The organism is Ruegeria sp. HKCCSA071, from assembly GCF_017872555.1.
Taxonomy (GTDB): domain Bacteria; phylum Pseudomonadota; class Alphaproteobacteria; order Rhodobacterales; family Rhodobacteraceae; genus Ruegeria.
The window spans coordinates 569,657-680,330 of sequence record NZ_JAEDOX010000001.1 but is presented as its reverse complement, the minus strand read 5'-3'; the positions used below and the strand labels follow the sequence as shown (position 1 = coordinate 680,330).

Annotated in this window: 119 protein-coding genes, 1 tRNA gene and 1 other RNA gene (2 of these 121 cut by a window edge); 70 read left to right on the top strand and 51 right to left on the bottom strand. The window is 56.8% G+C overall.

Annotated elements, in window-relative coordinates; all coding sequences use genetic code 11:
• Positions 1-79, bottom strand: partial view of a LysR family transcriptional regulator gene (locus I9188_RS03405; RefSeq protein ID WP_209504894.1) — the 5' portion only. Its footprint begins 830 nt before the window's first position; 79 of the gene's 909 nt are visible here — the first part of the coding sequence; its start codon is at positions 77-79; the stop codon falls past the left edge of the window.
• Positions 80-248: 169 nt separating this feature from the next.
• Between I9188_RS03405 and I9188_RS03400 the strand changes: the two genes are divergently transcribed.
• From I9188_RS03400 to I9188_RS03355, 10 genes are all read left to right on the top strand, one after another.
• A complete protein-coding gene (locus I9188_RS03400) occupies positions 249-3,668 on the top strand; it encodes an indolepyruvate ferredoxin oxidoreductase family protein (RefSeq protein ID WP_209504027.1) in 3,420 nt (1,139 codons plus the stop codon).
• Between the two features lie 78 nt (positions 3,669-3,746).
• On the top strand, positions 3,747-4,625 hold the full coding sequence (locus I9188_RS03395; protein WP_209504026.1) for a lysophospholipid acyltransferase family protein: 879 nt from the start codon (positions 3,747-3,749) through the stop codon (positions 4,623-4,625).
• Between the two features lie 8 nt (positions 4,626-4,633).
• On the top strand, positions 4,634-5,443 hold the full coding sequence (gene murI, locus I9188_RS03390; RefSeq protein ID WP_209504025.1) for a glutamate racemase: 810 nt from the start codon (positions 4,634-4,636) through the stop codon (positions 5,441-5,443).
• Between the two features lie 94 nt (positions 5,444-5,537).
• A complete protein-coding gene (gene argC, locus I9188_RS03385; RefSeq protein ID WP_209504024.1) occupies positions 5,538-6,566 on the top strand; it encodes an N-acetyl-gamma-glutamyl-phosphate reductase in 1,029 nt (342 codons plus the stop codon).
• 7 nt (positions 6,567-6,573) lie between these two features.
• Positions 6,574-7,020 (top strand): cytochrome c maturation protein CcmE, encoded by a 447-nt coding sequence (gene ccmE, locus I9188_RS03380; RefSeq protein WP_209504023.1) that lies wholly within the window; start codon positions 6,574-6,576, stop codon positions 7,018-7,020.
• Positions 7,021-7,138: 118 nt separating this feature from the next.
• Positions 7,139-7,750, top strand: coding sequence for a holin-associated N-acetylmuramidase (locus I9188_RS03375; protein WP_209504022.1), 612 nt, complete (start codon positions 7,139-7,141; stop codon positions 7,748-7,750).
• Entirely contained in the window at positions 7,741-8,319 is a 579-nt protein-coding gene (locus I9188_RS03370) for a holin family protein (protein ID WP_209504021.1), read from the top strand. The genes I9188_RS03375 and I9188_RS03370 overlap by 10 nt, the downstream gene beginning before the upstream one ends.
• 75 nt (positions 8,320-8,394) lie before the next feature.
• Positions 8,395-10,359: a heme lyase CcmF/NrfE family subunit gene (locus I9188_RS03365; protein WP_209504020.1), complete on the top strand. Its 1,965-nt coding sequence runs from the start codon at positions 8,395-8,397 to the stop codon at positions 10,357-10,359.
• A complete protein-coding gene (locus I9188_RS03360; RefSeq protein ID WP_209504019.1) occupies positions 10,356-10,811 on the top strand; it encodes a cytochrome c-type biogenesis protein in 456 nt (151 codons plus the stop codon). Before I9188_RS03365 ends, I9188_RS03360 begins: the two co-directional genes overlap by 4 nt.
• Before the next feature lie 76 nt (positions 10,812-10,887).
• On the top strand, positions 10,888-11,664 hold the full coding sequence (locus tag I9188_RS03355) for an enoyl-CoA hydratase-related protein (protein ID WP_209504018.1): 777 nt from the start codon (positions 10,888-10,890) through the stop codon (positions 11,662-11,664).
• A 6-nt stretch (positions 11,665-11,670) separates the two neighbouring features.
• Here I9188_RS03355 and bmt read toward each other — a convergent pair whose 3' ends face one another.
• Together bmt and I9188_RS03345 are read right to left on the bottom strand one after the other, a co-directional pair.
• Positions 11,671-12,684: a betaine--homocysteine S-methyltransferase gene (bmt, locus tag I9188_RS03350; RefSeq protein WP_209504017.1), complete on the bottom strand. Its 1,014-nt coding sequence runs from the start codon at positions 12,682-12,684 to the stop codon at positions 11,671-11,673.
• Between the two features lie 125 nt (positions 12,685-12,809).
• On the bottom strand, positions 12,810-13,130 hold the full coding sequence (locus I9188_RS03345) for a DUF1476 domain-containing protein (protein WP_209504016.1): 321 nt from the start codon (positions 13,128-13,130) through the stop codon (positions 12,810-12,812).
• A 186-nt stretch (positions 13,131-13,316) separates the two neighbouring features.
• Here I9188_RS03345 and purC point away from each other — a divergent pair, with 186 nt between their 5' ends.
• The 7 genes from purC to I9188_RS03310 all read left to right on the top strand — a co-directional run bounded on the left by purC (position 13,317) and on the right by I9188_RS03310 (position 22,775).
• Positions 13,317-14,072, top strand: coding sequence for a phosphoribosylaminoimidazolesuccinocarboxamide synthase (gene purC / locus I9188_RS03340; RefSeq protein WP_209504015.1), 756 nt, complete (start codon positions 13,317-13,319; stop codon positions 14,070-14,072).
• Positions 14,073-14,357: 285 nt separating this feature from the next.
• Positions 14,358-14,588 (top strand): phosphoribosylformylglycinamidine synthase subunit PurS, encoded by a 231-nt coding sequence (gene purS / locus I9188_RS03335; RefSeq protein ID WP_117872765.1) that lies wholly within the window; start codon positions 14,358-14,360, stop codon positions 14,586-14,588.
• Between the two features lie 3 nt (positions 14,589-14,591).
• Positions 14,592-15,635 carry a zinc-dependent alcohol dehydrogenase family protein gene (locus I9188_RS03330; protein ID WP_209504014.1) on the top strand — a complete coding sequence of 348 codons (1,044 nt, stop codon included), beginning with the start codon at positions 14,592-14,594 and terminating at the stop codon, positions 15,633-15,635.
• Between the two features lie 11 nt (positions 15,636-15,646).
• Positions 15,647-16,315, top strand: coding sequence for a phosphoribosylformylglycinamidine synthase subunit PurQ (gene purQ, locus I9188_RS03325; protein WP_209504013.1), 669 nt, complete (start codon positions 15,647-15,649; stop codon positions 16,313-16,315).
• A gap of 69 nt (positions 16,316-16,384) precedes the next feature.
• Positions 16,385-18,130, top strand: coding sequence for an ATP-binding protein (locus I9188_RS03320; protein ID WP_209504012.1), 1,746 nt, complete (start codon positions 16,385-16,387; stop codon positions 18,128-18,130).
• 12 nt (positions 18,131-18,142) lie between these two features.
• Complete coding sequence (locus I9188_RS03315; RefSeq protein ID WP_209504011.1) at positions 18,143-19,477, top strand: sigma-54 dependent transcriptional regulator; 1,335 nt, start codon at positions 18,143-18,145, stop codon at positions 19,475-19,477.
• A gap of 505 nt (positions 19,478-19,982) precedes the next feature.
• Positions 19,983-22,775, top strand: a complete 2,793-nt coding sequence (locus tag I9188_RS03310; protein WP_209504010.1) for a ribonuclease E/G — start codon at positions 19,983-19,985, stop codon at positions 22,773-22,775.
• A gap of 43 nt (positions 22,776-22,818) precedes the next feature.
• Here I9188_RS03310 and I9188_RS03305 read toward each other — a convergent pair whose 3' ends face one another.
• On the bottom strand, positions 22,819-23,052 hold the full coding sequence (locus I9188_RS03305; protein ID WP_209504009.1) for a sulfurtransferase TusA family protein: 234 nt from the start codon (positions 23,050-23,052) through the stop codon (positions 22,819-22,821).
• Between the two features lie 106 nt (positions 23,053-23,158).
• Here I9188_RS03305 and I9188_RS03300 point away from each other — a divergent pair, with 106 nt between their 5' ends.
• The 4 genes from I9188_RS03300 (at position 23,159) to I9188_RS03285 (ending at position 27,477) form a co-directional block, all read left to right on the top strand.
• The gene (locus I9188_RS03300; protein ID WP_209504008.1) at positions 23,159-23,911 is read left to right on the top strand and encodes a cytochrome c biogenesis protein CcdA; all 753 of its coding nucleotides are present in this window, start codon (positions 23,159-23,161) and stop codon (positions 23,909-23,911) included.
• Between the two features lie 62 nt (positions 23,912-23,973).
• Positions 23,974-25,176, top strand: a complete 1,203-nt coding sequence (locus I9188_RS03295; RefSeq protein WP_209504007.1) for a hypothetical protein — start codon at positions 23,974-23,976, stop codon at positions 25,174-25,176.
• Complete coding sequence (locus I9188_RS03290; protein ID WP_209504006.1) at positions 25,173-26,522, top strand: cytochrome P450; 1,350 nt, start codon at positions 25,173-25,175, stop codon at positions 26,520-26,522. Before I9188_RS03295 ends, I9188_RS03290 begins: the two co-directional genes overlap by 4 nt.
• A 73-nt stretch (positions 26,523-26,595) precedes the next feature.
• A complete protein-coding gene (locus I9188_RS03285) occupies positions 26,596-27,477 on the top strand; it encodes a fructose bisphosphate aldolase (protein WP_209504005.1) in 882 nt (293 codons plus the stop codon).
• 3 nt (positions 27,478-27,480) lie between these two features.
• Here the strand turns inward: I9188_RS03285 and I9188_RS03280 are convergent, their stop codons facing one another.
• The 4 genes from I9188_RS03280 to fumC are packed head-to-tail and all read right to left on the bottom strand — an operon-like array spanning position 27,481 to position 29,931.
• Positions 27,481-28,083, bottom strand: coding sequence for a DNA-3-methyladenine glycosylase I (locus tag I9188_RS03280; RefSeq protein WP_209504004.1), 603 nt, complete (start codon positions 28,081-28,083; stop codon positions 27,481-27,483).
• A gap of 59 nt (positions 28,084-28,142) precedes the next feature.
• A complete protein-coding gene (locus I9188_RS03275) occupies positions 28,143-28,364 on the bottom strand; it encodes a ribbon-helix-helix domain-containing protein (protein WP_209504003.1) in 222 nt (73 codons plus the stop codon).
• Entirely contained in the window at positions 28,361-28,537 is a 177-nt protein-coding gene (locus tag I9188_RS03270) for a DUF4169 family protein (RefSeq protein ID WP_209504002.1), read from the bottom strand. Before I9188_RS03270 ends, I9188_RS03275 begins: the two co-directional genes overlap by 4 nt.
• Positions 28,537-29,931, bottom strand: coding sequence for a class II fumarate hydratase (fumC, locus tag I9188_RS03265; RefSeq protein ID WP_209504001.1), 1,395 nt, complete (start codon positions 29,929-29,931; stop codon positions 28,537-28,539). The genes I9188_RS03270 and fumC overlap by 1 nt, the downstream gene beginning before the upstream one ends.
• A gap of 206 nt (positions 29,932-30,137) precedes the next feature.
• On the opposite strand from fumC, the gene I9188_RS03260 reads away from it, so the two are divergent.
• On the top strand, positions 30,138-30,701 hold the full coding sequence (locus tag I9188_RS03260; RefSeq protein ID WP_209504000.1) for a hypothetical protein: 564 nt from the start codon (positions 30,138-30,140) through the stop codon (positions 30,699-30,701).
• A 27-nt stretch (positions 30,702-30,728) separates the two neighbouring features.
• On the opposite strand, the gene I9188_RS03255 is transcribed toward I9188_RS03260, so the two are convergent.
• The 9 genes from I9188_RS03255 to I9188_RS03215 all read right to left on the bottom strand — a co-directional run bounded on the left by I9188_RS03255 (position 30,729) and on the right by I9188_RS03215 (position 37,719).
• Positions 30,729-31,190 carry a ClpXP protease specificity-enhancing factor SspB gene (locus tag I9188_RS03255; protein WP_209503999.1) on the bottom strand — a complete coding sequence of 154 codons (462 nt, stop codon included), beginning with the start codon at positions 31,188-31,190 and terminating at the stop codon, positions 30,729-30,731.
• Positions 31,191-31,266: 76 nt separating this feature from the next.
• On the bottom strand, positions 31,267-32,520 hold the full coding sequence (chrA, locus tag I9188_RS03250) for a chromate efflux transporter (RefSeq protein ID WP_209503998.1): 1,254 nt from the start codon (positions 32,518-32,520) through the stop codon (positions 31,267-31,269).
• Positions 32,517-33,332: a chromate resistance protein ChrB domain-containing protein gene (locus tag I9188_RS03245; RefSeq protein WP_209503997.1), complete on the bottom strand. Its 816-nt coding sequence runs from the start codon at positions 33,330-33,332 to the stop codon at positions 32,517-32,519. Before I9188_RS03245 ends, chrA begins: the two co-directional genes overlap by 4 nt.
• Positions 33,333-33,463: 131 nt before the next feature.
• On the bottom strand, positions 33,464-33,895 hold the full coding sequence (locus I9188_RS03240) for an ester cyclase (RefSeq protein ID WP_209503996.1): 432 nt from the start codon (positions 33,893-33,895) through the stop codon (positions 33,464-33,466).
• 99 nt (positions 33,896-33,994) lie between these two features.
• Positions 33,995-34,341, bottom strand: a transfer-messenger RNA (tmRNA) gene (ssrA, locus tag I9188_RS03235).
• 36 nt (positions 34,342-34,377) lie between these two features.
• Positions 34,378-34,740, bottom strand: coding sequence for a DUF4345 family protein (locus I9188_RS03230; protein ID WP_209503995.1), 363 nt, complete (start codon positions 34,738-34,740; stop codon positions 34,378-34,380).
• A gap of 65 nt (positions 34,741-34,805) precedes the next feature.
• Positions 34,806-35,456: a hypothetical protein gene (locus tag I9188_RS03225; protein ID WP_209503994.1), complete on the bottom strand. Its 651-nt coding sequence runs from the start codon at positions 35,454-35,456 to the stop codon at positions 34,806-34,808.
• A 13-nt stretch (positions 35,457-35,469) separates the two neighbouring features.
• Positions 35,470-36,870, bottom strand: coding sequence for a selenium-binding protein SBP56-related protein (locus tag I9188_RS03220; RefSeq protein ID WP_209503993.1), 1,401 nt, complete (start codon positions 36,868-36,870; stop codon positions 35,470-35,472).
• A gap of 117 nt (positions 36,871-36,987) precedes the next feature.
• On the bottom strand, positions 36,988-37,719 hold the full coding sequence (locus I9188_RS03215; protein ID WP_209503992.1) for a GntR family transcriptional regulator: 732 nt from the start codon (positions 37,717-37,719) through the stop codon (positions 36,988-36,990).
• A gap of 115 nt (positions 37,720-37,834) precedes the next feature.
• Between I9188_RS03215 and I9188_RS03210 the strand changes: the two genes are divergently transcribed.
• The 19 genes from I9188_RS03210 to I9188_RS03125 all read left to right on the top strand — a co-directional run bounded on the left by I9188_RS03210 (position 37,835) and on the right by I9188_RS03125 (position 54,385).
• Positions 37,835-38,599 (top strand): DUF2182 domain-containing protein, encoded by a 765-nt coding sequence (locus I9188_RS03210; RefSeq protein ID WP_209599586.1) that lies wholly within the window; start codon positions 37,835-37,837, stop codon positions 38,597-38,599.
• 4 nt (positions 38,600-38,603) lie between these two features.
• Complete coding sequence (locus I9188_RS03205; protein WP_209503991.1) at positions 38,604-39,308, top strand: DUF1326 domain-containing protein; 705 nt, start codon at positions 38,604-38,606, stop codon at positions 39,306-39,308.
• A 154-nt stretch (positions 39,309-39,462) separates the two neighbouring features.
• Complete coding sequence (locus tag I9188_RS03200) at positions 39,463-39,597, top strand: DinB family protein (RefSeq protein ID WP_209503990.1); 135 nt, start codon at positions 39,463-39,465, stop codon at positions 39,595-39,597.
• Positions 39,598-40,701 (top strand): dimethylsulfoniopropionate demethylase, encoded by a 1,104-nt coding sequence (locus tag I9188_RS03195; RefSeq protein WP_209503989.1) that lies wholly within the window; start codon positions 39,598-39,600, stop codon positions 40,699-40,701.
• 104 nt (positions 40,702-40,805) lie between these two features.
• Positions 40,806-41,801, top strand: a complete 996-nt coding sequence (gene acuI, locus I9188_RS03190; protein WP_209503988.1) for an acryloyl-CoA reductase — start codon at positions 40,806-40,808, stop codon at positions 41,799-41,801.
• A 183-nt stretch (positions 41,802-41,984) separates the two neighbouring features.
• Positions 41,985-42,548, top strand: a complete 564-nt coding sequence (gene frr / locus I9188_RS03185) for a ribosome recycling factor (RefSeq protein ID WP_209503987.1) — start codon at positions 41,985-41,987, stop codon at positions 42,546-42,548.
• Between the two features lie 9 nt (positions 42,549-42,557).
• Positions 42,558-43,289 carry an isoprenyl transferase gene (locus I9188_RS03180; protein WP_209503986.1) on the top strand — a complete coding sequence of 244 codons (732 nt, stop codon included), beginning with the start codon at positions 42,558-42,560 and terminating at the stop codon, positions 43,287-43,289.
• Positions 43,286-44,068 carry a phosphatidate cytidylyltransferase gene (locus I9188_RS03175; RefSeq protein WP_209503985.1) on the top strand — a complete coding sequence of 261 codons (783 nt, stop codon included), beginning with the start codon at positions 43,286-43,288 and terminating at the stop codon, positions 44,066-44,068. The genes I9188_RS03180 and I9188_RS03175 overlap by 4 nt, the downstream gene beginning before the upstream one ends.
• Positions 44,068-45,240, top strand: coding sequence for a 1-deoxy-D-xylulose-5-phosphate reductoisomerase (dxr, locus tag I9188_RS03170; protein WP_209503984.1), 1,173 nt, complete (start codon positions 44,068-44,070; stop codon positions 45,238-45,240). Before I9188_RS03175 ends, dxr begins: the two co-directional genes overlap by 1 nt.
• Positions 45,241-45,244: 4 nt before the next feature.
• The gene (rseP, locus tag I9188_RS03165) at positions 45,245-46,597 is read left to right on the top strand and encodes an RIP metalloprotease RseP (RefSeq protein WP_209503983.1); all 1,353 of its coding nucleotides are present in this window, start codon (positions 45,245-45,247) and stop codon (positions 46,595-46,597) included.
• A 79-nt stretch (positions 46,598-46,676) separates the two neighbouring features.
• Positions 46,677-46,805 carry a hypothetical protein gene (locus I9188_RS20360; RefSeq protein ID WP_267364732.1) on the top strand — a complete coding sequence of 43 codons (129 nt, stop codon included), beginning with the start codon at positions 46,677-46,679 and terminating at the stop codon, positions 46,803-46,805.
• Positions 46,806-46,933: 128 nt separating this feature from the next.
• The gene (bamA, locus tag I9188_RS03160; RefSeq protein WP_209503982.1) at positions 46,934-49,294 is read left to right on the top strand and encodes an outer membrane protein assembly factor BamA; all 2,361 of its coding nucleotides are present in this window, start codon (positions 46,934-46,936) and stop codon (positions 49,292-49,294) included.
• Positions 49,295-49,300: 6 nt separating this feature from the next.
• Complete coding sequence (locus I9188_RS03155) at positions 49,301-49,879, top strand: OmpH family outer membrane protein (RefSeq protein ID WP_209503981.1); 579 nt, start codon at positions 49,301-49,303, stop codon at positions 49,877-49,879.
• A 73-nt stretch (positions 49,880-49,952) separates the two neighbouring features.
• Positions 49,953-50,426 carry a 3-hydroxyacyl-ACP dehydratase FabZ gene (gene fabZ, locus I9188_RS03150; RefSeq protein WP_209504892.1) on the top strand — a complete coding sequence of 158 codons (474 nt, stop codon included), beginning with the start codon at positions 49,953-49,955 and terminating at the stop codon, positions 50,424-50,426.
• A complete protein-coding gene (gene lpxA / locus I9188_RS03145; protein ID WP_209503980.1) occupies positions 50,423-51,208 on the top strand; it encodes an acyl-ACP--UDP-N-acetylglucosamine O-acyltransferase in 786 nt (261 codons plus the stop codon). Before fabZ ends, lpxA begins: the two co-directional genes overlap by 4 nt.
• A gap of 4 nt (positions 51,209-51,212) precedes the next feature.
• On the top strand, positions 51,213-52,007 hold the full coding sequence (lpxI, locus tag I9188_RS03140) for a UDP-2,3-diacylglucosamine diphosphatase LpxI (protein ID WP_209503979.1): 795 nt from the start codon (positions 51,213-51,215) through the stop codon (positions 52,005-52,007).
• Positions 52,007-53,173 (top strand): lipid-A-disaccharide synthase, encoded by a 1,167-nt coding sequence (lpxB, locus tag I9188_RS03135; protein ID WP_209503978.1) that lies wholly within the window; start codon positions 52,007-52,009, stop codon positions 53,171-53,173. Before lpxI ends, lpxB begins: the two co-directional genes overlap by 1 nt.
• Positions 53,166-53,741, top strand: a complete 576-nt coding sequence (locus I9188_RS03130; protein ID WP_209503977.1) for a hypothetical protein — start codon at positions 53,166-53,168, stop codon at positions 53,739-53,741. Before lpxB ends, I9188_RS03130 begins: the two co-directional genes overlap by 8 nt.
• A 98-nt stretch (positions 53,742-53,839) precedes the next feature.
• On the top strand, positions 53,840-54,385 hold the full coding sequence (locus I9188_RS03125; protein WP_209503976.1) for a carboxymuconolactone decarboxylase family protein: 546 nt from the start codon (positions 53,840-53,842) through the stop codon (positions 54,383-54,385).
• On the opposite strand, the gene mnmA is transcribed toward I9188_RS03125, so the two are convergent.
• Entirely contained in the window at positions 54,382-55,527 is a 1,146-nt protein-coding gene (gene mnmA, locus I9188_RS03120) for a tRNA 2-thiouridine(34) synthase MnmA (RefSeq protein WP_209503975.1), read from the bottom strand. The two genes, I9188_RS03125 and mnmA, sit on opposite strands and share 4 nt — an antisense overlap.
• Positions 55,528-55,655: 128 nt before the next feature.
• Between mnmA and I9188_RS03115 the strand changes: the two genes are divergently transcribed.
• The 5 genes from I9188_RS03115 (at position 55,656) to I9188_RS20355 (ending at position 61,449) form a co-directional block, all read left to right on the top strand.
• On the top strand, positions 55,656-55,934 hold the full coding sequence (locus I9188_RS03115) for a DUF1153 domain-containing protein (RefSeq protein ID WP_209503974.1): 279 nt from the start codon (positions 55,656-55,658) through the stop codon (positions 55,932-55,934).
• Between the two features lie 100 nt (positions 55,935-56,034).
• On the top strand, positions 56,035-56,751 hold the full coding sequence (locus tag I9188_RS03110; protein ID WP_209503973.1) for a response regulator transcription factor CtrA: 717 nt from the start codon (positions 56,035-56,037) through the stop codon (positions 56,749-56,751).
• Positions 56,752-56,874: 123 nt separating this feature from the next.
• Positions 56,875-59,127, top strand: a complete 2,253-nt coding sequence (ligA, locus tag I9188_RS03105; RefSeq protein WP_209503972.1) for an NAD-dependent DNA ligase LigA — start codon at positions 56,875-56,877, stop codon at positions 59,125-59,127.
• Positions 59,124-61,214, top strand: a complete 2,091-nt coding sequence (gene recG, locus I9188_RS03100; protein WP_209503971.1) for an ATP-dependent DNA helicase RecG — start codon at positions 59,124-59,126, stop codon at positions 61,212-61,214. Before ligA ends, recG begins: the two co-directional genes overlap by 4 nt.
• 112 nt (positions 61,215-61,326) lie before the next feature.
• Positions 61,327-61,449 (top strand): hypothetical protein, encoded by a 123-nt coding sequence (locus I9188_RS20355; protein WP_280922355.1) that lies wholly within the window; start codon positions 61,327-61,329, stop codon positions 61,447-61,449.
• Between the two features lie 185 nt (positions 61,450-61,634).
• Here the strand turns inward: I9188_RS20355 and I9188_RS03095 are convergent, their stop codons facing one another.
• Together I9188_RS03095 and I9188_RS03090 are read right to left on the bottom strand one after the other, a co-directional pair.
• Positions 61,635-62,273 (bottom strand): MarC family protein, encoded by a 639-nt coding sequence (locus I9188_RS03095; RefSeq protein WP_209599559.1) that lies wholly within the window; start codon positions 62,271-62,273, stop codon positions 61,635-61,637.
• Between the two features lie 58 nt (positions 62,274-62,331).
• Positions 62,332-62,784: an iron-sulfur cluster assembly scaffold protein gene (locus I9188_RS03090; RefSeq protein WP_209503969.1), complete on the bottom strand. Its 453-nt coding sequence runs from the start codon at positions 62,782-62,784 to the stop codon at positions 62,332-62,334.
• Positions 62,785-62,832: 48 nt separating this feature from the next.
• On the opposite strand from I9188_RS03090, the gene hisI reads away from it, so the two are divergent.
• Positions 62,833-63,222: a phosphoribosyl-AMP cyclohydrolase gene (gene hisI / locus I9188_RS03085; RefSeq protein ID WP_209503968.1), complete on the top strand. Its 390-nt coding sequence runs from the start codon at positions 62,833-62,835 to the stop codon at positions 63,220-63,222.
• Positions 63,223-63,225: 3 nt separating this feature from the next.
• On the opposite strand, the gene gluQRS is transcribed toward hisI, so the two are convergent.
• From gluQRS to I9188_RS03065, 4 genes are all read right to left on the bottom strand, one after another.
• Positions 63,226-64,107, bottom strand: a complete 882-nt coding sequence (gluQRS, locus tag I9188_RS03080) for a tRNA glutamyl-Q(34) synthetase GluQRS (protein WP_209503967.1) — start codon at positions 64,105-64,107, stop codon at positions 63,226-63,228.
• Positions 64,104-64,718: a methyltransferase domain-containing protein gene (locus I9188_RS03075; RefSeq protein WP_209503966.1), complete on the bottom strand. Its 615-nt coding sequence runs from the start codon at positions 64,716-64,718 to the stop codon at positions 64,104-64,106. Before I9188_RS03075 ends, gluQRS begins: the two co-directional genes overlap by 4 nt.
• Before the next feature lie 37 nt (positions 64,719-64,755).
• Complete coding sequence (gene trmFO, locus I9188_RS03070; RefSeq protein WP_209503965.1) at positions 64,756-66,096, bottom strand: methylenetetrahydrofolate--tRNA-(uracil(54)-C(5))-methyltransferase (FADH(2)-oxidizing) TrmFO; 1,341 nt, start codon at positions 66,094-66,096, stop codon at positions 64,756-64,758.
• 255 nt (positions 66,097-66,351) lie between these two features.
• Complete coding sequence (locus I9188_RS03065; RefSeq protein WP_209503964.1) at positions 66,352-67,137, bottom strand: enoyl-CoA hydratase; 786 nt, start codon at positions 67,135-67,137, stop codon at positions 66,352-66,354.
• 58 nt (positions 67,138-67,195) lie between these two features.
• Between I9188_RS03065 and I9188_RS03060 the strand changes: the two genes are divergently transcribed.
• The gene (locus I9188_RS03060; protein WP_209503963.1) at positions 67,196-67,639 is read left to right on the top strand and encodes a PaaI family thioesterase; all 444 of its coding nucleotides are present in this window, start codon (positions 67,196-67,198) and stop codon (positions 67,637-67,639) included.
• A 60-nt stretch (positions 67,640-67,699) separates the two neighbouring features.
• Here I9188_RS03060 and I9188_RS03055 read toward each other — a convergent pair whose 3' ends face one another.
• Positions 67,700-67,927: a DUF1127 domain-containing protein gene (locus I9188_RS03055; RefSeq protein WP_209503962.1), complete on the bottom strand. Its 228-nt coding sequence runs from the start codon at positions 67,925-67,927 to the stop codon at positions 67,700-67,702.
• A gap of 99 nt (positions 67,928-68,026) precedes the next feature.
• On the opposite strand from I9188_RS03055, the gene I9188_RS03050 reads away from it, so the two are divergent.
• From I9188_RS03050 to rpsI, 3 genes are all read left to right on the top strand, one after another.
• Positions 68,027-69,430 (top strand): PLP-dependent aminotransferase family protein, encoded by a 1,404-nt coding sequence (locus I9188_RS03050; RefSeq protein ID WP_209503961.1) that lies wholly within the window; start codon positions 68,027-68,029, stop codon positions 69,428-69,430.
• A 161-nt stretch (positions 69,431-69,591) separates the two neighbouring features.
• Positions 69,592-70,050 (top strand): 50S ribosomal protein L13, encoded by a 459-nt coding sequence (gene rplM / locus I9188_RS03045; RefSeq protein WP_209503960.1) that lies wholly within the window; start codon positions 69,592-69,594, stop codon positions 70,048-70,050.
• A gap of 6 nt (positions 70,051-70,056) precedes the next feature.
• Positions 70,057-70,542, top strand: a complete 486-nt coding sequence (rpsI, locus tag I9188_RS03040; protein ID WP_209503959.1) for a 30S ribosomal protein S9 — start codon at positions 70,057-70,059, stop codon at positions 70,540-70,542.
• 68 nt (positions 70,543-70,610) lie between these two features.
• Here rpsI and I9188_RS03035 read toward each other — a convergent pair whose 3' ends face one another.
• The 9 genes from I9188_RS03035 to I9188_RS02995 form a co-directional block, all read right to left on the bottom strand.
• The gene (locus I9188_RS03035; protein ID WP_209503958.1) at positions 70,611-71,771 is read right to left on the bottom strand and encodes an ABC transporter substrate-binding protein; all 1,161 of its coding nucleotides are present in this window, start codon (positions 71,769-71,771) and stop codon (positions 70,611-70,613) included.
• 25 nt (positions 71,772-71,796) lie between these two features.
• Positions 71,797-73,683: a long-chain fatty acid--CoA ligase gene (locus tag I9188_RS03030; protein WP_209503957.1), complete on the bottom strand. Its 1,887-nt coding sequence runs from the start codon at positions 73,681-73,683 to the stop codon at positions 71,797-71,799.
• A gap of 5 nt (positions 73,684-73,688) precedes the next feature.
• Entirely contained in the window at positions 73,689-74,462 is a 774-nt protein-coding gene (locus tag I9188_RS03025) for an ABC transporter ATP-binding protein (protein WP_209503956.1), read from the bottom strand.
• Positions 74,459-75,223: an ABC transporter ATP-binding protein gene (locus I9188_RS03020; RefSeq protein WP_209503955.1), complete on the bottom strand. Its 765-nt coding sequence runs from the start codon at positions 75,221-75,223 to the stop codon at positions 74,459-74,461. Before I9188_RS03020 ends, I9188_RS03025 begins: the two co-directional genes overlap by 4 nt.
• On the bottom strand, positions 75,220-76,317 hold the full coding sequence (locus I9188_RS03015) for a branched-chain amino acid ABC transporter permease (protein WP_209503954.1): 1,098 nt from the start codon (positions 76,315-76,317) through the stop codon (positions 75,220-75,222). The genes I9188_RS03020 and I9188_RS03015 overlap by 4 nt, the downstream gene beginning before the upstream one ends.
• A 3-nt stretch (positions 76,318-76,320) precedes the next feature.
• Entirely contained in the window at positions 76,321-77,196 is an 876-nt protein-coding gene (locus tag I9188_RS03010) for a branched-chain amino acid ABC transporter permease (RefSeq protein WP_209503953.1), read from the bottom strand.
• Between the two features lie 75 nt (positions 77,197-77,271).
• A complete protein-coding gene (locus I9188_RS03005; protein ID WP_209599558.1) occupies positions 77,272-78,300 on the bottom strand; it encodes an alcohol dehydrogenase catalytic domain-containing protein in 1,029 nt (342 codons plus the stop codon).
• Between the two features lie 209 nt (positions 78,301-78,509).
• Positions 78,510-79,064: a hypothetical protein gene (locus I9188_RS03000; RefSeq protein ID WP_209503951.1), complete on the bottom strand. Its 555-nt coding sequence runs from the start codon at positions 79,062-79,064 to the stop codon at positions 78,510-78,512.
• Positions 79,065-79,313: 249 nt separating this feature from the next.
• Positions 79,314-79,403 (bottom strand) — tRNA-Ser (locus tag I9188_RS02995).
• Positions 79,404-79,526: 123 nt separating this feature from the next.
• Between I9188_RS02995 and I9188_RS02990 the strand changes: the two genes are divergently transcribed.
• The 9 genes from I9188_RS02990 to I9188_RS02950 all read left to right on the top strand — a co-directional run bounded on the left by I9188_RS02990 (position 79,527) and on the right by I9188_RS02950 (position 86,984).
• On the top strand, positions 79,527-80,369 hold the full coding sequence (locus I9188_RS02990) for a DUF2059 domain-containing protein (protein ID WP_209504891.1): 843 nt from the start codon (positions 79,527-79,529) through the stop codon (positions 80,367-80,369).
• Positions 80,369-81,172, top strand: coding sequence for a DUF2059 domain-containing protein (locus I9188_RS02985; protein WP_209503950.1), 804 nt, complete (start codon positions 80,369-80,371; stop codon positions 81,170-81,172). Before I9188_RS02990 ends, I9188_RS02985 begins: the two co-directional genes overlap by 1 nt.
• 220 nt (positions 81,173-81,392) lie before the next feature.
• The gene (locus I9188_RS02980) at positions 81,393-82,004 is read left to right on the top strand and encodes a 50S ribosomal protein L21 (protein WP_209503949.1); all 612 of its coding nucleotides are present in this window, start codon (positions 81,393-81,395) and stop codon (positions 82,002-82,004) included.
• Positions 82,005-82,015: 11 nt separating this feature from the next.
• A complete protein-coding gene (gene rpmA, locus I9188_RS02975) occupies positions 82,016-82,285 on the top strand; it encodes a 50S ribosomal protein L27 (protein WP_039535512.1) in 270 nt (89 codons plus the stop codon).
• Positions 82,286-82,381: 96 nt separating this feature from the next.
• A complete protein-coding gene (locus I9188_RS02970; protein WP_209503948.1) occupies positions 82,382-82,990 on the top strand; it encodes a LysE family translocator in 609 nt (202 codons plus the stop codon).
• Positions 82,987-83,523, top strand: coding sequence for a GNAT family N-acetyltransferase (locus I9188_RS02965; RefSeq protein WP_209503947.1), 537 nt, complete (start codon positions 82,987-82,989; stop codon positions 83,521-83,523). Before I9188_RS02970 ends, I9188_RS02965 begins: the two co-directional genes overlap by 4 nt.
• 37 nt (positions 83,524-83,560) lie before the next feature.
• Entirely contained in the window at positions 83,561-84,595 is a 1,035-nt protein-coding gene (gene obgE / locus I9188_RS02960) for a GTPase ObgE (RefSeq protein ID WP_209503946.1), read from the top strand.
• A complete protein-coding gene (gene proB, locus I9188_RS02955; RefSeq protein WP_209503945.1) occupies positions 84,583-85,689 on the top strand; it encodes a glutamate 5-kinase in 1,107 nt (368 codons plus the stop codon). Before obgE ends, proB begins: the two co-directional genes overlap by 13 nt.
• A gap of 32 nt (positions 85,690-85,721) precedes the next feature.
• Positions 85,722-86,984, top strand: coding sequence for a glutamate-5-semialdehyde dehydrogenase (locus I9188_RS02950; protein ID WP_209503944.1), 1,263 nt, complete (start codon positions 85,722-85,724; stop codon positions 86,982-86,984).
• Here the strand turns inward: I9188_RS02950 and I9188_RS02945 are convergent.
• Complete coding sequence (locus tag I9188_RS02945; RefSeq protein WP_209503943.1) at positions 86,981-87,577, bottom strand: histidine phosphotransferase family protein; 597 nt, start codon at positions 87,575-87,577, stop codon at positions 86,981-86,983. The genes I9188_RS02950 and I9188_RS02945 overlap by 4 nt on opposite strands.
• A 42-nt stretch (positions 87,578-87,619) precedes the next feature.
• On the opposite strand from I9188_RS02945, the gene I9188_RS02940 reads away from it, so the two are divergent.
• The 5 genes from I9188_RS02940 to tsf all read left to right on the top strand — a co-directional run bounded on the left by I9188_RS02940 (position 87,620) and on the right by tsf (position 91,402).
• Positions 87,620-87,802, top strand: a complete 183-nt coding sequence (locus I9188_RS02940) for a DUF3553 domain-containing protein (RefSeq protein WP_209503942.1) — start codon at positions 87,620-87,622, stop codon at positions 87,800-87,802.
• Positions 87,803-87,904: 102 nt separating this feature from the next.
• Positions 87,905-88,660: a GNAT family N-acyltransferase gene (locus I9188_RS02935; RefSeq protein ID WP_209503941.1), complete on the top strand. Its 756-nt coding sequence runs from the start codon at positions 87,905-87,907 to the stop codon at positions 88,658-88,660.
• Positions 88,647-89,501, top strand: a complete 855-nt coding sequence (locus I9188_RS02930) for a lysophospholipid acyltransferase family protein (RefSeq protein WP_209504890.1) — start codon at positions 88,647-88,649, stop codon at positions 89,499-89,501. Before I9188_RS02935 ends, I9188_RS02930 begins: the two co-directional genes overlap by 14 nt.
• Before the next feature lie 166 nt (positions 89,502-89,667).
• Positions 89,668-90,450 (top strand): 30S ribosomal protein S2, encoded by a 783-nt coding sequence (gene rpsB / locus I9188_RS02925; protein ID WP_209503940.1) that lies wholly within the window; start codon positions 89,668-89,670, stop codon positions 90,448-90,450.
• Between the two features lie 76 nt (positions 90,451-90,526).
• The gene (gene tsf / locus I9188_RS02920) at positions 90,527-91,402 is read left to right on the top strand and encodes a translation elongation factor Ts (protein WP_209503939.1); all 876 of its coding nucleotides are present in this window, start codon (positions 90,527-90,529) and stop codon (positions 91,400-91,402) included.
• Positions 91,403-91,756: 354 nt separating this feature from the next.
• Here the strand turns inward: tsf and I9188_RS02915 are convergent, their stop codons facing one another.
• The 3 genes from I9188_RS02915 to I9188_RS02905 all read right to left on the bottom strand — a co-directional run bounded on the left by I9188_RS02915 (position 91,757) and on the right by I9188_RS02905 (position 94,083).
• Positions 91,757-92,512, bottom strand: coding sequence for an autoinducer binding domain-containing protein (locus I9188_RS02915; RefSeq protein WP_209599557.1), 756 nt, complete (start codon positions 92,510-92,512; stop codon positions 91,757-91,759).
• Positions 92,509-92,958 carry a type II 3-dehydroquinate dehydratase gene (gene aroQ / locus I9188_RS02910; protein ID WP_209503937.1) on the bottom strand — a complete coding sequence of 150 codons (450 nt, stop codon included), beginning with the start codon at positions 92,956-92,958 and terminating at the stop codon, positions 92,509-92,511. Before aroQ ends, I9188_RS02915 begins: the two co-directional genes overlap by 4 nt.
• Positions 92,959-93,081: 123 nt before the next feature.
• Complete coding sequence (locus tag I9188_RS02905; RefSeq protein WP_209503936.1) at positions 93,082-94,083, bottom strand: NADPH:quinone oxidoreductase family protein; 1,002 nt, start codon at positions 94,081-94,083, stop codon at positions 93,082-93,084.
• Between the two features lie 151 nt (positions 94,084-94,234).
• Here I9188_RS02905 and I9188_RS02900 point away from each other — a divergent pair, with 151 nt between their 5' ends.
• Both I9188_RS02900 and I9188_RS02895 read left to right on the top strand, forming a co-directional pair.
• A complete protein-coding gene (locus tag I9188_RS02900) occupies positions 94,235-95,053 on the top strand; it encodes an SDR family NAD(P)-dependent oxidoreductase (RefSeq protein ID WP_209503935.1) in 819 nt (272 codons plus the stop codon).
• Between the two features lie 14 nt (positions 95,054-95,067).
• Positions 95,068-96,102, top strand: a complete 1,035-nt coding sequence (locus I9188_RS02895; RefSeq protein ID WP_209503934.1) for a phosphotransferase — start codon at positions 95,068-95,070, stop codon at positions 96,100-96,102.
• Between the two features lie 26 nt (positions 96,103-96,128).
• Here the strand turns inward: I9188_RS02895 and I9188_RS02890 are convergent, their stop codons facing one another.
• Positions 96,129-96,731 carry a 2-hydroxychromene-2-carboxylate isomerase gene (locus I9188_RS02890; protein ID WP_209503933.1) on the bottom strand — a complete coding sequence of 201 codons (603 nt, stop codon included), beginning with the start codon at positions 96,729-96,731 and terminating at the stop codon, positions 96,129-96,131.
• Positions 96,732-96,948: 217 nt separating this feature from the next.
• Between I9188_RS02890 and I9188_RS02885 the strand changes: the two genes are divergently transcribed.
• Complete coding sequence (locus tag I9188_RS02885; RefSeq protein WP_209504889.1) at positions 96,949-98,163, top strand: serine hydrolase domain-containing protein; 1,215 nt, start codon at positions 96,949-96,951, stop codon at positions 98,161-98,163.
• Between the two features lie 51 nt (positions 98,164-98,214).
• Entirely contained in the window at positions 98,215-99,084 is an 870-nt protein-coding gene (locus tag I9188_RS02880; protein WP_209503932.1) for an acyl-CoA thioesterase II, read from the top strand.
• On the opposite strand, the gene I9188_RS02875 is transcribed toward I9188_RS02880, so the two are convergent.
• The 11 genes from I9188_RS02875 to I9188_RS02825 all read right to left on the bottom strand — a co-directional run bounded on the left by I9188_RS02875 (position 99,081) and on the right by I9188_RS02825 (position 109,516).
• The gene (locus I9188_RS02875; RefSeq protein WP_209503931.1) at positions 99,081-99,848 is read right to left on the bottom strand and encodes an SDR family oxidoreductase; all 768 of its coding nucleotides are present in this window, start codon (positions 99,846-99,848) and stop codon (positions 99,081-99,083) included. The two genes, I9188_RS02880 and I9188_RS02875, sit on opposite strands and share 4 nt — an antisense overlap.
• A 177-nt stretch (positions 99,849-100,025) precedes the next feature.
• Positions 100,026-100,715 carry a phosphate regulon transcriptional regulator PhoB gene (phoB, locus tag I9188_RS02870; protein ID WP_209503930.1) on the bottom strand — a complete coding sequence of 230 codons (690 nt, stop codon included), beginning with the start codon at positions 100,713-100,715 and terminating at the stop codon, positions 100,026-100,028.
• 12 nt (positions 100,716-100,727) lie between these two features.
• Positions 100,728-101,429 (bottom strand): phosphate signaling complex protein PhoU, encoded by a 702-nt coding sequence (phoU, locus tag I9188_RS02865; RefSeq protein ID WP_209503929.1) that lies wholly within the window; start codon positions 101,427-101,429, stop codon positions 100,728-100,730.
• Between the two features lie 16 nt (positions 101,430-101,445).
• The gene (gene pstB, locus I9188_RS02860; protein ID WP_209503928.1) at positions 101,446-102,243 is read right to left on the bottom strand and encodes a phosphate ABC transporter ATP-binding protein PstB; all 798 of its coding nucleotides are present in this window, start codon (positions 102,241-102,243) and stop codon (positions 101,446-101,448) included.
• Positions 102,244-102,255: 12 nt separating this feature from the next.
• Complete coding sequence (gene pstA / locus I9188_RS02855) at positions 102,256-103,587, bottom strand: phosphate ABC transporter permease PstA (protein ID WP_209503927.1); 1,332 nt, start codon at positions 103,585-103,587, stop codon at positions 102,256-102,258.
• Positions 103,584-105,056: a phosphate ABC transporter permease subunit PstC gene (pstC, locus tag I9188_RS02850; protein WP_209503926.1), complete on the bottom strand. Its 1,473-nt coding sequence runs from the start codon at positions 105,054-105,056 to the stop codon at positions 103,584-103,586. Before pstC ends, pstA begins: the two co-directional genes overlap by 4 nt.
• Before the next feature lie 88 nt (positions 105,057-105,144).
• A complete protein-coding gene (locus I9188_RS02845; protein WP_209503925.1) occupies positions 105,145-106,185 on the bottom strand; it encodes a substrate-binding domain-containing protein in 1,041 nt (346 codons plus the stop codon).
• Between the two features lie 185 nt (positions 106,186-106,370).
• Complete coding sequence (locus I9188_RS02840; RefSeq protein WP_209503924.1) at positions 106,371-107,417, bottom strand: ATP-binding protein; 1,047 nt, start codon at positions 107,415-107,417, stop codon at positions 106,371-106,373.
• A 28-nt stretch (positions 107,418-107,445) separates the two neighbouring features.
• On the bottom strand, positions 107,446-107,970 hold the full coding sequence (locus I9188_RS02835) for a gamma carbonic anhydrase family protein (RefSeq protein WP_209503923.1): 525 nt from the start codon (positions 107,968-107,970) through the stop codon (positions 107,446-107,448).
• Positions 107,967-108,608, bottom strand: coding sequence for a guanylate kinase (gene gmk, locus I9188_RS02830; RefSeq protein ID WP_209503922.1), 642 nt, complete (start codon positions 108,606-108,608; stop codon positions 107,967-107,969). The genes I9188_RS02835 and gmk overlap by 4 nt, the downstream gene beginning before the upstream one ends.
• A 17-nt stretch (positions 108,609-108,625) precedes the next feature.
• A complete protein-coding gene (locus I9188_RS02825) occupies positions 108,626-109,516 on the bottom strand; it encodes a YicC/YloC family endoribonuclease (protein ID WP_209503921.1) in 891 nt (296 codons plus the stop codon).
• Positions 109,517-109,761: 245 nt separating this feature from the next.
• On the opposite strand from I9188_RS02825, the gene I9188_RS02820 reads away from it, so the two are divergent.
• Positions 109,762-110,436, top strand: coding sequence for a PAS domain-containing protein (locus I9188_RS02820; RefSeq protein WP_209503920.1), 675 nt, complete (start codon positions 109,762-109,764; stop codon positions 110,434-110,436).
• Between the two features lie 69 nt (positions 110,437-110,505).
• On the opposite strand, the gene I9188_RS02815 is transcribed toward I9188_RS02820, so the two are convergent.
• Positions 110,506-110,674, bottom strand: the end of a protein-coding gene (locus tag I9188_RS02815) for a 3-deoxy-7-phosphoheptulonate synthase class II (RefSeq protein WP_209503919.1). It continues 1,202 nt past the right edge of the window; the window shows 169 of its 1,371 coding nt (coding positions 1,203-1,371); the start codon falls outside the window, past its right edge; the stop codon is at positions 110,506-110,508.

Below are 110,674 nucleotides of genomic sequence, written 5' to 3'. Positions count from 1 at the left end.
AATTGAGCTTGTCCCCGGCATGTGTGAGGCTGCCCGCATCGGCCACCGCGTGAAATATTCTAAGCTTGTCCCAATCCATCGCCGCAACTTTCGTTATCATTTCGAACGCCTATATGAAACAGGTAACAAGTTCTACAATCAAAGGCCGAAATCGTTACGGTTCAGTGCATAAAACCTATACAGGTCAGAAATTATGACCTAAAATGCGCTACGAACATGCACACTGATCTGGCGAGGGGAGACGTCTGATGAGTCAGCCACAGATTACGTTAAACGACCGGTTCGATCTTGAGAAAAGCCCCGTTCTTCTGAACGGAACACAGGCGCTTGTCCGGTTGATGCTGATGCAAAAGGCCAGAGACCGGCTGGCGGGACTGAACACTGCGGGGCTGGTGACTGGATATCGTGGCTCGCCACTTGGCGCTGTTGATCAGCAGATGATGCGGGCGCAAAGGCAGTTGTCCCAAAGCGATGTCACGTTTCAGTTCGGATTGAACGAAGATCTGGCAGCAACGGCGCTGTGGGGCAGCCAACAGGCCGGCTTGCGCGGCGACGGCAAGTTCGATGGGGTTTTTGGGCTTTGGTACGGCAAGGGGCCGGGCGTAGACCGGTCCGGTGATGTCATGCGCCACGCGAATATGGCCGGAACCGCCAAGCATGGCGGTGTGCTTATGGCGATGGGTGATGACCATACCGGCGAAAGCTCGACCGTGTTGCATCAGTCCGAATGGTCACTGGTAGATATGTATATGCCTGTCGTCAGCCCGGCGGGTGTGCAGGAAATCCTCGACTACGGAATATACGGCTTTGCGCTCAGCCGTTTTGCCGGGGTTTGGGTCGGGCTAAAGACCATGAAGGACACAATCGAGGTTACCTCGGTTGTGGATGGTCGCCCCGACCGAATGCAGGTCGTCGTACCTGATTTCGATATGCCGGAAGGCGGTTTGAATATCCGCCTTGGGGACACGCCGCACCTGCAAGAAACGCGCGTTATCGATTACAAAAGGTTTGCAGCCGAGACGTTTTCGCATGCCAACAAGCTGGACAAGCGGATATGGGGCAAACCAGGTGCAAAGATCGGGTTTGTTGCGGCGGGCAAGAACTGGCTGGACCTGACCCATGCGCTGTCGCTTTTGAATATCAATGAATCCGAAGCCGAACGGCTGGGGATCACGACCTACAAGGTGGGGCAGACCTTCCCGCTGGACATGGTCGGGTTCCACGACTGGGCCGAAGGGCTGGACCTGATCGTGATTGTCGAGGAAAAGCGCAAGCTGATCGAGGTTCAGGTCAAAGAGGCTATCTTTGACGACCGTCGCGGCCGCCGGGTATATGGCTGGTACAAAGGCGGTGCCGGTACGTTGCACCGCGATGAACTGTTCCCGACCCGCGGCGCGCTGGACCCGATCATGATTGCCGAAAAGCTGGGTGAGATCCTGATCGAAGAAGGGCGTGAAACCGATGGTATTCGGGCCGGGCTGGCCTCTTTGTCCGAGGCGCGCCGGGCCGACAATGCGCAGGAAATTGCAACGCGGCTTCCGTACTTCTGCTCGGGCTGCCCGCATAACAGTTCGACCAAAGTCCCGGATGGCAGCCGTGCCTATGCAGGGATCGGTTGTCATTACATGGTTCAGTGGATGGACCGGAACACCACGGGCTTTACCCAGATGGGCGGTGAAGGCGCGAACTGGATCGGTGAGGCCCCGTTTTCGACCACCAAACATGTGTTCCAGAACCTTGGCGATGGCACCTATAATCACTCGGGCGTTCAAGCGATCCGCGCGGCGTTGTCTGCAGGCACGAACATCACCTTCAAGATCCTGTTCAACGATGCCGTCGCCATGACGGGCGGGCAGGAGAATGAAGGCGATCTGACCGCAGAACGGATCGTTGCCGAAGTCAAAGCCATGGGTGTCCGTGAGGTTGCTCTGGTCTATGACGAAAAGGAAGACGTAAACCTCAAGGCTCTGCCGTCGAGTGTTCAGACGTTCGAGCGTGCGGAACTGATGCAGGTGCAGGAGAAGTTCCGCGAGATCGAGGGTGTTTCGGTCATTGTCTACGTTCAGACCTGTGCGGCCGAAAAACGCCGTCGCCGCAAACGCGGCACGTTCCCGGACCCGGACAAGCGCGTATTTATCAATACCGATGTCTGCGAAGGCTGCGGCGATTGTGGGGTGCAATCGAACTGTGTGTCGATCGTGCCCAAGGAAACAGAACTCGGGCGCAAGCGCGCCATCGATCAGTCAAGCTGCAACAAGGATTATTCCTGCCTGAACGGCTTTTGCCCTTCCTTCGTTACGCTTGAGGGGGCGAAGATCCGCAAAGAGGCAACAACCGAAATCGACTTGCCCGACCTACCGATGCCGGTGCTGCCCACGATCAGCGGTACGCATAACGTGGTGATCACGGGTGTCGGGGGAACCGGTGTTGTCACGCTGGGCGCAATTCTTGCACAGGCTGCCCAGATTGACGGAAAAGGCGCGGGCATGATGGAAATGGCGGGCTTGGCGCAGAAAGGCGGCGCGGTCCACATCCATTGCCGTCTGGCCAACGCACCCGAAGACATCAGCGCCATCCGTGTCGCAACCGGCGAAGCCCATGCGTTGATCGGCGGTGATCTGGTGGTGTCCGCCGGAGCCAAAACATTGGGCCTGACGCGCACAGGCCGTACAGGCGCCGTTGTGAACAGCCATGAGACGGTAACAGGCGACTTTACGCGCAATACCGAGTTCCGCATTCCCGCCGATCAATTGGAACTGGCTCTTCAGGCACGACTGAAAGAAGATGTCTCGCTGTTTGACGCGACCGAGTTGGCACGCGCCGTGATGGGCGACTCGATCTATTCCAACATGATGATCTTTGGCGCAGCGTGGCAGCGCGGGTTGTTGCCCGTCAGCCATCAGGCGGTTTTTGATGCCATCGAATTGAACGGAACTACGATTGAACGGAACAAGCGTGCGTTTGATATCGGGCGTTGGGCGGTTCTGCATCCGGCAGAGGTACAGTCCATTCTGTCCCCGACCGTGACCGAGATGCCCCAATCGCTGGATCAGAAGATCGAATTCCGCGCAAGCCATCTGACCGACTACCAAAGTGCGCGGCTGGCCAAACGGTATCGCAAGCTGGTCGACAGTGTTGAGGATGCGGATATCCGCGAGGCGGTGGCAAAAGGCTATCACAAGCTGTTGTCTTACAAGGATGAATACGAAGTCGCGCGCCTTCTTCTGTCAAGCCGTGACAAAGCGGCTGCCGAGTTCGATGGCGATTTCAAGATGACGTTCCATCTGGCTCCACCCTTTTTAGGGGGATCGGGCAGCAACGACAGACCCCGCAAACGTGCGTTTGGCGAAGCCATCCTTGGCCCACTGAATCTTTTGACCCGGTTGAAGGTGCTGCGCGGTACGCCATTGGATATCTTTGGCTATTCGTCGGAACGCAGGATGGAGCGTGCGTTGATCCGTCAATATGAAAAGGACATGCGCGAGGTTCTGCCGCTTGTGTCGCAGACCACACGCGATGCGATTGCCGCCCTGGCCCGTTTGCCGCTGGATATCCGTGGGTTTGGCCCCGTATTGCGCGCGAACGAGGCCAAAGCAGCCAAGCGGCGCGAGGAATTGCTGGCCGTCATTCGCGGTGGAGGGGCAGGGTTGCAGGCCGCGGCGGAATAAAACGTCACAAGCGTGTCACGATAGCTAGGCAAAATTGTTACTTGCACTTATTTTGCAGGCAGCAAACCGGAGACCCATATGCCTTCTCGTCGTCATGCCGTTCGCGACATTTCCTACGCGCATTCCGCCGAAACCAAAGGCGGGCGGATGGTTATCAAGCTGATGGAGAACACGACGGGCCGTATGCGCCTGATCAAACGCGCGGACGGGTACGAGAAAGACGTTGCCAATGGGCGCGACTTTTGGGCCGTGATGGTCGAACGCTATGGGCTGACTCTGGACGTGGCGGGGGGATCGCTTTCGAATATTCCGAAAGACGGTCCTCTGATCCTGATTGCCAATCATCCCTACGGAATTCTGGATGGCCTGATGATGGGACATATCCTGTCCGAGACGCGGGGAGATTTCCGCATTCTGGCTCATCGGGTGTTTCGCAAGGCCGAAGACCTGAATCGCATCATTTTGCCAATTTCGTTTGATGAAACGAAAGAGGCGATGCAACTGAACCTTGAGACCCGAAAAACCGCGCTCAACTATCTGGGCGAAGGCGGGGCGATCGGCATTTTCCCCGGCGGGACGGTCAGCACCGGGGTTAAGCCGTTTTCCCACCCCATGGATCCGGGTTGGCGCGGGTTTACCGCGCGGATGGTGGCTAAATCGAGTGCCACGGTTGTTCCGGTTTTCTTTGATGGCCACACCTCTCGTCTGTTTCAGATCGCCAGCCATCTGCACAGTACTTTGCGGATGGGCCTGCTGATCAAAGAATTCAAGAAACGCGTTGATACACCGGTGAAAGTCGTGATCGGAGAGCCGATTGGCCGTGACATTCTGGACCCGCTCAGCAAGGATACGCGCAAGATGATGGATTTCCTGCGCAAAGCCACGTATGAGCTGTCTCCAACGCCGTTGAAGTCTTATGATTACGGCTATGAGTTTGAGGAACGGCATCGCGCCTGAAGGATCTAATGGCAGTAGGTATCTTCGATTCCGGTTTGGGCGGTCTGACCGTCCTGAGTGCCGCGCAGCAACGTCTGCCGGACGTTGATTTCCTTTATTTTGCAGATAGTGCACACGCGCCATACGGCGTGCGTGATGCCGAGGATATCTATCAGCTGACCCGCAAGGCGGTTCAGGATCTGTGGTCGCGTGGTTGCAATCTGGTGATTCTGGCCTGCAACACGGCCAGCGCCGCAGCGTTGCGGCGCATGCAGGAAGAGGGCGTGCCCAGCGGCAAACGCGTTCTTGGCGTTTTTGTCCCGTTGATCGAGGCGCTGACCGAACGGCAATGGGGCGACAATTCTCCGCCGCGCGAAGTGGCCGTCAAACATGTGGCATTGTTTGCAACGCCTGCCACCGTGTCCAGCCGGGCCTTTCAGCGTGAATTGGCGTTTCGGGCTATCGGTGTAGATGTCGAAGCACAGGCCTGTGGCGGCGTTGTGGATGCCATAGAAGACGGCGACATGATCCTGGCCGAAGCCCTAGTGCGCAGCCATGTGGATGCGCTGAAACGCAAGATGCCAGAACCTCAGGCCGCTATTCTGGGCTGCACGCATTACCCGTTGATGGCCGAAGCATTTCAGGCGGCGTTGGGTGAAGATGTGCAGGTTTACAGCCAGGGTGCGCTTGTTGCTGACAGTCTGGCAGATTACCTGCAACGTCACCCCAGCATGTTGGGTGAGGGCCCGAGTGGTTTCCTGACAACAGGCAAACCCAATGTTGTCAGCGACCGGGCGACGCAATTCCTCCGACGACAAATCACGTTCCAGGCTGCCTGACTTAGGTCAAGGACGCAGCCGCTTTGCTTCCCTTATTTCAAGGCCGTCGCATCGGCGGTCGAAACATGTGACACTCAAGTGAAAGAGGTCTGACATGACCCATAAAATCGCAATTCTGGGCGCTTCGGGCTATACCGGCGCTGAACTGGTGCGGCTGATCGCCGAGCACCCGAACATGGATATCGTCGCGCTGGCCGCCGAACGTAAGGCTGGCATGACAATGGCGCAGGTTTTCCCGCATCTGCGCCACATGGATATGCCTGATCTGTGCAAAATCTCCGAGATCGACTTTTCGCAGGTCGACCTGTGTTTCTGCGCCTTGCCGCACAAGACCAGTCAGGAAGTGATCCGGGATTTGCCGAAAGACCTGAAAATCATTGATCTGTCTGCCGACTTCCGGCTGGCCGACCCCGACGAGTACGAAAAATGGTATGGCAATCCGCATACCGCGCTAAGACAGCAGGAAGATGCGATTTATGGTCTGACCGAGTTCTACCGCGAAGACATCAAGAGGGCGCGGCTTGTTGCGGGCACCGGGTGCAATGCGGCAACCGGGCAATATGTTCTGCGGCCGCTGATATCTGCGGGGGTCATTGATCTGGACGATATCGTTCTGGACCTGAAATGCGCCGTATCAGGGGCAGGGCGGTCACTGAAAGAAAACTTGCTGCACGCTGAACTGAGCGAAGGCAGCAATGCCTATTCCGTCGGAGGGACGCACAGGCATCTTGGCGAGTTCGATCAGGAGTTTTCGAAACTTGCCGGTCGGGCAGTGCATGTGCAGTTCACGCCGCATCTTATCCCTGCAAACAGGGGTATTCTGGCCACAACCTATGTGAAGGGTGACCCGCACAGCATCTACGAAACTCTTGCCAAAACCTACGTGGACGAGCCCTTCATCCAGATGCTGCCGATGGGTGAGACTCCTTCAACCCACCATGTGCGGGGGTCGAATTTCTGTCACATCGGTGTTGTGGCGGATCGGATTGAGCGGCGCGCAATTGCAATTGCAGCGCTGGATAACCTGACAAAAGGTAGCAGTGGGCAAGCCTTGCAGAACGCGAACCTGATGTTAGGTGAAGATGAAACTCTGGGCCTGATGATGGCCCCGCTTTTCCCGTGAGGATGGTATGAAAACGCTCAAGAAACGTCGGCGTGTACAAGTCATTCTGGTGGCAGTTGTTGCCTTGGTGGCGGCAACAGCGTTGATTGGCTGGGCATTGCAGGACGGGATCAACTTTTTCCGCTCACCCAGTGAGGTGATTGCCGAGCCGCCGAAACCAACCGAGGTGTTCCGGATAGGCGGCTTGGTCGAAGAAGGCTCGATCATTCGCGGACAGGGCGAAACCATTCGTTTTGTTGTAACGGATGGTGGTGAAAGCGTTCCGGTCTCGTTCACAGGTGTCCTGCCTGATCTATTCTCGGAAAATCAGGGGATGATCGGCACAGGCAGTTACGTGAACGGAGTCTTTGAAGCGACTGAAATTCTTGCCAAACACGATGAAACCTACATGCCGAAAGAGGTCATGGACGCTCTGAAAGAGCAAGGTGTCTATAAAGGCGCGGAAGAAAGCTAATAAACCCTGTGGACCTGCTTCGGAGCGTTGCGTGCATGGTGCATGCTGCGCTCCGTTTCGTTTTGAATCGTTAATGTCTGTCGGAAACGGTGTGGCCACCTAACGTTACGAGGGTGGTATGCAAACGGTTCGGCAAATTGCCAAAGAGATTGTGGCCCGTGAAGGGGGCTTTGTTGATGACCCCGACGATCCGGGCGGGGCAACCAAGTTCGGGGTCACGATTCACACCCTGCGCAGGCTGGGCTTGGATCTGACAGGAGACGGACGGGTCGACGAGGCGGATGTGCGCGCATTGTCCCGTCGGCAAGCGGTCGACATTTTTGTGCGGCACTATTTCGACAAGCCGCGCATTGGTGAGCTGCCCGAAACCCTGCATGCCTCTGTTTTCGACATGTATGTGAATGCCGGTGCGCAGGCGGTGAAGATCCTTCAGCGGCTGCTACAGGAAATGGGGTTCAACGTCACCGCGGATGGCGTAATCGGGCCGCAAACCGTGGCGGCCTGCGAAAGCGCGGCGCAGCCAGAGCCTGACGTCTTGCGCGACGCTTACGGAATTGCGCGGCGAAACTACTATTTTCGCCTTGCTGATCGGCGGCCTGCATCCAGAAAATACGCGCGTAGCCGATCAGGCGGCAAAGGTGGCTGGATAAAACGGGCGGAAGAGTTCCTTTCGCCGCGTTATCACCTGTCGGACAGCGATTTTAACAGAAGGATCGCGGCATGGGGCTGATTTCAGGTGTGTTGGCGCTGCTGTTTGGCAACGGGCGCAACGTCTTGCAGGAAACCGCAGAACTCTATCGTGAAAACACCGAAGCAAGCGCAGTACGCGCTCACGAGGTTCAAACTCAGGCCATGTTGCAGTTCGGTAGCGAATTTCAGGCACCTCAGAAGGGCCTGTTTGACCGTGTCATGGACGGCGTAAACAGGTTGCCGCGCCCGGCACTGGCATTGGGAACGCTTGGCTTGTTCGTTGCCGCCATGGTCGACCCAATATGGTTTGCCGCACGGATGCAGGGCATAGCCTTGGTGCCAGAGCCTTTGTGGTGGTTGCTGGGCGTGGTCGTTTCGTTTTACTTTGGCGCGCGTCACCAAAGTAAAATGCAGGATTTTCAGCGGGATATCCGCTCAACCATGACGCAACTGCCAACGGTCATAAGCAATATCGAGGCCTTGCGCACCATGCAGAGCGACAGCCCCGGTATTGCTGATCCCGGTCCGGATGCTGCGCTGAACAGCGATGTCATACGTCCCGAGGAAAACCGGGCGCTGCACGATTGGCGAAAGCTTCGCGGTATCTGACCCGCGACACTTTGTGCGTGCAGAACAAGCTAAAGGTCATGGCCCCCGGTTCCGCACCGGCGTATATTCCGGGGCATGATTACAGAACTTGGCCACTTCACCCTGATCCTCGCGTTCTTTGTCGCAATTGTGCAAAGCGTTGTGCCCCTGATCGGCGCCTCAAAACGCTGGACCGGCTGGATGGTTTTTGCAGAGCCCGCCGCCATCGTGCAGTTCCTGCTGACGGCGTTTGCATTTGGTGCTTTGATCTGGGCGTTTGTAACCTCTGACTTTTCCCTCAGGATCGTGGTCGAGAACAGCCACACGGCAAAGCCGATGCTGTACAAGATCAGCGGAACATGGGGCAACCACGAAGGATCCATGCTGCTTTGGGTGCTGATCGTCACCCTGTTTGGAGCGATGGCGGCTTTCTTTGGCGGCGGCTTGCCACCGACACTCAAAGCCCGTGTTCTGGCCGTTCAATCGGCCATTGCCGTGGCGTTTTTCGGTTTTATCCTGTTAACGTCGAACCCGTTTGACCGGCTGGCCATCGCTCCGTTTGACGGGCGCGACCTGAACCCGCTGCTTCAGGATCCCGGGCTGGCCTTCCATCCGCCGTTTCTGTACCTCGGCTATGTCGGGCTGAGCATGGCTTTCAGCTTTGCGATTGCGGCCCTGATCGAAGGGCGTATCGATGCGGCATGGGGCCGTTGGGTGCGCCCCTGGACGCTGGCGGCCTGGGTTTTCCTGACTATCGGTATCGCGCTGGGGTCCTGGTGGGCCTATTACGAACTCGGCTGGGGCGGTTTCTGGTTCTGGGACCCGGTCGAAAACGCGTCCTTCATGCCCTGGCTGTTGGCGGCGGCGCTGTTGCATTCGGCAATAGTTGTGGAAAAGCGCGAAGCATTGAAAAGCTGGACCATTCTGCTGGCAATCATCGCGTTTGGATTTTCCCTCATCGGCACCTTTATCGTGCGATCAGGGCTACTGACCTCGGTACATGCTTTTGCCAATGATCCTGAACGGGGAGTGTTCATCCTGATCATTCTGGTCTTCTTCATCGGTGGCGCGCTTACCTTGTTTGCCGCGCGGGCACAGGCGATGGAGGCCAAGGGCGTTTTTGGCATGGTCAGCCGCGAAAGCGCGCTGATCGTGAACAATGTCCTTCTGGCGGTCAGTTGCTTCGTCGTCTTTGTCGGGACGATGTGGCCGATGGTGGCCGAGATGATGTTTGACCGCAAACTTTCGGTTGGGGCACCGTTTTTCAACGCGGCGTTTTCTCCGTTCATGGTTTTGCTGGGGTTGATTCTGCCAATCGGGGCGATGCTGCCGTGGAAACGCGGTCGGCTGGGCAAAACGGCCTGGTCCCTGCGCTATGCCTTTGGTCTCGCGCTGGCGATTGCGCTGTTGGTTTGGGCCATGCAGACCGGCCGCAGCGCGTTAGGGCCCGTAGGCCTGTTCCTGGGGGCATGGATCACATTCGGTGCAGCCATTGATTTGTGGAGCCGAACAGGCCGCAATGGCAGCTTCAAACGTCTGATCCGACTTCCAGGCGCCGATTGGGGTAAGGCAGTTGCCCATACCGGCCTTGGGGTGGCGATCTTTGCGATTGCCGGTCTGACCGCATGGGAGGCGGAAGATATCCGTGTGGCGCAGCTGAACCAGCCGTTCGAAGTAGGTCAGTTCACACTGACGTTGCAGGACGTGCGACGGGTTCAGGGGCCGAACTATTTTTCAACCACGGCTGATGTTCTGGTGGAAAAGGGCGGTCGCGCCATTGGAACGCTGCATCCCGAGAAACGGGATTATCCCGTTGCGCGCATGCCGACGACCGAGGCCGCGATTGACTATCGTTTTCTTGGTGATCTTTACGTCGTCATCGGGGATCAGCAGGCAGATGGCGGCTGGGTCATGCGAACCTATATCAAGCCTTTGGCGAACTGGATCTGGGGTGGATGTATTCTGATGGCGCTCGGCGGTGTCCTTAGCCTGAGCGACAGGCGGTTCCGCGTCGCCGCAGGTGCGCGAAAAACACCAGCTGGCGGAGTACCTGCGGAATGAGACGCCTTGTTCTAATCCTGATGTTGCTTGCAGCGCCGGTGTTTGCGGTACAACCTGACGAGGTCCTGGACGACCCTGTTCTGGAGCAGCGGGCGCGCGACCTGAGTGTTGGATTGCGCTGTCTGGTATGTCGCAATGAAAGCATTGACGAAAGCAACGCTGAACTGGCGCGCGATCTGCGTCTGCTTTTACGCGAACGGTTGGTTGCGGGTGACACCGACGAAGAGGCCGTCGCGTTTATCGTTGACCGCTACGGCGAATATGTCCTGCTCAAGCCGACCACCAACGGCTCGAACCTGCTGTTGTGGCTTGCCGGGCCGATCATGTTGCTGATCGCTGCCGTAGTCGGGCTGAACTTTCTTCGCACGCGCGCTAAGGCGCAGGTTTCGGGTGAAACCGAAGCTCTAAGCGCGGAAGAACAGGAACGCCTTCGCCAGATTCTTGAAGACTGACGTTTGGTTCTGCTTTTCCCATCCTGCCCGGACAAGTAAATGTGCTGAAACACGTGGCGCGAGGGGAAAAGTCTTCATGAATTACGAAACGGTTCTATTGGACATATCGGACGGTCTGGCGGTTCTAACCCTGAACAGGCCGGACAAGATGAACGCGCTGACCACTCGGATGCGGGCAGAGATTACCCACGCGATGAAAGACGCCGCGGTTAAGGCGCGCTGTATCGTTATCACCGGGGCAGGGCCGGCGTTTTGTTCCGGGCAGGATCTGGGCGATGCATCATCAACTGGCAAGATCGATCTGGAACGGTCATTGCGCGACGAATACGAGCCGATGCTGGAAACCATCCACAGCTGTCCGGTTCCGACGATTGCAGCTGTGAACGGACCTGCTGCGGGGGCAGGGGCCAATCTTGCGCTGTGTGCGGATGTGGTTATTGCGACTGAGAGTGCGTATTTCCTACAGGCCTTTGCGCGTATTGGTCTGCTGCCCGATGCCGGGGGCACCTGGTTCATGCCGCGCCAGATGGGCTTGGCCAAAGCGATGGGGGCCGCCTTGTTTGCTGACAAGATCAGCGCCCGACAGGCCGAAGAATGGGGTATGATCTGGGAAGCTGTGCCCGATGATGCGTTCGCTGCACATTGGCACAAAAGGGCAGAGTATCTAGCCAAAGGTCCAACTGCCGCCTATGGCGCGATCAAACGTGCCATTCGCGGGACGTATGAAAACACATTGCAGCAGCAGCTTGCGACCGAAGCGCATCTTCAAGGTGAATGTGGCCGGTCGCGGGATTTTGCAGAAGGCGTGGTGGCGTTCATGGAAAAACGCCCTCCGAAATTCGAAGGGCGTTGATAAACGTTAGGCGCGGCGACGGCGACGCGTGCGGCGTTCGGGGCCTGCGTCTCCCTCGGTTCCGTCCGAAGCCGACGAAAACGGCCCCAGTGCCTCGGTGATCTGATCCAGTGTCGGACGCTCGCCGCGCGAAGTGGTATCCAGCGCTTCGCGCATTTTGCGCAGATGATCGGGCATGGTCCCGCAGCACCCGCCGATGATTGTTGCGCCCGAATCCCGCGCCATGGTGGCATACCGACCCATCAGTTCGGGTGTCCCGTCATAGTGGATATGGCCATCCACGTATTTCGGAATGCCCGCATTGCCCTTTGAGATCAGCGGGCGCTCGGTGCCTTGCGCTGCAAAACCCAGAACCGTGCGCAGGATATCCGACGCGCCGGTACCACAATTGGCCCCAAAAGCGATCGGTGGGTTTGGCAAGGTTTCAACCAAAAGCGCAAGATCGGCCGAGGTGACACCCATCATCGTGCGCCCGGCCGTGTCAAAGCTCATCGTGCCGCACCAGGGCATGTCGGCCAGTGCAAAGGCCTCGGCTGCTGCGCGGAATTCCTCTGGTGCGCTGATGGTTTCTACCCAAAGAACGTCAACTCCGCCCGCTTTCAAAGCCTCGGCTTGTTCATGGAACATTTCAACCGCTTCGGAATGCGACAGGCTGCCGACCGGTTCCATAATCTCGCCGGTGGGTCCAACAGATCCGGCCACGACTACAGGGCGCCCGGCTTTGTCCGCGATTTCACGTCCAAGTTCTGCGCCGATACGGTTCAGCTCGCCCACGCGGTTCTGTGCATCATGCAGTTTCAGACGCGCGGCAGTACCCCCAAACGTATTGGTCAGAAACAGGTCGCTGCCCGCGTCGACGGACCCCTTGTAAAGCGCTCTGATCTTGTCCGGAGCATCCACATTCCACAGCTCAGGCGCGTCACCTGACTGCAGGCCCATGTTAAATAAATTGGTCCCGGTCGCACCGTCCGTAAGGATGGCGTCTTTGGTGTCCAGAAGTTTGCTCAGCGCGTTTGTCATAGGGTTATTCCAGAAAAAGCGTAAAAACGCTGCAAAAAAAACAGAGACGCCCCGTGTCTCATGACCAGGGCGTCAAATCAATTTCATAAAACTCATGAAGATCATGAATTTTGCATTTCAGGCAATCAGTGCTCGCTTTCCACCATCACCTGTTCTTTGGCCTCAACCAGAAGCTCGGCCATTTTCGAACGGATCGTGGCTTCATCCGCAAGATCACCCAGGTAGGTCTTGACCGCCTCAACAACGTCGTCCTCACCGACATGCTGCAGGTCGGTATGAACCAGTTCCTGGCCGTATTTCCGTGCCTGTTCAACAGTTTCGCCCTTCAGCGCGGACGCCCAGACAGCCATAAAGCGGTTGCGGCGCATCCGTGCGATGAACTGCATCTTTTCGTCATGGGCGAATTTGCTTTCAAACGCGGCTTCACGTTCGTCGAATGTGGTCATTGGTTGGGGACCCCTTGGATTACCGTTTCTCACTGATGATATGACAATAGGACACCCCGGGTGCAAGGTATTTGCGCTGCGTCAAAGGCCCTCGGGGCAGCGAACTTGCGGGAACGCAGGGCTTGCACTATGAGGACGCCAACGTGAAGGGACTCATTCCCTTTCGCCAGTCTGGAAAGGTCGCTTATGGCGCGTCGCAAGAAAATCTACGAAGGCAAGGCCAAAATTCTGTATGAAGGCCCCGAGCCGGGCACCATCGTACAGTATTTCAAGGATGACGCCACCGCGTTCAACGCCGAGAAGAAAGACGTGATTGACGGCAAAGGCGTGCTGAACAACCGGTTGTCCGAGTTCTTCATGACCGGGCTGACCCAGATTGGCATTCCGAACCACTTCATCCGGCGCCTGAATATGCGCGAACAGCTGGTGCGCAATTGCGAGATCATTCCACTGGAAGTGATCGTGCGCAATTACGCGGCCGGTTCGATGTCGAAACGTCTTGGCATCGCAGAAGGGACGCAATTACCACGTCCGATCGTTGAATATTGCTTCAAGGATGACGCTTTGGGCGATCCTCTTGTCACCGAGGAACACATCGCCGCGTTTGGCTGGGCCAGCCAGCAGGACATGGACGACATCCTCAGCCTTGCGCTGCGCGTGAACGACTTCCTGAGCGGCGTGATGCTTGCGGTGGGCATCCGTCTGGTTGACTTCAAGATCGAAATCGGGCGCGTGTTTGAAGGCGACTATCAGCGGCTGGTTGTTGCGGATGAAATCAGCCCGGACAGCTGCCGCCTGTGGGATATCAAGACCGGTCAGAAACTGGACAAGGATGTATTCCGCCGCGATCTGGGCAGTCTGACAGATGCCTATTCCGAGGTCGCCCGAAGGCTGGGTGTGCTGCCTGCCAGTAATGTCACCAAGCCGACGCTGATCAACTAAACATTCCTTCTCAGCAGCGCCGCCCCCTCAGGGCGGCGTTTTGCCTTTGCCAAGTTGTTGGCAGAGCAGGGTGTTTGCGTGTGGCCGGGCCGTTTGATCAGATGACTATTCCGAAGTTTCCAGCTGCTGCGCCAACAAAACTACTCAGGTCCAACTGACGGCGCAGGATCGTCACTCGCCTGCGGCAAACTGCGTTTGAAACAGGGTTGTCGAAACCCATCAGGCGCGCTATCCCCCGCGCAACGAAATGGGCCTTGTATGCGGCCCACAGGTGGAGTTGCCAAAATGAAAGCACGGGTTCATGTGATGCTCAAGAACGGGGTGCTGGACCCGCAGGGCGAAGCAGTACGGCACGCATTGGGTGCAATGGGCTTTGATCAGGTCGAAGGCGTACGCCAAGGCAAAGTCATCGATCTTGAGCTTGCCGATGGCGCGACCGAGGCAGACGTGACCGAGATGTGCGAAAAGCTTTTGGCCAACACCGTCATCGAACGCTACGAGATCGAACTGGTCTGATTAATGCGGGCCGCGCGTCTGATCACCTATCGTCAACCGCTTGAGGTGTCGACGATCCCCGATCCGGTTCCCACCGAAGACGGTGTTGTGGTGCGGGTGCTGGCTTGTGGCGTGTGCAGGTCCGACTGGCACGCCTGGTCGGGCTCAGACCCCGACGTTGTCCTGCCCATGACACCCGGTCACGAGTTTTGTGGCGAGGTGGTCTCGGTCGGAACGCGCGTCACACGGTGGCGTGTCGGGGACCGGGTGATTGCGCCCTTCATCCTAGCCTGTGGGCATTGTCCGGACTGCGCGCAGGGTCATCAGACAATCTGTCCGAACCAGGTCGTACCCGGCTTTACCTGTGACGGGGCCTTTGCTGAATATGTTGCCGTGGCTCATGCCGATGCCAACCTGACAACCTTGCCCGACAGCATCGCGCCTGAAATCGCCGCCGCATTGGGGTGCCGCGTAACCACAGCGTGGCAGGCGCTTGTTGGCCGGGCGCAGGTGCGGGGTGGTGAGTGGATTGCTGTCTTTGGCGGCGGCGGTGTCGGAATATCAACGCTTCTTCTGGGCAAGGCGCTTGGCGCGCGTGTAATCGTTGTCGATATCGCCGAAGACAAGCTGGCTTATGCCAAAACTCTGGGCGCCGATGCGGTGGTCAACGCCGCAACATGTGATGCCCCACAGGCGGTGAAAGACGTCACCGGTGGTGGTGCCCATGTTGCGATCGAGGCGCTTGGCGTCGAAGCCACGACCGTTTCCGCCATTCGATCCCTGCGTAAATTGGGCCGCATGGTGCAAATCGGAATGCCCGCGGGGGACCATGTGCAGATGTCGCTGCCGATGGATGTGCTCTATTCTGGTCAGCTCTCCGTGTTTGGCACCCGTGGGATGCCAAGCTGGCGCTATCCATCGCTGTTGTCCCTGATCACCGGTCAAGGGGTCGACCTGAGCCCGCTGGTGACCCGGAAAATAACCCTGAACCAGGTAAGCGCCGAGCTTGCCGCTTTTGACCATCCAACGCCTCCGGGTGTTGCGGTTGTCACAGATTTTGTCTCGTAGGAGGGCCCGCCATGCGCGCAGCCGTAATCGTATTCCCCGGATCCAACTGTGACCGAGATCTTGCCGTCGCCTTTGAGCAGGCCGGTTTTCAGGTCGATATGGTCTGGCACAAAGACGCGGCTTTGCCCGAAGGTATTGATATCGTGGGTGTGCCGGGCGGGTTCTCTTACGGAGATTACCTGCGGTGCGGCGCTATCGCAGCGCAATCGCCGATCTGCAAGGCCGTCGTCGAACACACGCAGCGCGGCGGTTATGCCGTCGGAATTTGCAACGGTTTTCAGGTTCTGACGGAAACCGGCATCCTGCCGGGCGCGTTGCTGCGCAATGCCGGGCTGAAATATATCTGCAAGACCGTCGGCCTGAAGGTCGAAACCAGCGACAGCGCGTTTACCAGCGGTTACAACGCAGGCGATGTGATCGGTATTCCGATAGCGCACCACGATGGCAACTATTTTGCGGATGACGCGACACTGGCCGCTTTGAAGGATCAGGACCGGATCGCGTTCACCTATGCCGAAAACCCGAACGGCTCGGTCGGGGATATCGCCGGGATCCTGTCGGAAAACCGCCGCGTGCTTGGAATGATGCCGCACCCCGAACGCGCAGCGGATCAGGGTCATGGCGGCACAGACGGGGTGGCGTTGTTCCGCGCATTGTCAGGTGTGTTTGAAGCGGCGTGACTTGAGGTCTCGCCCGCCGGGGCTTAACCTTTCACCATGAACCCCGAAGTTCGATCTGGCTGGTCAAATATGCTGAAACCGTTTCGTGGTGCACCGCTGGGTTGGCGGTTGCGGCTGGCGGTTCTTGTTCTGCTGGTCGCGACAATTGCAACGGTATGGATCACGAACCGACTGTTGACCGACAGGTTCACCGAATCCACGCGCAACCGGGCGGAACTGCGGCTGACTCTGTATTCGGGCAACTTGCTGAGTGAGTTGCGCCGCAACTCGATTGTTCCGCAATTGCTTGCCCGCGACCCGACGTTGATTTCGGCATTGCAGTCAGGCGATTACACCCTGTCGACACAACGCCTTATCTCCTTCGTGGAAGAGATCGGCGCGGCCTCTCTGGTATTGCTGGACAGCGACGGGCGAACAGTTGCCGCAACTGACCGAAGCAGGTTGGGGGAAGGGCATCGGAACACGCCTTATTTTGTGGATGCGATCCGCTCGAACGCGACGATATTTTCCGTTATTCCCAAGGACGCAGGCGGATACAGCTTTGTGTATTCGCGCCGGTTGGAGAACGGGGCCGAGTTTCTGGGGGTAATCGTCGTCGAGGTTGACCTGCAAAAGTTCGAACGCGCTTGGGCCGGTATCTCGGATGCAGTGATGGTTACCGACAGCGCTGGCAACATCATTCTGTCTACGGAACCCCGGTGGCGCGGGCTGGATGAGAACACGGCGATGTTGCGCCAGCCTCCACAAGGTGCGATCCAGCGCGCCATCCGCGCTACAACCGATTGGACCGCGCTGCCGCCTGATGCCTATCTTCAGGGCGAAGCGGTAATGCGGATCGAAACGCGCATTCCGTTCCGCGGCTGGCAGATGACGTCGTTCACGACCTATGCCTCGATCCGGGAAAAGGTGAACAGCGTTCTGGCGCTGGAAATCATGGGGTTTGCGATTCTTCTGGCGCTTGCGTTCTATGCGTTGAGCCGCCGTGCCACGTTGCGCATGACCCTGTTCCAGCGCGAGTCGGCAGAGCTTCGCGCATTGAACGCACGGCTACAGCGGGAAATCGCTGAACGTGAACGGGTTGAAAAGACGCTGGATTTGGCGGAACAGACGCTTGCGCAAAGCTCGAAACTGGCCGCCTTGGGCGAGATGTCGGCCGCGGTCAGTCACGAGTTGAACCAGCCACTGGCGGCAATGAAAACCTATCTGGCCGGGGCCCGCCTGTTGCTGCGCCGCAACCGCCCGGAAGAGGCCCTTGCCAGCTTTGGTCGCATCGATGGTCTGATCGAACGGATGGGCGCAATTACCCGGCAGCTGAAGTCTTATGCGCGCAAGGGGGCAGATGCGTTTTCACCAGTAAATCTTGGTGACGCGCTGGCCTCGTCCCTGTCGATGATGGAGCCGCAACTGCGTCAGCGTCACGTCAAGATCACGCAGATCGTGCCAGAGGAACCCGTGATCGTGATGGGGGACCGAATGCGCATTGAGCAGGTCATGGTCAACCTCTTGCGAAACGCACTGGACGCCACCAAATCAGTGGCGGAGCCGGATGTGGAAATCATCCTGGCAGCGGGTGACACGGCCGTGCTGACCGTACGCGACAACGGGCACGGAATCGAGGATATCGAAAACTTGTTCGAGCCGTTCTACACGACCAAACAGCCCGGAGACGGTGTTGGTCTGGGGCTTGCCATCTCGTCAGGGATCGTGAACGACCATGGGGGACGGTTGACTGCGCGCAACGGCCAATATGGCGGTGCGGTGTTTGAAATGCAGTTGCCTGCACTGGGAAGCGACGGCCTTGAAGCCGCGGAATAACGAGGAATGACTATGGCACAAGCCATGAAAATTGCCATTGTTGACGATGAACAGGACATGCGCCAGTCGATCAGTCAGTGGCTCGCTTTGTCCGGATATGACACGGAAACCTTCGCCAGCGCGGAAGATGCGCTCAAGGTGTTGGGCCCGGATTATCCTGGGATTGTTATTTCGGACATCAAGATGCCCGGAATGGACGGCATTCAGCTTCTCAAAAAGCTGATGGGCGCTGACAGCACCTTGCCCGTGATCATGATCACCGGTCACGGCGATGTTCCGATGGCTGTCGAGGCGATGCGTGTCGGAGCCTTCGACTTCCTTGAAAAACCCTTCAACCCGGACCGTATGTCGGAACTGGCCAAACGGGCCAGCAATGCGCGGCGTCTGACGCTGGACAACCGGGCGCTGCGTCGGGAATTGTCCGGTGGCACCCAGATCATGAACAAGCTGATCGGCGCCAGCCCGGTTATGGAACGCCTGCGCGAGGATATCCTCGATCTGGGCCAGGCGGATGGCCATGTGCTGATCGACGGAGAGACAGGGACCGGAAAAACGCTTGTTGCACACGCCCTGCACGCGGTTGGCAGCCGCGCTGGAAAGAAGTTCGTGCTGGTGTCCTGCGCGGCGCTCGAGGAAGACGCGCTGGCCAAACGTCTGTTTGGACCGATGATGCCGGAAGATGCCCAATTGCCCGCCATCGAAGAGGCGCGGGGCGGGACGCTGGTTCTGGAAGATGTCGAAGCGCTCAGCGATTCCCTGCAAGCCAAGCTGCTTAGCGTGATGAACGAGCAGGGCACACCGGCCGAGACACGCATCGTTGCGATCTCGAACCTGCAGGAGGCTGGAAAAACGTCGGAAGATGTCTTGCGGCCTGACCTGTTCTATCGATTGGCCGCCTTGCGCATCACCATGCCGCCCCTGCGTCAGAGGGGCGAGGATATTCTGACCCTGTTCACCCGCCTGGGCGAGCAGTTCGCGGAAGAATACGGCTGTGATGCGCCTCAGGTAAGCGCTCAGGAAGCGGCACAACTGTTGCAAGCGCCCTGGCCGGGGAACGTGCGCCAGTTGATCAACATTGCCGAACGCGCGGTGCTGCAATCGCGCCGCGGATCCGGAACGATCGCCTCGCTGTTGATGTCAGATCACGAGGAAATGCAGCCGGTCATGACCACTGAAGGCAAGCCGCTGAAGGAATATGTCGAAGCCTTTGAACGGATGCTGATCGACAACACGATGCGGCGGCACAAAGGCTCGATTGCGTCTGTGATGGATGAATTGTGCCTTCCGCGCCGGACATTGAATGAAAAGATGGCCAAGTACGGCCTCCAGCGGTCGGACTATCTGTAGACTTTGGGACGGGGGCTCTGCCCCCGTCGCCTGTGGCGACTCCCCCGGGATATTTTTGGCCAGATGAAGGCGATCCCGCTCGCCGCGTTAGGGGCGGTGCAGTTTGCCCATTGTCTTTTCCACAGGACTGCTTTTATTGTATCCGGACGGGCCGGGCCAATTTTGTGTCCATAAGCCCCGAATCATTGAGTTTCGCTGCTTTGCTGATGGTGATGACGGATTGTTCGCCGCAATGCAGACCGATTGTGCCCCATTTGGGGCAATGTAGTACCTGAGTCCGACATGTCGGGCGAAAGGAATAATGGGCAGGCGGCGGCGCGAACCGTGCCTGTCGGAGAAGAACCGCGATGACGCGCGCGCAACGATTGAGTGACCGGGCAGGGGGCCACAGCGCCAGACCCTGCCGTGCGCCGTCCAATATCGCCCTGACAAGACACCTCCCCAAATGTGCCTGTCCACCTGGACGGGTCAGGACAACGCGTTTGGCGCGGTGCACCAAGGACACATGGCTAAGAAAATGCTTATCGATGCCACCCACGCGGAGGAAACCCGCGTCGTGGTGGTTGACGGAAATAAGGTCGAGGAGTTCGATTTTGAATCCGAAAACAAGCGCCAGCTTGCTGGCAACATCTATCTTGCAAAAGTAACACGGGTTGAGCCGTCGCTTCAGGCGGCCTTTGTGGATTATGGCGGGAACCGGCACGGCTTCCTGGCGTTTTCGGAAATTCACCCGGACTATTACCAGATCCCCATCGCCGACCGTGAGGCGCTGATGGAGGAAGAGCGCGCTTATGCCGAGGCCATGAAGGCGCGGGATGAGGCCGACGAAGGCAAGCCGAAGAAGCGGCGTTCGCGCTCCCGGTCGAAGGCTGCGGATCTTAAATCGGACGATCTGGTCGAAACGATGGAAGTTTCGACCGAGCCGACGGGTATGGAAACCATCGACCTTGACGACAGAGACGATGCCGACATGGAGGTGCCCGAAGGGACATCGCCAATGGAAGTCGTCGCTGAAACACCTGTTGAGGAGCCTGAGGACAACGAAGCGCCGGAAGCTGTGTCAGATGACGCTGCTGAGGAAACGGCTTCGGAAGACGAGGCTGAAGCTGAAATGGTTGAGTCTTCACAAGACGACGCAGCAGGGGATTCCGATGACCCGGCAGACGCTTCAAGCGCTGATGATGGCGATGACGCATCTAAATCGTCTGAGGATGACCAGGACGCAGAAGATGGCGACGCGGATGAAGAACACGCTGACGCAGCCGCGAAAGATGACACGATTGAAACCGTGGCCGAGGAAGATGACAGCGAGGACATCCGCCCTCCACGCAAGCCACGCCCGCGCCGGTACAAGATTCAGGAAGTGATCAAAGTGCGCCAGGTGTTGCTGGTGCAGGTCGTCAAGGAAGAACGCGGCAACAAAGGGGCAGCCCTGACGACATATCTGTCGCTGGCCGGTCGCTATTGTGTTTTGATGCCAAACACCGCGCGTGGCGGTGGGATCAGCCGCAAGATCACCAACGCGGTTGACCGCAAGAAACTGAAAGAAATCGCCGCGGATATTGATGTCCCGACAGGGGCAGGTTTGATCATCCGGACTGCGGGCGCCAAGCGCACCAAGTCGGAAATCAAGCGCGACTATGAATACCTGCAACGCCTGTGGGAGCAGATCCGGGCATTGACCCTGGAATCCATCGCACCTGCAAAGATCTATGAAGAAGGCGATCTGATTAAACGGTCGATCCGGGACCTTTATAACCGCGATATCGACGAGGTTCTGGTCGAGGGCGAAGGCGGATACCGTATCGCCAAGGACTTCATGAAGATGATCATGCCGTCGCACGCCAAGAATGTGAAACGGTACGAGGACGCGCTGCCGCTGTTTGCACGCTATCAGGTGGAAAGCTATCTGGCGGGGATGTTCAACCCGACCGTTCAGCTGAAATCTGGCGGGTATATCGTGATCGGCGTGACCGAAGCGCTGGTGGCAATCGACGTGAACTCGGGCCGGGCCACGAAAGAAGGCTCGATCGAGGAAACGGCGCTGAAAACCAACCTGGAGGCCGCGGAAGAAGTGGCGCGCCAGTTGCGTTTGCGTGACCTTGCCGGTCTGATTGTCATCGATTTCATCGATATGGACGAGCGCAAGAACAATGCGTCCGTTGAAAAGCGTCTGAAGGACAAGCTGAAAACCGACCGCGCCCGCATTCAGGTCGGCCGGATTTCAGGTTTTGGCCTGCTCGAGATGAGCCGTCAGAGGCTGCGCCCCGGTATGATCGAGGCGACCACGCAGCCATGCCCGGCATGCCATGGCACCGGCCTGATCCGTTCGGACGACAACATGGCGCTGTCGATCCTGCGTCAGATCGAAGAGGAAGGCACCCGCCGCCGCTCGCGCGAGGTTCTGGTGCGCTGCCCGGTCAGTATCGCGAACTTCCTGATGAACCAGAAGCGCGAGCATATTGCCCAGATCGAATCGCGCTATGGCCTGTCTGTACGGATCGAAGGCGATGTGCATCTGGTCAGCCCGGATTTCTCGATGGAGAAATTCAAGACTGCCAGCCGCATTGTTCCAGAAGCGATAGCACCTGTCGTTTCGGTCGATGCCTCGCTGATGGATATGGTCGATTCTTCGGAAGAGGAAGAAACCGAAGAGGATATCGCGCCGACCGAAGACGATACCAAACCCAAGCGCAAGCGCCGCCGTCGTCGTCGCAAGAAGGGTGGGGGCAATGGTGACGCGCCGGAACAGGGCGCGGATGACGGTGAAGGGACACAGCAGGAGGATGCCACAGGTGAGTCCGCTAAAACCGAAACCACTGTCGAGGCAGCCGAAGCCGAAGCGACCGAAGAGGAAAAACCTGCCAAGCCTAAGCGTAAGCGCGCTCCGCGTCGTCGTAAGAAAGATTCTGTAGCAGATGAGGCTGCGGAACAGCCTGCAGCAACGGACGCCGATGCCGGGGCTGATGCTCCCGCGGTTGAAGAAGCGGCCTCAGACGCCGAAGCCGAACCTGCCGAGGCGGCGGTCGCCGAGCAAAGCGAAGCTGTTGAGGCCGCTGATGCTGCGCCTGAAGCAACAGAGGTAGCCGAACAGACCGAAGAAGTCGCACAGGCTGAAGCGGTGGCAGCGGTGGAAGAACCTGCAGTTCAATCTGCCGATGAGCCGGTCGAAGACGCGCCCGTTGCAGAAACACCCGTGGCAACAGAACCTGAACCGGTGCTTGAAACTGTGGCAGATGAACCTGAACCAGAATCCGACAGGCCCAAACGGCGCGGATGGTGGTCGCTGGGTAAATGATGAAAGGGCGGGCAGGTTTGCCCGCCTTTCTTTTGTCGTTAAGTCAGTCGGATTTTCGGATCAGATAGATCTGATGTGCGCCGTCGAAATCCTGAGACAGCAAGGTGTGGCCAGCTTCGGCGCAAAAATGCGGGACATCGATGATGGCTGCCGGATCATCAGCCAATACACGCAGCACAGAGCCTTGCGGCATGGATTTCAGCCGTTTGCGGGCCTTGAGGACGGGCAGGGGGCACAGAAGGCCCAGCGCATCCAGCGTATCTGTAATCTCTGACATGATTTTCGGGATAGGGCGAAGTTGTAATATTGTCCAGATTCCAAGCACGAGGATGTGACTCATTGGCCCCGTGACGGACCGCCATTCATCACTTATGTGCTAAAACATGTTCGGAATAGAAATCATAGACGCGGGGCTGCTGCCCGCCATGTTTGTTGCCCTGCTGGGTGGCCTGATCAGCTTTCTGTCGCCTTGTGTGCTGCCCATCGTGCCGCCCTATCTGGCATATATGAGCGGTGTCACGATCAACGAGATGCAGGATGAGGCCCGCGCCCGGCGCAAGGCAACCATGTCAGCGCTGTTCTTTGTGTTGGGCCTGTCGACAGTTTTTCTGCTGTTGGGTTTCACTGCATCTGCCTTCGGGGCGTTTGTGCTGCAAAATCAGGTACTTTTCGCCAAACTGTCCGGTGCCGTTGTCATTGTCTTTGGTCTGCATTTCCTGAACGTCTTCCGCATCCCCTTTCTGGACCGCGAAGCGCGGATCGAAACCGGTGATTCCGGTGGTTCGGTCTTTGGTGCTTATATTCTTGGATTGGCCTTTGCCTTCGGCTGGACGCCTTGCATAGGCCCCCAACTTGGCGCGATCCTGTCACTTGCGGCATCCGAGGCCTCGGTGGCGCGTGGAACGCTGTTACTGGGTGTTTATGCGGCTGGATTGGGTATTCCGTTTCTGCTGGCTGCCATGTTCCTCAACCGCTCTATGACCGTGATGAACCGGATCAAACCCTATATGGGTGTGATCGAAAAAGTCATGGGTGGGCTGCTGCTGTTCGTGGGCATCATGCTGATCACGGGCCTGTTCACCCGCTTCAGTTGGTGGTTGCTGGAAACCTTTCCGGCGCTTGCGAATTTCGGCTGAGCGTCTGACCCCCTTACCTTGACCTAAAGCCTGCGTTAACCTGCGCGGCAGAAGGTAAAGGCATGAGCAGTCAGAGAAATCAGTCACAGGTGCGCAAACGCCGGGTGTTCTACATCCCCGGTTATGACCCGATGCCGCCGCGACGATATCGCGAGCTTTACCGAACCGAGTCGCAAGCGCAGGCCCGGATTTCAGGATATGAGATCACGATTGCCCCTAAGTCCGCAAAAGGTCTGTTCGGCTGGTCCGTGACATCAATGCAGGACGGTGCGTCTGTTGAGACAGAGATCGAAGTACTGGTCTGGTCAGACATCGTGCGCGACAGCATGTCCGCGTCGATCCCAGCAACCTATGCGAAGTTGGCGCACACGGCGTGGATATACATTTCGACCGGTGCTTTGTGGCGCCTCATGCGGTTGCGCAAAGGCCCGGTGATTGCGGCGCTCTATCCGGTGGCGATGTTGGTGTCTCAGTTGCTGGTTGCGCTTGCGGTCGTGTGGGCATCTGTGGTTGTGGCCGGCTGGTGGGGCCTGTTTCCGGGTATCGCCGTTGCGGTTGCGCTGATGCTGTGGTTCCGCAAGATCGACAACCGGCTGTTTGCCTACTACCTGATGCATGATTATGCCTATTCCGCACAGCTGAAGGGGGAAACTCCGCTTAAACTGAAGGACAGGCTGGCCGCATTCCGCAAGGCGATTGAAGCCGCGCTGATATCTGGTGTGGATGAGGTTCTGGTGGTAGGCCACAGTTCGGGCGCGCATCTGGCGGTGCCTGTTCTGGCCGACCTGATCCGCGACAGGGCGGTGCCGCAACAAGGGGCAGAGTTGTCGTTCCTCAGCCTGGGGCAGGTGGTGCCTATGGTGTCCTTTCTGCCAAATGCGCAGGGCCTTCGGTCCGACCTTCAGTTCCTGTCCTCCAGTTCAGCCATCACATGGGTCGATGTCTCGGCCCCCGGGGATGGCTGCGCATTTGCGCTGTGTGATCCGGTGGCCGTTACAGGGGTGGCCGGGCCGGAGAAACGTTGGCCGCTTGTCCTGTCGGCGGCCTTTACCCAAACCCTGTTACCTGAACGTTGGAAAGCCCTGCGCTGGCGGTTTTTCCGGCTGCATTTTCAGTACCTTTGCGCATTCGATAAGCCGGGTCCGTACGACTATTTCCGAATTACGGCAGGCCCTTTGACGCTGAAACAGCGGTTCCTTGGGCGCACACCTTCGCGCAGCCGGATTGAGACGCCAGTGTCCAAATACACGTCGGTGCGTCCATGACCCCGCCCAAGCCCCAGCCGCGCGCAGACAAGGTTTCCCTACTGCGTTATCTGAAATTGTTTCGTCAGGATCTGCTGTCTGCACAGCCAGCGCGCCTTTACCGCGCGTGGATGGCCGAATTCAGGACTCCCTTCTTTCGATCTTTCCTGATCAATCAACCGGACTTGATTCACACCGTCCTCAGGAAACGCCCCGAAGATTTCCCTAAATCGGACCGGATCAGCGAAGGCCTGCGCCCCTTGCTTGGAAATTCGGTGTTTCTGACCAATGGAGAGACGTGGAAACGTCAGCGGCGCATCATTGACCCGGCATTTGAGGGCGGGCGGTTGAAAGATACGTTTCCCGCCATGCTGGCCGCGGCAGACGCATGCGTTGAGCGGTTACGCCCCCATGTCGGCAAACAGATCGAAGTCGAAGAACAAACAAGCCACGCCGCTGCGGATGTGATTTTTCGCACGTTGTTTTCGGTGCCAATCGACCACGCCATAGCCAGCAAGGTGTTTGAAAAGTTCCGCAACTACCAGCGCGAACAACCACTGCTGAACCTTGCAGCCTTCGTTCCGCTGCCCAAATGGATGCCTCGGTTTCACTCCCGGACGACACGGAAAAACGCCGAAGACATTCGTAACCTGATCACTGACCTGACCCATGAGCGGGCCGAGGCGATCAAGGCCGGAACCGCCCCCGATGATCTGGCAACCAAGATCATGACAACCGCTGATCCTGAAACCGGCCAGTTTTTCGGGCCCGAGGAGATGGTTGATCAGGTCGCGATCTTCTTTCTGGCAGGCCATGAAACCAGCGCATCAGCCCTGGCGTGGACATTGTATCTGCTGGCGCTTTTTCCCGAATGGCAGGAAAGGATTGCTGACGAAGCTGCCGCTCTGGACGATCCGACCTTTGCCTCGGTTTCCAAACTCAAGATCAGTCGCGACGTGTTTCGCGAGGCACTGCGCCTTTACCCACCAGTTCCCATGATGGTGCGAGAGGCCACGTGCCCACACCAGTTTCGAAACAGAGACGTTCCCAAAAGGTCACAAATCGTAATCAGCCCCTGGCATCTGCACCGTCACGAACGGTTATGGGACAATCCCGACGGCTTTGACCCGACCCGCTGGAACAGTGAAAACGGCAAAACATGCCAGCGCGAGGCATATATTCCATTTTCCGCAGGTCCCCGCGTCTGTACCGGGGCCGGGTTTGCCATGGTCGAAGGGCCGCTGATCCTGTCGATGCTGGTGCGAAATTTCAAATTCGAAACAATCAGCGGCAAAACGCCGGTTCCGGTGGCCCATCTGACCGTTCGATCCAGGGATGGCATATGGTTGCGGCTGGTTGAGCGCTAACAAACTACCATCGGTCCTGACTGTGATGTATGCGGGGGAAGACATCGGAATCATCATTGAACGGGAAAACATTATGGCCAAAGCAGAACAGCGCGCGCAGATGATCAACGGCGCAGGCTTTATCGCGGCATTGGATCAAAGCGGCGGCTCGACCCCGAAAGCTCTAGCGTTGTACGGCGTTGACGCGTCGACCTACAGCTCGGACGCTGAGATGTTCGGCGAAATTCAAAAGATGCGCGCGCGGATCATTCTGGCAAATGACTTCACCAAAGACAAAGTCATCGGTGCGATCCTGTTCGAACGCACCCTTGGTGAAGAGATCGAGGGCCGCAAGGTCGCTGATTACCTCTGGTCAGTCAAAGGCATCGTGCCATTCCTGAAAATCGACAAGGGCCTTGAGGATCAGGCCAACGGCGTTCAGTTGATGAAGCCGATCCCCGGTCTGGCCGACACGCTGGCTAAGGCAGAAGGCGTATTCGGCACCAAGGAACGTTCGGTCATCCACGAGGCCAATGCCGACGGCATCGCGGCCGTGGTCGCCCAGCAATTCGACGTCGCCCGTGAAGTGACTGACGCCGGAATGGTTCCAATCGTCGAGCCGGAGGTCAACATTCATTCAGAAACCAAGGCCGAGGCCGAGGACATTCTGAAAGCTGAAATCCTGAAGAACCTGGACCAGCTGGCCGAAGGGCAAGAGGTCATGCTGAAGCTGACGATCCCGACACAGGCAAACCTGTATGACGAACTGGCCGACCATCCGCGTGTTCTGCGCGTTGTCGCGCTGTCAGGCGGGTATTCGACCGAAGAGGCCTGCAACCTGTTGGAACAGAACGGCAAAATGATCGCGTCTTTCTCGCGCGCACTGACCGAAGGTCTCTCGAAACAGCAGTCGGACGCCGAATTCAACGCCGCTTTGGGCGGCAATATCGACAAGATCTTCAAAGCCTCGGTCTGATCCTCAGACAGGTTTCGTGAAAGAGCGGCGCAACTGTGCCGCTTTTTTTCTGCTGATACAGCCTTCGGCATGGTCATTGACCAGCCCCATGGCCTGCATGAACGCAAACACCGTCGTGGGGCCAACAAACTTCCAGCCCCGTTTCTTGAGGTCCTTCGACATAGCCACCGACTCGGGCGATGTGGATGCCGATTGCGGGGGCGGCGGGGTTTCCGCCTCATACCGCCAGACATAGGCTGCCAGCGATCCTTCTGACGCCACCAGATCCTGCGCGCGGCGGGCGTTGTTGATCACCGCCTCGATCTTGCCCCGGTGGCGAATGATCCCATCATTTTGCAGCAGACGTTCAACATCGGCTTCAGAGAACTCAGCCATCTTGTTGAAATCAAATCCGTAAAACGCTTCTCGGAATTTCTCGCGCTTGTTCAGGATCGTGCGCCAGCTAAGACCCGATTGAAAACTTTCCAGGCACAGTTTTTCGAACAATCGCTGATCATCCGAGACCGGAAACCCCCATTCGTTGTCATGATAGTCAAAGAATTCCGGCGCTGCCTGGCACCAGGAACACCGAGGTTGACCGTCAGGTCCAGATATCGTGTTACCCATTAATGTACCCCTTTTGTTCCTTGGGGACGTTACACCCAACGACCAAGATCTGACAAGTATTAAACCTTGTCTCGGTACCAGTTCAGAATAAACACGCGAATAGCCGAGGCCAATCCGGTTTCCGGGTCGCGGTCAACATCAATTTGCGCGGCCAGTGCATTGATTGGCTGATCTTTTTCTTTCGCAATATCGCGAAATGCCCGCCAGAATTCGTCTTCAAGCGAGACTGATGTCCGGTGTCCCTTGAGGGTCAATGAACGTTTTACCGGTCGACCGCTCATTCATCCAGCTCGTGATTGTCAAGGTCACGCTTCTGATTGCCCTGCTGAAGCCTGACGATTGCTTTCTCGGACTTGGTGCGCCCAAAGGCGACGGCATTCTGATCTGCGCGGGCCTTCTTTTCGGCCCGCGCCTTTTCTTTTCGATACCGGTTCAGGTTGACCGGCTTGCCCATCAGTCTTTCGGGCCGATCATCTGTTCGGGGCGCACAACGGCATCAAAGGTTGCCTCGTCCACAAACCCCAGCGCGATGGCTTCTTCCTTGAGGGTTGTGCCGTTCTTATGCGCGGTCTTGGCGACCGTGGTGGCGTTGTCATAGCCGATGGTCGGGGCCAGCGCCGTCACGAGCATCAGCGATTCCTTCATCAGCTTGTCGATGCGCGGTTCATTGGCCTTGATGCCCAGCAACATCCGCTCGGTAAAGCTGTCGGCAGCGTCGCCCAGCAACTGAATGGATTGCAACAGGTTGTAGGACATCATCGGGTTATAGACGTTCAGCTCGAAATGGCCCTGACTGCCTGCAAAATTCATCGCGGCGTTGTTGCCCATCACATGCGCAGCAACCTGTGTCAGCGCCTCGGCCTGGGTCGGGTTCACCTTGCCGGGCATGATGGACGAGCCGGGCTCGTTCTCGGGCAGGATCAATTCGCCAAGCCCCGAACGCGGGCCAGAGCCCAGGAAACGGATGTCGTTTGCGATCTTATAGCAGCTGCCCGCGATTGTCGCCAAAGCCCCTGACATAAAGACCATGGCGTCATGGGCGGCCAGCGCTTCGAACTTGTTCGGCGCGGTCACGAAGGGCAGGCCGGTGATCTGCGCCATATGGCCCGCCACAGCTTCGCCCCAACCGTTTTGGGTGTTCAGGCCGGTGCCTACGGCGGTGCCACCCTGCGCCAGCTCATAAATACCGGGCAGCGCTGCGTGAACGCGTGCAATCCCCTGACGGATCTGGTGGGCATAACCGCTGAATTCCTGCCCCAGTGTCAGAGGTGTTGCATCCTGCGTATGAGTCCGACCGATCTTGATGATGCCCTTGAACTCATCGGCCTTCTGCTCAAGACCAGAGGCCAGCTTTTCCAGCCCGGGCAGAAGGACGTCACGAACACTCATCGCCGTGGCGATGTGCATCGCAGTTGGAAAGGTGTCATTCGACGACTGACCCATGTTGCAATGATCGTTCGGATGCACGGGGTCTTTTGAACCGATGACACCGCCCAGAATTTCGATGGCGCGGTTCGCGATGACCTCGTTCGAGTTCATGTTCGACTGCGTGCCCGAACCCGTCTGCCATACGACCAGCGGAAAGTTGTCGTCGAACTTGCCTTCGATCACCTCACCCGCGGCCTGAATGATGGCGTCGGCAATCCTGGTATCCAGCTTGCCGGTCGCTTTGTTTTCCATCGCGCAGGCTTGCTTGATCACGCCCAGCGCACGCACAATGGCAATGGGTTGTTTTTCCCAACCGATCGGGAAGTTCATGATCGAACGCTGCGTTTGCGCGCCCCAATACTTGTCGGCAGGAACCTCGAGCGGGCCAAAGCTGTCGGATTCGGTGCGGGTCTGAGACATCTGTCACTCCGTCTGGTATGCTGTTGTATGCCGTTTAGCCGCAGCCAAGCCGTGACGCAATCGGCCAGTTGCGCGCACCTTAAACCCAAGGGCGTCAAAGGTATAGGCGTGGGGTGCGTCACTTTAATCGTAATCGTCGGGGAATGTGCCATTGTGCGCGGCCCCCTCTCAGCTACAATAGGTTCGTAGCTGCCTTGGAGGACAAGATGTCAAATTTCCATCGCATTACGCTTGAAAAAGCGATCGTGTTATTTGCTGTCTGTGCTTTGTGGCTGTCTGTTCTGGGCGCACCTGCGCGTGCCGCAGACATAACTCCGTTCCTGGGGGATTATGTGGGTTCGGCAAATGTCGTGGATGCGGACGGAACCTCAACCCCGCGGGATATGAGCGTTTCTATTTTCGAAACCAAGAACGGGTTCAACGTCAGCTGGCAAACCACGACCTATAAGCTGGACGGGCGGGTAAAAGAACAGCAGTTTTCCATCGACTTCGTGCCCTCGGACCGCCCGGATGTGTTTTCAGCCGCGATGAAGCGCAACGTGTTTGGTCATGAGGTTCCGCTGGATCCGATGAAAGGTGAACCCTTTGTCTGGGGGCGTATAGAAGACGAAACGCTGACGGTGTTTTCGTTGTTCATCGACGTGGACGGCGGATATGAACTGCAGCAGTTCGATCGAACATTGGCCGAGGACGGGCTGAACCTGTCATTCTCTCGCTTCATAGACGGTCAGAAATCCCGCTCTGTCGAAACATTTCTGATGAAACGCTGAACCCTGCGCCCTGCGGGGCTCAAAGGCTTATTTGCGGAAGCTGTCCAGCGACACGATATCGGCGTCGTGATGCGCCTCTTCTTCCTCTTCGACCTCGATCAAGTCATCTGCAACATAATCGTCCTCATCTTCGTCATCGGGGCTTTCGAACCGCAGTCCAAACTCCACCGATGGGTCGACAAAGGTCTTGATCGCGCCATAGGGGATGTAAAGCGGCTCCGGTGCGTCCCCGAAATTGAGGGTAATGGCGAATCCGTTCTCTCCAACCTCGAGGTTTTCAAACCAGTGCTGCATGACGATTGTCATTTCTTCCGGATACCGGTCGCGCAGCCAATCGGCGATATCCACACCATCTTCGCGTGTGTCGAAGGTAATGAAAAAGTGATGCGCCCCGGGCAGGCCTGATTTCGAAACATCCGTTAGCACAGTCTTGATGAGCCCGCGCATGGCGGTGTGCATCAGGTTGCCGTAGTCGATGCCTTGCGACATGTGTCATCCTCAAAAGTGGTTAAGCTCAGCATAGGGGTTTTGTTCGGAAACGAAAGGGCAGGTATGATCGGATTGATCAGATATTGTGTGCAGCCAGTCCCGCCAATGACATCAGAAACAGCACCGTACCAATCCCCAATTTAAGTCGAAATATCAATATGCCAGCGATAAAGGTTAATGCAAGAGCCGGGCTGTCCAGCGAAGACACTTGGGGCACGGGTATTGCCGCCGGACCCAAATTTATGTCTGGCACCGATTCGAAAAGAACATTCAGGGCAAACCACACGGAAAGGTTGAGAATCACTCCGACAACAGCGGCGGTGATGCCGTGAAGGGCGGCAGACAGGCGGGGGCGCGAGGCCAACCGATCAAGATAGGGGGCCGTCAGGAAAATCCACAAAAAGCAGGGCACAAACGTTGCCCATAGCGCGACAGCGCCCGCTGCAAGCGCCAATGAGAACCCACCGTTGATCTGGCCCGCCAGCATGGCGACGAACTGCGTAACCAGTATCAGTGGTCCGGGGGTGGTTTCTGCCAGCCCCAATCCGTCGATCATCTGGTCTGCACTGATCCAGTGGTACTGATCCACAACCGTTTGCGACATGTAGGCCAGAACGGCATAGGCACCGCCAAAGGTCACGACAGCCAGACGGGCAAAGAACCACCCCAGATCGCTGAGCAATTGGTGGCCGCTGAGTGTTAACGCAACAAGCGGCCCCAGCCAAAGCGGCAACCAGATCGCTATCGTTCGGGCCGAGCGGGCAAAGTCCGGCGTGTCCTGCGGTGCGGCTGCTTCAATAGGTCCTTGGTAACGCAAATATCCCCACAGGGCCGCGATCAGAATGATCAGCGGGAAGGGCAGGTCGAACAGAAAGATCGACAGAAACGACAGACCCGCGATGACACGATGTTCCGTATCCGTCAGCGCCTTACCTGACAGCTTGCGCAGGGCTTGCAGGACGATCACGATGACGGTCGCCTTGATGCCGGTAAATGCGGATTGCACCAGTGGAACGTCGCCGAATGCTGAATAAAGCGCGACCAGAACAGTAATGACAAACGCCCCCGGCAACACGAACAGGCTGCCCGCAATCAGCCCGCCCGCGACGCCGCGCAAGCGCCAGCCTGCGTAGGTTGCTAATTGCATTGCCTCGGGACCGGGCAGCAACATGCACAAGGAAAGCGCGCGCAGATAGGTCTGTTCATCCAGCCAGGGCCTGTGCTCGACCAGTTCCTGATGCATCAGCGAGATCTGGGCAGCGGGCCCCCCAAATGACAAAAGGCCGATCCGTCCGAATACCTTGAAAAGGTCCAGTGTCGAAGGTTTCATGCGCCATGACCCGATGGCCAGTCATGCTTTTCATCAAATCCGTCGCGTGCCCAGCGGAACAGGGCATCATAAAGGTGCAACCCAGCTTCAAGCTGAGCATGATCATCGCGATACTGGCGGGACAAACCAACCGAGAACGCCAGCAACCCAGCGGCTTCCGGGGCCAGATCGTGCTGGTCGGTATCCGCAGCGCGTATGATCCGGGCCATACGCTCAAGCGCCTCGGTTCGCAGGTCAAATGCCCGGATCATCGTGTCAAATGTGCAGCCGCTGTCCTGATGTGTCCAAAATGCATTCGGAACGTCAAAGGGGGTGGCATCAAAATGATCAACGACTCCCTGAACTTCTTCCGACGCGACGAAAAGGAACCGTGCATTGCGGTCAACAAACCGGCGGATCAGCCAGGGGCAGGCGATACGGTCAATTTTGGGCCTTTGGCGCGTAACCCACAATGTGCTGCCATTAATGGGCGCCGGCAGAATCGACTGTGGGATCAACGGCGCCTCGCGCTGCTCGTGCCACCCTTCAAACCCGCCTTCCAGATGTTCGGCGTTTTTGCCCATCCCGCGCAGCCAGGACGCCGCCCCCTGACTCAGCTTTTTGCCTTTGTGGCAGATAATTACACAAGGGTCGTTGCCAATCAGACGAGTCATCGCGTCGATTTCAGTGTGCGGTAAGCGAGTTGATCCCGGTATCAGCCGCGGGTCCTCACTGAAATCCGCGTCGGTGCGTATGTCGATCAGAACAGGCGCCTGAGGCGTTCCGATCAATCGGCTCAATTGGGTTGGTGTGATGGCGTTAAGAGCAGCCATAGCATGTCTCCTTTAGTCATTCGGATCCATGCGAAGCTTGGGCTGACGCCTCACGGGGTGTTCGCAAGCTGACCCCCTGCGTCAGTGCTACCGCGCAAGAACGTAGGCGGTCAAGTTTGCGGTTTGAACCGTCAGGCCCAGTCGAGCCTCTGACCGGTCATGCACACCGGAAGGGTGTCGGCAGGAAACTGACCCATCTCTTCAAAAAACGAGATGAAATCGAAATGATTATACGCTTCGACCATCTTATTGTTTTTGAACCGGGCCATGACCTGACCGGTGACCTCCAAAGGGGCACCATTATCGGCCCGGCACGTCTGCACATGCAGGATGGCGGATACCCAATCGCCGTTCTCGATGATCTTGGGCAAATCCACCTTGATATCCCCCAGGACATGGCGAAATGCCGTGACGAGATCCCGAAAATCGTCTGCACCCACCTGCATTTCGGGGATCAGCCCCTCGGCCATGGTTTCTGGCGCAAAGAACTGATCGATCGCCTCGGTGTTTCCGTTTTCCCATACCTCAGAATACCAGGATCTGAGTATCTCTGAATTCGTCATCCCAACGCTCCTGTCCAACTGCGAACACGATGGCAAAAAGGAATGAACAAACTCTGAACCTGCGCAAAGGCGGCATAAATCTCAGACATATTGGGGGGAAGTGCAGGTTTCTGTTGCCAGGTACCTGCGAACCCCGCCTTACGCGGCTAGGCGCAAGGACTTAAGTTTCGGTCTTGTTACTGCTTACGCAGCAACTGCAACCGGAGCACGATTGTCGTTTGCAATTGTACTGTTTTCGCCGGTAACGGTGGCAGACAGCCGAGACAAAGCTTACCCCTTTAGACGTTCGTCGATCCTGTTTCGGCCCCGTGATCCTCAAACGAAGGATTTTGGTGGAGCCGCCGGGTACCGCCCCCGGGTCCGATCCGCTTATTACGAGCGCGTTTATGTCCATAGTCCCGAAGGACACCTCATATATAGGTGAGGTCAGCGACGGATGCAAACCCGGATTGCACATCTTTGTTGGCTTTAATTACAGAGCGTTACGCGGCCCTATTGAAGTTTGCGGCGATCAACCATATCGCCAGCACCAGTTCGATTCCTCCAAAAGTCGCTGCCTTCAAAAAAGGCGGGTTATCCAGCGCCAGTGACAGGAAGCGGCCCAGTGCGGCACCGGCATAGGCAATGCCCAGCATCGTGTAGGCCATCGGAGAATTCAGCCAGATGACAGCAATGCCCGAGACGACAAACAGCCCTCCGACCGAAGCGCGCAGTTCGCTCAGACCCATGGTGCTGTTGGTGGGTGCCAGATCCAGCGCGTTGGCGGTATGAGCTGGTGCCAGAAAGCCGAACAGGCCAAAACCGATTGTCAGCAACGCGGCAATGACATTCAGGGTCGTGATCATCCGGGCCTCATTGAATTGCGGTATCAGCACCTAAGGATAGTGTGTTGCGACCCAAAGGAAAGCGATTAAACCGCCGACCACAGCCCCAAAAGACCGACCAAAACAAGGCTGAGCGCCCAGATGAGTTCAAGGTTGAACCAGCTGCGGGACAGGAAACGCAGCCCCAGCCAACGATAAACAGCGAAGGCCAGAAACCCTCCGCCCAGAACCATGGCGGCGGTATGCAAGGCCGCGACCCCCAGAACCAGCAGACCGTTTGTTGTCATGATTTTGGAAATCGCCTGATGACCGGCATCCAGTTCATCCAGCTGGCACAGGCCCAGATAGATCGGAACCAGCATAAGGGCGGCCCCGTGCGCAAGAGCCACGAGAAACGACCACAGCGCCAGTTTGCTGGGTGGTATGCGCGACAGAAAACGGGGGTGACGGCGGGTGATCGCAATGTAAAGCCCCATCGCGATGACAATCAACGCAGCCCCGATGCGGATTTCCCGTTGATAATCGACCAAAACGGCCATCATGGCAAAGGGCAGAAGGACACCCAACATGGCAACAAAATGCCCGCCGGCCAAAGCTGCCAGCGCGCGCCAGAGGGCGGATTGGCGCTGCTCCATCAGGGCTGACGAAACCGCCAGCGGCCAGCCCATCCCGGGGTTCAGCCCGTGATACGCGCCGCTCAGAACAACGGCCAGCCAAAGGCCAGCCGTTGATGTCATCAGGATTTCCAATTCAGACCGAAGGGTAACAGAAACTGTCGGTTGAACAATCTCCGCCCTCCAGCCGGATTTGGTGGCTGCGATATCCTTTGGGGAAATCGACCCAGAACTTCGGGTCCAAAACCAGCCCGCCATTGTCGCCGACATCCGCCTTGACCATGGCCGCACCGCCTTCTTCGGGATAGAACTGATCATCCCACGTGGAATAAAGCGAATTGGTCCAATAGACGCGTTTACCATCGCGGCTGATCTCGACCATTTGCGGGCCATAGCCAAAGGTCTGACCGTTCGGATGTTTGGTCTTTTTGACAATCCCTCCGATTTCGACCTTCCCGGCAAGGGTCGGGTTCATCGGATCGGACACATCATATTGATGCATCTCACCGGTGCCCCAGCAGGCGACATAAAGGTATTTGTCATCCAGGCTCAGGTCGATATCGGTGACCAGTGGCGGTACCGCGGCAAACCCCTTGAGAAGATCAGGAAGATCATCAGGATCAGCGGGTTGCGGGTCGATGGTGATCGTTTTCTTGGCTTCGAACGTGCCATCGTCGTTGCGCCACCAGGTAAATATCGCGCCTTGCAGGTTGGTTGTATCAACGACAACGCCGCAGAACCCGTATTGTTTGACCGGGTCATGCGCGGGCCGGATTTCCAGCGCCATCTGGTGGTTTTCGCCCAGATCGATGGTCTGAATATTGGTCCGGTTGCGCAGGTTCCAGAAATGGATTCGATGACCGTATTTGTTCGAAAGCAGATCCGCGGCCACCAGCCCGTTTTCAAATTGCGGGGGAAGGCCCCATTCGGAACTGACCATGTAATCGCGCGGCAGATTCCACCAGAAATCATAGTGCTTGTCCTGCACGCCGCGCTCGATCTCATAGCGCCCGATGATCTCGAAGGTTTCACAATCCATGATGAAAATACCCGGAGGGCCATCGGTGCCGTCCTCGCCGCCGCCGCCCAGCGTGCTGACATAGATGCCTTCCGGCCCGCAATGGATCGTGTGCGGTCGTGAATACCCGGTTTTATCAAAGACTTCCTCGGGTTCGATGATCTTATGAATCTTCGCCTCAAGCGGGTTCTTTACATCGATGATATATATCCGGCTGGAACGGATACCGGGGATGATCAGATAGCGACGTTCCAGAAACGCATGACCGCTGAGCGGTGACAGCGACGAGGAACAGGCATTCCAACCGAAATGGTGAAACTCGTCGCCTTTTTCGGGCATGATCACCTGGTGCACGATCTTCCCGAAATCGGCCGAGGTCGGATCGACATTCACAACTGCCAGCCCGTCGGGTTGCGAAAAATCGGGGCTGAGCATCAGCGTGAATGCAAGCGTTTCAGCGGGGCCTTCCATCGCCAGCTTGGCCGACGGATAAAAGGTTGGGTCCGGTCTTTTGTTCATAACGTCCTCCCGTAAATCATTGTCATTCAATTCTTATTGAGAGTTCCGGTCTTGGCGCCGGATGACATTCTGCCTGCTCGTACCTCTGCCTTTGAAAGTATGTTTCCGTCTAAGCCTTCAGGCCGGTTTGCGTTTGCGTTCGGCCACATCGTGGGCCAGTTGCTGTGTGTAATGCTCCAGGTCGACCAACGCCGTGTCGACAATATCTGCGTCTCTGGCCTCAAGCGCGTCCGCAATTCTGGTGTGCATTGCGATGATTTCTTCGCGCGACCGAGCTGTGAAGGTAATCATGTTCATCAAAGGCTGCATCGCCTCGACCGCGCCAGCCAGTTGATAGGACAGGACAGGGTTGTCGGCCCCGTCTACCAAAGCCCTGTGGAAGGTGACGTCTGAGGCACAAAACGCCTCATCCGTCAGACCGGGCTGAGCCTGGCGAAAGATTTCCGCCCGCATCGTGGCAAGCTGATCCGCCGTTCGTCTTTGGGCAGACAGGGGGGCACAGGCCCGCTCCAGCGCATAGCGGGCCTCGCAGGCCGTATCAAAGCTGACCGCGTTCATCGACAGCAGCAGGGTCGAGGTCGTGATCTGCTGCGAATAGGCATCTTCGAAACTCAGACGGTTTACGAACGCACCTCCGGTTGCGCCACGCTGCGTGCGGATCAGGGATTGTGCCGCCAGTCGTTTCAAAGCCTCACGCACAGTTGGGCGCGAGACTTGAAATTGCTCGGAAAGTTCCGCTTCCGAGGGCAGGCGCGCATCCACGATCAACTCGCCTGAGACAATCGCGTCCCGGATGGCATGTGCAATCTGGGCAGACAGGTCGGCGGTTTTCCGAGGCGCGGTTTTCATGTTCAGAAGACCCTGAGCAAATTTTTATTTGTCTGACATTTAAAAGTCTGACATTTGAAAAGCAAGAGAGTTGAGTCGGGAGGCCGAAGTGAGTCGTACTTGGCTGCGCAGCGGAATGTGGCTGGGCTTTTATGTCCTGATCCTGTGGGCATGGTGGGTGTTGTTCGCGATGGGCCGCGACATGGATCTTGACCTGATCGGTCGTCCGGGACCCATGGGGCAGGCGATGGCTGCCATGGACCCGCGCATGGATATGTACATGCCGATGGCCGAGTTTGGCACGCTGTTCTGGATGTGGGCGATCATGATGGCGGCCATGATGCTGCCGACGCTTGTTCCGACCCTGCGCAGCTATGACGACCTGATCCAAAGCGCCAATGGCACCCGTGCCGGGTGGCTGGGTGTGCTTACAGGGTACTCTTTGGTTTGGGTCGGATTTGCGGCTGTGATCGCGGGAACGCAACTGGCTTTGCTGTTTGGTGGCGTGATCGACATGCTGGGCATTGCCAGATCCGGCTGGGTTGCGGGCGGGTTGATGATCGCGGTTGGCGCGTTTCAGTTCTCGCGCGTAAAAGAGGTCTGCCATGGCGTGTGCCACGCCCCGATGACCTATTTCTTGGGCCATTGGAAAACCGGATTTGCGGGCGGTGTTCGCATGGGGCTGGGCCTTGGTGCCTTCTGCGTCGGATGCTGCTGGGGTTTCATGGCGCTGGGATTTGTGGGCGGCGTCATGAGCCTGTTGTGGATGGGTCTTGCGACCCTGTTCATGGTATTGGAGAAACTTCCCCAGATCGGGCATGCTGTGACCCGGCCAATGGGGTTTGCGCTGATTGCGGGCGGTCTTGTTCTGCTCGTTTATCCAATTAGCTACGGAGGATAAGCCAATGGCTAAGAACAGAAAACCAGACGCCGACCGGTTGCCCGTCAGCCAACGCATCGACAGCCGGATACCCAATCCCAAACGGCGCGAGATGAGTCCGACGGACTGGGCCATCAAGGGTGAGTTGATCCTGAACTGCTCGTGTGATGTGTTCTGTCCCTGCGTCGTTTCACTGGGCGCGCACCCTCCGACCGAAGGGCATTGCCATGCCTGGATGGGTATTATCGTTGATGAGGGCCATTATGAGGGCGAGGACCTGTCAGGTCTGAATGTCGGCCTGCTTGTGGATATTCCCGGCCGGATGGGTGAAGGCCAGTGGAAAGTGGCGGCTTACGTCGACGAACGCGCCAGCGGCAAAGCCTATAACGGACTGCTGCAAATCTTCAGCGGGCAGGCGGGCGGTACCACCGGTCTGTTCACCATGCTCGTCAGCGAAATCATCGGGGCCGAACGGGCGCCGGTTCAGATCGAGCGCGACGGCACCAAACGCCGCATCATGATCGGTCGCAAGATTCAGGGTGAGATCGAGATGTTGGCGGGCAAAGACCCCGAGCATCCCGTGATGGTTTCAAACTCAAAATACTGGATGGGACCGGACATCATCGTGGCGCGCGGCACCAAATCGAAAGTGCGCGACTACGGTCGCGTTTGGGATTTTGGCGGCAAGTCCGCTGAGATTTGCCCGATTGATTGGCACGGGCCCAAATGATGATCACAGGCGCGTTTGCGCAAGATGTGGCGCGCCAAAAACACTGGCAAAACTCGCAGTTGGCCGAGTTTCTGCATTAGCTGTCGCATCAGGAACTGACCTGTTTATCGGGCCACTCTCCTGTTGCTTAGTCGTAAAAGAGGTCGATGTCACAATGCCTTACGAAAACTATGTGATCCATTTCTTCAACCATCAGACCCACCACCGGGGTCAAATGCGCAAGATTCTGACCGAAGTTGGGTCGCAAGCGCCCGTCAGCGATATCGTCTTTATGCCCAAGGAGGTTTGAATGCCGCAGATTTCCGCCTCTCGCCGCTTGCGGCGCACACCGTTTTCAGAAGGGGTCGAGGCCGCAGGGGTCAAAGGATACACGGTTTATAACCGTATGCTGTTGCCCACGGTCTTCGAAAGCGTCCAAGCCGATTACCGGCACCTGAAATCCCACGTGCAGGTCTGGGATGTCGCATGCGAGCGGCAGATCGAGCTACGCGGACCGGACGCCGCGCGCCTGATGCAGATGCTGACCCCGCGCGATTTGCGGGGGATGTTGCCGGGGCAATGTTTCTATGTCCCCATCGTCGATGAAACCGGCGGTATGCTGAATGACCCGGTTGCGGTAAAACTGTCCGAAGACCGCTGGTGGATTTCAATCGCTGACAGCGATCTGTTGTTGTGGGTCAAGGGAATCGCCGTTGGATATCGTCTGGATGTGCTGGTAGACGAACCGGATGTGTCACCTCTTGCTGTTCAGGGTCCCAAAGCCGACGCTCTGATGGCGCGTGTCTTTGGCGACCGGGTGCGCGACATCCGGTTCTTCAAATTCGATATGTTCCAGTTTGAAGGTCGCGATCTGGCTGTGGCGCGATCGGGCTATTCCAAACAAGGCGGGTTCGAGATTTATGTGGAAGGCAGCGATATCGGCATGCCCCTGTGGAACGCCCTGTTTGCAGCAGGGGAAGATTTGCAGGTGCGCGCCGGATGCCCGAACCTAATCGAACGGATTGAAGGTGGTCTGCTGTCTTATGGCAATGACATGACCGACGACAACACCCCGCATGAGTGCGGTTTGGGCAAGTTCTGCAATACACATACCGCGATTGGCTGTATCGGCAGGGACGCGTTGCTGCGTGTGGCCAAGGAGGGGCCTGTTCAGCAAATCCGCCCCGTCGCCATTGGGGGCGATCCGGTGCCGGGCTGTGACCGACCTTGGGGCCTTTACGCGGACGGCAAGCGTGTGGGGCAGGTGACCTCGACCGCGTGGTCACCCGATTTCAACACCAACGTCGCCATTGGCATGGTACGACTGAGCCATTGGGATTCGGGAACGGAGCTGGACGTGGAAACGCCAGATGGAATGCGCCGCGCGACCGTGCAGTCACATTTCTGGATTTAAAGGGGATTTGGGGGCGCTGCCCCCGTCGCTGCGCGACTCCCCCGGGATATTTAGGGCCAGGTGAAGCAACGGGCCGGTTACAGAAACACGAAAGGAATTGAGAGATGTTCAATGCACTTGTGATGGACAAGGACGAAGAAAGCGGTTTGGCGAGCGCGTCGGTCAGGCAGCTCACGCTGGATGATCTGCCCCATGGCGACGTCACGGTCGCGGTTGAATATTCCACAGTGAACTACAAGGACGGTCTGTGTCTGTCCCCCAAGGGGGGCGGTTTGGTGCGGGCGTATCCGCATGTCCCCGGAATTGATTATGCCGGTACCGTCGAGGCATCTTCCGACGCGCGTTACAAGCCCGGTGACAAGGTCGTTCTGACCGGGTGGCGGGTAGGTGAAGCGCACTGGGGTGGTTATTCGCAGAAAACTAGTGCCAAAGCGGACTGGCTTGTGCCTCTGCCGGATGGGCTCGATGCCCGGCGGGCGATGGCTGTTGGGACTGCCGGGTTTACCGCGATGCTGGCCGTGATGGCGTTGGAGGATCATGGCCTGACCCCCGATCGCGGCCCGGTTCTGGTAACCGGGGCGGCCGGTGGTGTCGGGTCGGTGGCGACAGCCATTCTGGGTCATCTCGGCTATCAGGTGGCCGCCGTGACCGGGCGGCCCGAAACCGGAGACTATCTGAAATCGCTGGGCGCAACGACAATAGTGCCTCGCGATGAGCTGAATGAGACAACCAAGCGCCCGTTGGAAAGTGAAACCTGGGCGGGCTGCGTGGATGCCGTGGGCGGCGCGATGCTGGCGCGTGTGCTTGGGCAAATGAAATACGGCTGTTCGGTCGCGGCCGTTGGTCTGGCGGGTGGCGCGGCGCTGCCTGCAACGGTGATTCCCTTCCTGCTGCGCGGTGTGAACCTTCTTGGCATCGACAGTGTGATGCAGCCTTATGAAAACCGGGTTCGTGCCTGGAAAAGGATCGCGACCGACCTGCCGATGGAAAAGCTTGAGGCCATGATTCAACCGGCGGCTTTGTCCGACCTTCCGCAATTGGGTGCCGATATCCTGAAAGGGCAAGTCAAAGGGCGCGTTGTTGTCGATGTAAATACCTGAGCCCAGAGGACGACGCAAACCTGACCTGATGCGCCGGGTTGGGTTTGGGAGAGGCGCGTTTGGTACAAAATGATCGCAACACCTCTGGCCATTGGTACAAAACCGCCTCATGATTGCTATACATCCCAAATGTGATGGCGTAAGACCCATCCAAAGAGTACCTGAATACGGGGAGTGAGCAGCATGTCTGACGACTTCGAACTGGACACCGATGACCTGAAACGCCGCATGGATGGCGCAATGGTCAATCTGAGAACCGAATTTGCCTCGCTGAGAACCGGGCGCGCATCGGCCTCAATGCTGGAACCTGTCATGGTCGACGCATATGGTTCGATGACACCGATCAACCAGGTGGGCACCGTCAACGTGCCAGAGCCGCGCATGGTCACTATAAATGTGTGGGATAAGTCATTGGTCGGGAAGGTTGAAAAAGCCATTCGCGAAAGCGGCCTGGGCATCAACCCGCAGCTGAACGGCACCATCATCATGCTGCCGATTCCCGAGTTGAACGAAGAGCGTCGCCGTGAACTGGGCAAGGTCGCCGGCCAATATGCGGAAAGCGCCCGGATCGCGATCCGCAATGTGCGCCGGGATGGCATGGATCAGATCAAGAAGGCAAAGGCGGACGGTATGTCTGAAGACGATCAGAAGCTGTGGGAAAGCGAAGTGCAGGATCTGACGGATGCGATGATCAAGGCAGTCGATACAGCGCTTGAAACCAAGCAAACTGAAATTATGCAGTTCTGATCTGGTCTGATGCCGAAAGATCCCCAAACCGATCCGGTCTGCGGCCCGCGCCATGTCGCTATCATTATGGATGGCAATGGCCGCTGGGCACAGGCGCGTGGTCGCCCAAGGCTGTTTGGGCACCATGCCGGAGCGCGGCGCGTACGCGAGGTTGTCGAGGCCTGCCCGCATCTGGGGATCAAGTACCTGACGGTGTTTGCATTCTCGACCGAGAACTGGAAGCGAACGCAGGTTGAGGTGGCCGGGTTGATGAGCCTGTTTCGGCGCTACATCATCAAGGAGACACGGACCCTGGCGGATAATGGCATCCGGGTTCGGTTCATTGGTGATCGGGTACGGTTGGATTCGAAACTGACCGAATTGATGGATTCACTGGAAGAAGAAACCAAGGACAACGACCTTGTTCATCTGACGGTCGCCCTGAACTATGGCGGTCGGGACGAGGTGGCACGTGCCACCAAACGCCTTGCGCGGGATGTGGCCGACGGGCGGCTCAAACCCGAGGATGTGGATGAAGAAACGTTACCAAAGTATCTGGATACACGCGTTCTTCCGGATCCTGATCTTGTCATTCGGACCAGTGGCGAAGCACGGATTTCGAACTTTCTGCTGTGGCAGTCCGCCTATTCCGAGTACGAATTCATAGATACCTTGTGGCCGGATTTCACCGCGGTGGAACTCGAAAGGCTTTGTCGCAACTATGGGGCCAGAGAACGCCGTTACGGGGCGGTTCTGGCATGAGTGATGGCCGGTGGTCTGATCTGACGAGCCGGGTCCTTTCTGCCGCCGTTCTGGTTGCGATAGGGGCCATCGAAGTCTGGCTTGGCGGTCTCTGGTTCGAGGTCTTCATTGCGGCTGCTTGTGGCCTGATGACCTGGGAACTGGTTCGGATGATCGACCCAGAAAGCCAGGGTGTGGCCGTCCAGCTGGGCGTTCTGACTGCGTTTGCGGTTATCCTCAGCTACCACCTGCCAGCGCTGTACACGCTCCCTGTCGTGATTGCGCCGGCTTTGGTGGGTATGGGACAGATCAGCCGCTCGAAAACCTTGTACGGCATGTTCGCGATCTGGATTGTTGCGGCTGGGCTGGGTTTCATTTCCATTCGTGAAAACTCGGGTTTTGGCTGGATGGTCTGGCTGATCACGGTGGTAGTTGCCACCGATGTGGCGGGCTATTTTGTGGGTAAAATGGTCGGTGGACCCAAGTTCTGGCCAAAGGTCAGCCCCAAGAAAACATGGTCGGGAACGGCGGGCGGATGGGCTGCCGCAGCCTGTGTCGGTATCGCCTTCGCAAGCCACGCGGGTTTCGGATTTGCCTTTGTTGTTGTTTCCGTTTTCGCATCAATGGCCAGTCAGGCGGGTGACATAATCGAAAGCGCGATCAAACGTAAGTTCGGGGTCAAGGACAGCTCGAACCTGATCCCGGGTCATGGCGGTTTTCTGGATCGGTTTGACGGCATGATGGGGGCCGCGGTGTTTGTTCTGATTGCAGGGCTACTGTACACGCCGGGTGAGATGTAATGCGCCGGATTTCCGTTCTTGGGGCCACGGGTTCGATCGGGCAAAACACGCTTGATCTGATTTCGCGTAATCCCGAAGATTATGATGTGGTGGCGCTTACCGGCGGCGCGAATATTCGACAACTTGCCGATGACGCTCGTCGGTTGCGCGCTGATCTGGCTGTCACGGCGCATGAAGACAGGTTGGAGGACCTGCGCGCCGCCTTGGCGGGCAGTGGGGTCGAAGTGGCGGCCGGAGCGCGCGCGATCGACGAGGCTGCCGCGCGTCCGGCGGATTGGGTGATGTCGGCTATCGTCGGCGCAGCGGGCCTTGCACCTGGGATCAAAGCACTGAAACAAGGGACGACACTGGCCTTGGCCAACAAGGAAACACTGGTCTGCGCCGGATCATTGGTTCTGGACACTGCAAAAAACCATGGCGCGCGTTTGCTTCCGGTCGACAGTGAACATTCGGCGGTGTTTCAGGCGCTGGTTGGCGAAGATATCGACGCGGTCGAACGCGTGATTATCACGGCAAGCGGCGGAGCATTCCGGGACTGGCCGCTGAAGGATTTGGCAAACGCCACCGTCGAACAAGCGTCCAGCCATCCGAATTGGGATATGGGCCAGCGGATCACAATCGACAGCGCCTCGATGTTCAACAAGGCGTTGGAAGTAATAGAAACAAAAGAGTATTTCGGAGTTTCCCCGGATCAAATCGAAGTTTTGGTTCATCCCGAATCCATTGTCCATGCAATGGTCGGGTTTTGTGATGGCGCGATGATGGCACACATGGGTGCCCCCGATATGCGCCACGCCATTGGGTATGCGTTGCACTGGCCGGACAGGCAGGAGTTGCCGGTTCAACGGCTGGACCTGACTAAGCTGGGACAGCTGCGCTTTCACGAACCAGATCTGACACGCTATCCAGCCCTTAAACTTGCCTGGGACGTGATGGAGCGTGGTGGGCTGGCCGGAGCAGTTTTCAACGCTGCCAAGGAACGCGCGCTGGATCACTTCATTGCGCACCGGATCGGTTTTCTGGATATGGCCGATACCGTCTCGGCGGTATTGGACAGATTTGACGCAACGGGTGGCCTTATTGATGCCCCGATGACACTTGATAACGTACAGCAAACCGACCATCTGGCACGTCAGTGGGTCGATAACACTGTGATGGAACGAGCAGGATAGAATTTTGGACGTACTTTCCCTGATCCCGCAATTCGGCAATCTGCTGTGGACGATTGTTGCCTTTGTTATTGCGCTGTCGGTCATTGTTGCCGTGCATGAATATGGCCATTACATTGTGGGCCGGTGGTCGGGTATCCATGCCGAAGTCTTCTCGCTCGGGTTTGGGCCGGTGCTCTGGAGCCGCAAGGATAAGCGCGGAACCAAGTGGCAGATCGCGGCGTTGCCTTTTGGTGGATACGTGAAGTTTCTGGGCGATGCCAATGCGGCCTCGGGCAAGGATGAAGAAGCGATGGAAGACATCGCGACCCAAAGTCCTGAGGAGTTGCGCCGCACCATGCATGGTGCCCCGCTATGGGCACGAGCCGCCACTGTCGCCGCTGGCCCGGCCTTTAACTTTGCCATGTCAATTCTCGTTTTTGGCCTGATCTTCTGGTCGCAGGGCGTTTCGCGCGAACCCCTGACTGTTGGCGCGTTGCAGCCTTTGCCAGGCACCGTGCAGGAGTTACGCGAAGGCGATGTGATCACGGCTATCGCCGGTCGTCCTACGCCGGACTATGACGAAGAAGGCGCATGGAAGGAGTTCATCGACGACCTGCCTGTTCAGCCGGTTCTGGATTATTCTGTGATCCGGGATGGTGAACCCCTTGAGGTTCAGGCCCCATGGATGTTCCCGCCGCTGATCCGTCAGGTTGCCCCGCGCAGCGCGGCGATGGATATCCAGCTGAAGCAAGGGGACGTCATCACCTCGGTTAATGGTGAACCGATCTTTGCCTTCGATCAGCTAAAGGATCATGTCGAAGGATCGGACGGTCGCGTCTTACTGCTTGAGGTCTGGCGGGATGGGTCCGAGTTGGAATTTGCCCTTGCGCCGCGGCGCACGGACGAGCCCAAGCCTGATGGTGGCTTTGTCACGCATTGGCGCATCGGAATCGTCGGTGGCATGATGCTGGAGCCGGCAACCGTACCGGCCGGGCTTTTCGATTCCTTTAGGGGCGGTGTCATCCAGACTGGTCGCATCATCGAAGGGTCCTTGTCCGGCATGTGGCACATGGTGACGGGCGCAATCAGTACCTGCAACATCTCAGGGCCAATCGGAATTGCCGAAACCTCGGGGGCAATGGCCAGCCAGGGGGCGCAGAACTTTATCTTTTTCATCGCTGTCCTGTCGACGGCGGTCGGGTTGTTGAACCTGTTTCCCATTCCGGCGCTGGATGGCGGGCATCTGGTTTTCTACGCCTACGAGGCCATTGCCGGAAAACCACCCAGCGACAGGGCGTTGCGTGTGCTCATGGGCATTGGAATTGCGATCATTCTGACGCTGATGCTGTTTTCAGTCAGCAACGACCTGTTCTGCTGAATGTGGCGGCTGGAGCAAATTCCAGCCGCATTCCCGCCATATTTCGGCGTTACAGTATTCCCGTCTAAAGGGAACACTCATGTCCAAAACGCTGAAAAAATCGTATCAAAGCTTTAGCTTCCTCTTCATGTTGAACTGGGACGTTATGCTGAGTTTTGCCGTTACAGCATTGGCAATGGCTGGAGCCGCTTACCTCGCGGGAATGTGATTCTTCGGAAAATTGTAGGCCTGTTGTCGCGTGGCTGTCTGCCTGACTGCTTCGATATCGCCTTTTGACAAGCTCATTCAATCCCGTTACTCAGCATTAAAGTCTCAAAATTCTGGGTAGAGCATAAAATGACTGACAGGCGAGACGCAGGCACATCCTGCGGGGGGCACAAGCCAACAAACAATATTTTGTGGCAGGCGCTAACGGTTTTTTTCCTTTTTGTTGCGGTAAGTTTACTGGCGTTTCCACATGCGGCATCGGCGCAAAGCTACACGATCAACTCGTTTGATGTTGAGGGGAACCGCCGGATCGAAACCGGAACAATTATCGCTCGGACCGGAATCGAACCGGGCCAGACTGTAACTGCCGGGCAGCTTAACGATGCCTATCAGCGTTTGCTTGACAGTGGTGTATTTGAGACAGTTGAACTGACCCCGCGCGGCACGACTCTGGTCATTCAGGTTCAGGAATACCCAACGATCAACCAGATCAGCATCGAAGGGAATGCTCGCGTCAAAGACGATGTTCTTCTGGATGTAATCTCATCGCAACCACGCCGGGTCTTTACGCCTCAGGCGGCCGAAGCGGACGCTGATACCATTGCCGAAGTGTATTCGGCGCAGGGTCGCGTCGCGGCAACTGTCATTCCCCGCATCATCCGTCGCAGCGATAATCGCGTTGATCTGGTTTTTGAAGTGGCAGAAGGCACAACCATTGAGGTCGAGCGCGTCAGCTTTGTCGGCAACCGCGCCTTTTCGGACCGGAGGCTGCGCCGGGTTCTGGAAACCAAACAGGCAACGTTCCTGCGGACTTTCTTCCGCAACGACACGTTTATCGGCGACCGCATCGAATTCGACAAACAGGTCATTCGCGATTTCTACCTGTCGCGGGGCTATGTTGATTTCCGTGTGAACAGCGCGAACGTCGAATTTACCCGCGAACGGGATGCGTTCTTTCTGGTGATGAACGTCACCGAAGGCCAAAAATTCTCGTTTGGAAGGATCACGACGGTTAGCGAAATTCCTGGTGTTGATGCAGCGCCGTATCAGGATGCGCTGAAAATCAAACCTGGCGTGACCTATACGCCGACGCTGGTGGAAAACTCGATCGCGCGGCAGGAACGTCTTGGCTTGAAACAGGGTGTTGACTTCCTGCGGGTGGAACCACGTGTGACGCGCAATGACCGCGACCTTACTCTGGATATCGAATTTGTTCTGACGAAGGGTCCGCGGATCTTTGTCGAGCGGATCGATATCGAAGGCAACACCACCACGCTGGACCGTGTGATCCGCCGCCAGTTCGACACTGTAGAAGGTGACCCCTTCAACCCGCGTGAAATCCGTCAGGCCGCGGAACGCATCAATGCGCTCGGGTTCTTTGCCGTTGCCGAGGTCGAACCTCGGGAAGGGTCGTCCCCCAGTCAGGTCATTTTGGATGTGGATGTCGAAGAACAACCTACAGGTTCGCTGAGCCTGGGCGGCAGTTACTCGGTCACAGACGGTTTTGGGATTGCAATCGGCCTGAACGAGGCAAATTTCCTGGGGCGTGGTCAGAATCTTGGTGTGTCGCTGTCAACAGCGCAGGATTCGGAACAGTACACCATTAACTTCACCGAACCCTATCTGCTTGGCCGCAAGCTGCGTTTCGACCTTGGACTGGGTTTGTCGGCAACCAATTCGGGCTTTGCAAGCTACGACACGAGCTCGTTGTTTTTCACACCTCAACTAACCTATGCAATTGGTGAACTGTCTGCTCTTCGGCTGCGCTATGGCTGGGACCGCAGCGAGATGACGCAACAGAGCAATCAGGCCAACGGCGCAGTAATTGCGTCCGAGATCGCGCAAGGCAAACGGACGTCCAGCTCGCTGGGACTGTCCTACATTTATGACAGCCGGATCGGTGGTCTGGACCCGAACTCAGGCGTTCTGTTTGAGGTGGGCGTCGACGCAGCAGGCCTTGGCGGCGACAACAAGTATTTCAAGACTACCGCGCGCGGCATCGCTCAAACGCGAGTCTGGAATGAAGAAGTCGTACTACGTGCCACATTGGAATTGGGTGCGTTGAATTGGAGCGGAAATGATTTCAGCCGCACCGTCGACCGCTTTGTGTTAGGGCCTCGTACTTTCCGCGGCTTTGAGCCTGCAGGGCTTGGCCCGCGTGATTTGTCCAATGGCCAGGATGATGCCATAGGCGGCAACTATTACTGGGTCGCGCGTTTTGAAACCGATTTTCCCTTGGGTCTGCCCGAGGAGCTGGGCCTGCGGGGCGGTCTGTTCTACGACGTTGGGAACCTTTACAACATCAACGATGTGAACACCGCAGGGGCAAATATCGTTGGTGCAGACGGGTCCATTCGTCACGTAATCGGCATCTCGGTCTTGTGGGAGACGCCGTTTGGGCCTTTGCAGTTCAACTTTTCGAAAGCTCTGAAAAAGGAAACGTTTGACAAGGAACAGAACTTTGACCTGACCATTCAGGCCCGGTTCTGATCTGCGATGACGAACAGGTTCTTTACCTTGATACAGGGCCCGCTTTGGGCCCTGTGTGCATTTTTGATGCTGTTTCAGGTCCCTTCGGCTGAAGCACAGCAACTGGGTGTTCCACAAGCCAGCGTGGTCACGTTGTCCGGCGAGCAGCTGTTCAAGAACTCGGCATTCGGGCAGCGCGTACTGCGCGAGATCGAAAAAGAAAGCGCGATGCTGGCGGAAGAAAACGAACGGATTGTCGCGGAACTCAGCCGAGAAGAAAAAGACCTGACCGAAAAGCGCGCGACCATGCCAGCAGAGGAGTTTCGCCCACTGGCCGAAGCGTTCGATGTCAAGGTTCAGTCCCATCGCGACGGGCAAAGGGCAAAGCTTGACGCGCTGGCACGTCGCAGCGAGGAAGCGCAACAAACGTTTTTCGAAATAGTTCGCCCGATCCTTGTCGATTTGCTGCGCGAATTTGGTGCCAGCGTGATCATCGAACGCTCTAATGTCGTTGTAAGCACGTCTGATATCACAGAGGCTGCGATAATCCGCGTGAACACAGCAATCGGCGATGGCAGCGGACTTCAAAAGGACACAAGCGAATAGGTTCGCTTGCCCTTGCGGGGCTGTATTGCTAACCACGCTGAAAAAGAAACATCCAGAACAGGATAACCGCATCATGACAACGGAAACCAAAAGTGCCGATATTCAGTTGATCCAAAGGATCCTGCCGCATCGTTATCCGTTTTTGCTGGTCGACAAGGTGGTGGACATCTCTGGCTATCAATCGGCCCGAGGTATCAAGAACGTCACCATGAACGAGCCGCATTTCCAGGGCCACTTCCCGGGAACACCGATCATGCCGGGTGTTACTATCGTCGAGGCGATGGCGCAGACCGCAGGCGTAATGCTGGGCGTAGGGATGGATGTCATCGACACCGAGTTGCTGATCTATTTCATGAGCATAGACAAGTGCAAATTCCGCAGGAAAGTTGTTCCTGGCGACGTGCTGGAGATGCATGTCGAAACGGTTCGCGGCAAGAAGGGTGGCAAGCTTTTCAAGTTCAGTGGCCGGGCCACTGTTAATGGTGAAGTGGCAGCGGAAGCAGAATTCTCGGCCTATGTCGATTGGGATATGGAAAAAACAACATGAGCGGTATCCACCCCAGCGCGATTATCGAAGACGGGGCGCAGATAGGGCAGGATTGCGTCGTCGGTCCTTTCAGCTATGTGGGTGCCAATGTAAAACTGGCGGACCGCGTCGAGTTGAAGTCTCATGTTGTTGTGACCGGTGATACATCGATCGGCGAAGACACCGTGATCTTTAATTTTTCGGTGATCGGTGAGATTCCGCAGGACCTGAAATTCGGCGGTGAAAATACGCGCCTTGAAATCGGTCAGCGCAACCGCATTCGCGAGCACGTGACGATCAATACCGGGACCGAAGGTGGCGGCGGTGTAACCCGGATCGGGGATGATTGCCTGCTGATGGCAGGTGTTCATGTGGCCCATGACGTGCAGATCGGCAACCGGGTTATCATGGTGAACCACGCAGGGGCAGCTGGTCACTGCATCGTCGAGGATGATGTGATCGTCGGTGGCATTTCGGGCCTGCACCAATGGGTGCGTGTTGGTCGTGGGGCGATCATCGGTGCGCTCACCATGGTGCCAAAGGACGTCATTCCCTACGGTCTGGTACAGGCATCCAGAGGTGAGCTTGAAGGTCTGAACCTCGTGGGTCTCAAGCGTAAAGGTGTTTCGCGCGAAGACATCTCGGCATTGCGTGCCGCGTTCAAGGAGCTGTCTGAAGGCGATGGAACATTCATGGATCGCGCCAACCGTCTTGGTCAGGGTAACGACAGCGACTATGTGCAGCGGATCGTTGATTTTGTCACCGGACACAGCGATCGGTCGTTCCTGACACCGAGGAAATAGGAACATGCTTGCGTTGATTGCGGGAACCGGGGCGCTGCCGACCGAATTGGTTGCCCAACTGGCAGAACGTCCGCTGATCTGCGCGATGGAAGGGTTCCTGCCGGATGATCTGGTCGCAGATATCGTGTTTCCGCTTGAACAGCTTGGCAGTTTTATTGCCGGGCTTCAGGCGAAGGGCGTGACCGAGATTTGTATGGCCGGCGCAGTTCGGCGCCCGAAGGTTGATCCCAAACGTATTGACGCGGCAACGATGCCGTTAGTTCCGGTGATCCAGCAGGCCATGCTGTCGGGTGATGACGGAGCATTGCGGGCTATCATTGGCCTGCTGGAAGGTGCCGGTATGCGAGTCCGGTCAGCGCAGGAAATCGCCCCAAGCCTGTTGCCGCCTTTGGGCTGTCTGACCGAAGTGCATCCATCCGAAAGTGACATGACAGATGCAGACCGTGCTGCCGGAATTCTGCGGGCCATGGGGGCTGCGGATATTGGTCAGACCTGTGCCGTCTCAAAAGGGCAGGTGTTGGCAGTCGAGGGTATCTTTGGAACCGCCTGGATGCTTCAATCCCTGACGCAACGCCCGGACGCGGGCGGCGGCATATTGTTCAAAGGCCCAAAGCCCGATCAGGACCGGCGTGCTGATCTGCCTGCCATCGGGCCCGATACCGTCACGGATGCGGTCGCGGCAGGCTTGTCTGGCATCGTTCTGGAAAAGGGCGGTGTGCTGGTTTTGGAAAAAGAACAGGTCATCGCCGAATGTAACCGTCTTGGGCTGTTCCTGTATATTCGCGAGCGGGCAGTCTGATGCGCGTCTTTCTGGTCGCCGGTGAACCTTCGGGCGACCGGCTGGGCGGCGCGTTGATGGAGGGGCTGAAAACACTGATCCCCGATATTGAATTCGACGGGGTGGGCGGACCTTTGATGGCGGCTCAGGGGCTGACCAGCCGGTTTCCCATGTCGGAGCTTTCGGTGATGGGTTTGATCGAGGTTCTGCCGAAGTTTTTCCACCTCAAGCGTCGAATCTCGGAGACTGCGCAAGCTGTGTTGGACACACAGCCGGATGTCTTAATTACCATCGACAGCCCCGATTTCAGCCTGCGTGTCGCCAAAGTCGTCAAAGCCGCCAGTGATATTCGCACCGTGCATTACGTCGCGCCCAGTGTCTGGGCCTGGCGTCCGGGACGGGCGGATAAAATGGCAAAGGTTATCGACCACGTGCTGGCACTGCTTCCGTTCGAGCCGCCATACATGGAGCGGGCCGGGATGGAGTGCGACTTTGTCGGCCACCCGGTCGCCAGCGAACCGACGGCAACACCGGCCGAGATTTCGGCATTCCGGAGCAAGTACGACCTGGGCGATGCACCAATCCTGCTGGCTCTGCCCGGATCGCGCCGGGGTGAAATTGAGCGTCTGGCAGACACGTTCGGTGAGGCATTGCAGCTGTTTTTGAAGGACCATCCAAGTTATCGCGTCGTGGTTCCAACCGTGGGTGCGACAACTGATTTGGTCAACGCTCTGACGCAAAACTGGCCGGGTGCACCAAAAGTGCTCGACCCGCGACAAATGGGGGCCCGGCTAGCCACGGTCGAAAAACGCGCGGCCTTTGGCACGGCATGTATTGCGCTGGCCGCTTCGGGTACTGTTTCGTTGGAACTGGCCGCGCAGAATACACCTATGGTGATCGCCTACAAACTCAATTGGCTAACCCAGAAAATGGCTGAACGCATGGTCAAGCTGGACACTGTTACATTGGTTAATCTGGTATCTGAAACACGCGCCGTGCCTGAATGCCTGCTGAACGATTGCCAACCAGAAATGATCGCCAAAGCCCTGCATGATGTGACCAACGCCCCTGACGCTCAGAAACTCGCGATGAACCTGACAATGGAACGGTTGGGGCGCGGAGGAGATGCTCCGGGATTGCGGGCGGCACGGGCTGTGCTGGACAGAATGCAGATTAAGAATGCTTGATCACGCGCTGTTCGCCGCTTCAGCCGGGATTGCCATGATATCCACTAATCTGGACAATCTGGCCGTCTTGCTGGGTTTGGTATTGGTGATCGAGCAGCGCCGCGCCATTATTGGCTTTGCTGTCGCACAGACAATCGTTCTGACAATGGCCATGACCGTCGCATTGGGCGTTGACCAGAGTGGCGCGCCGTTTTGGATCGGGTTTCTGGGTCTTGTGCCACTGGTCTTTGGTCTGCGCGGTATCTGGCGGCAGTTCGTCGGGGCCAATTCTGAAGGAACCGAGGCAAAAGGGGCCGTAACATCGGTGGTTACCCTGTTCCTGAGCCTGTCGATTGACAGTTTCGCGGTCATGACACCGCTATTGGCGGATTCTGCCCCTTCATACCGTGTTGCCGCCTTGATTGGCGCAGCACTGGCTGCTTCAGTTCTGGTCTTTACCGCCGCCTGGGGCGCCCCTCGGGCCAAAAGCCTGGGGCCACGCGTTGCCCGTATGGATCGGATCGCCCCATACATCATGGTCTGCGTCGGGCTCTATATCCTCTTCAATTCGCCCACGGATACCCTGTAACAGGCTTGTTCCGGCGTTCCGTCTCGGGTTTGTGATCCGCGAGCGTCTGTTGCTGCGGAGCGGACTTAAGATATCCTAGCGGAAAAGGAGATTTAATCATGACCCGCATCCCCCCTTTGGCGGACGCCGAGATGGCAGACGAGACACGCGTGTCACATGCGGTTTTGGGTGCTTATGGCCCGTTCGACAATTGGGCCCGGGTCGCCGCACATTGTCCACCGGTTCTGGAACATATCGCGGGCATGTTGACGGCGTTGCGGGAACAGCAGACCTTGCCGCGTCGTGCGCTGGAACTGGCCATGTTGACGGTTTCCAAATTGAACGCCTGTGACTACTGCGTCTCGCATCATACTCCGCTGTTGACGGTTGCAGGTCTCAGCCCCGAAGGCGCTGCGCGTTTGCTAGATGTCGACAACCACCCCGAACTGGACGCGTGCGACAAGGCCGTCGTGCGATACGCCGAGGCTGTAACGACACGATCAGGCCGTATGCGCGACGCCGAGGTTTCCGGCCTGCGGGACTGGTTCAGCGATGCCCAGATTGTCGAGTTAACCTGGCGCATCGCATTGTGCGGTGCATTCAACCGGTTCAACGATGCGCTTCAGATCCAGATCGAACCCGAGGTTGAACCCGTTTCAGCCTAGTACCCACGCCAGATCCAGCCGCCGCCAAAGATGCGGCTGCCTTCTGAGGCATAGAAGACGCAGGCCTGACCGGGCGAGATGCCTTCTTCGGGTGTCAGCAATTCAACTTCGGCAGTGGTGTCGGACAGCGGTCGAATAATGGCCTCGCGCGGGGGGCGGGTCGAACGGACCTTGACTGAAAGGTGCCATTCTTCGCGCGATGTGAAGGGTTCATCGCCCAGCCAGTTGATCTCACGCACGGGAACGACACGCGTTGCTAGCATCTCTTTGGGACCGACGACGACCTGTTTCTTGTCCACGTCCAGCTTGACCACATAAAGCGGCTCGCTCAGGCCGCCGATGCCCAAGCCGCGCCTTTGGCCGATCGTGTAATGGATCACCCCGTTATGCTGCGCCAGTACGCGGCCATCGGCATGAACAATCTCGCCCGGCTCCGCAGCACCGGGGCGCAGCTTTTCTATGACGCTGGCATAGTTGCCGTCGGGCACAAAGCAGATGTCCTGACTGTCTGGCTTGTCCGCCACAGACAACCCATATTGAGCCGCCATTTCGCGGGTCGCGTCTTTTGACGGCAGGTGACCAAGCGGGAAGCGCAGGAAATCAAGCTGTTCCGGCGTTGTCGAAAACAGGAAATAGGATTGGTCCCGGTTGGCATCTTCGGCGCTGTGCAGTTCCGGGCCGTCTGGCCCCATTTTGCGCTGGATATAGTGCCCGGTGGCCATACAGTCGGCCTCAAGATCCTTGGCGGTTTCCAGAAGGTCCTTGAATTTTACCCGCTCGTTGCAGCGAATGCAGGGGACGGGTGTTGCGCCCGCCAGATAGCTTTCCGCAAACTCATCGATCACCGCGTCTTTGAAGATGTTTTCATAGTCCAGAACATAGTGGGGAAACCCGCGCTCTTCCGCCACACGGCGCGCATCGTGGATATCGATCCCGGCACAACACGCCCCTTTCTTGGCCAGAGCCGCGCCATGGTCATAGAGTTGCAGTGTCACCCCCACCACATCATAGCCCTGATCGGCCAAGTAGGCCGCGACGACAGAGCTATCGACGCCCCCTGACATGGCCACAACCACCCGCGTTTCCGACGGTGGTTTGGCAAAGCCAAGCGAGTTCAGCGGGGTCTCGGTGTCGAGGGCCATTGGCGGTTCCTGTCCGGGTTAAGAAAGACCGGCAGAATATAGGAAAATTCTACACACTCTCAAGAGGCGGTTTCATACGACCTTAAGTAGGCTGGTGCCAGCTTTGATGCAGCAAAAAGGGTAAAGCGATGTATTTGCACAAAGTGGAAGGGCCAAGGTCTGTTTCTCTGCCGGACGGGTCCATACTGACGCGCGCCGATCTGCCGCCAACAAGCACAAGGCGGTGGGTGGCCTCACGCAAGATTCTGGTCGTGCGTGGGGTGCTTTACGGGCTGATCAGCCTGTCTGAGGCAAAACAGAAATACGGCATCAGCGACGAAGAATTCAACGGCTGGGTTTCCCTAGTCGCGGAACACGGTGTCGAGGCTTTGAAAGCCACGGCCTTAAAAAAGTATCTACAACCTTAAGGCGAGCGGGAATAAATGATTCAACGGTAACGTCAGATTAACCATTCTTGGTCAGGTTTGATTTTAATTGGAATTATTGACCCGAATTGGAGCAGTGAAAATGCGTATACTTCTTGTCGAGGATGATCCGACCACGTCTAAAAGCATCGAACTGATGCTGACGCATGCGAACCTAAACGTTTATGCAACGGATCTTGGCGAAGAAGGTATCGATCTGGCAAAGCTCTACGATTACGACCTGATCTTGCTGGACCTGAACCTGCCGGACATGAACGGGCATGAAGTGTTGCGCCAGTTGCGGATTGCCCGGGTGGAAACACCTATCCTGATCCTGTCGGGCGCAGATGATACGGACAGCAAGATCAAAGGTTTCGGGTTTGGCGCGGATGACTATCTGACCAAACCCTTCCATCGCGAAGAACTGGTGGCTCGCATTCATGCCATCATCCGCCGGTCGAAAGGGCATTCGCAGTCCATCATCCACACTGGTCGCGTGGCTGTAAATCTGGACGCCAAGACCATTGAGGTGGACGGAAAAACCGTGCACCTGACAGGAAAAGAGTACCAGATGCTGGAATTGCTCAGCTTGCGTAAGGGCACGACTCTGACCAAGGAAATGTTTCTGAACCACTTATACGGCGGCATGGATGAACCCGAGTTGAAGATCATCGACGTCTTCATCTGCAAACTGCGCAAAAAGCTTAGCAACGCAACGGGTGGCGAGAATTATATCGAAACCGTATGGGGCCGGGGTTACGTGTTGCGCGATCCGCAAAGCAACACTCTGGACGAGACGCGAATGGCGGTCGGCCTCTGATTTGAACCGTTTGTGTCGCTGGTAGTCCAGGGCGGCACGTTGCACTCACGGCTCAGCACATCTGGACCTGGCCATGACCTCGCCCTATCACTGAGGTCCAAGAACGCGTGACAGGGCGAGGCCATGAGCAATTCCATTCCCATATCAGACCTGACGGATGATGAGGCGCGTGCCGAACTGGCGCGGTTGGCGGACATCCTGTCGCGAGCCAACACTCTGTATCACGCAGAAGATGCGCCCGAGTTGTCGGATGCGGACTATGATGCCCTCAAACGCAGAAACGCCGAGATCGAGGCGCGTTTCCCCCACTTGAAACGTGCTGACAGTCCGACAGAGCAAGTCGGGGCCAAACCGGCGGACGGGTTTTCGAAAGTTACTCATGCCGTCCGAATGATGTCACTGGGCAACGCGTTCGACGATGGGGACATTGCCGATTTCGACACCTCGATTCGCAAATATCTGGGCCTTGATGCAGGCGCGCCACTGGCTTTCACAGCTGAACCCAAGATCGACGGCCTGTCTTTGTCCTTGCGATATGAGAACGGACAGCTGGTTCAGGCCGCGACACGGGGCGACGGTGAAGTTGGCGAGAACGTAACGGCCAACGCGTGCACCGTCTCTGATATTCCACAGCTGATTGAAAACGCGCCCGAAATTCTTGAAGTCCGGGGCGAGATTTACATGTCTCACTCTGATTTCGAGGCGTTGAATAAGCGGCAGGCTGAACGGGGGGGCAAATCCTTTGCCAACCCGCGCAATGCGGCGGCAGGGTCACTGCGTCAGCTGGATTCGGAAATCACCCGATCCCGCCCGCTGCGCTTTTTCTCCTATGCCTGGGGTGAACTGTCAGAGCCTTTGGCGGATACCCAGATGGGAGCGATTGAGCGTCTTGCGGCCCTTGGGTTCCCCACGAATCCCTTGACCCGGCTATATACCACGACTGAGGACATGATCGCTCATTACCGAGATATCGAAGCGCAGCGTGCGACCTTGGGGTATGATATCGATGGGGTTGTCTACAAGGTAAACGATCTGTCGTTGCAGGCGCGTTTGGGTTTCCGCTCAACGACGCCAAGATGGGCAATCGCACATAAGTTCCCAGCCGAACTGGCCTGGACCAGATTGGAGGCGATCGACATTCAGGTTGGTCGCACAGGGGCGCTCAGCCCCGTAGCACGGTTGCATCCTGTAACGGTTGGCGGGGTGGTAGTTTCCAATGCCACATTGCACAACGAAGATTACATCGCCGGGCGCGATGCCAAAGGCGGCACGATCCGTGATGGAAAAGATATCCGAGTGGGCGATTGGGTTCAGGTCTATCGCGCGGGCGACGTGATCCCCAAACTGTCGGATGTCGACTTGTCCAAACGCCCCGCCGATGCACGCCCCTTTGCCTTTCCGACACATTGCCCCGAATGCGAGAGCGATGCGATCCGCGAAGAAGGCGACGCGGTTCGACGGTGCACCGGCGGCCTGATCTGTCCTGCGCAGGCCGTTGAAAAGCTGAAACATTTCGTGTCGCGCAAAGCATTTGATATAGAAGGGCTGGGTGCAAAACAGATTGAAATGTTCTATGGTGATCCAACCCTTCCGATCAATGCGCCAGCTGATATCTTCACGCTGGAACAGCGGGACTCAGCTAGTCTGACGCGGTTGAAAAACCGGGACGGGTGGGGCGAAACATCCGCCAGGAACCTGTTCGAAGCCATTGATGAAAAACGGAAGATTCCCTTTGCGCGCTTGTTGTTCGCACTGGGCATTCGTCATGTTGGTGAAGTGGGCGCGCGTGATCTGGCACTTTTTTACCGCGACTGGGATGCAATGGCGCTCGCGTTGGACACTGCACGCCCGGCTGCGCTGGCCCAAAGGCGGGCGGATGAGGCGGAAGATGCCGAGCGTGCGGCGGCCCAGCTTGAAGGGCGTCGCGCGCGCGTGAAAGAAGTGCGGGACGCAGCCATCGCGGATGCCAATGTCGGTGCAGATGCCAATGCCGCCTGGACAGAGCTGATCGGCATCGACGGTATTGGCGCAACGCTTGGCCTTTCGCTGTCGGACGCATTTGCCAATGAAGAGGAACGACGGGCTTTCGACACGCTGCGCAGCGAATTGACGGTTATCGCCCCCGACGCGCCAGCCTCGGACAGTCCGGTCGCGGGTAAAACCGTAGTGTTCACCGGAACGCTGGAAAAGATGACCCGCGCCGAAGCCAAAGCGCGGGCCGAGGCGTTGGGCGCGAAGGTTTCCGGTTCTGTCAGCAAAAAAACCGATATTCTGATCGCCGGTCCCGGGGCCGGATCAAAGGCGAAAAAGGCGGCGGAACTTGGGATCGAAACTTTGGACGAGGATGGCTGGCTTCAGCTGATAGAAGGCGCATGAGCGGACGGCCCGAACAGCTTTTCCCACTATTCGCGGGGCTGGAAACGTTGGATGGTGTCGGCCCCAAGACGGCGCAGGCAATGGCGCAGACCGGGGTGGAATCCCCGCGCGATGTACTGTTCAGCCTGCCTTATGCCGTGGTGGATCGGCGCAGGCGGGATACAATTCAAGGGGTGGACCTGCCGGCCACTCTGACCGTGGAAGTGACAGTTGGCCCGCACAGACCGCCCCGCAACAAAGGGGGGGCCTACCGCGTTCATGTCGAAGACAGTCAGGCCGATTTCCAGCTGGTCTTTTTCCACGCACGTGGTGAGTATCTGAAGAAAGTGTTGCCGCAAGGATCACGCCGCGTGGTTTCCGGCAAGTTGGAACTGTTCGACGGCATGGCACAGATGGTGCATCCGGATCACATGCTGCCCGTTGAACAAGCCGGAGATATCCCGGAATTCGAACCGGTTTACCACCTGACGCAAGGGCTGACCCAGAAAACAGCATTCAAGGCCAGCCGCAGCGCATTGGCACGCGCTCCCAAGCTAGAGGAATGGATCGATCCGGCGCAGGTGTCACAGCAAAACTGGCCGAACTGGTCGGCGGCCATTCACGCCGGTCACAACCCGCGTGGCGCTGATGATGTCGCGCCGTTTGCCCCTGCGCGTCAGAGATTGGCGTATGACGAATTGTTTGCGCATCAGCTGACGCTCGCTCTGGCCCGGCAGCGAGAGCGCAAGTCGCGGGGGATCGTCAGCGTTGGAACCGGGGCACTGCAATCGAAAGTGCTGGCAAGCCTTCCATATCGCCCGACTGGTGCACAAACGCGCTCTATTGATGAGATTTCGGCTGATATGGCGTCAGACGCCCGAATGAACCGGCTGTTACAGGGCGACGTCGGCGCCGGTAAGACGCTGGTGGCCTTCATGGCCCTTCTGATCGCGGTTGAGGCTGGCGGGCAGGGCGTGATGATGGCCCCGACTGAAATTCTGGCACGCCAGCATCTGGAAGGGTTGCGCCCCCTGGCCGAGCAGGCCGGAGTGGTTCTGGAACTGCTCACCGGTCGTGACAAGGGCGCGGAGCGGCGCGCCAAGCTTGAGGCGCTTAAACAAGGCGATATTCACATTCTGGTTGGCACACATGCAGTGTTTCAAAGCGATGTTGAATTCAAGGCGCTGAGATTGGCCATCGTCGACGAACAGCACCGGTTTGGCGTGCGGCAGAGAATGGAATTGTCGGAAAAAGGCAAGGGGGCCGATGTTCTGGTAATGACTGCCACCCCCATCCCGCGCAGTCTGGCGCTGGCGCAATATGGCGATATGGATGTTTCGGTGTTGGATGAAAAACCTCCGGGGCGAAAACCGATCAAAACGGCAATTGTCAGCACACAGCGTATGGACGAAGTCATCGCCCACCTGCGGCGTGCGATTGATGAGGGGCGACAGTGTTACTGGGTGTGCCCACTGGTCGACGAATCCGAAGTTTCGGACCTGACAGCGGCCGAGGAACGCTTCAAACGCTTGAGGGCCATTTTGGGCGAGGGTGTTGTGGGGCTGGTTCATGGACAGATGCCGCCCGCCGACAAAGATGCCGCGATGAGCGCGTTTCAGACCGGGCAAACAAAGGTCCTTGTTGCCACGACGGTAATCGAGGTCGGCGTGAACGTACCCAACGCAACGATCATGGTCATTGAACGGGCCGAGATTTTTGGGCTGGCACAATTACACCAGTTGCGGGGGCGCGTTGGGCGCGGGGATGCGGAATCCACCTGTTTGCTGATGTATCAATCACCGCTCAGCGAGGGAGGGCGCAAGCGGCTGGAGGTTCTGCGCGAGACAGAGGATGGCTTCCGAATCTCGGAAACTGACCTTGAGATGCGAGGCGCGGGCGATCTGATCGGGACTGCGCAATCCGGGTTGCCAAAATTCCATATCGCGGACCTGGAACGTCAGGCAGGATTGATGGCAGTCGCCCAATCCGATGCGCGGGCGTTGCTGACGACCGATCCCAAGCTGACCTCGGTCAGGGGACAGGCCGCGCGTGTTCTGCTTTGGCTGATGAAACAGGATCAGGCGATCCGTTTGATTTCAGTGGGTTAGCTGCAACGTTCCCTAAAGTTCACAAATGTTCTCAAAAAGTTCTTTACCTGCGCTTGGAAATATGAGAACAAAAGGTCAACAAAGGATTAAAACTCTGACCGGAGGTGACCCTATGCTGACCCAGATCAAGACCGCTTTCTGCCGCGCGCAATCGACTATCCTGCAGGATGCCGTTGGCGTGGTGTCTTTGGTCGTGATGCTGATGGTGGCCCTTCACCTGCCGGTTGGTTTCTAAGCCTTTCTGCCTGCGATCTCGTGCCGAAATATCCGCGCTGTCATCCCCATTTCAGTCAAGGGTGACCTGCCTGTCCCAAACCCCTTGAGGGGCCATGCCTCGGCCCCGCGCGGTACACCGGACCCCACGCGAGACACGCAATACCTGCCGCCGCCCTTTCGCCCGGAAAGCGCGGCGGCTTTTTTTTACAACTGGCCGGTTTTGAAGATTTCCAACAGCGCGGACAGGACTGAGTTGGCAGCAACCGAGGCCAAGATCATGCCCATGACACGGCTGATGATGGCCGCGCCTGAATGACCGATCAGCCGAATGATGGGCTCGGCCAATAGCATCAGCACAAACGCAACCAGCAATACAGAAAGCATGACAAGCGCTGTGATACCCTGATCTGCAATACTGTAGCGGTGGTTGTCTGTCAGGATAACGATTGCCAGCATTACGCCGGGGGATGCCAGTGAAGGCACGGCAAGCGGGAAGATCGCGGGGTTCTGCTGGTGATACGCGTCTTCACGATCTTCTTCGGCTTGCCTTTGTTCAACCTCTTGTTTGCTCTCACCAAAGATCATCGTCAGGGCAAAAAGAAACAGGATAATGCCGCCAGCGACTTGAAACGAATTCAGCCCGATATCCAGCGCTTCAATCAGCACCTGACCAAATACTAGGAAGAACAGCAATACGGCAGCACTTATCACGGCTGCTAACAGCGCTGTCCGCCGTCGGCCTGTCGCGTCCAATCCGGCCGTAACGGCAATGAAAACGGGAATTGTTCCAATCGGGTCGATAACGACCCAAAGCGTCACGAAATGCTCGAGCAAATTATTCAAACCCATCCCTCCTGAAATCTGGGCAGAGGGTAAACGGCTTTACGCCAAATAGCTATAATCAGGCGCAGTTTGCCTGTTCAGCCTGCGCCATAGCCTCAGCCGCGGCATCCAGAACCAGCAGGATCGACGCGTGGCGGTTCTTATAATCCCGTGCGGGCATAAGCACTTCAAGGCCGTCAAACGGCGCATCAGGTGCGGGGCCACCAGTCTTGAGCATGGCCGCCAACTGGTCGCGCGCAGCTTCGACCTGCGCCCGCGACGCGCCAATTATTGCATCTCCGACGACCGAGGCGGACGCTTGCCCCAAAGCACAGGCCTTGACGTCCTGACCAAAGGCACTGATCTGACCGTCGCGAACCTTGATGTCGACAGTTACAGTCGATCCGCATAAAGGCGAGCGTTTCTTAACAGTTGCATCGGGATCTTCCAGTCGTTCAAGATACGGAATATCCGCAGCCAGCGCCAGAATGCGCCCGGAGTACAGCTTAATCAGGTCGTTCTCGCCGCTCATGGCTTTCCCTCGTCGTGTGTTACCCATACATAGTGGCCAGCCCACCGGTTGCAAAAGGTTTTTAAGATGTCTGACCCAGTCGTGTTTGATCCCTCTACCTTGAGATTTAATGAGGCGGGTCTGATCCCGGCGATTGTGCAGGATGAAACATCAGGCGAAGTTCTGATGATGGCCTGGATGAATGTGCAGTCGGTTGAGAAGACCCTTGAAACCGGGCGGGTAACCTATTGGTCGCGCTCGCGGCAGGCCTTCTGGATCAAGGGCGAAACCTCGGGCCATGTGCAGGAATTGGTGGATTTCCGGATCGATTGCGACCGGGACTGCCTATTGGTTCTGGTCCGTCAAACCGGTGCAGCCTGCCATACTAACCGACGAACCTGTTTTTTTACCGCCGTTCGGGATGGGATCGAAACTGAACTGATGGCGCCAATGGAGTAGGGGTCAAAGCCCAACCATTCGGCGAATGTCGTCGGGGCTGGCTCCTTCGGCCCGGTATTTTGAAATCGCGCGGGCATCGTCGCGTTTGGCCAGCCGTTTGCCTGCACCATCGCGGATCAGATCATGGTGGAAATACTCAGGTGTCGGCAGGTTCAGTAACGCCTGCAAAAGAACGTGGATGCGGGTCGCGTCAAACAGGTCCCGTCCTCGAACCACCTGTGTTACGCCCTGAGCAGCATCGTCAAGAACGACGGACAAATGATACGACGTCCCCATGTCACGGCGGGACAGAACAACATCACCTATGGTGGTTATCAACTCATCAGGCGTGAAAGTGATAATGCCGGTTTCGCCGCCCGGACCCGAACCCAGCTCAAGAAACCGATACCTGTCGGGGTTGCGGACCGCCTGACACGCCTTGACCACGTCCAATCGCAACGGATCCTGAGTTGGACGAGGAAGTTTCGATAAATCTTTGCCAGCAAACCTTTTTTGACAGGTTCCGGGGTAAACAAGCCCATCGGGTCCAAGCATCGGCGCGCCTTCCTGCGGCGCACTGGTTGCAGCGGCGATATCTTTGCGATTACACGTGCATGGATACAAAAGACCCTGCGCCCATAGCTGATCCAGCGCCTTTTGGTAAACGCCCATACGATCCGATTGGCGCATCACTGGTTCCGGCCATGTCAGCCCCAACCATCTGAGGTCGCTGTATATCTGATCCTCCCATAGCTGCCGCGAGCGGGATTGATCGATATCCTCAATTCGCAGCAAGAACCGGCCGTTTTCAGAAGCAGCACGATCGCTGGCAACCAACGCAGAATATGCGTGCCCAAGGTGAAGGGGGCCTGTTGGGGATGGCGCAAAGCGCGTTACGAGAGTCACGCTTTTTCTAATACATACACGTCAGAGTTAAGGTTGATACCGGGCAGGTGGGGGCCGTGTTCGCGAAATAACAAACGTGCGGCCCCCATGTCGACCCAATCCGTCAGACGGCAGGTGAATTTATAGTCCGCCAACGCATGATCGTTCAGCGAAAAGCCAAGCAAACCACCCTTGGGCAGTGCGTGCATCAGCAGATCCAGTGTCTCGGGCGGGGCAGCACCTTTTCCGATCACTCCTATGGCAGTGATCATCGTGTATTCCCCACGCTTCAACGGAGCGGGCTTGGCGATATCGAATCCGGTCAGAGTTCGATAAACGCCTTTGCTGGCGGCTTCCTGAAGCATGTTCTCTGTTGGGTCCATCCCGTCGATGACCTCAAAACCAACAGCGCGCAGGGCAAGCCCCGACAACCCGGTGCCGCAGCCATAATCCAGAATTGGGGTCTGCGGCCTTGGCGCGAACGACCACAAAGCCGCTGCTACACGGCCCGGCGTGGCGTAACCGTGTTCACCAACTTCCTTTTCATAGGTCGCAGCCCAGTTCTGATAGTGCGCTTCAGTCGCTTCAGGCGTGCTGAGGTTGTATGTGCTGTTCAGAAACGTGTCGTTCATTCCAGCATGCTAGGCCGAGACCGCATTACGCGTCCAGTCAGCAATGTTCCAACCAGGTACTCCATTCAGCTTTGGCCCGGTCGGTATAGGCCTTGTACCGGTCTTTACGACCCCGACGACCGCCTTTCAGACCATCCACGGGGCGAAACAGGCCGAAATTCACGTTCATCGGCTGAAAGGTCTTGGCCTCGGCACCGCCCGTAATGTGATGGATCAAAGCACCCATTGCGCTGTCTTGCGGAACGGTTGGCAGGTCACGCCCCAAAATCTGAGCAGCGGCAAGCCGACCAGCCAGCAACCCCATCGCGGCGCTTTCTACATAGCCTTCGACGCCCGTGATCTGTCCGGCAAACCGGATGTTGGGTTTGGATTTCAACCGCATTTGCGAATCCAAAAGCGTGGGAGAGTTGATGAACGTGTTGCGGTGGATGCCGCCCAACCGGGCAAAGCTGGCATTTTCCAAACCCGGGATCATTCGGAACACGTCGGTCTGGGCGCCATACTTCATCTTGGTCTGGAAACCCACGATGTTGAACAAGGTGCCCAACGCGTTATCACGGCGCAGCTGCACCACTGCATGCGGTTTCACATTGGGCTCATGCGGGTTGGTCAGCCCGACCGGTTTCATCGGACCATGGCGCAGCGTTTCGCGACCGCGTTCGGCCATAACCTCGATGGGTAGACAGCCGTCAAAGTAACCTGCTGTCTCTCCTTCGTGAAATTCGGTTTTATCTGCTGCCAGAAGCGCATCTATGAAGGCTTCGTACTGATCCCGGTCCATCGGACAGTTCAGATAGGCTGTCCGCTCTTCTTCAGTCTCGCCCTTGTCGTAGCGTGATTGCATCCACGCTTTGCTCATGTCGATGCTCTCGGCATAGACGATCGGTGCGATGGCGTCGAAAAAGGCAAGTGCGTCAGACCCTGTCTCGGCCTGGATGGCCTGACCCAGCGCGGACGACGTCAGGGGACCGGTCGCAAAGACCCACTGACCTTGGTCGGGCAGGGTCGTTACTTCTTCGTCGGTTACCGTCACGCGCGGATGGGCGCGAAGTTTTGCAGTCACACTTTCTGCAAACGGGTCACGATCCACAGCCAGAGCGCCACCGGCTGGCAAGCGGTGTTCATCGGCTGTTGTCATGATCAACCCATTGGCGGCGCGCATTTCCCAATGCAGCAGGCCCACTGCGTTCTGCTCATCATCATCCGAACGGAACGAGTTCGAGCACACCATTTCCGCCAGGTTGCCGGTCTGGTGTGCAAAGGTGCCGATGGTCGGACGCATTTCGTGAATCACAACATCCACGCCCATTTCAGCAGCTTGCCAGGCAGCTTCTGACCCGGCCATGCCGCCGCCTACAATATGCAAAACTTGTGTCATGCGATGCCACATAGGGCAGACCACAATCGGGCGCAACTGAGGCAAAGCAGTTTGGCGAATTTTATGAAAGGGGTCTTGGGGTCGCCGCTGCGGGATTGTCAGCGCTGGTGAGAGAGACCAGCTGGAGGGACCTTCCGCCCACGGCGACCCAAAAGTGTCCTGAGGCCTTGGCCTCGACCCAGCTTTGCCACAGAGTCGCCCTTTTGAAAAGTGCAAAATTCAAAACAGTGGCGAAAAATGTGCAAAACAATTGCTTTATTGGGACCAATTTGGGGGACGTTTTTCGATAAAGGCTGAAATGCCTTCTTCGGTATCCCGGTACAGCATGTTCTGCGCCATGACGTCGCCGGTATAGTCATAGGCCTGATCCAGCGGCATCAGAAGCTGTTGATAAAACGCCTCTTTGCCTATCTTGACGGCGGCTCCTAGCTTGGAGGCAACCTGTTCTGCAAGCGCATTGGCTTCTTGTTCAAGATGCGTCATCGGGACAACGCGGTTGACCAAACCCAAATCGGCAGCACGTTCGGCTGATATGAAGTCTCCTGTTGTCAGCATCTCAAATGCCTGCTTTCTGGGGATATTGCGGCTGAGGGCCACCATTGGGGTGGAGCAGAATAAGCCGATATTAACGCCGTTCACTCCAAACCGCGTGTCTTCGGCGGCGACGGCCATGTCACAGGTGGCCACCAACTGACACCCGGCGGCGGTTGCAATGCCGTGGACCTGTGCGATGACGGGCTGGGGCAGGGACTGGATTGACATCATCACCTTCGCGCAGCGCGAAAACAGGTCATTGAAATAAGCTTTGCCACCATCTTCGGACTGGCGTCCGGCCGTCATCTGTTTCAGATCGTGGCCAGCGCAAAATGCCTTGCCCTGACCCGCCAGGATCACTGCCCGGATCGACGTGTCTTCACGCAACGTGTCCAGTTCAGCCTGAAGCGCCGACAGCATCTCGTCACTCAGCGCGTTCAGCCGCTCTGGGGCGTTCATTGTTAGCCGTGCAACAGCGCCGGTGTCGTTACGTTCCAGAATTGCCATCTTGCCCTCCGATCCCATGTTGGGCCAACTCTAAGTCGGTATGAGCAGGAGGGAAAGCATGGCGTTGGCAATGAACCGGGACGAACTGTCACAATACCTTAAGGAGGTTTTCCCACAGGTGCATAAAGACTTTGTCGTCGAGGACCTGACCCAAGATACAATCACCATGCGCCTTGTTGTGCAGGATCAGCATCTGCGGCCGGGGGGGACGGTTTCAGGGCCATCCATGTTTGGGCTGGCCGATGTTTGTGTTTACGCGATGGTTCTGGCGCGAAAAGGGCGTCAATCCCTGGCGGTCACAACGAACAGTTCCCTGGACTTTCTGCGCAAACCAGAAGGCAACACGGACATGATCGCCAAATGTCGCCTGCTCAAACTGGGCCGGACTTTGGCCGTCGGTGACGTGCTGATGTATTCCGATGGCGCGGAAGACCCTGTTGCCAGAGCGACGATGACCTATTCCCTGCCACCTGCAGGGTCTGCGGCGGCGAAATTCGGATAAAAAAAGACCGGGGACAAGCCCCGGCCAGGAAGAGGTCCCAATAATGGGACTGGGGATCAGTTAAATCTGCCAAAAATGGCGCTTTACCTCGCGGCGCGCATCATGGCGTGTCAAACCGACATCTCTGAGCAAGCGGTCATCCAGATAACTAAGATTTATGCGGCTGCGACGACGACGTTCCCATTGAGTGACCGCCGCCGCAAACCGCACGGCCAGTGCGGCGGCCAGAGGCAGCCGGGGGCTGTCGGTCAGCAGCAGAAGGGCGGGGGTGTGCATTGTGCGTGTCATCTCGGAATTCCTTTCAAATTGTATTGACACAAATTAGTTGTACTTGGTACACATGACTGATACATTTGAAATTGTGTCAAAAGCAAAGGAAGAATTGTAATGGATACAATTTGGCCAGAGGCGTTGCCGAAATCCAAAGGACCGAAATACACTCTGGTTGCTGACACAATTCGAAAAGCCATAGATAACAAATCTTTGGAAGTCGGTGTCAAACTTCCTCCGGTGCGCGAACTGGCATATCGGCTGCAAATAACACCAGGTACAGTCGCGCGCGCCTATACAATCCTGACAGATGAGGGGTTGTTACAAGCCGAAGTCGGACGTGGTACATTTGTTGCGCCGCCGAAATCGCCCATTCTTGACGACGTTTGGGCGCGGCAACTGCATCTTCGCGACGACAAGTACAACGCCAATGTAAGCCTGTTTAGCCCAAGGTTGGCGGATATGGGGCAGGTGTCCCTGATCCGTGAATGTTTGAAAAAAGTGTCGCAAGCCGATCCGGGTTTGTTTCTGAATTACCCGACGCGCGATGCGTACCAGCCCGTACGACAGGCGGTTGTGGACTGGTTGTCAGATCTTCCGCTGGGTCCACTGACCCATGATGATATTGTGTTGACACATGGTGGCCAGAACGGGCTTTGCGTTGTGTTTCAGACGATCCTGCGCGGGCCCAAACCTGTCGTTCTGGTCGAGGACCTGTCTTATGCCGGGTTCCGTCGCGCAGGCGAACTGATGCGCGCGGAAGTGGTCGGTGTGAAGATGGACAGATGGGGTGTCGATCCGGCAGCGTTAGAACATGTTCTGCGCCACACGACAGCGCAGGCCGTCTGCGTGTCGCCAGAAGTTCAAAACCCAACGGGCGCACACACACCGTTGGAGCGGAGGAAAGAGATCGTTGAGATTGCCCGTCGCTTTGATTTGCAGATCATTGAAGATGACTGCTATCGCATGGGCGATGCCCGAGAGCCCAGCTTTCGGGCGCTGGCGCCTGAACGGGGATGGCATGTGTCATCAATCTCGAAGATTCTGACACCGGCATTGCGTGTGGGTTTTGCTATCGCCCCCAGAGAAAGAAGTGTGGATTTGCGCCGGTCCGCTGAATACGGATATTTCGGATTGGCCCAACCCTTGGCGGAGTTAACCCGTCATTTGCTGTCCGATCCGCGCACGCGCCAGATCGCCAAGGATGTGCGCACGCGGATGGGGGATTATCTACGCGTTGCCGTCAATACCCTGGGTGGGTTTGATCTGAACTGGGCCCCGGACGTTCCCTTTGTCTGGCTGAACCTTCCGTCTGGCTGGCGGTCGGCTGCATTCAGTCGCGCGGCCGAGCGGGAAGGGATACAACTCCGATCCGCCGACGAGTTCGCGCTGCGCGATGGGCGCGCGCCGAACGCGGTCCGTATCGCCATGAATGGTCATGTGTCGCTTGAACGGTTCGAGGACGCGATGCAGCGCCTGCGCGTTCTATTGGACAATCCGCCTGAACAAATCAGCGTTTGAAGATGGGGTAAAATAATACCTATTTTGTAACGCGTTGTTTTTACGAATATAAATAAGCCAAGTGCCGCTTGACCTGCGTGCAGGCACCTCATAAAACCCGTCCATCGAATTCGGGCCGCTCCGCTGGGGCGGTCTTTCACATCAAACAGGACTATCCTGCCATGAAAACCTTTTCTGCAACACCTGCAGACATCGACAAGAAGTGGATCCTGATCGACGCCGAAGGCGTTGTTCTTGGCCGTCTTGCCTCGATCGTCGCCATGCGCCTGCGTGGCAAGCACAAAGCGTCGTTTACTCCGAACATGGACATGGGCGACAATGTCATCGTGATCAACGCTGACAAAATCCAGATGACTGGTAAGAAGCGCGAAGAAAACTTCTACTGGCACACTGGCCACCCGGGCGGCATCAAGTCGCGCACCAAACAGCAGATTCTGGAAGGTGCACACCCCGAGCGCGTGGTCTTCCAGGCCGTCAAGCGCATGCTGCCAGGCAACCGCCTGTCGCGCCAGCAGATGACCAACCTGCGTATCTATGCCGGTGCCGAGCACCCGCACGAGGCCCAGGCCCCCGAAGTTCTGGACGTCAAGTCCATGAACAAGAAAAACACCCGGAGCTAATGACCGATGGTTGATCAGATCAATACTCTCGAAGAGCTGAGCGCCGTCGCAGGCGTTGAAACCGTGGCCGAAGAAGTCATCGTACGTGAACCCGTACGTGACGAGCTGGGCCGCTCCTATGCCACCGGCAAGCGTAAAGACGCTGTTGCCCGCGTCTGGATCAAGCCGGGTTCCGGCAAAGTCACCGTGAACGGCAAAGATCAGGACGTCTATTTTGCACGCCCCGTTCTGCAGCTGATCCTGCGCCAGCCGTTCCAGGTTGCCGGCGTAGAAGGTGAATTCGACGTTGTTGCAACCGTCAAAGGCGGTGGCCTGACCGGTCAGGCCGGTGCGGTCAAGCATGGCATCTCGAAAGCGCTGCAACTCTATGATCCGAACCTGCGTGGTGCCCTGAAAGCCGCTGGCTTCCTGACCCGCGACAGCCGCGTTGTGGAACGTAAGAAATTCGGTAAGCGTAAAGCCCGCCGTTCGTTCCAGTTCTCGAAGCGTTAATTCGCTGGGAATACCCAAAAGAAAGGGCTCGCACTTGCGAGCCCTTTTGCTTTGCGCTGGTCAGGGATTCATTCTTCGTAAACGAGTTTCCACGCACCGTTTTCAACAACGTTGACGAACACAGTATCCGCGCCCTGATGGTCTTCAGGACCATAGGTGATGTGGTTGCCGACCAGATCGTCCTGATAATCCAGCGTTTCCATCGCTGCGATGAAACTGTCCTGCGTCAGATCGGGGCCTGCGGCTTCTAACGCCTTGACCATCATCTCAGCCGCCGAATAACCCAGCATGGCAAATCCGACCGGATCTTCGCCGGTGGCTGCCTTGTATTCCTCGATAAATGCGGCCGGAGCAGGTTGATCCGCACGCGCCCAAAGATCCTGCCACGAAGCTGCCGCGTAGAATCCATCAGTCACGCCACCGGGTACCTGCGCCACGACCGTCAGGAAACTGGCCGAGGTGCCGAGAAATTTCATATCGGTCAGGCCCATTTTCTTAGCGGTGCCCACGACAGTGATCGCCTGCCGCACCCCAAGCGCCATGGTGACGACATCGCAACCCTCTTCCTTGAGCTTGCTCAGCGATCCAACGAAATCCGTCTCATCCGGTTTGTGGGTGGTTTCTGATCCAAAAGTGATCCCGGCTTCTTCGGCTCCGGCCTTGCTGCCTTCTAGAATTTCCTCACCAAAATCTGTCGGCAGGTACATGGTGCAGACCGTCTTTGATCCAAACTCGCCAGCCAGATAGTTCACACCGACACGCGCCTGATCGAAATAGGTCGAGAAGGAGGTGAACTTGTTCCGCATAGGTTCCTGCAACATCTGACGCGCAGCAGTAAGAGGCGCCACGTTGGGAATGCCTTTGGGATCCAACAGCTTGAACCCTGCCATGTTCATCGGCGTTCCAAGCGACTGCAACATGGCAAATACCTTGTCGCGATTCAGCAGTTTGTTATAGCCCTGCATGGCTCGCGGCATCTGATAGCCATTGTCTTCGACCACGTAACGAATTTTGCGCCCGTGCACGCCGCCAGCCGCATTCACCCGATCAAAGACAACATTTGCACCTTTGGTTGCCGGAACACCCACCGCGGCGAATATCCCGCTCAGGTCGTTGACCGAACCAATGACAATCTCATCATCGGTCACGCCCTGTGTTTGCGCCCAACCAAGTGTTGCCGATGCTGTCAGCAGTGATGCAGCCGCCAGCCTGTTGCATAATTTCTTCATCTCTTTCCTCCCGTTAATCTTTTGGTCAAGTGTACATGTCTTCGATCAGATGCCCGTGTCTCTTTTCTACCAATCCGCGTTTCAGCTTCATCGTGGCTGTAAGCTCGTCGTCTTCAGCGGTCAGCAGGACATCAATCAGACGGAAATCCTTGATCTGCTCGACCCGCGCAAATTCTGCATTAACAGCGGCAATTTCCGAACTGATCAACTGCCTGATTTCCGGTGCTGCGCATAGCGAGGCAAAATTCGAGAAGGGGATTTTATGGCCCTGCGCGTATTTTTCGACATTTTCCTGATCAATCATGATCAGTGCCGTCAGAAATTTGCGCCTGTCCCCGATGATGATTGCATCCGCGACATAATGACAGAACTTAAGGCGGCTTTCGATCTGGGCGGGGGTGATGTTCTTACCACCTGCGGTGATGATAATGTCCTTCAGGCGGCCCGTGATGGTGACATAGCCATCCTTATCTAATGTCCCCATATCCCCGGTACGCAGCCAGCCGTCGGCGGTGAAGGTTTCTGCGGTTTTCGCGTTGTTGCGCCAGTATCCCTGAAAAATGTTCAGGCCCTTCAGTTGGATTTCGCCATCGCCCGAGATACGGATGTCGCAGCCTTCGACGGCTTTGCCTATGGTTCCGATCTTATTGCTGTCTGTGGTGTTGAGCGTGGCAAGGCCCGAAGTTTCGGTCATCCCGAACCCTTCCACCAACGGCACGCCGATGGACCAGTACCATTTCAGCAGATCAGTCGAGATTGGGGCGGCACCTGTTCCGCCTCGTCGCAGTTTGTCCAGACCCAGCATCCGGCGCAGGTTTTTCAAAACCAGCTGATCCCAGAACCAGAATCTGGTGGCGACGCCGGTTGGAACAGGTTGGCCAGCACTCAAATATCCGGCACGGCGCGCACCAGTTTTCAATGCCAGGCCGAATGCCAGCCGCCCCAAAGGTGTGGCTTCCTGTGTCAGGATCTGGATATGTGAGTAGATCTTTTCCCAAACCCTTGGCACCGCTGTGAAGGTTGTCGGCGAAACCTCCTGAAGGTTTGCAAAAACAGTTTCAGGGCTTTCGGCAAAATTGACAGTGCAGCGGGCCGCCAATGGAAAATAGACCGAGACATTACGTTCCAGAATGTGACACAGAGGCAGGAAACACAGCTGTTCATCGCTGGGCAGCGCTGGCAGCGCCCGTGCCGCGGATTCGATGGCCGCCAGAATATTTTCATGGCTAAGCATTGCGCCTTTCGGCTGACCGGTTGTGCCCGACGTATAGACCAGCAAGGCAGTGTCCTGCGGTTTGGCCAATGCAATTTCCGCTTCGAAGCGCCCGGGCTCGGCCAACTCGGCCTTGTGGCCCAAGGCGAACAGCTCGTCGATCATCATGCAGCGCGGATGGTTCAGGTCATGTAGTCCTTCGTCCTCGAGGATGATCACCTTGATCAGATCGGGAACCTCGGTCTCAATTCCCAGAAACTTGTCCAGATGCTCTTCATCCTCGACAATCAGAAACCGGCTGCCGCTGTCGTTGATCAGATACTGCAACTGACTGGCAGAATCCGTCGTGTAGACGCCGGAAGCGATACCGCCAACGCCCTGAATACCCATGTCGAGCCAAGCCCATTCCTTGCGATCTTCGGACAGGATAGAGACCACATCGCCGCGTTCCAGCCCCAGCTTGCGCAAGGCCAGCCCGATCCACTTGGCATGCTGCCAATAATCGGCCCAGGAATAGGATCTCCAGATACCCAGGTCTTTTTCGCGATGCGCCGTTCGGCTGCCCAGTTCGGCACATCGGCTTTGGAACAACTCGGCAATGGTGATGCAGCCATCAACTCGTACCGGTCGCTGACCCGCTGTTGCGTTGAACTGAACGCCGTTTATCACGACCTGAGGGGGGAGGGGCGTGGCGTCCATCCGTTTTACCTCCACGTCTTTTTCCGCTTCCAGCGGCGGCTTTCGCGTGCACCTTCTTCCTGTTTTCCAAGATAGAAGCTTTGAATGTCCTCGGATTGCAAAAGCGCGTCCGCGGCACCGTCCATGACGATGCGACCCACCTCCATGACATAGCCGTGATGCGCCAGTTCCAGCGCCGCATTGGCATTCTGTTCAACCAGCAACATCGTCATATTCTGCTCTTCGTTCAAGCGCTTGAGAATGCCGAAGATCTCTTGCACCAGCAGAGGGGACAGGCCCAAAGACGGCTCATCCAGCAACATGATACGAGGTCTGGCCATCAATCCGCGCCCTATGGCCAGCATCTGTTGCTGCCCACCCGAAAGGGTTCCGGCCTCTTGCGACCGACGGCTTTTCAGAACCGGAAAATAACGAAAGACCAGCTCACGATCCTGTTCGATCTGGTCTTTGTCTTTGCGGGTGTAGGCGCCGAGGCTCAGGTTTTCATCAACCGTCAGCAGTGGAAAAACTTCGCGCCCTTCCGGGATGTGGACCACCCCGCGCTGGACAACCTTGTGCGGCTCCCAGCCCTGGATGTCACCGCCGTCAAAGGTAATCGTTCCCTTTTCCGGGTCCATCACACCAGAGATGGTTTTCATCAATGTGGTCTTGCCCGCGCCGTTTGCGCCAAGGATCGACACGATTTTGCCTTCGTGAACATCCAGCGAAACGCCCCGAATGGCCATGATTGGGCCATAGAAACTTTCGATATTGCGAACTTGCAAGATCGGAGCGTTCATGAGGCTTTCCCCAGATATGCCTCGATCACGGCCGGGTGCGATTGCACATCTGCCGGTGGCCCGAGGGCCAGCTTTGCCCCATCTGCCATGGCCAGGACCCGGTCGGACACGCCCGATACCAATCCCATGTCGTGTTCGACCATCAGCACGGTAATGCCCATTTGCCGCCGGATATCGTCGATCCACCAACGCATATCGGTCGTCTCTTCCACTGAGAGTCCCGAGGCCGGTTCATCCAGCAGCAGCAACTTGGGATCGGTCGCCAGGGCACGTGCAACTTCGACCACTTTGCGCACGCCGTAAGGCAGCCCGGAAATCAACTTGTCGCGATAGGCCTGCAGGTCGAGGAAATCGATAATCTGTTCGACTTTTTCCCGGTTCTCCAGCTCTTGCCGTCGGACCGCAGGGGTGAACAAGAGTTCTGAAATCAGGTTCGTCTTGCGGTGCCGATGCCGTCCAACCAAAAGGTTTTGCAGGACAGTTGCGTGTTCGAAGAGCTCGATGTTCTGGAAGGTCCGCGCCACACCAAAGGCCGCCACGCCTGATGGTTTGGCCTGAAGCAGATCGTGACCATCAAACCGGATCGACCCTGAAAACGGATCGTAAAAGCGCGAGATCAGATTGAAGACCGTCGATTTGCCCGCGCCATTCGGCCCGACTATGGCAAAGACTTCGCCCTGCTGAACCTCGAAGGACAAATTGTCCACGGCCGTCAGACCACCAAATTTCAAGGTAACGTTTTCAAATTCAAGCAAGCTCATCTCAGACGCTCCGTCTTGAGATAGGATTTCTGCCGTTTGAACATGTCCTTGCGATAGAAAGGAAACAGTTCGAACCAGGTGCGGATTTTCAGCCAGCGGCCATAGATGCCCATGGGTTCAAAAAGGATGAAGCCGATCAGGATCATGCCAAAGATGCCGAACTCCAGCCCCGGAATGGCAACGGTGTTTCCGCCGAAGATCGCGCCGACATATTCCTTTGAAATCGATAGAAACTGCGGCAAAAAGCCGATGACAATCGCGCCCAGAAACGCGCCGTGGATCGAGCCCAGCCCGCCGATAACGATCATCATCAGCAATTGGATCGAGATCAGGACGCTGAAGGTTTCATTGTTAAACGCACCGGCAAACAGCCCCATTAACGCGCCGGCCCAACCTGTAACCGCACAGGACAGGGCGAATGAAATCATCTTTGTTCGCGCGATATCGATACCCATCGCCTGCGCCGATACCTCGGAGTCGCGCACGGCGATAAAGCTGCGTCCTAGCGGGGCCCGCAGCAGGTTTATATATCCCAACGTGACCAGAACGGTGACGTACAGAACCAGCCAGTAAAAAAGATCAGGCGTCCCCCAGCGGTCAACCGTAAGGCCAAAGATATCGAACCCGCCGATATATTTGCCCGCGACACCACCAGTGATCGGCTCGGACAATACGATGATGTCATCCATCAGGATGGACAGCGCCATGGTAAAGATCGCCAGGTAGATACCGTGAAGCCTCAGGGCAGGGACTGCAACGGTCACGCCCGCGATCCCGGTCAGAATTCCGGCCAGCGGAAACGCGACCAGAAAAGGCACGCCTGCCTCAATCAGGGCCACGTTGGCGTAACAGCCAAAGGCCAGAAAGGCCGCATGGCCCAGACTGACTTGCCCTGTATGTCCGGTCAGGATCATCAGACCCAACCCGGCGATGGCCCAGATCAGAACGTTTGTCAGTTCGCCCAGATAGAAATCGTCGAGCGCGAAAGGCGCAGCCGCGACGACAAACAGAAGAAGTAGATAAAGGCGCAGCTGGAACCCGTCTTTCCAGGGGCGAATATCCTGCATGTAGTCGGTTTTGAAAACGATCCGCATGGCTCAGACTTTCTTGACCCGAACCTGACTGAACAACCCGTTTGGTCGGAAGATCAGGACAGCAAGCAGCAAAGCGTATGGCGCGACCTGGCTGTAACCTGCCGCAATGTACCGGCTGGCGAAGGGTTCGACAACACCGACAATCAGCCCTCCGGCCAATGCCCCCGGCAAACTGCCGAACCCGCCGATAACGGCGGCGGCAAACGCCTTGATACCCAGCAATCCGGTTGTCGGATCCACAGCACCTTTTGCAGCAAAGAGAATTCCGGCAATTCCAGCAACGCCTCCGGCCAAAGCCCAAACCCATCCTTGAACACGCCTGACGGGAATGCCCATGTAATAAGCTGCCAGCTGGTTTTGCGAGGCGCCCTGCATCGCCAGCCCCAGTTTGGTGCGGCTGAAGAAAACATAGAGCGACCATGTCAGCAGCACCGTGACGATGATTATCGCGACATCTTCCATCCCCAGTACAAGACCGCCCATACGCACTTCTTTGCCCGCAAGCGGGTTTTGCAGTGTTTGCGGCTCGTGCCCCCAGATCAGACCGGCAATGAAACGGATCACAAAGCCCAAAGCAATGGTCAGTATGACAACGGCGGTCTGGCTTTCACCAAACAGGCGGCGAATGATCAGGCGATCCAGAAGATAACCGAGCGCCCCCATGATTCCCAATGAAACAGGCAGAGCGAGCCAGAACGGCAATCCCATATATTCGGTATTTGTCAGGCCAATGGTCACAAATGCTCCCAGCATCATGAAATCGCCCTGCGCAAAGTTCACCGCTTCGGTTGCCTTGTAGATCAATACAAAGCCAAGCGCGATCAGGCCGTAGACACACCCGTTCGCCAGCCCGCTAATCAGCAGCTGCGCATTATCCACACTGTCCTCCCTCCACCGGTTTTCCAGCGTCTTCTTCCGCCCGCGTGTATCCTCCGGCAACGCAGGTGAGTTCTACTATGGGGTGATAATCACCTTTCCGTCACTCTTTTTCAGCGCATCGGCAAGATTCGACACAAGATTTTCGAGTGTAAGGTGTTCGGAAACATCCGTTTTCCAGCGATCATCGGCAAAGCGGGCCTGAACTTCGGCCACAACCCGCATCTGGTCAGCGGGCGGTGTCGACATCATCCATTGCGTCAGCCAGAAACCTTCGATCCGTTTCCCCATGAAGATCAGCTGGCCGGTCTGAGAAAGTGTTGGCGCTTCGGTCGAAAGTTTGCCGTAGGTAACCCAGCGCGCCCGGTTGGGCATGGTGCAGAACAGATTCTCGGACAGCTGATCCGTCACCGCATCAAGGAAGACCCGAGGCTTCAGCGTGGTGCTTATCGCGGCAAACTTCTCGACGATTTCAGGGTCGGAAGTCACAAGTACTTCGGCTGCTCCAAGACTTTTCAGCGTATCGACTGTCTCGGCCCGGCGCACCAGCGCGATGGGTTTCAACCCCAGATCACGCCCGAGGCTGCACATCAGTTTTCCCAATTGGCTGGACGCAGCGGATATCACAAATGCGTCACCGTCTTCCCTTGCCATGTCCACCATCGCCATCGCGGTGAGAGGGTTGACGATTTGCGCGGCACCGTCATCATCTGAAATATCCGGACGCAAGGGAATACACATTTGCATCTGCGTCACGATGTATTCCGCCCAGGCGCCGGAACCTGCGGCCACGAAAGCGACGCGCTGTCCCTTCAGAGCCTCGGCACCTTTTCCGGTTGCAACGACGTCGCCACAGCCTTCGAATCCGGCCACCGCACCTTTGACGCGCGGCTGGCCGTATTCACCCTTGATGAAGTGGAGGTCGGACGGATTGACCGACGACGCGCGCAGGCGGATCAAAACCTGACCGGGGCCGGGATTGTGAACGGGCAGTTCCGTGGCTTCAAGCCAGTCGGCCGCATCCTCGATAACCGGTCCGGTCGAAGTGGCCGAGTACCCGCCGTGTTTCAGGATGGCAGCTTTCATTGTTTGGGGCAGGTCAGTCATGGGATCATCCTCAAGATGGCTTGTTCAATGCGCACACCCCCTTAAACAGGAGATTGCCAACGGGCGACCCCGGGGCGAGGATGTGTTTTCGGCGCAGCCAATCAAAAGCCGCACACTGGGTCAATTCAGAGAAACGATAACGTAAGGGCACGACTGGAAAATTGGCGTGCGGGGTAGGGGCCGGGAACTGGCAACCGACCCCTTCTTTGTTATTGCTGCGTCAACAGCGCGGTCAGTTCCTGAATCTTCAAGGCGATGGTTTCAGGCGACTCTTTAATGTCATTTACGATCTTGATCGCCTGTTCTTTCAGATCCGTGGCCAATGTGCTGTCCTGAATCGAGGTCATGATACCTTCATAGTCGAAATTGGTGGGGTCCAGCTTGCCTTCCTGAATCCAGGAGCTCAGCAATTCCTGTCCCTGACCCGCCAGCGACGCCACCTGATCACCGGCTTGCTGTGCTGCCTCGGATGCTTGCTCCGCGACAGACGAAGCTGCCTCGCTAGCTTGATCGGCAACCGACGATGCGGCTTCCTGCGCCTGTTCGGTCAAGGATGAAGCTGCCTCGCTGGCCTGTTCTGTTGCGTCTTCAAGCGCGTCAGTCGCAGCTTCCTGAGCAGTTGACGCGGCATCAGCCACTGCATCGCCCGCCTCCTGCGTTGCGGATTGCACTTGTTCAGCCGGGGTTTGTTCGGACTGGTTGAGATAGTAGTAACCACCAACACCGACAGCGGCGATGATGAGGAGGATGAGAATACGCGACATGTGTGTCTCCTTTGGAAAATGTGTCGCCGGGATGCGTTAAATGTAGCGGATATACAAAGGGGAATTCCTGTGAATTCTCAGCAGAATAGAGGTTTGAGCCGGGCTACGCTGATTGCAATTGAATTCACGGCAAGAACACGCCGGGTGACCTGTGCCACCACAGTTTCTGACAGCGGACCACTTGCAATTTTTCTGAGAACCCAGATCCGACCGGAGGACGTTTTCTGACGGCTTTCGATATTGGAGTTATGGCGGAGAGACAGGGATTCGAACCCTGGGTGGGCTTGCACCCACAACGGTTTTCGAGACCGCCCCGTTCGACCACTCCGGCACCTCTCCGCGGGGGTCTGTGAGGGGGGGATTTAGTCAGGAACGAACGGGGGTGCAAGCAGAAAATTCCGGAAATCGTGAATGCCGGGATTTTCCGTTGCCTGCCAGCGTAAAACACCTACTCTGAAAGGTATGACACAGTTTGCACGCCGCATCGCCTTTTGGTTTCTCGCCTCGTTTCTGGCACTCGTTCTGGTTCCTCCCGAGCTTTCCGCAGCGAACCGGGATCGGATTGAGGCTTTTCTGATCACAACGGGCTTTGACGTAGCACTTGAAAGCATCGCCCTGAGTTCACGGTCCGCGCCGCAGATGTTGGGTGTCGACCCCGAGGGGTTCGGCTCGGACTGGACCCGTTTGACGGACGAGGTTTTTGAAGTCGGTGCAATGCACGACACTGCGGTGTCCATTCTGGAGCAGACCCTAAGCGACGAGGCCCTTTCACACGCGGTGGAGTTTTACGCGTCTGATCTGGGGCAGCGTCTGGTCGAGGCCGAAAATGCCTCACACATGCAAGAAGACGATGACGTCAAGCAATTGGCAGGCCAAAGGATCATCTCTGACCTGATCAAGAACGGATCGAAACGGGTCGAAAGTTTTAAACGCATGAACTCCGCGATCGATTCCGCAGATACGGCGTTGCGTGCCTTGCAGGAAATTCAGGTGCGCTTCCTGCTGGCGGCCAGCGCATCGGGCGTCATCGAGTTGCAGCTGAACGGGGATGAACTACGTGAATTGATGAGGCAAAATGAACCGGCAATGCGTCAGTCACTGCAACTGTCCAATCTGGCGGGCGCTGCTTACACCTATCAGGATTTTTCCGACGCCGATGTGGATACGTATGTTGACGCGCTGGAACAGCCGCTGATGCAGGAAGTCTACGAGCTATTGAACGCCATCCAATATGAGATCATGGCCATGAGGTTCGAGGTTCTGGCCGCGCGGATAGCCGAATTGCACCCGGCACAGGACATTTGATGCAGCGCGCTATTCTGGCATTTGTGGTCGCCTCGTGTTGGGCACTGCCGCTGTATGCCGATGGAAAAGTCGATCGATTGGCAAAAGCCATGCGTCTGACACAGGTGATGGAAATCCTTGTTCACGAGGGGCAGGGCCACCGCGAGACTCTTGACGATACTTTTTTGGACAACAAGGGCGGCGCTTTTTTCGAGTCGCAGGTCAACCGTATCTACGATCCGCTTTGGATGCGGCAACACATGACGAACGCCTTCAAAGATGGTTTATCCGATGTTCAGCTTGATCAGGCCATCTTGTTTTTTGAAAGCGATCTTGGCCAGACCATCGTAACGCTGGAAAACTCGGCGCGGCGCGCGATGTCGGATCAGGCAATCGAAGACATGGCCCGAGAAGCCTACAAATCCGCAGAACGCAGCACCGCTCAGTTTTCTTTGGTCAAGGAGTATATCGAGGCAAATGACCTGATCGAAAAGAATGTTCAGGGGGCATTGACGTATGACTACAGCTTCTTTCAGGGTCTTGATGTTGATGCGCGGACTGACGATCAGGAACTGCTGGCAGAGCTATTGTTGCAGAAAGACAGCCGGGCCGAGGACACCGAGGAGTGGCTTTTCTCGTTTCTTCTTATGGCCTACCGCCCTTTGGACGAGGCTGAGATGCGCGAAAATATCGCGTTTTCCAGAACCGAAACGGGACAGGCCCTGAATGACGCCGTGTTTGACGGCTTTGATCGCATATTCAATGATATTTCTTATCGTCTAGGGCAGGCGGTTGCACAGGCGCTGAGGGCGTCCGATCTTTGACACCGCTTTGGTGTTGACTTTTACCTGCAATCTATGGATAAGCGCGCATCCCGGCCGGTTTTCCGCGCCGGGTATCGTTATTATTTGGCCCGCATGACATTGTCAGGGGCCATTCACACAGCCCGAAAAGGGCGCGCTGTTCGAGGTGGCTTTCAAGTTTCTTGGGGCCAGAACACCCGTAAAGGGGACCACAGAACGCGGGTTAGAAAAGGAAAGACGCATGTTTGCGGTCCTCAAGACTGGCGGCAAGCAGTACAAGGTTCAGGCGGGCGATATCCTCCGCGTTGAAAAACTGGCTGCCGACGCAGGTGAAAAAGTTCAATTCAACGATGTTCTGATGCTGGGCGGTGACGCTCCGGTTGTTGGCGCACCTTTCGTTGCAGGCGCAGGCGTTCAGGCCGAAGTGATCGAACAGATCAAAGGTGACAAGGTCATCAAGTTCGTCAAACGTCGTCGTAAGCACAGCTCGAAGCGTACCGTTGGCCACCGTCAGAAACTGACACTGGTTAAAATCACCGACATTCTGGCGTCGGGCGCTGACAAGTCGGGCATCAAGGCTGCAACCGGTTCAGCTCCGGCTGGGGAAGCGGCACCTGCCGCAAAGCCCGCCAAGAAAGCCGAAGCCAAGGCTGAAGCACCCGCTACTGCCGCTGCTGACGATCTGACCAAGCTGAACGGCGTTGGCCCTGCCGCCGCCAAGAAGCTGGTTGAGGCCGGTATCGAGAGCTTTGCCGCTCTGGCCGCCTTGTCGGACGAGCAGATTGCTGCTATCGAAACGGTCAAAGTGAAACCCGAATGGGTTGAGCAGGCCAAAGAGCTGGCCAAAGGCTAAGGAGAGAGAGAATGGCACATAAGAAAGCTGGCGGTTCCTCCCGTAACGGTCGCGACTCAGCTGGTCGTCGCCTTGGCGTAAAACTGTATGGTGGCCAGGCCGCTATTGCGGGCAACATCATCGTGCGTCAGCGCGGCACCAAGTTTTGGCCGGGCGAAGGCGTAGGCATGGGCAAAGATCACACCATCTTTGCAACCACAGATGGCGCCGTGAAGTTCCACAAGGGACTTAAAAACCGCACCTTTATTTCGGTCCTGCCAGTGGCGGAGGCCGCAGAGTAAGCCGAGACCCAGAAGGTTTAAGAAAAATTCATGGGGGACCGGCACAAAGTGCCGGTCCCCTTTCTCGTTTTAACACAGTCGTGATCGAAAGAACCAATGACAGTCGCAACCACCAGTTTCCTGATCTTTGCCGCCTCTCAGGTCGGCACGCCGGGGCCAGCCAACATGGTCCTGCTGGGAACCGGCGCGCGCTATGGGTTTCGTGCTGCATTGCCTTTTGTGGCCGGTGTCGTGCTTGGTAAGCAGCTGATTATCTGGCCCGTGGGCTTTGGTCTGCTGCAACTGGCGGAACAGGTTCCGACGGTCTTTGCGGCGCTGAAATATGCTTCGGCTGTATATATTTGCTGGCTGGCGTGGAAGATCGCGAATTTGCGACTGTCGCGCGAAACTGAGGTCGGTGATGTTCCGGGTTTTTGGGCGGGGTTGATTGTGCATCCGCTGAATCCAAAAGCCTGGGCCATGATTGTTGCGGGTTTTACGGGCTTTGTCGCTGCGGGGACCTCCAGCTTTGACGCCACGCTCACGATCGCTCTTAGTTTGTTGATCTGTCAGATTGTTTTGCACCCGATCTGGACTTTTGCGGGGGATAGAATCGCGCATGCGGTTGAAGGTCGCCCGGCGGAAAAATACCTGATGTGGACGTTGGCGGGTCTTACGGTCGCGTCCGTACTGTTCGTGTTGTTCGGAGGAGGAACACACCAATGAAGCTTGAGACAATAATAAATCAGCCGGTCATTGAAACCGAGCGGTTCGATCTGCGCCCCCTGCGCCGGTCGGATATGGGCCTTATCGAGCATTACGCAGGTGATGAGCGCGTGGCGCGGATGACCACCAGTATTGCACATCCACTGGCCCCCGGTTCGATCGAAGCCTTTGTAGCCCGTTCGATGGCTGACAACCGAGACGAGGACGTCTGGGTCATGGATGCTACCAAGGACGGTGGTCCGGAATTGATCGGTGTGATTTCGCTGAAACGGCTGGACCGGAATCAGTCCGAAGTTGGCTATTGGGTCGCGCCGATCTATTGGAACACGGGCATAGCCTCGATGGCTGTCGAAGCACTTGTTAACGCCAACCCGCTGGAAAACGCGACGATGTTCGCCAGTGTGTTTCAGGATAATCCGGCCTCGGCCCGGGTTCTGACCCATTGCGGGTTCCAGTATCTGGGCGATGCGGAAAGCTATTCGGTGGCACGCGATGCGAATGTGCCCACCTGGACATACAGTAAAAAACTCTGACTTGTGGCCGATGGGGCCTTTGCAGTAGGGGACACACATGAAATTTCTCGATCTCGCAAAGGTCTACATCCGGTCCGGGGCCGGCGGTAGCGGCTGCGTCAGCTTCAGACGCGAAAAGTTTATCGAATACGGCGGCCCCGATGGCGGGGACGGCGGCAAAGGCGGGTCTGTCTGGGCCGAAGTTGTGGATGGGCTGAACACCCTGATCGACTTTCGCTATCAGCAACACTTCTTCGCCAAAAACGGGCAACCGGGCCGGGGGCAGCAACGCACCGGCAAGGATGGGGACGATATCGTTCTGCGTGTTCCGGTTGGGACTGAAATCCTGGACGAAGACGAAGAAACCGTCATCTGCGACCTGACCGAAGTCGGGCAACGCGTCCTGCTGGCCAAAGGCGGCAATGGCGGGTTCGGCAACCTGCATTTCAAATCTGCCACCAATCAGGCCCCGCGCCGCGCCAATTCGGGGCAGGCGGGGATTGACCGCACAATCTGGCTGCGGCTCAAGCTGATCGCCGATGTGGGTCTTTTGGGTATGCCGAATGCGGGCAAGTCGACCTTTCTGGCGGCCACGTCGAATGCGCGGCCCAAGATTGCCGACTATCCGTTTACCACGCTGCATCCCAATCTGGGCGTAGTCGGCGTGGACAACGTCGAATTTGTTGTGGCCGATATCCCCGGCCTGATCGAAGGTGCTCATGAAGGCCGTGGCATTGGTGACCGTTTTCTGGGCCACGTGGAACGCTGTGCCGTATTGTTGCATCTGGTCGACGGCACCTCAGAGACGGTCGCAGATGATTACCGCACGATCATTCACGAGCTAGAAGCTTATGGCGGCGAACTAGCCGAAAAGCCCCGGATCACTGTTCTGAACAAGATCGACGCGCTCGATGACGAAGAACGTGCCCATGCCGTCGCAGAGCTTGAGGAGGCCGTGGGCGGTCCCGTCATGACGATGTCCGGTGTGGCGCATCTGGGTGTAACCGAAGTTCTGCGGGCGCTGCGCAGCCAGATCGACGACAACCGTGTGCGTCAGAAACCCGCTGAGGAGGCACAGCCTTGGCAACCCTGACCTCGGCACGCCGTCTGGTGGTAAAAATCGGGTCGGCTTTGCTGGTTGATCGCGATACTGGCCTGCTGCGGTCTGACTGGCTGCTGTCGTTGGCGCAGGATGTTTCCTGGCTCAAGGGGCAGGGGAAAGATGTAATCCTTGTTTCGTCCGGTTCGATTGCACTGGGTCGCGGTGTATTGGGTCTGCCGATGGCGGCACTGCCCTTGGAACAGTCACAGGCTGCTGCTGCGGTCGGGCAAATCCGGCTTGCACGCGCTTATGAAGAAGCGTTGGCACCCCATGGGATCACCACGGCGCAGGTTCTGGTGACGCTTGAAGACAGCGAAGATCGCCGCAGGTATCTGAACTCACGCGCAACCTTGGAAACTCTGCTTGGGTTGGGCGTCGTGCCGATCGTCAATGAAAACGACACGGTTGCAACGGACGAAATCCGGTATGGCGACAATGACCGCTTGGCCGCGCAAATCGCGGTGACAGTAGGGGCCGACCAACTGATTCTGCTGTCGGATGTGGATGGCTTCTATTCGGGCAATCCTAAGGAAGACACTTCGGCGAAGCGCTTCGAGACAATCGACAGGATCACACCTGAGATTGAAGCTATGGCTGGTGATGCGGGATCGGGCCTGTCCAAAGGCGGGATGAAGACAAAGCTGTTGGCGGCCAAGATGGCAACCGCTGGTGGTTGCGCCATGGCAATTACTGAAGGGTCGGTTCTGAACCCTCTGAAAACGCTCGAAAACGGTGCCAATTCCACATGGTTTACTGCGACATTGGATCCACATGCAGCCCGCAAACGCTGGATTTCGGCGATGAAACCTCGGGGTGAGATTACCGTGGACGAGGGGGCGGCCAAGGCACTGGCCAATGGCAAAAGCCTGCTACCTGCCGGGATTGTGGAAGTGACCGGAGATTTCGGTCGTGGCGATCCTGTCGCCGTCCTTGATCTGGAATCCCGCCGTCTGGCTCAGGGGATCAGCCGGTATACGGCGCAGGAAGCCGATGCGATCAAGGGGCGTAAGTCTTCTGAGATTGAAGCGACGCTGGGCTATCCCGGTCGCGCAGCCCTGATCCACCGGGACGACCTGGCCCTTTAACCTTCAATAAGATGATCTGAAAGGCACGCGATATGAAAGACTTCGACAGCATTCCTGCTCTGATGGAAGATCTTGGGAAACGTGCCAAAGCCGCTTCGCGTGAACTGGCTTTCGCAACAGCTGAACGAAAGCACGCGGCGCTGATTGCAGCCGCCGACGCGGTTTGGGCCAACCGGGCACGGATCATCGAAGCTAATCAAAAAGATCTGGAATTCGGCCGCGACAAGGGACTGAGCCCCGCAATGATGGATCGCCTGATGCTGGACGAGGCGCGTGTTCAGGGCATGGTGGACGGGCTGAGAACCGTCGCGGATCAGGCCGATCCGGTGGGTGAGGTTCTGTCTGAGTGGAATATGCCCACGGGCCTTAACATCCAGCGCGTCCGGACACCGTTGGGGGTTATCGGCGTGATCTATGAAAGCCGACCCAACGTGACTGCGGATGCCGGGGCGCTGTGCCTGAAATCGGGCAATGCGGTAATCCTGCGTGGCGGATCCGAAAGCTTTCATTCCTCAACCGCGATCCATGCCTGTCTGGTCGAAGGGCTGAAGGCCGCGAACCTGCCCGAAAACGCCATTCAACTGGTGCCCACACGCGACCGCGCTGCGGTGCAGGAGCTGCTGACGCTGACCGACTATGTCGACGTCATCGTTCCACGCGGAGGCAAGGGACTGGTGGGCCTTGTACAACGAGAGGCCCGTGTGCCGGTCTTTGCCCATCTCGAAGGCATCGTGCACATTTACATCGACAAGGCTGCTGATCCGCAGAAAACGCTGGAAGTTGTGCTGAATGCCAAAACCCGCCGCACTGGTATTTGCGGAGCCGCTGAATGCTTGCTGGTTCATCAGGATATCGCCGACACACTGGGGCGTGACGTGGTTGCGGCACTGGTCCTTTCAGGCGTCGAGGTTCACGCCGACGGTGTTCTCGCTGGGGAGGGTACAGTTGCTGCTACGGCGGATGACTGGGGAAAAGAGTTCCTCGACAGCGTGATTGCGGCGAAGCCTGTTGCCGATATCGACGCGGCGATTGCCCATATTCAGCAATACGGCTCGAACCACACCGATTGCATCATGACCGAGGATGACGCAGCAGCGACCCGTTTCTTTGAGCGTCTCGACAGCGCAATCCTGATGCACAATGCCTCGACCCAGTTTGCGGATGGCGGCGAGTTCGGTATGGGGGCCGAAATCGGAATCGCAACGGGCAAAATGCACGCGCGCGGGCCGGTCGGGGCGGCGCAATTGACCAGTTTCAAATATCTCGTGCGTGGGAACGGAACGATCCGGGCTTAAAACCGAAGTGACACGCGGGTTGCCGAAGTTTCAACGGCAATCCGCCGACCCATCGCAGCCGCCGTTTCAGGCAGCAACGCGAATTGAACGTGCGCGGGCGTGATCTTGGTGGGAAACCGACCTGTCACGACGTTCTTCCAAAGATCACCATCAACATTCAACCTGTCTGCAACCCCGGTCACTATCCAATTGTTGCCCTGATTTACGATCTCGACCGCGCCGCCAAGTGGCATGGCACTTTCGCAGCACATAAGCGCCAGAAAGGCCAGTTTGACCTGATTACGCGGCACAGGCCCGGACAGGTTCCAGTTGACCTGTATTCGCCCGGCACGCTCGATATCTTTCAACAATTCGGTTACTTCGGTCCGACCAAGCGGCTGATCACTGGCCGAGCCAAAGGCAACGCGGAAAAAGCGAATACGTGCCCCGGCACTTCCGACACTGCCCGAGATCAGCTCCAACTCGGGGCCCTGTACGGCGCCCACCATATCCAACAGCTCAAGCCCGTTGGTGATTGCCCCGATCGGGCTGATCAGATCGTGGCAAATCCGCGAACCGATCAATTCGGCCAGGTTGAAGTTGCTCTCGCCCATGTGTACCTCCGACTGTATCTGCCGCACGTCCCGGAGGCCCCTATGACAGACATGAATGCTATACTTGCACCGGGCATGTTTGTCCGCCACCCGGATTTTCCCGATTGGGGTGTCGGACAGGTTCAGTCCAACATTGCAGGCAAGATCACCGTCAACTTTCGCGAGCAGGGAAAAGTGGTGATCGACGGAACGCGCATCGCCCTGATGCCGGTCTTTGATCTGTGAAAGTGGTTTAGGAAAGGTTAACAACGCTGACCGAAGCGGGGCTTGTTGCCTTTGGCTGAAAAACTGCGGTATCAGCAGCCAAAAGAACACGGATCACCCCATATGCCGGATACTGGCCCTTCTTTCACCGTAAAACTGGCCGAGACCGAAGCCGACCTGCAAGCAGCTCAACGCCTGCGCTATGACGTCTTCGTGCGCGAGTTGGGGGGCGGCGGAGAGATGGTCGATCACGATGCTGGCCTCGAGAAAGACCGTTTCGACCCGTATTTCGATCATATGTTGGCCTATGATGATCAAACCGGCGAAATTATTGGCGTCTACAGGATGTTACCGGGCGAACGTGCTGCGGAACTGGGGCAATTCTATTCCGAAGATGAATATGACCTGACCGTTCTCAAGAACAGCGGGCGCAAACTGCTGGAGTTGGGACGGTCGTGCCTGCACCCCGACTACCGTGGGGGTACGGCAATGTACCACCTGTGGAACGGTTTGGCCGCTTATGTAGCGGAACGTGACATTGAGGTGCTGTTCGGCGTTGCGAGTTTTCACGGAACAGACGTGACCACATTGGCGCAGCCCTTGTCGATGCTTCACCACAACCATCTGGCTCCGCCAGAGTTGCGCGTACGGGCGCAGCCCGATGTTTTTCAGTCGATGGACCTTGTGAAACCAGAGGCTTTGGACCGCCGCACCGCCATGGTTCAGGTGCCAGCATTGATCAAAGCCTACCTGCGCTTGGGTGGTTTCGTGGGCGAGGGCGCCTTTATCGACTACACCTTCAACACAACGGATGTTTGCTTGATCCTCGACACGACGCGCATGAATGAACGGCAGCGTCGAATTTATGGCGGGGCGTGACGTTGTGAACGACCCGCTCTGGAATAGTGAAGATGCGCCCGATCCGATCGAGCTGGGCGTTATTGGATGGGTTTTGGTCATTCTGCGCGGAGTCCCGCTGGCGGCCCTTGTCTTTGGTGGCCTGATTATCCTTCTGGCTGTTCGCCTGATCGAGTATCCGTTTTTCGGTGTCCGGCGACCTGTCACGCCGTTCATCACGCAGTTTGTCTGCCGCAACGCGTTTCGGATTCTTGGCATCGGCTTCCGCACATCCGGCGCGCTGATGAAAGAGAGGGGCGCGGTGGTCGCAAACCACACGTCCTGGCTGGATATTTTCGCCCTGAACGCGCGCAAGCGGGTCTATTTTGTTTCCAAGGCAGAAGTTGCCAAATGGCCCGGTATCGGCTGGCTGGCCCGTGCGACCGGGACGCTATTCATCGAACGGGATCGCAAGAAAGCCAAGGAACAAACCAAACTGTTTGAAACCCGCCTGAAGGTGGGTCATAAACTATTGTTTTTCCCCGAAGGCACTTCAACAGATGGACTTCGCATTTTACCCTTCAAAACAACGCTTTTCGCCGCGTTCTTTGCAGATGAATTACGTGATTTCATGTATATCCAACCCGTTTCCGTGGTGTTTCACGCGCCCAAAGGCCAGCCAAAACGCTTTTATGGCTGGTGGGGGGATATGGAGTTCGGGCCGCATTTGCTGAAGACCCTAGGCGCACGTCGGCAGGGAAGTGTTGAACTGATCTATCATGCGCCTGCACGGGTCAGCGACTTTGAAAATCGCAAGGCTCTGGCCGCCCATTGTGAAGACGCTGTCAGGCATGCGCACGCATTGGCGCAGCTTGAAAAATAAGGCCGATTGGTCCTTGCGCATCGCGCCAACCTGCCTTATACGCGCGCCATTCAAACCCGCAGGCGGGGTTTGGCCTTTTTGAGGGAGACATCCTCATCAAGACCGCCGGTTGGAGCATCCGCTTCTTTCACCCCCGCCCAGGCGTAAACCGGAAAAGGAAAATAGCATGGCTCTTCCCGAGTTCACCATGCGTCAGCTGCTGGAAGCTGGCGTTCACTTTGGTCACCAGACACAGCGTTGGAACCCCCGCATGGGCCCGTTCATCTACGGCTCGCGCAATGGCATCCACATCATGGACCTGACCCAGACCGTTCCGATGCTTGATCAGGCTCTGCAGGCTGTTCGTGACACCGTTGCAAAGGGTGGCCGCATTCTGTTTGTTGGCACCAAGCGCCAGGCCGCTGGCCCGATTGCTGAAGCGGCTGAAAAGTCGGCTCAGTACTACATGAACCACCGCTGGCTGGGCGGCACGCTGACCAACTGGAAAACCGTTTCCCAGTCGATCAACCGTCTGAACCAGATCGACGAAGCCATGGAATCGGGCGCAGAAGGCCTGACCAAGAAAGAGCGTCTGGGCATGGAACGTGACCAAGGCAAACTTCAGGCGTCGCTGGGTGGTATCCGCGAAATGGGCGGCGTTCCGGACCTGCTGTTCGTCATCGACGTTAAGAAAGAAGCATTGGCCATCGCAGAAGCCAACAAACTGGGTATCCCGGTTGTGGCTGTTGTCGACACCAACTGCTCGCCCGATGGCGTTGACTACATCATCCCCGGCAACGACGACGCAGCTCGCGCAATCGCTCTGTACTGCGATCTGGCCGCACGCGCCGCTCTGGACGGTATGACCGCGCAGATGGGTGCAGCAGGCGTTGACCTGGGCGCATTCGAAGAAGCTCCGGTTGAAGAAGCTCTTGCGGAAGAAGCCGCAGAAGCCCCTGCCGAAGCGTAAGCTGCCCGTCACGTAAATGACATATGGGGCAGGGTAGACCTGCCCCAATTCCGTTTGAATTGAGGAGAGCCAAAAGATGGCAATCACAGCAGCAATGGTTAAAGAACTGCGCGACTCGACCGGCGCAGGCATGATGGACGCAAAAAAAGCGCTGACCGAAACCGGCGGCAACATGGACGACGCCGTTGACTGGCTGCGCACCAAAGGCCTGGCCAAAGCAGCCAAGAAATCGGGCCGTACCGCAGCAGAAGGTCTGGTTGCTGTTCACGTCAGCGGTGGCAACGGTGTTGCTGTCGAAGTGAACTCGGAAACCGATTTCGTTGCGAAAAACGCTGAGTTCCAGGAAATGGTCGGCAAGATTGCGAACGCTGCTGAAGGTGTGGACAACATCGAAGCACTGCTGGCTGCTGATCTGGGCGGCAAAAGCGTTGCCGACACCCTGACCGACAAGATCGCCACCATCGGCGAAAACATGTCGGTGCGCCGCATGGCCAAGCTGTCGGGCGACACTGTTGTGTCTTATGTGCACAACGCTGCGACCAACGGCATGGGCAAAATCGGTGTGCTGGTCGCTCTGTCGGGTGGTGATGAGGCTATCGGCAAGCAGGTTGCGATGCACATCGCAGCTGTAAACCCGGCCGCCCTGTCCGAGGCCGACATGGATCCGGCAATTGTCGAGAAGGAAAAGCAGGTTCAGATGGACATCGCCCGCGAATCCGGCAAGCCGGAGCAGGTGATCGAAAAGATGATCGAAGGCCGCATGAAGAAATTCGTCGCCGAATCGACATTGCTGAGCCAGCAATTCGTTGTGAACCCTGATCTGACCGTTGAAGCCGCTGCAAAAGAAGCAGGCGCAACCATCACCGGCTTCATTCGCTTGGAAGTTGGCGAAGGCATCGTTGTGGAAAAAGAAGACTTCGCTGCCGAAGTCGCAAAAGCCGCTCAAGGCTAAAGAGAGGCTCCAACCGGGGCCTTTCTGAACAAAATGAAAGGGTTACGCATCGCGTAGCCCTTTTTTGTTGGTGACACATCTTAGAATTAGCGAAGAAGTGAAGGATTGGAGGGCCCCGCATGATGGGGATGGTCGAGGCCCCCCAAAATTCCGACACAGGTACGCGGACGAATAGGCGCCCCCTTGTCAGAGTGATTGGAGAGCTTTGAAATTGCAAAGATCCAATCGAATGTTCCCTGGCTAAAGCCACCACTCACGGAACACTCTCACTTTGCAACTTTTAAGTTAGATTTGAAAAGTAGTGATTTCCTTACCTAAGGTAAACTGACGCTGTATGGCGTCAGAAAAACACTCCTAAACTTCCATAATGAATATCTGATTATGCAAAGACGCCTTTAACACAGCCTGTGCTGTCGTTTCGACCGACAACGCCTCACGGGCGAGTCGTAGATGCTTTTCAACAGTTGCCGCTGTCAGGCCCATCAGCAGGGCAATGTCCTGCGTGGTTTTGCCGTCACCGACCCATTGCAATGCCTCGCGCTGACGCTTTGTCAGGGCCCGGTTCGGTGGGTTGAAAGGCAAGGTCAGGATCTTGAGATGCGCAACGTTGTTCATCAAAAGAATGTCTTCGCCATGCTCGTGCCAGATCGCGTCAATGTCTTCCTGACTCATCCCTTCCTTGGCGGACAGGGAAATCGCCCCTTTAGACCGCACCGAGACCGAGTTGAAGCTGATGGTGTAACCAGAAACGACACCCATGGACTTGTTGAATTCGAAAACCTCGCGCTCTTTGTCGGTCATCGACCCTCGAGAGTGCATGTCCAGCAACATTTTCCAGCTGGCGGCGCCTTCATTGTCCAGCGCCCATTTCAACATGGGGGCGTGAAAATACAAACCGTCCTTGATGAAACCATCCACATAGGCACGGTTATGGTTGGTCAGAATGACAAAGTCCTCTGGATCACCCAATGAGGTTGCCGTCCTGTATTGCGTGTGGCCGTAGATAAGGCGATCGAACCCGAATTCCGCCATCTGTCGGCAATGCGCATCCCACAGGTCTTCCAGGGTCTTGGCATAGCTGACAAACCGCAGATAATCCCTGAGGGTCATGCCGTGCCACCTGCTTTCAGATGCGCGGCCAGCGCGTCCAGAGCAAGAACATAGCCTTGGGCGCCAAAGCCACAGATCTGCCCCAGAGCAACAGGCGCGACATAGGACTTGTGCCGGAATGCTTCCCTTGCATGGATGTTGGACAGGTGAACCTCGACAACCGGCAGGTCAACTGACGCGATGGCATCCATCAGCGCAACCGACGTGTGTGTGAACGCCCCCGCATTGATCACAAGGCCATCCTGCACACCGCGTGCGCCGTGGATCGCATCAATTAACACACCTTCATGGTTGGATTGCAGATGCGAGACTTCAAGGCCAATGGACGCGCCATGGCGCAGGCAATCCTCCTCGATCATCTTCAAAGTGGTGCTGCCGTAAACCTCGGGCTGACGTGTGCCAAGCAGGTTGAGGTTTGGGCCATTCAATACCAAAACGTTGTGCATGTCTTCACGATCCCCATGAATGGTACATAGACGCCTAAAGGTCGGGTTGTCTACCTGACTTTGCCGGATCGAGTACAGCCTAAAAACCGGTGTGCGAAGCGGACCGCCATTTTATTCCCGGCCTCAACTTTCCTCCATGGTGACAACGATTTTTCCCAGAACGGATCGTTGCGACAATTGTTCAAGCGCCTCGTGCGCGCGGGCAAGCGGGAACCGGGCGCCAATTCGCGGTCTTATTTTCCCGGCTGTATATAGATCGAACAGGTTCTTGACGTTGTCAGCATGGCCGATTGGGTCGCGGAAAACTGACGCGCCCCAAAACACACCAACGATCTGGCATCCTTTCAAAAGAGCCAGATTCAAGGGAATCCGCGGAATGCCCGCTGGGAAACCGACGACAAGATAACGGCCTTTCCAGGCCATGCTGCGCAGGGACGGTTCGGCCAGCGCACCCCCAACGGCGTCGTAGACGACGTCCACGCCATCAGAACCTGCAAGTTTCTTAACTTCGGCTGAGAAGGCTTTTTGCGCATCCTTGTCCATGTCGCGCGGGTAAATCACCACGTCATCGGCACCAATCTGGCTACAGAATTCGGCCTTTTCAGGTGATGAAACGGCTGCGATCACCCTGGCACCCATGGCTTTGCCCAGTTCAATGGCGGCTGACCCCACACCTCCGGCGGCACCCAGTACCAACAGGGTTTCACCGGATTGAATCTCCGCCCGATCTTTCAACGCGTGGTAGGACGTGCCGTAGGTGAAAATGAAACAGGCGGCATCTTCATAGGGCATCGCATCAGGAATTCGGATCGCAGTGTCCGCCTTGAGTGTGACGCGGGTCGAAAACCCACCATGTCCGGTTAGGGCCAAAACACGGTCGCCGGGCTTAAATCTACTGACGCCTTCGCCCAAAGCCAGAACTTCACCCGCGATCTCGCCGCCTGGGGCGAAGGGCCGTGGCGGCTTCATCTGGTACAGATCGCGGATAATCAACGTGTCCGGAAAGTTCACGCCCGCAGCTTTCACACCGATCAAAAGCTGACCTTTGCCCGGCTTCGGGTCGGGTAGGGTCGTAAGTTCCAGGGTTGCGGGACCGCCCGGTGCGACGCTGAGTAATGCTTGCATACCGCCTCTGATCTGCCTGTACTTTGTGTCGAGGAAGTTTTGGTGCAGCATGGTTTTTTGTCAACGCTACGGTCCAACGCCTGCCGCGACGGCAAGAAGAACGCAATTTGTATCAGGATGAACTGGTGACAAAGAAACTGAGGAGCACAAAATGACCCCCGACACCCTCTTTTCGCTTCACGGCAAAACCGCATTGGTAACAGGTGGGGCTACAGGTATTGGCCGTATGGCAGCCGAGGCGCTGGTTCGGGCGGGTGCGCGCGTGCTCATTGCCTCAAGAAAAGGAGACGCCTGTGCCGAGGTCGCAGCAGAACTGAACGCGCTGGACGCGCCGGGCAGCGCCGAAGGCTTTGCCGGTGACATTGGCAGCGCAGCCGGTATAGGCAAGCTGGTCTCTGACATTCAGGAGCGTACGGTCAAACTGGACATCCTGATGAACAATTCGGGGGTGTCTTGGGGTGCCCCTATGGGGCAGTTTCCCTACGATGCATGGGAAAAGGTCATGTCCGTCAACGTGACAGGTATATTCGAACTGACCCAGCGGCTTTTGCCAATGCTAATGAAATCAGGCACCGCCGAAGACCCGGCGCGCGTTGTCAATGTGGGGTCAGTCATGGGTGAAGTCCCAATGGGCGATGGAGCCTACAGCTATTCGGCCTCAAAGGCTGCAGTTCTGCATCTGACCAAAGTCTTGGCCAAGGAACTTTCACCGTACCACATCACAGTGAACGCGCTGGCGCCGGGGCCGTTTGTGTCGCGTATGACAGCCTTTGCGACAGCCGATGAGGATACCAGAGAACGGGTTGGCAAGTCTGTACCTCTGGGTCGCGTCGGACGGGACGAGGATATTGCAGGCTGTATGTTGTTCCTGTGCGGTCGCGGCGGCAGTTATGTGACAGGTGCGGTGATCCCGGTTTCGGGTGGGATCAACGTGGTGACTGCGGGAAACATCTTTGCCGAGGCCCTGTGACAGGAAGACAGCCAATGAGAACCGAAACAAATCTGGATCTGGCGGCAGTAGATGCGTATCTGAGCGCGCATCTTTCGGGCTACAACGGGCCATTGGAGGCGAGGAAATTTGATGTAGGGCAATCCAACCCGACGTTTGAACTGCGCACGCCAGAGAAAGCCTATGTGCTGCGCCGAAAACCCGCCGGAATATTGCTGAAATCGGCACATGCCGTTGATCGCGAATTTCGGGTTCAAAGCGCCCTTGCCGGAAGCGAGGTTCCGGTGCCCAAGATGTATCTGCTGTGTGAAGACGACAGCGTCATCGGCTCGGCCTTTTATGTGATGGAACACTTGAAGGGCAGGGTGTTTCCAGACCCAACCCTGCCCAAAGAAAGTAACGAAACCCGCGCCGCCATTCTTGACGAGATGAACAGGGTTCTTGCCCAGTTGCATATGGTGGATATCGATGCCATTGGCCTGTCTGACTATGGGCCGGTTGGCAACTATTACGAGCGTCAGATCGCACGCTGGACCAAGCAATACCGCGCGTCCGAGACCTCGGCCATTGCAGATATGGATGCGCTGGCCAATGCGCTCGAGACCTCGGTACCGGCCGATGACGGGCAGCGCACGCTGGTGCACGGGGATTACCGCATCGACAACCTGATGTTCGCGCCAAATCGGGCGGAATGTATCGGGGTGCTGGATTGGGAACTGTCGACGATCGGTCACCCTTATGCGGATCTTGCCGCAGTAATCATGCAATGGCAGTTGCCGCCGGGAAAACAGGGCCGGGGGCTGGCAGGTGTCGATCGAAAAAGTCTGGGCCTGCCCAGCGATGAGGCATTCATTGCCCAATACTGCAAACGTCGAGGTCTGGATGGCATAGACAATTTCGGCTTTTATCTCGGCTTCAATTTCTTTCGCATGGCGGGCATTCTACAGGGTGTCTACAAACGCGCGCTGGATGGGAACGCATCCGACCCTGACCGAGCAAAGGCTTTTGGCGCATATGTTCCGATATTCGCCCAGCATGGCCTGAAAGCGCTTGAAACTACATTAGAGTGACGCCCTATCAAACTGTTTTTACGTCTCTATTTTCTTGAAATCTCAACCTCAAGGTTTGGCAGGCTATTCTTTCCAAAAAACAATTCAGACCCGGTGAACATGCTGGGAACCCCAAACACGCCACGCCGAACCGACGACTTGGTTATCTCCTTCAGTTTCAGTTTAACGTCGGGGCTCGACATGGCTTCGCGAATTTTGCGAACGGGCAAGTCGTTTTCATGCAGGATATCCGTTAGGACACCGAGTTCGTCCGCCTTCTGACCATGCACCCAGATTGCATCAAAAATCGCGTTTATATATTTGACTTCCCAAGGTTTTCCATTGGCAAAGCACGCACCGCGCATGGCAAGTTTGGTATTGATCGGAAAATGCGGGCTCATATGAAAGCTCAGCCCACGACGGCGGGCAAACCTATGCAGATCATGCGTCAAATAGGCCGTTTTCTGGCGGTTTTCGGAATATGCCTGAAATGGGCTTTGGTTATGCGTCGCCTTGAACACCGCAGGCAGAAGGACAGGCACATATGTAATGCTTGCGTTATGGCGCTCGGCAAGTTGGGGAAGGATCTTATGGGCGAGAAACGCGTTCGGGCTGCAAAAATCGTAAATGAAGTCTATGGTCTGCGTCATAGGGTTCCTCCGTTTCGGTCCCTTGAAATCTTGTTCATTGAACTTCAGGCGAATCTGCTTCGAAATCAGTCTAACATTTCATTGTGAGACACGCTGATGAAGTCTGTTCACGAAATTCTCTGCAACACGCGGCTTTTTGCTGTTATTTCAGGTCACAAGCTTAAACAGTCGCAATTCAGAACCTCACGGAAGCTCGCGAATGTCCCACAGGCAATCCATGTTTGATCAAACCCGGCTGGATCGGCTTAGCCATTGGATGGAGAGCTATGTTGAGCAGCGTAAATATGCTGGATCATCCTTTTTGCTGCGCCAAAATGGGAATGAGGCCTTTTTTCATGCCTGTGGTCTCAGCAGCCTGGAGACTGGCCGGCCCTTCCAACGCGACACGTTGGTGCGCATTTATTCCATGACCAAACCGGTCACATCGGTCGCGTTAATGACATTGGTCGAACGTGGGCTTGTTCACCTGAACGCGCCTGTGTCTGAGTTTCTACCTGAATTCAAAGATATGCAGGCGCTGGTTCCGGCGGCGGAGAGACTGGATCAGACCGAGGCTGCACCGCCTCCAACTCTGCATCAGTTACTGACGCATACCAGTGGGCTAAGCTATCCGTTCAACCCCGGGCTTTTGCCCCAAGCGATGGATGAACGGGACCTTATTTTCAAACCTAATCAGGGACTTCTGGAACACCTTTTGCGCGATCTGGCAGGGCTGCCACTGGCGTTCCAACCCGGTGCACGCTGGGAATACTCGGTCGGGATTGACGTGCTGGGTCGTGTGATCGAGGTGGTCTCGGGCCAGTCACTGGAGCAGTTCTTTCGAAGCGAAATCCTTGAGCCGCTGGACATGCGAGAAACAGGTTTTTCCGCACCCGCTGGGGCAGGGGATCGTTTCGCATCGCTCTATACCCCATTGGCTGGCGACGCGATGGCGCTGAATTCCGCGGATCACGGTAGCGAATGCCTGCGACTGTTCGATTCCCACATAGGATCCCCGTTCGAAAACACGACGACCTTTTCCGGTGGTGGCGGTCTGATCTCGACAATCGATGATTATGCCAAATTCGCGGACATGCTTCGAAATCGGGGGGCCGGGAACGGGTGCCGCTTACTTGGTCCGAAAACAGTCGATTTCATGATGCGCAATCACCTTCCCGGCGACATTGCGTCAATGGGTCCGCAGAGTTTTGCAGAGCAACCGATGGACGGAATGGGCTTTGGGCTGGCTGGAGCCGTCGTCCTGAACCCCGGTCTGGTAAAAGTTCCCGGCTCAATCGGAGATTTCAGCTGGGGTGGTATGGCCTCGACTTATTTCTGGATTGACTGGCAGAATGACCTGACGGCGATTTTCTTTACCCAACTGTCCCCGTCAAGTTCGTACCCATCCCGTGCCGAACTCAAGGCGCTGGTCCATGCGGCCATGATTGAATGATTTCCCCTGTACTGATACCCGGTGCCGGACGACACAACTTGCGAGCAGACGATGACCGAAGCGGAACGTATCTTACTGGATCTTCTGGATATTGAACGTCTTGAGGTCGATCTGTTTCGCGGGACAGGGTCGGGCGGTGAAACGCCAACACGCATCTTTGGTGGGCAGGTCATCGCGCAAGCGCTAGCTGCGGCGTATCGGACTGTTGAAGAACGGTTATGCCATTCGCTGCACGCCTATTTCATTCGCCCGGGCGATCCGGAGAAACCCGTTATTTATCAAGTTGATCGAGCGCGAGACGGAGGTTCTTTCACAACCCGCCGCGTGGTTGCGATTCAGCACGGAAAGCAAATACTGAACATGTCTGCATCGTTTCATGTCCAAGATGAAGGCTGGGACCATCAGCATCCGATGCCCGTCGTGAACGCACCGGAAGCATACCCGTCCCGATCTGAATTGCGTAAAACATACGTTGAACGTGTTCCCGAAAGGTTGAGGGGTGAATTGCTGCGCGAGCGCCCGATCGAGGTCCGTGAAGTCGATCATCTGGACCCATTCACACCGAAAGTCTCTGATGATCGAAACCAGACCTGGTTCCGTATGCCCGCTGCTGCTTCGGTCGACACCAGAACGCAGCACTTACTTCTGGCTTATGCGTCTGACATGAACCTGATGTCCTCTGGGTTGCGGCCACACGGGCTGAGCTGGTTTAGCGGAGAGTTCAACGGCGCAAGTCTGGACCACGCGCTATGGTTTCACGCGCCAGTGAATTTTCAGAACTGGCATCTTTACGTGATGGATTCGCCGTGGACGGGGCAGGGACGCAGCTTTAACCGTGGATCGATCTATTCCGAGGACGGTACCCTTGTTGCATCTGTTGCACAGGAAGGATTGATGCGCAGAGTTCGCGCACAACCTTAAGTGCTGCCACTAAATCTCTGATTTAACTTCTGCATTCCAACAAGCCACCGGTCGTAGTCAACCGCTTTGAACTGCAAATAATCAGCAACTTGTGGATGAGGTAGAACCAAAAACTTTTCATCTCGAATAGCTAGCACACAGGATTCAGCCACGTCGCTCGGCTCGAGCATTCCATCAATCGAAGCTACTGAGATCTCATGGCCTTCGGTCATTTTCGAACGCACAGCCTGCGGACACAGGACCGAGACTTTTAATCCTTCCGAGCCATATGTCAGCGAAAGCCATTCGGCAAATCCTACAGCGGCGTGTTTGGTAACCCCATATGGGGCTGCACCAGGTTGGTTCAGCAAACCTGCCGCAGACGCAGTTATCATTATATATCCGCCGCCGCGACGAACCATGCGTGGAACCAGATGGCGAGCAGTCCAGACATGGGACATGACATTGATCTTCCAGATCCGATCCCAATCTTCGTCCGCAACATCGAGACCACCAAGCGTCAGAATTCCCGCATTTGCGCAAAACAGGTCTATTGGTCCGACAGTTTCTTCTACAAAATCAATGAGATCCTTGATCTGCGCTTCGCTGGAAATGTCGCAGGGATACGCCTGACCGCCGATTTTCTCCGCGACCAAATTTGCACCAGCGATGTCGACATCCGAGCAGACTACACGTGCACCTTCATGGGAAAACCGTTCCGCAAGACCACGACCAATGCCTTGGGCTGCGCCGGTGATTATGACAGTTTTGTTCACAAGCTCCATGCGTATTCCGGTCAGGTTCGTTACTGTGTTTTCAATGTGTTGGCTTGCGTTCCGTATTACAAGTGCCCTTATTTTACCATAATACCAATTATACGTTATATGGCATGGCGGAGAAATACTCAGATACAACCGCAATCAGCGATCAGATAAATGCGATCAACACAGGTCTGATGCGTGTTATCCCAACGCGTAACCGGCACCTCGGACTGTGCGGACCGGGTCTTCGCCGCCATGTTGCGTCAAGGCTTTGCGCAGGCGTCCAATGTGAACATCAACCGTACGCGTATCGACATAGATATCGCGTCCCCAAACCCGATCCAGCAATTGTTCACGACTCCAGACCCTGCCCGGCTTTTCCATGAACGTGCTGAGAAGCCGGAATTCGGTTGGACCCAGTTTCAAGGGCTTACTGTCGCGGCTGACCTTGTGAGTTTCTGAATCCAGAATGATGTCATCATATTCCAGTCGCAAACCAACAGTTGCCGGACGGACGCGGCGCAGTTGTGTTCGAACACGCGCCATCAGTTCGACGATCGAATATGGCTTGACCACATAGTCGTCGGCACCGGTTTCCAGCCCGCGAACCTTGTCTACCTCTTCTGATCTGGCCGACAGCATGATTATCGGGATCGAACGTGTGTCCGGACGGCTTTTGAGCCGTCGGCAAACCTCAATCCCGCTGAGGTTGGGCATCATCCAGTCCAGAACGATGATATCCGGGCAGTCTTCGTCGACCAGCAGCATAGCTTCGTCACCGTTGGCCGCTTTTGAGACGCGAAAACCTTCGGCTTCAAGGTTGTAGGCCAGCACCTCGCGTTGGGCCAACTCATCCTCGACCACCAGAACCGTCGGTTGATCTGCGGACATCTCACGCCTCTCCTACGCTGTTTGTGACGTTATGTCGGCCTTGGGCCGGGCCTCGGTCGGGCGGTCGCCTGTGACCAGATACACCACCTGCTCGGCAATCGAGGTTACGTGGTCGCCCATACGTTCGATGTTCTTGGCGATGAAATGCAGGTGCATACAGGCAGAAATATTGCGTGGATCCTCGGCCATGAAGGTCAGAAACTCGCGGAACAGGCCGTTATACATCTGGTCGACCTCTTCATCACGGTTGATGACGTCGGTAGCCAGTTCCGCGTCGCGTTGAATATAAGCGTCCAGTGCGTCGCGCAGCATACGTTCAACCTCGCGCGCCATGCGGCGCAAGGCAGCGGCACTGCCGCTGATCTCGCCAGCACTGGCCAGAACGGTCGTACGCTTGGCGATGTTCTTCGCATAGTCACCAATCCGCTCAAGATTGCCGGATACCTTCAGGACCGAAAGCACCAATCGCAGGTCACTGGCCGTGGGCGCGCGCAAGGCAATCAGACGCGCAGTTTCCTCGTCAATCAGGTCTTCCAACGCGTCGATGGCCTTGTCACCTTGCCGCACTTCCTGGGCCAGCTCAATGTCGCGGCTTTCAAGCGAGCGCGCCGCGCTCATGATAGCTGCCTCAACCAGGCCGCCCATCTTCATGATATGCGCCTGGATCGCCTCGAGGTCGCGGTCAAAAGCAGATGCAATATGTTGTTCGCTCATTGTTTGATACCTGTGCTTAGCCGATACGGCCAGTAATGTAGCTTTCCGTGCGCGGATCGACCGGGTTGGTGAAAATCTGACCGGTTTCACCAAATTCGACCAGATTACCCAGGTGAAAGAAGGCCGTTTTCTGGCTGACGCGGGCGGCCTGCTGCATCGAATGGGTGACGATCACAACCGAGTATCGCGACCGCAATTCGTCGATCAACTCTTCGACCTGTGCGGTTGCAATCGGGTCGAGCGCCGAGCACGGCTCGTCCATCAACAGAACTTCCGGTTCAGTTGCCACGGCGCGGGCGATACACAGACGCTGCTGTTGACCCCCTGAAAGCCCCGTGCCGGGCGCATCCAGACGGTCCTTGACCTCATCCCAGATTGCGCCTCGACGCAGGGATTTCTCAACGATCTCATCCAGTTCCGCTTTATTCTTGGCCAGGCCATGGATGCGCGGACCATAGGCCACGTTGTCGTAGATCGACTTGGGGAACGGGTTCGGTTTTTGGAACACCATGCCCACTTTGGCACGCAACTGAACGGGGTCGACCCGCTTGTCATAGATGTCTTCGCCATCCAAAAGGATATCACCTTCGACACGGCAGATATCGATGGTGTCGTTCATCCGGTTCAGACACCGCAGGAAGGTCGATTTTCCACAACCCGAAGGGCCGATAAAGGCCGTGACGGTCTTGTCTTCTATCTCAACGCTCACGTCTTTGATGGCGTGGGTATCACCGTAATAAACCTGAACCTTCTTCGCGTTGATCTTGATGTCTTTGGAGTTCACGGTTCTCTCCACTCGTGTCATGTCGTTCATTGTTGCCCCCAATTACCAGCGGCGTTCAAAGCGGCGGCGCAGGATGATAGCGATGATATTCATGGTCAGCAGGAACATCAAAAGGATGATGATGCCGCCCCAGGCCTTTTCGTAGAACCCGACATCAGCGCGCGCGGCCCATGTGTAAATCTGGGCGGGCATTGCCGAGTTCGGCTCGGTAAAGCCGGCAAGGAACCCGTCGGGATATCCCCGCGCCACAAAACCTACCATGCCGATCAGCAGCAACGGTGCGGTTTCACCCAAGGCTTGTGCAAGACCGATGATGGTACCGGTCAGAATGCCCGGCGCGGCCAAAGGCAGCACGTGGTGAAACACCGCCTGCATTTTCGAGGCCCCTACCCCCAACGCCGCATCACGGATCGACGGCGGAACCGCTTTCAGCGAGGCGCGGGTCGAGATGATGATCGTCGGCAATGTCATGAGGGTCAGAACCAGACCACCAACCAGCGGTGCTGATTGTGGCAGGTGCATGAACTGGATAAACACGGCCAGACCCAGAATACCGAACACAATCGACGGCACGGCGGCAAGGTTCGAGATGTTCACTTCAATCAGGTCGGTGAATCTGTTCTGCGGGGCGAATTCTTCAAGATAAATCGACGCCGCCACACCAATGGGCAAAGACAGGCCCAAAACCACCAGCATCATGAAGAACGACCCAATGACCGAGGCGCCGATGCCCGCACCGCCCGGGTTGTCAACGCCAGAATCCGCGCCGGTGATGAACGGCCAGTTGAAGGCCTGCTTGATGATGCCTGCCTGTTTCAGCGCATCAACCAGATCCAGATCGCTTAGCTGTAGAAACCGGCTGTCCTGCAAGGTGTCACGGGACACGCGGCCTTTGAAATACCCGTCGACCCGGCTGGATGCGGCCAGATCAAACTTGACCGGATCACCCAGCTTGCCGGGGTTATCGGCATAGTAAGTTCGGATGGTTCCACCGATTTTACCAAGAAGACGTTCGATGGCCGCTTCGTCGAAATCAACGCTGATCCCCTGGTCTTCCAGTTCCTTGCTCAACTGAGCGATGAACAGGTTGGAATAGGCTTTGGTCTTGAACAACGTACTTTCCGCCTCGTCTCGTTGCGCAGCAGACAGGGTGAAATCCACGCTGACAACAGTGCGCTGAAAAGCCGGAATGCCCTGCGACAGGATCGAGGCGAACAGAACGATCAGGAAGAACAGGCCCGTTGCAATAGCGACAATCCCGTAGGCCCGAAATCGTTTCTCTGCATTTGCACGTTTTTTGGTATGTGCATCCGCTACAGTCAGCGAGACAGAGCGATGACCTGTTTCAGGGCTTTGCATGCTGGCGTCGGTCATTCGTATTGCTCCCGATACTTACGCACGATGTAGAGGGCAAAGATGTTCAGCCCAAGCGTGAGAGTGAAAAGGGTCATACCCAGGGCAAAGGCCACAAGCGCTTCGGGCGATGCGAAATCCGCGTCGCCGGTCAGCTGGCTCACGATTTTTGCGGTGACCGTCGTCATGGCTTCAAACGGGTTCAGGCTCAGCCGTGCTGCCGCCCCTGCCCCAAGGACCACGATCATTGTCTCACCTATGGCGCGCGATGCGGCCAGCAGGATCGCCCCCACGATACCTGGAAGGGCCGCAGGTAAAACAACCTGACGGATGGTTTCGGATTGCGTTGCGCCCAGTCCGTAAGAGCCGTCGCGCATGGCCTGCGGCACCGCGTTGATGATGTCATCCGACAACGAGGACACAAACGGGATCAGCATGATACCCATGACCAACCCAGCAGTCATGACTGCCGTGCCAGCCTTCATCCAGCCAAGCCCGTCATCCCCGAACAGGCCAAGCAAAAGCGGACCAACAGTAAGCAGCGCAAAAAGGCCGTAAACGATGGTCGGGATACCGGCCAGAATCTCGAGCAGCGGTTTTGCGACGGCGCGGACACGGGGTGACGCGTATTCGCTGAGGTAAATCGCGGCGAACAATCCGATCGGGACAGCCACTAGCAGGGCAACGAGCGAGATATAGAATGTCCCCCACAACAAGGGAATAATACCAAGTTCAGACGACCCGCCGCGCCCCGAAAAGCTGGGGGCCCATGTCGTGCCGAAAAAGAAATCGGTAGCAGGGTAGAGCTTGAAGAATTCCCAAGTGTTGAAAACCAGGGACAGTACAATCCCGACAGTGGTCAGAATTGCGATGGATGCGGCCGCCAGCAACAGGATACGCACCCCCTGCTCGACCACATTACGCGCGCGGTATTCCGCGCGAGTTTGAAACCAGCTGACTGCAGCACCGGCGAGTGCGGTCAGTATGACGGCGACTGCCATGATCGAATAGCCGGTCGCATTCATGATCCGATAGGTTTGCGCCGCGCGCAGCACAGGTTGCGTGATGTCAGACGTCACCACTTGCCCGGCATCTTTCAGGCGCTGGGTCATGTCGATCACATCCGCGCGCGCGTTGCGCGCCAGTTCCTCGGGTATCTGCCCGGCGGCAACTGCGTTATCCAGACCGTACGCGGTGCGACGGACCTCGGCCATGACCAGATTGAGGGACGCGCCGTCTTCGATGGCGGAACCCGAGATCATTTCTGATACCTGAGAGTTCACGTAAAGCGGTTGTACCAACAACCAGAGGATCATAAGGCCAAATGCGGGAACGATCGTCTTGAGGGCGACATTTGCACCATAATACGACGGCAGCGAGTGCAAAGCCCGGACGTCTCCTGTGGCGCTTTGCAGGGCGCGTGTGCGCCCCAACACGTAACCGACTGCAGCAATCGCTAGCACGATCAGAACAAGCCATACTATCGGCATGAAACCCCCATTTGGTCTTGGCCGGGAAAGCTAATAAACGTGGGGGCGACAGGAATGCCGCCCCCGGTATTTCGAACCAAAGGCCGGATTAGCTGCCCGAACCCATGGTTACTTCGTTGGCGATTGCATCCTGAGTCTTTGCCAGCTCAGGGTCCGCAACCAGACCATAATTTGCCAGAGGACCCGAAGCACCTGCGATTTCGTCGTGGGTAAAGAACTGGGCGTATTCTTTCAGGCCGGGAATCACGCCGATATGGGCTTTCTTCACGTAGAAGAACAGCGGGCGCGAAACCGGATATTCACCGGTCGAGATGGTTTCGGTCGAAGGAGCGATACCCGACATGGTTGCCACTTTCAGCTTGTCGGTGTTGTTCTCGTAGAACGCCAGACCAAAGATGCCGATGCCATTGGGATTGGTGTCGATACGCGCCAGCGTTTCGGTGTAGTCACCATCAATGTCGACCGCTTTCCCGTCGGTACGAACGGCCAGACATGCATCTTCTGCGTCGTCTTCGCTCATGCCGCCAGCAATCATGGCTTCCATCGCGCCGGTCGCTTCACAACCGATCAGCAGAACTTTTTCTTCGAACACTTCACGGGTGCCGTGTTTGGTGCCCGGAATAAAGCCAGCGATTTCTACATCAGGCAGTTCAGGGTTGAATTCGGCCCAAGTAGTGTAAGGATTATCAACCACTTCACCGTCTTTCAGAACTTTTGCGCCCAAAGCGTTAAAGATGTCGGCAGGTTCAAAAGCGGTGAAGGCAGGACCGGTCTGCTGGCTTGCAAAAACGATACCATCATAACCGATGCGGACTTCCATGATGTCAGTCACACCGTTTTCGGCGCAGGCTTTGATTTCTTTTTCACGGATCGCGCGCGATGCGTTTGCAATGTCGATGGTGTTTTCACCAACACCTTCACAGAAACGCTTCAGACCAGCTGACGAACCGCCCGATTCAACAACCGGGGTCGGGAAATCGGTGTTCTCACCAAACAGTTCCGCAACGATCGAGGCATATGGCAGAACGGTCGACGAACCGGCAACCTGAACGTTGTCACGGGCAGCAGCGGTGGTTGCCGAGACGGCGGCGATTGCCAGCGCAGAAGCCGACAGTTTCACAAAGGACATTTCAGTCTCCTTGAAAAGGTATGATTGATCACCCCCATGATGATCCTGCGTGCACCCCTAGGGGTCGTGCGTAAGCCTTTTGTGACAAGTGTGTAACGCTTTTATGACAACTCTCGAATATCCTGAGATTTCGGATCAAAAAATCGTAACGAGGCAGATTTCGTAGGGTGGTAATGCGGGAAGGGCTAACGTGGTAAGATGACCGTAAACACGGAACCTTTTCCCAACTCACTTTCCACGCGCAACCGTCCGCGGTGGCGATTGACGATGTGCTTGACGATGGCCAGCCCCAGCCCCGTTCCACCCAACTGTCGGGACCTGTGGTTGTCGGCGCGATAGAATCGCTCGGTCAGGCGTGGCAGGTGTACGGAATCAATCCCTGGCCCCTTGTCGATGACCTTCACCCGCACCCCAGGCCCACGCATCGCCGCGTCACGCTCTGATGACAAAACGCTGACCGTGACGCTGCCACCGCTGGCACCGTATTTTATTCCGTTTTCGATCAGGTTGGTGAATACCTGCCGTAACTGATCGCTGTCTCCGGTCACGGAAAGCGGGCCGTCCAGTGCGTCAAGCGTCAGCGTCACGCCCGCCTCTTCCGCAAGGGGGCGCAACGAGTTCATGGTGGATTGCAGCAGCCCTGTCAACTCCAGCTGTTGATTTGGACGAACTCTTTCTTCACTTTCCACGCGGTTCAGTGACAAAAGATCGCCAACCAGCCGGTTCATCCTGTTGGCTTCATCGGCCATGATTTGCAGGAACCGGTCGCGCGCAGCCGGATCGTTGCGTGCAGGGCCGCGCAAGGTTTCAATGAAGCCCATCAGTGCCGTCAAAGGCGTCCGCAATTCGTGACTGACATTGGCAACAAAGTCGCGGCGCATCTGACTTGCCTGTTCCAGATGCGTGACATCTTGAAAAGTGGTCAGAACGGCCCCGCCCGACACAGCTCCGACCCCGTTCATATACCGGCATTGCACATCAAATGTTGTGTCCTGCGCGCCATCATTGGAAAGATGACGCGCTGCCTTTGTTCCTTTGGACTGAAGGCTTTGCTCAATCGCTTCAAAAACCTGTGGCTGCCGCAGGATGGTCGCGAAATGCCGCCCCACGATATTCTGCCCCAGAAGGGTTTTCGCATCCGTATTGGCGGCAATGATCCGTTCAGTCTGATCCACCATCAGCGCGGGCATTGGGATGGCCTGAACAAACCCATCAAGAAGGTCATCTGACATGCTTCAAACCCCGATCAATCCGCGCGCTTTATTGAACAGGTCTCAGAGTGTCCCGAAACCTGCGCATGTTTTCCTGATAATGCATCGCGCTTAGGGTAATCCGTTTTGCTGCGGCCTCGTCAAGCTGGCGCACCACTTTGCCCGGAGACCCCATCACAAGGGAATTATCCGGAATCTCCTTGCCTTCCGTGATCAGGGCCCCTGCCCCGATCAGGCAATTCCGCCCGATCCGGGCACCATTCAGAACAATCGCGCCCATACCGATCAGAGTATTTTCTCCGATTGTGCACCCGTGCAACATCACTTTGTGTCCGATGGTGCAATTCGGACCGATCGACAAAGGATACCCGGCATCGATGTGCATGACGCAGTTTTCCTGAACGTTGCTACCTGCACCAACGCGGATTTCCTCGTGATCTGCGCGAATCGTGCAGCCGAACCAAACCGAGGCGCCCTGTTCCAGCACAACCTTGCCGATCAGGTTGGCATCGGGTGCAACCCATGTGTCCTCGTGAATTTCGGGCATGTGCTCGCCTAACGCGTAGATCGTCATGACAGCCCCTCGAATTCGTTTTGAAGCTTGCGCACGTGTTGTTGCAGATTTGGCTGTTGAATACGGCGCATCCGTTCGGCGCTGACGATGGTCTTGAGCTTCTTTTCGGTCGCCTCAAGATCGTCATTGATCAGGACATAATCATAATAGCCCCAGTGGCTGATCTCATCCCAGCTTTTGAGCATCCGCCTTGCGATAACTTCATCGCTATCTTGCCCACGTGATTCCAGACGGCGGCGCAGTTCGGGGATCGAAGGCGGCAGGATGAAGATCGACAACGCATGCTTACCCAGATCCGAGTTGCGGATCTGAACCTCGCCTTGCCAGTCCACGTCGAACAGCACGTCCTTGCCTGCGTGGATCGAACTGCGCACCGGATCAGCGGGTGAGCCGTAGAAGTTACCGAAGACATGCGCATGTTCCAGCATCTGGCCATCGGCGACCTTCTGCTTGAACTCGTCTTCAGAAAGAAAATAGTAGTCCCGCCCATCTTCTTCCCCCGGACGCGGGGCACGGGTTGTGGCCGAAACCGAAAACTCAAGGTCCTTGTCCCAGTCCATCAGCCGCTTTGCCAGAGTGGATTTGCCTGCCCCGGACGGGGAAGACAGGATGATTAAAAGGCCTCGGCGATCCGCCATATCAGTCGTTCCCATCTTCATTCTACGTTTTGCACTTGTTCGCGCATCTGATCAATCACCGCCTTCAGTTCCAGCCCGACAGCCGTCAGCTCCGTACTCTGAGCCTTGGAGCATAGCGTGTTGGTTTCGCGGTTGAACTCTTGCATCAGGAAATCAAGCTTGCGTCCGACCGCCCCTTCCTGCCTAAGCAGCTCTCTTGCTGCGGCCACATGTGCAGACAGGCGGTCGATCTCTTCGGTAATGTCGGCTTTGACCGCGATCAAAGCCAGTTCCTGCGCAACGCGATCCGGGTCCGCGCCCTGCGCGTTGTCCAGTACGTGTGTCAGATTGTCCCGCAGTGTCGCGGCCATCTTGTCCTTACGATGCACGGCCAGATCGGCTGCCTGTGCTGTCAGCGCCGCAACCTGATCCAGCTGAGTGTTCAGCACGGTAGCCAACGCTTCGCCCTCGGCCCGGCGCATATCGACAAAAGCGGCCAACAGGTCGTTGAAATCTTCGGTCAGGCGCGCCACCAGCGGCGCGGGATCATCCGCATCTGCGGTTGCATCCAACATGCCTTTCAGTGCCAAAAGGTCCGAGGCGCGTGGCGGTTCCAGAGCGATACCGCGCGCAGCTGCCATCTTGTGTGTTTGATCCAATGCGCTCAGGGCTGCGGCCATAGCGACCTCGTTCAAGGCCAGCTCCGAGGCAGAGTCCTCGCGGGTCAGACGCATTGACAGGGTCACATTCCCACGGCTCAGGGATTTTGACAGCGCGCCCCTAAGGGCCACCTCAAGCCCGGTCAGCCAATCAGGGACGCGCAGGCGCATATCAAGGCCTTTGCCGTTGACACTGCGCAACTCCCACGTCCAGCTGTGCGGTCCGTATTCCCCTTTCCCCGAGGCAAACCCGGTCATGGATCTGATCATGACTGTCCTTTCCTGTGACCTCACCCTTTTGGATGTGTGCCGCACCTAATGCGATTGGCCGGTGCAGAGCAAGAGTTTGCTGAGGCAGCATTTGTTTGGCGTAAGTTAACCATTCGTTAAAGAATTACTCCAAAATTGAATAAACCCGAGTCAAACTACCCCTGGTAATGGCTTGCAGGCCACAAATGCTCCGGTTGTGTTGCATTTTATGAAAATGGCGGCCAATTGACGTTAGGGTGAAGAAAATGAAAACCTTTTTCGGGACTGGTTCCGGGTCAGATTTTGGAAAGATCGTCGCAATGGATCGCTTTGACAGTGGGCGCAGCCTTACGCCGATCCGCCAGGCCGAGGCGTATTGGACTGCATTGCTGAGCGGTGACGGTGTTCCGATGCGGTCCCAGGTCGACCCGCGCGGGCTGGAAAACATACTCGAATATACTTTCATTCTTGAACGGATCGCCCCGGGACTGGCCCGGTTTCGCCTTGCCGGAAGTCACCTGAACGCGCTTGCGGGGATGGAGGTTCGTGGCATGCCTGTGACGGCCTTCTTTCAGCCTGATGATCGCGCCAGGATTAAGGACGTTCTGGAGCAGGTATTTGCAGCACCCGCCGTCGCAGAACTGGGTCTGGAGTCGAGCGGGATACTGGGGCGTACCCGGATGCAGGCCTGCATGATCCTTTTGCCGCTCAAAAGCGATCTGGGCGACGTTAGCCGGGTTCTGGGCGTCATGGTCGCGGATGGTGCGATTGGTAAAACCCCACGCCGATTTTCGATTTCAGATACGCGGATAAAGTCATTTTCGGAAATTCAGATACCAACTCCTGCTGTGCCTCAAACCGTTGACGGTTTTGCCGAAGACCAAACGGATTTCAAACGCGCGGCCAAGCACCTTCGTCTGGTCGTGTCGCGCGATGACTGAACCAGTCTGAACACCCGGAACAAAAAACAGCGGACCGGTGGCCCGCTGTTTTTCTTTCTTTTCGAACGCTTAACTTGCGGCGCGTTTTGATCCGTTGCGGCGCAGGTTGGTCAGTTCTTCCGCCACCAGGAACGCCAGTTCCAGCGACTGAGACGCGTTCAGGCGCGGGTCGCAGGCGGTGTGGTAGCGATCTGACAGATCCTCTTCGGTCACGGCCCGCACACCACCGGTGCATTCG

Excerpts from the sequence above, each read along its gene's own strand:
- I9188_RS03030 (WP_209503957.1), bottom strand. The coding sequence starts at position 73,683 with ATGGACGCCACGCCCCTCCCCCCTCAGGTCGTGATAAACGGCGTTCAG.
- rpmA (WP_039535512.1), top strand. The coding sequence starts at position 82,016 with ATGGCACATAAGAAAGCTGGCGGTTCCTCCCGTAACGGTCGCGACTCA.
- I9188_RS03055 (WP_209503962.1), bottom strand. The coding sequence starts at position 67,927 with ATGACACGCACAATGCACACCCCCGCCCTTCTGCTGCTGACCGACAGC.
- I9188_RS02880 (WP_209503932.1), top strand. The coding sequence starts at position 98,215 with ATGACCGAAGCGGAACGTATCTTACTGGATCTTCTGGATATTGAACGT.
- I9188_RS03315 (WP_209504011.1), top strand. The coding sequence starts at position 18,143 with ATGGCACAAGCCATGAAAATTGCCATTGTTGACGATGAACAGGACATG.
- I9188_RS03195 (WP_209503989.1), top strand. The coding sequence starts at position 39,598 with ATGCCGCAGATTTCCGCCTCTCGCCGCTTGCGGCGCACACCGTTTTCA.
- murI (WP_209504025.1), top strand. The coding sequence starts at position 4,634 with ATGGCAGTAGGTATCTTCGATTCCGGTTTGGGCGGTCTGACCGTCCTG.
- rpsB (WP_209503940.1), top strand. The coding sequence starts at position 89,668 with ATGGCTCTTCCCGAGTTCACCATGCGTCAGCTGCTGGAAGCTGGCGTT.
- I9188_RS03025 (WP_209503956.1), bottom strand. The coding sequence starts at position 74,462 with ATGAACGCTCCGATCTTGCAAGTTCGCAATATCGAAAGTTTCTATGGC.
- I9188_RS02945 (WP_209503943.1), bottom strand. The coding sequence starts at position 87,577 with ATGGGCGAGAGCAACTTCAACCTGGCCGAATTGATCGGTTCGCGGATT.
- I9188_RS03200 (WP_209503990.1), top strand. The coding sequence starts at position 39,463 with ATGCCTTACGAAAACTATGTGATCCATTTCTTCAACCATCAGACCCAC.
- I9188_RS02840 (WP_209503924.1), bottom strand. The coding sequence starts at position 107,417 with ATGTCAGATGACCTTCTTGATGGGTTTGTTCAGGCCATCCCAATGCCC.
- I9188_RS03205 (WP_209503991.1), top strand. The coding sequence starts at position 38,604 with ATGGCTAAGAACAGAAAACCAGACGCCGACCGGTTGCCCGTCAGCCAA.
- I9188_RS02930 (WP_209504890.1), top strand. The coding sequence starts at position 88,647 with ATGGCGGGGCGTGACGTTGTGAACGACCCGCTCTGGAATAGTGAAGAT.
- I9188_RS03175 (WP_209503985.1), top strand. The coding sequence starts at position 43,286 with ATGAGTGATGGCCGGTGGTCTGATCTGACGAGCCGGGTCCTTTCTGCC.
- phoU (WP_209503929.1), bottom strand. The coding sequence starts at position 101,429 with ATGAGCGAACAACATATTGCATCTGCTTTTGACCGCGACCTCGAGGCG.
- I9188_RS03005 (WP_209599558.1), bottom strand. The coding sequence starts at position 78,300 with ATGACTGACCTGCCCCAAACAATGAAAGCTGCCATCCTGAAACACGGC.
- I9188_RS03290 (WP_209504006.1), top strand. The coding sequence starts at position 25,173 with ATGACCCCGCCCAAGCCCCAGCCGCGCGCAGACAAGGTTTCCCTACTG.
- I9188_RS03330 (WP_209504014.1), top strand. The coding sequence starts at position 14,592 with ATGCGGGCCGCGCGTCTGATCACCTATCGTCAACCGCTTGAGGTGTCG.
- I9188_RS03275 (WP_209504003.1), bottom strand. The coding sequence starts at position 28,364 with ATGAGCGGTCGACCGGTAAAACGTTCATTGACCCTCAAGGGACACCGG.
- I9188_RS03020 (WP_209503955.1), bottom strand. The coding sequence starts at position 75,223 with ATGAGCTTGCTTGAATTTGAAAACGTTACCTTGAAATTTGGTGGTCTG.
- I9188_RS03280 (WP_209504004.1), bottom strand. The coding sequence starts at position 28,083 with ATGGGTAACACGATATCTGGACCTGACGGTCAACCTCGGTGTTCCTGG.
- I9188_RS03255 (WP_209503999.1), bottom strand. The coding sequence starts at position 31,190 with ATGTCGCAAGGCATCGACTACGGCAACCTGATGCACACCGCCATGCGC.
- bmt (WP_209504017.1), bottom strand. The coding sequence starts at position 12,684 with ATGACAAACGCGCTGAGCAAACTTCTGGACACCAAAGACGCCATCCTT.
- I9188_RS03240 (WP_209503996.1), bottom strand. The coding sequence starts at position 33,895 with ATGACGAATTCAGAGATACTCAGATCCTGGTATTCTGAGGTATGGGAA.
- acuI (WP_209503988.1), top strand. The coding sequence starts at position 40,806 with ATGTTCAATGCACTTGTGATGGACAAGGACGAAGAAAGCGGTTTGGCG.
- lpxA (WP_209503980.1), top strand. The coding sequence starts at position 50,423 with ATGAGCGGTATCCACCCCAGCGCGATTATCGAAGACGGGGCGCAGATA.
- I9188_RS03400 (WP_209504027.1), top strand. The coding sequence starts at position 249 with ATGAGTCAGCCACAGATTACGTTAAACGACCGGTTCGATCTTGAGAAA.
- fabZ (WP_209504892.1), top strand. The coding sequence starts at position 49,953 with ATGACAACGGAAACCAAAAGTGCCGATATTCAGTTGATCCAAAGGATC.
- I9188_RS02970 (WP_209503948.1), top strand. The coding sequence starts at position 82,382 with ATGACAGTCGCAACCACCAGTTTCCTGATCTTTGCCGCCTCTCAGGTC.
- I9188_RS03245 (WP_209503997.1), bottom strand. The coding sequence starts at position 33,332 with ATGGCTGCTCTTAACGCCATCACACCAACCCAATTGAGCCGATTGATC.
- tsf (WP_209503939.1), top strand. The coding sequence starts at position 90,527 with ATGGCAATCACAGCAGCAATGGTTAAAGAACTGCGCGACTCGACCGGC.
- I9188_RS20360 (WP_267364732.1), top strand. The coding sequence starts at position 46,677 with ATGTCCAAAACGCTGAAAAAATCGTATCAAAGCTTTAGCTTCCTCTTC.
- gmk (WP_209503922.1), bottom strand. The coding sequence starts at position 108,608 with ATGGCGGATCGCCGAGGCCTTTTAATCATCCTGTCTTCCCCGTCCGGG.
- ccmE (WP_209504023.1), top strand. The coding sequence starts at position 6,574 with ATGAAAACGCTCAAGAAACGTCGGCGTGTACAAGTCATTCTGGTGGCA.
- pstA (WP_209503927.1), bottom strand. The coding sequence starts at position 103,587 with ATGACCGACGCCAGCATGCAAAGCCCTGAAACAGGTCATCGCTCTGTC.
- I9188_RS03050 (WP_209503961.1), top strand. The coding sequence starts at position 68,027 with ATGGATACAATTTGGCCAGAGGCGTTGCCGAAATCCAAAGGACCGAAA.
- I9188_RS03210 (WP_209599586.1), top strand. The coding sequence starts at position 37,835 with ATGTGGCTGGGCTTTTATGTCCTGATCCTGTGGGCATGGTGGGTGTTG.
- I9188_RS02900 (WP_209503935.1), top strand. The coding sequence starts at position 94,235 with ATGACCCCCGACACCCTCTTTTCGCTTCACGGCAAAACCGCATTGGTA.
- rpsI (WP_209503959.1), top strand. The coding sequence starts at position 70,057 with ATGGTTGATCAGATCAATACTCTCGAAGAGCTGAGCGCCGTCGCAGGC.
- I9188_RS03285 (WP_209504005.1), top strand. The coding sequence starts at position 26,596 with ATGGCCAAAGCAGAACAGCGCGCGCAGATGATCAACGGCGCAGGCTTT.
- recG (WP_209503971.1), top strand. The coding sequence starts at position 59,124 with ATGAGCGGACGGCCCGAACAGCTTTTCCCACTATTCGCGGGGCTGGAA.
- phoB (WP_209503930.1), bottom strand. The coding sequence starts at position 100,715 with ATGTCCGCAGATCAACCGACGGTTCTGGTGGTCGAGGATGAGTTGGCC.
- I9188_RS03260 (WP_209504000.1), top strand. The coding sequence starts at position 30,138 with ATGTCAAATTTCCATCGCATTACGCTTGAAAAAGCGATCGTGTTATTT.
- purQ (WP_209504013.1), top strand. The coding sequence starts at position 15,647 with ATGCGCGCAGCCGTAATCGTATTCCCCGGATCCAACTGTGACCGAGAT.
- I9188_RS03155 (WP_209503981.1), top strand. The coding sequence starts at position 49,301 with ATGACGAACAGGTTCTTTACCTTGATACAGGGCCCGCTTTGGGCCCTG.
- I9188_RS03180 (WP_209503986.1), top strand. The coding sequence starts at position 42,558 with ATGCCGAAAGATCCCCAAACCGATCCGGTCTGCGGCCCGCGCCATGTC.
- I9188_RS02825 (WP_209503921.1), bottom strand. The coding sequence starts at position 109,516 with ATGATCAGATCCATGACCGGGTTTGCCTCGGGGAAAGGGGAATACGGA.
- I9188_RS02985 (WP_209503950.1), top strand. The coding sequence starts at position 80,369 with ATGCAGCGCGCTATTCTGGCATTTGTGGTCGCCTCGTGTTGGGCACTG.
- I9188_RS03305 (WP_209504009.1), bottom strand. The coding sequence starts at position 23,052 with ATGTCAGAGATTACAGATACGCTGGATGCGCTGGGCCTTCTGTGCCCC.
- I9188_RS03090 (WP_209503969.1), bottom strand. The coding sequence starts at position 62,784 with ATGAGCGGCGAGAACGACCTGATTAAGCTGTACTCCGGGCGCATTCTG.
- I9188_RS02965 (WP_209503947.1), top strand. The coding sequence starts at position 82,987 with ATGAAGCTTGAGACAATAATAAATCAGCCGGTCATTGAAACCGAGCGG.
- argC (WP_209504024.1), top strand. The coding sequence starts at position 5,538 with ATGACCCATAAAATCGCAATTCTGGGCGCTTCGGGCTATACCGGCGCT.
- I9188_RS03215 (WP_209503992.1), bottom strand. The coding sequence starts at position 37,719 with ATGAAAACCGCGCCTCGGAAAACCGCCGACCTGTCTGCCCAGATTGCA.
- I9188_RS03365 (WP_209504020.1), top strand. The coding sequence starts at position 8,395 with ATGATTACAGAACTTGGCCACTTCACCCTGATCCTCGCGTTCTTTGTC.
- I9188_RS02915 (WP_209599557.1), bottom strand. The coding sequence starts at position 92,512 with ATGACCCTCAGGGATTATCTGCGGTTTGTCAGCTATGCCAAGACCCTG.
- pstC (WP_209503926.1), bottom strand. The coding sequence starts at position 105,056 with ATGCCGATAGTATGGCTTGTTCTGATCGTGCTAGCGATTGCTGCAGTC.
- I9188_RS03115 (WP_209503974.1), top strand. The coding sequence starts at position 55,656 with ATGTATTTGCACAAAGTGGAAGGGCCAAGGTCTGTTTCTCTGCCGGAC.
- I9188_RS03220 (WP_209503993.1), bottom strand. The coding sequence starts at position 36,870 with ATGAACAAAAGACCGGACCCAACCTTTTATCCGTCGGCCAAGCTGGCG.
- purC (WP_209504015.1), top strand. The coding sequence starts at position 13,317 with ATGGCGCGTCGCAAGAAAATCTACGAAGGCAAGGCCAAAATTCTGTAT.
- I9188_RS02845 (WP_209503925.1), bottom strand. The coding sequence starts at position 106,185 with ATGTCCTTTGTGAAACTGTCGGCTTCTGCGCTGGCAATCGCCGCCGTC.
- I9188_RS03015 (WP_209503954.1), bottom strand. The coding sequence starts at position 76,317 with ATGCGGATCGTTTTCAAAACCGACTACATGCAGGATATTCGCCCCTGG.
- fumC (WP_209504001.1), bottom strand. The coding sequence starts at position 29,931 with ATGTCTCAGACCCGCACCGAATCCGACAGCTTTGGCCCGCTCGAGGTT.
- purS (WP_117872765.1), top strand. The coding sequence starts at position 14,358 with ATGAAAGCACGGGTTCATGTGATGCTCAAGAACGGGGTGCTGGACCCG.
- lpxB (WP_209503978.1), top strand. The coding sequence starts at position 52,007 with ATGCGCGTCTTTCTGGTCGCCGGTGAACCTTCGGGCGACCGGCTGGGC.
- I9188_RS02990 (WP_209504891.1), top strand. The coding sequence starts at position 79,527 with ATGACACAGTTTGCACGCCGCATCGCCTTTTGGTTTCTCGCCTCGTTT.
- I9188_RS03060 (WP_209503963.1), top strand. The coding sequence starts at position 67,196 with ATGGCGTTGGCAATGAACCGGGACGAACTGTCACAATACCTTAAGGAG.
- mnmA (WP_209503975.1), bottom strand. The coding sequence starts at position 55,527 with ATGGCCCTCGACACCGAGACCCCGCTGAACTCGCTTGGCTTTGCCAAA.
- I9188_RS02890 (WP_209503933.1), bottom strand. The coding sequence starts at position 96,731 with ATGACGCAGACCATAGACTTCATTTACGATTTTTGCAGCCCGAACGCG.
- I9188_RS03130 (WP_209503977.1), top strand. The coding sequence starts at position 53,166 with ATGCTTGATCACGCGCTGTTCGCCGCTTCAGCCGGGATTGCCATGATA.
- ligA (WP_209503972.1), top strand. The coding sequence starts at position 56,875 with ATGAGCAATTCCATTCCCATATCAGACCTGACGGATGATGAGGCGCGT.
- I9188_RS03110 (WP_209503973.1), top strand. The coding sequence starts at position 56,035 with ATGCGTATACTTCTTGTCGAGGATGATCCGACCACGTCTAAAAGCATC.
- I9188_RS03035 (WP_209503958.1), bottom strand. The coding sequence starts at position 71,771 with ATGAAGAAATTATGCAACAGGCTGGCGGCTGCATCACTGCTGACAGCA.
- aroQ (WP_209503937.1), bottom strand. The coding sequence starts at position 92,958 with ATGCACAACGTTTTGGTATTGAATGGCCCAAACCTCAACCTGCTTGGC.
- I9188_RS03225 (WP_209503994.1), bottom strand. The coding sequence starts at position 35,456 with ATGACATCAACGGCTGGCCTTTGGCTGGCCGTTGTTCTGAGCGGCGCG.
- lpxI (WP_209503979.1), top strand. The coding sequence starts at position 51,213 with ATGCTTGCGTTGATTGCGGGAACCGGGGCGCTGCCGACCGAATTGGTT.
- I9188_RS03375 (WP_209504022.1), top strand. The coding sequence starts at position 7,139 with ATGCAAACGGTTCGGCAAATTGCCAAAGAGATTGTGGCCCGTGAAGGG.
- I9188_RS03125 (WP_209503976.1), top strand. The coding sequence starts at position 53,840 with ATGACCCGCATCCCCCCTTTGGCGGACGCCGAGATGGCAGACGAGACA.
- I9188_RS03320 (WP_209504012.1), top strand. The coding sequence starts at position 16,385 with ATGCTGAAACCGTTTCGTGGTGCACCGCTGGGTTGGCGGTTGCGGCTG.
- I9188_RS03345 (WP_209504016.1), bottom strand. The coding sequence starts at position 13,130 with ATGACCACATTCGACGAACGTGAAGCCGCGTTTGAAAGCAAATTCGCC.
- I9188_RS02950 (WP_209503944.1), top strand. The coding sequence starts at position 85,722 with ATGAAAGACTTCGACAGCATTCCTGCTCTGATGGAAGATCTTGGGAAA.
- bamA (WP_209503982.1), top strand. The coding sequence starts at position 46,934 with ATGACTGACAGGCGAGACGCAGGCACATCCTGCGGGGGGCACAAGCCA.
- obgE (WP_209503946.1), top strand. The coding sequence starts at position 83,561 with ATGAAATTTCTCGATCTCGCAAAGGTCTACATCCGGTCCGGGGCCGGC.
- I9188_RS02980 (WP_209503949.1), top strand. The coding sequence starts at position 81,393 with ATGTTTGCGGTCCTCAAGACTGGCGGCAAGCAGTACAAGGTTCAGGCG.
- trmFO (WP_209503965.1), bottom strand. The coding sequence starts at position 66,096 with ATGACACAAGTTTTGCATATTGTAGGCGGCGGCATGGCCGGGTCAGAA.
- I9188_RS03065 (WP_209503964.1), bottom strand. The coding sequence starts at position 67,137 with ATGGCAATTCTGGAACGTAACGACACCGGCGCTGTTGCACGGCTAACA.
- I9188_RS02935 (WP_209503941.1), top strand. The coding sequence starts at position 87,905 with ATGCCGGATACTGGCCCTTCTTTCACCGTAAAACTGGCCGAGACCGAA.
- frr (WP_209503987.1), top strand. The coding sequence starts at position 41,985 with ATGTCTGACGACTTCGAACTGGACACCGATGACCTGAAACGCCGCATG.
- I9188_RS02885 (WP_209504889.1), top strand. The coding sequence starts at position 96,949 with ATGTTTGATCAAACCCGGCTGGATCGGCTTAGCCATTGGATGGAGAGC.
- I9188_RS03310 (WP_209504010.1), top strand. The coding sequence starts at position 19,983 with ATGGCTAAGAAAATGCTTATCGATGCCACCCACGCGGAGGAAACCCGC.
- I9188_RS03355 (WP_209504018.1), top strand. The coding sequence starts at position 10,888 with ATGAATTACGAAACGGTTCTATTGGACATATCGGACGGTCTGGCGGTT.
- chrA (WP_209503998.1), bottom strand. The coding sequence starts at position 32,520 with ATGAAACCTTCGACACTGGACCTTTTCAAGGTATTCGGACGGATCGGC.
- I9188_RS20355 (WP_280922355.1), top strand. The coding sequence starts at position 61,327 with ATGCTGACCCAGATCAAGACCGCTTTCTGCCGCGCGCAATCGACTATC.
- I9188_RS03360 (WP_209504019.1), top strand. The coding sequence starts at position 10,356 with ATGAGACGCCTTGTTCTAATCCTGATGTTGCTTGCAGCGCCGGTGTTT.
- rplM (WP_209503960.1), top strand. The coding sequence starts at position 69,592 with ATGAAAACCTTTTCTGCAACACCTGCAGACATCGACAAGAAGTGGATC.
- I9188_RS02905 (WP_209503936.1), bottom strand. The coding sequence starts at position 94,083 with ATGCAAGCATTACTCAGCGTCGCACCGGGCGGTCCCGCAACCCTGGAA.
- I9188_RS02895 (WP_209503934.1), top strand. The coding sequence starts at position 95,068 with ATGAGAACCGAAACAAATCTGGATCTGGCGGCAGTAGATGCGTATCTG.
- I9188_RS03075 (WP_209503966.1), bottom strand. The coding sequence starts at position 64,718 with ATGAACGACACGTTTCTGAACAGCACATACAACCTCAGCACGCCTGAA.
- I9188_RS03395 (WP_209504026.1), top strand. The coding sequence starts at position 3,747 with ATGCCTTCTCGTCGTCATGCCGTTCGCGACATTTCCTACGCGCATTCC.
- I9188_RS03230 (WP_209503995.1), bottom strand. The coding sequence starts at position 34,740 with ATGATCACGACCCTGAATGTCATTGCCGCGTTGCTGACAATCGGTTTT.
- I9188_RS03370 (WP_209504021.1), top strand. The coding sequence starts at position 7,741 with ATGGGGCTGATTTCAGGTGTGTTGGCGCTGCTGTTTGGCAACGGGCGC.
- I9188_RS03270 (WP_209504002.1), bottom strand. The coding sequence starts at position 28,537 with ATGGGCAAGCCGGTCAACCTGAACCGGTATCGAAAAGAAAAGGCGCGG.
- I9188_RS02940 (WP_209503942.1), top strand. The coding sequence starts at position 87,620 with ATGACAGACATGAATGCTATACTTGCACCGGGCATGTTTGTCCGCCAC.
- I9188_RS02875 (WP_209503931.1), bottom strand. The coding sequence starts at position 99,848 with ATGGAGCTTGTGAACAAAACTGTCATAATCACCGGCGCAGCCCAAGGC.
- I9188_RS03300 (WP_209504008.1), top strand. The coding sequence starts at position 23,159 with ATGTTCGGAATAGAAATCATAGACGCGGGGCTGCTGCCCGCCATGTTT.
- I9188_RS03000 (WP_209503951.1), bottom strand. The coding sequence starts at position 79,064 with ATGTCGCGTATTCTCATCCTCCTCATCATCGCCGCTGTCGGTGTTGGT.
- pstB (WP_209503928.1), bottom strand. The coding sequence starts at position 102,243 with ATGAACGACATGACACGAGTGGAGAGAACCGTGAACTCCAAAGACATC.
- I9188_RS03295 (WP_209504007.1), top strand. The coding sequence starts at position 23,974 with ATGAGCAGTCAGAGAAATCAGTCACAGGTGCGCAAACGCCGGGTGTTC.
- dxr (WP_209503984.1), top strand. The coding sequence starts at position 44,068 with ATGCGCCGGATTTCCGTTCTTGGGGCCACGGGTTCGATCGGGCAAAAC.
- I9188_RS02835 (WP_209503923.1), bottom strand. The coding sequence starts at position 107,970 with ATGACGATCTACGCGTTAGGCGAGCACATGCCCGAAATTCACGAGGAC.
- I9188_RS02820 (WP_209503920.1), top strand. The coding sequence starts at position 109,762 with ATGAAAACCTTTTTCGGGACTGGTTCCGGGTCAGATTTTGGAAAGATC.